Annotated in this window: 89 protein-coding genes and 2 riboswitches; of the genes, 25 read left to right on the forward strand and 64 right to left on the reverse strand. The window is 61.9% G+C overall.

Annotation, left to right across the window (positions count from 1 at the left end; all coding sequences use genetic code 11):
• The 6 genes from H7B90_RS11145 to H7B90_RS11170 all read right to left on the reverse strand — a co-directional run.
• On the reverse strand, nucleotides 1–261 hold a 261-nt coding region (locus H7B90_RS11145), incomplete at its 3' end, for a biotin/lipoyl-containing protein (protein WP_185135949.1).
• Nucleotides 262–266: 5 nt separating this feature from the next.
• Entirely contained in the window at nucleotides 267–3,122 is a 2,856-nt protein-coding gene (locus tag H7B90_RS11150; RefSeq protein WP_185135950.1) for a 2-oxoglutarate dehydrogenase E1 component, read from the reverse strand.
• Nucleotides 3,123–3,337: 215 nt separating this feature from the next.
• Nucleotides 3,338–3,928, reverse strand: a complete 591-nt coding sequence (locus tag H7B90_RS11155) for a thymidine kinase (protein WP_185135951.1) — start codon at nucleotides 3,926–3,928, stop codon at nucleotides 3,338–3,340.
• A gap of 196 nt (nucleotides 3,929–4,124) precedes the next feature.
• The gene (gene sdhB / locus H7B90_RS11160; protein ID WP_185135952.1) at nucleotides 4,125–4,889 is read right to left on the reverse strand and encodes a succinate dehydrogenase iron-sulfur subunit; all 765 of its coding nucleotides are present in this window, start codon (nucleotides 4,887–4,889) and stop codon (nucleotides 4,125–4,127) included.
• A 13-nt stretch (nucleotides 4,890–4,902) separates the two neighbouring features.
• On the reverse strand, nucleotides 4,903–6,651 hold the full coding sequence (sdhA, locus tag H7B90_RS11165; RefSeq protein WP_185135953.1) for a succinate dehydrogenase flavoprotein subunit: 1,749 nt from the start codon (nucleotides 6,649–6,651) through the stop codon (nucleotides 4,903–4,905).
• A 14-nt stretch (nucleotides 6,652–6,665) separates the two neighbouring features.
• Nucleotides 6,666–7,334 carry a succinate dehydrogenase cytochrome b558 subunit gene (locus H7B90_RS11170; protein ID WP_185135954.1) on the reverse strand — a complete coding sequence of 223 codons (669 nt, stop codon included), beginning with the start codon at nucleotides 7,332–7,334 and terminating at the stop codon, nucleotides 6,666–6,668.
• 198 nt (nucleotides 7,335–7,532) lie between these two features.
• On the opposite strand from H7B90_RS11170, the gene H7B90_RS11175 reads away from it, so the two are divergent.
• Together H7B90_RS11175 and H7B90_RS11180 are read left to right on the forward strand one after the other, a co-directional pair.
• The gene (locus tag H7B90_RS11175; protein ID WP_185135955.1) at nucleotides 7,533–8,447 is read left to right on the forward strand and encodes a LysR family transcriptional regulator; all 915 of its coding nucleotides are present in this window, start codon (nucleotides 7,533–7,535) and stop codon (nucleotides 8,445–8,447) included.
• 122 nt (nucleotides 8,448–8,569) lie between these two features.
• Nucleotides 8,570–8,737, forward strand: a riboswitch (cyclic di-AMP (ydaO/yuaA leader).
• Between the two features lie 6 nt (nucleotides 8,738–8,743).
• Entirely contained in the window at nucleotides 8,744–9,442 is a 699-nt protein-coding gene (locus tag H7B90_RS11180) for a 3D domain-containing protein (RefSeq protein ID WP_185135956.1), read from the forward strand.
• Nucleotides 9,443–9,496: 54 nt separating this feature from the next.
• On the opposite strand, the gene H7B90_RS11185 is transcribed toward H7B90_RS11180, so the two are convergent.
• From H7B90_RS11185 to H7B90_RS11205, 5 genes are all read right to left on the reverse strand, one after another.
• Nucleotides 9,497–10,381: a polysaccharide deacetylase family protein gene (locus H7B90_RS11185; protein ID WP_185135957.1), complete on the reverse strand. Its 885-nt coding sequence runs from the start codon at nucleotides 10,379–10,381 to the stop codon at nucleotides 9,497–9,499.
• A 136-nt stretch (nucleotides 10,382–10,517) separates the two neighbouring features.
• Entirely contained in the window at nucleotides 10,518–11,762 is a 1,245-nt protein-coding gene (locus H7B90_RS11190) for a cation:proton antiporter (RefSeq protein WP_185135958.1), read from the reverse strand.
• 66 nt (nucleotides 11,763–11,828) lie between these two features.
• Complete coding sequence (locus H7B90_RS11195; RefSeq protein WP_185135959.1) at nucleotides 11,829–12,494, reverse strand: potassium channel family protein; 666 nt, start codon at nucleotides 12,492–12,494, stop codon at nucleotides 11,829–11,831.
• Nucleotides 12,495–12,513: 19 nt separating this feature from the next.
• The gene (locus H7B90_RS11200; protein WP_221482003.1) at nucleotides 12,514–13,857 is read right to left on the reverse strand and encodes a TrkH family potassium uptake protein; all 1,344 of its coding nucleotides are present in this window, start codon (nucleotides 13,855–13,857) and stop codon (nucleotides 12,514–12,516) included.
• A gap of 13 nt (nucleotides 13,858–13,870) precedes the next feature.
• Nucleotides 13,871–15,214, reverse strand: coding sequence for a TrkH family potassium uptake protein (locus H7B90_RS11205; protein WP_185135960.1), 1,344 nt, complete (start codon nucleotides 15,212–15,214; stop codon nucleotides 13,871–13,873).
• Between the two features lie 103 nt (nucleotides 15,215–15,317).
• Nucleotides 15,318–15,487, reverse strand: a riboswitch (cyclic di-AMP (ydaO/yuaA leader).
• A gap of 275 nt (nucleotides 15,488–15,762) precedes the next feature.
• Between H7B90_RS11205 and H7B90_RS11210 the strand changes: the two genes are divergently transcribed.
• On the forward strand, nucleotides 15,763–17,412 hold the full coding sequence (locus H7B90_RS11210) for a CPBP family intramembrane glutamic endopeptidase (RefSeq protein WP_246578439.1): 1,650 nt from the start codon (nucleotides 15,763–15,765) through the stop codon (nucleotides 17,410–17,412).
• A gap of 121 nt (nucleotides 17,413–17,533) precedes the next feature.
• On the opposite strand, the gene uvrC is transcribed toward H7B90_RS11210, so the two are convergent.
• Nucleotides 17,534–19,633, reverse strand: coding sequence for an excinuclease ABC subunit UvrC (gene uvrC, locus H7B90_RS11215; RefSeq protein ID WP_281421275.1), 2,100 nt, complete (start codon nucleotides 19,631–19,633; stop codon nucleotides 17,534–17,536).
• Between the two features lie 269 nt (nucleotides 19,634–19,902).
• Here uvrC and H7B90_RS11220 point away from each other — a divergent pair, with 269 nt between their 5' ends.
• Nucleotides 19,903–20,052, forward strand: coding sequence for a YqzM family protein (locus tag H7B90_RS11220; protein WP_185135963.1), 150 nt, complete (start codon nucleotides 19,903–19,905; stop codon nucleotides 20,050–20,052).
• Nucleotides 20,053–20,119: 67 nt separating this feature from the next.
• On the opposite strand, the gene H7B90_RS11225 is transcribed toward H7B90_RS11220, so the two are convergent.
• Entirely contained in the window at nucleotides 20,120–20,797 is a 678-nt protein-coding gene (locus H7B90_RS11225; protein WP_185135964.1) for a DUF6022 family protein, read from the reverse strand.
• 108 nt (nucleotides 20,798–20,905) lie between these two features.
• On the opposite strand from H7B90_RS11225, the gene H7B90_RS11230 reads away from it, so the two are divergent.
• Nucleotides 20,906–21,622 carry a TetR/AcrR family transcriptional regulator C-terminal domain-containing protein gene (locus H7B90_RS11230; RefSeq protein ID WP_185135965.1) on the forward strand — a complete coding sequence of 239 codons (717 nt, stop codon included), beginning with the start codon at nucleotides 20,906–20,908 and terminating at the stop codon, nucleotides 21,620–21,622.
• A 76-nt stretch (nucleotides 21,623–21,698) separates the two neighbouring features.
• On the opposite strand, the gene H7B90_RS11235 is transcribed toward H7B90_RS11230, so the two are convergent.
• The 7 genes from H7B90_RS11235 to H7B90_RS11265 form a co-directional block, all read right to left on the reverse strand.
• Nucleotides 21,699–21,905 carry a YezD family protein gene (locus H7B90_RS11235; RefSeq protein WP_185135966.1) on the reverse strand — a complete coding sequence of 69 codons (207 nt, stop codon included), beginning with the start codon at nucleotides 21,903–21,905 and terminating at the stop codon, nucleotides 21,699–21,701.
• A gap of 67 nt (nucleotides 21,906–21,972) precedes the next feature.
• A complete protein-coding gene (gene cysW, locus H7B90_RS11240; protein WP_185135967.1) occupies nucleotides 21,973–22,848 on the reverse strand; it encodes a sulfate ABC transporter permease subunit CysW in 876 nt (291 codons plus the stop codon).
• A gap of 15 nt (nucleotides 22,849–22,863) precedes the next feature.
• Nucleotides 22,864–23,700: a sulfate ABC transporter permease subunit CysT gene (cysT, locus tag H7B90_RS11245; protein WP_185135968.1), complete on the reverse strand. Its 837-nt coding sequence runs from the start codon at nucleotides 23,698–23,700 to the stop codon at nucleotides 22,864–22,866.
• Nucleotides 23,701–23,727: 27 nt separating this feature from the next.
• On the reverse strand, nucleotides 23,728–24,849 hold the full coding sequence (locus H7B90_RS11250) for a sulfate ABC transporter substrate-binding protein (RefSeq protein WP_185135969.1): 1,122 nt from the start codon (nucleotides 24,847–24,849) through the stop codon (nucleotides 23,728–23,730).
• 671 nt (nucleotides 24,850–25,520) lie between these two features.
• Nucleotides 25,521–26,486 carry an ATP-binding protein gene (locus H7B90_RS11255; RefSeq protein ID WP_185135970.1) on the reverse strand — a complete coding sequence of 322 codons (966 nt, stop codon included), beginning with the start codon at nucleotides 26,484–26,486 and terminating at the stop codon, nucleotides 25,521–25,523.
• A 68-nt stretch (nucleotides 26,487–26,554) separates the two neighbouring features.
• Entirely contained in the window at nucleotides 26,555–28,117 is a 1,563-nt protein-coding gene (locus H7B90_RS11260; RefSeq protein WP_185135971.1) for a DnaD domain protein, read from the reverse strand.
• A 114-nt stretch (nucleotides 28,118–28,231) separates the two neighbouring features.
• Nucleotides 28,232–29,527 (reverse strand): homocysteine synthase, encoded by a 1,296-nt coding sequence (locus tag H7B90_RS11265; protein WP_185135972.1) that lies wholly within the window; start codon nucleotides 29,525–29,527, stop codon nucleotides 28,232–28,234.
• Between the two features lie 304 nt (nucleotides 29,528–29,831).
• On the opposite strand from H7B90_RS11265, the gene msrC reads away from it, so the two are divergent.
• Nucleotides 29,832–30,317 carry a free L-methionine (R)-S-oxide reductase MsrC gene (gene msrC, locus H7B90_RS11270; RefSeq protein ID WP_185135973.1) on the forward strand — a complete coding sequence of 162 codons (486 nt, stop codon included), beginning with the start codon at nucleotides 29,832–29,834 and terminating at the stop codon, nucleotides 30,315–30,317.
• 3 nt (nucleotides 30,318–30,320) lie between these two features.
• Here msrC and H7B90_RS11275 read toward each other — a convergent pair whose 3' ends face one another.
• Genes H7B90_RS11275 through H7B90_RS11285 form a run of 3 tightly spaced genes read right to left on the reverse strand, consistent with a single transcriptional unit; the run spans nucleotide 30,321 to nucleotide 31,987 of the window.
• On the reverse strand, nucleotides 30,321–31,184 hold the full coding sequence (locus tag H7B90_RS11275; protein WP_185135974.1) for an alpha/beta fold hydrolase: 864 nt from the start codon (nucleotides 31,182–31,184) through the stop codon (nucleotides 30,321–30,323).
• 59 nt (nucleotides 31,185–31,243) lie between these two features.
• Nucleotides 31,244–31,672, reverse strand: a complete 429-nt coding sequence (locus H7B90_RS11280) for a GtrA family protein (protein ID WP_185135975.1) — start codon at nucleotides 31,670–31,672, stop codon at nucleotides 31,244–31,246.
• Between the two features lie 30 nt (nucleotides 31,673–31,702).
• On the reverse strand, nucleotides 31,703–31,987 hold the full coding sequence (locus H7B90_RS11285) for a YuiB family protein (protein ID WP_185135976.1): 285 nt from the start codon (nucleotides 31,985–31,987) through the stop codon (nucleotides 31,703–31,705).
• Nucleotides 31,988–32,150: 163 nt separating this feature from the next.
• Here H7B90_RS11285 and hemQ point away from each other — a divergent pair, with 163 nt between their 5' ends.
• Entirely contained in the window at nucleotides 32,151–32,894 is a 744-nt protein-coding gene (gene hemQ / locus H7B90_RS11290; RefSeq protein ID WP_185135977.1) for a hydrogen peroxide-dependent heme synthase, read from the forward strand.
• Nucleotides 32,895–33,062: 168 nt separating this feature from the next.
• Here hemQ and H7B90_RS11295 read toward each other — a convergent pair whose 3' ends face one another.
• Together H7B90_RS11295 and H7B90_RS11300 are read right to left on the reverse strand one after the other, a co-directional pair.
• Nucleotides 33,063–33,341: a hypothetical protein gene (locus tag H7B90_RS11295; protein WP_185135978.1), complete on the reverse strand. Its 279-nt coding sequence runs from the start codon at nucleotides 33,339–33,341 to the stop codon at nucleotides 33,063–33,065.
• On the reverse strand, nucleotides 33,341–34,534 hold the full coding sequence (locus tag H7B90_RS11300) for an NAD(P)/FAD-dependent oxidoreductase (RefSeq protein ID WP_185135979.1): 1,194 nt from the start codon (nucleotides 34,532–34,534) through the stop codon (nucleotides 33,341–33,343). Before H7B90_RS11300 ends, H7B90_RS11295 begins: the two co-directional genes overlap by 1 nt.
• A gap of 320 nt (nucleotides 34,535–34,854) precedes the next feature.
• Between H7B90_RS11300 and H7B90_RS11305 the strand changes: the two genes are divergently transcribed.
• Nucleotides 34,855–35,850: an NAD(P)/FAD-dependent oxidoreductase gene (locus tag H7B90_RS11305; RefSeq protein ID WP_185135980.1), complete on the forward strand. Its 996-nt coding sequence runs from the start codon at nucleotides 34,855–34,857 to the stop codon at nucleotides 35,848–35,850.
• 78 nt (nucleotides 35,851–35,928) lie between these two features.
• The gene (locus H7B90_RS11310) at nucleotides 35,929–36,174 is read left to right on the forward strand and encodes a hypothetical protein (protein ID WP_185135981.1); all 246 of its coding nucleotides are present in this window, start codon (nucleotides 35,929–35,931) and stop codon (nucleotides 36,172–36,174) included.
• A 21-nt stretch (nucleotides 36,175–36,195) separates the two neighbouring features.
• Here the strand turns inward: H7B90_RS11310 and sda are convergent, their stop codons facing one another.
• Together sda and H7B90_RS11320 are read right to left on the reverse strand one after the other, a co-directional pair.
• Nucleotides 36,196–36,339: a sporulation histidine kinase inhibitor Sda gene (gene sda, locus H7B90_RS11315; protein ID WP_212959401.1), complete on the reverse strand. Its 144-nt coding sequence runs from the start codon at nucleotides 36,337–36,339 to the stop codon at nucleotides 36,196–36,198.
• A gap of 271 nt (nucleotides 36,340–36,610) precedes the next feature.
• Entirely contained in the window at nucleotides 36,611–37,291 is a 681-nt protein-coding gene (locus tag H7B90_RS11320) for a YheC/YheD family protein (protein WP_185135982.1), read from the reverse strand.
• A 232-nt stretch (nucleotides 37,292–37,523) separates the two neighbouring features.
• On the opposite strand from H7B90_RS11320, the gene H7B90_RS11325 reads away from it, so the two are divergent.
• Entirely contained in the window at nucleotides 37,524–38,024 is a 501-nt protein-coding gene (locus tag H7B90_RS11325) for a hypothetical protein (RefSeq protein WP_185135983.1), read from the forward strand.
• Between the two features lie 175 nt (nucleotides 38,025–38,199).
• Here H7B90_RS11325 and erpA read toward each other — a convergent pair whose 3' ends face one another.
• On the reverse strand, nucleotides 38,200–38,613 hold the full coding sequence (erpA, locus tag H7B90_RS11330; RefSeq protein ID WP_281421277.1) for an iron-sulfur cluster insertion protein ErpA: 414 nt from the start codon (nucleotides 38,611–38,613) through the stop codon (nucleotides 38,200–38,202).
• Nucleotides 38,614–38,685: 72 nt separating this feature from the next.
• Nucleotides 38,686–39,144: a hypothetical protein gene (locus tag H7B90_RS11335; protein WP_185135985.1), complete on the reverse strand. Its 459-nt coding sequence runs from the start codon at nucleotides 39,142–39,144 to the stop codon at nucleotides 38,686–38,688.
• A 265-nt stretch (nucleotides 39,145–39,409) separates the two neighbouring features.
• Here H7B90_RS11335 and mqnE point away from each other — a divergent pair, with 265 nt between their 5' ends.
• Both mqnE and H7B90_RS11345 read left to right on the forward strand, forming a co-directional pair.
• Nucleotides 39,410–40,513: an aminofutalosine synthase MqnE gene (gene mqnE / locus H7B90_RS11340; protein WP_185135986.1), complete on the forward strand. Its 1,104-nt coding sequence runs from the start codon at nucleotides 39,410–39,412 to the stop codon at nucleotides 40,511–40,513.
• A 104-nt stretch (nucleotides 40,514–40,617) separates the two neighbouring features.
• Complete coding sequence (locus tag H7B90_RS11345) at nucleotides 40,618–41,673, forward strand: NAD(P)/FAD-dependent oxidoreductase (RefSeq protein ID WP_185135987.1); 1,056 nt, start codon at nucleotides 40,618–40,620, stop codon at nucleotides 41,671–41,673.
• 28 nt (nucleotides 41,674–41,701) lie between these two features.
• Here H7B90_RS11345 and H7B90_RS11350 read toward each other — a convergent pair whose 3' ends face one another.
• Nucleotides 41,702–41,968 carry a YuzB family protein gene (locus H7B90_RS11350; RefSeq protein ID WP_185135988.1) on the reverse strand — a complete coding sequence of 89 codons (267 nt, stop codon included), beginning with the start codon at nucleotides 41,966–41,968 and terminating at the stop codon, nucleotides 41,702–41,704.
• A gap of 86 nt (nucleotides 41,969–42,054) precedes the next feature.
• Between H7B90_RS11350 and H7B90_RS11355 the strand changes: the two genes are divergently transcribed.
• On the forward strand, nucleotides 42,055–42,303 hold the full coding sequence (locus H7B90_RS11355) for a NifU family protein (protein ID WP_185135989.1): 249 nt from the start codon (nucleotides 42,055–42,057) through the stop codon (nucleotides 42,301–42,303).
• 257 nt (nucleotides 42,304–42,560) lie between these two features.
• Here the strand turns inward: H7B90_RS11355 and H7B90_RS11360 are convergent, their stop codons facing one another.
• On the reverse strand, nucleotides 42,561–43,337 hold the full coding sequence (locus H7B90_RS11360; RefSeq protein WP_185135990.1) for an SDR family oxidoreductase: 777 nt from the start codon (nucleotides 43,335–43,337) through the stop codon (nucleotides 42,561–42,563).
• A 36-nt stretch (nucleotides 43,338–43,373) separates the two neighbouring features.
• Nucleotides 43,374–44,084: a Cthe_2314 family HEPN domain-containing protein gene (locus H7B90_RS11365; RefSeq protein WP_185135991.1), complete on the reverse strand. Its 711-nt coding sequence runs from the start codon at nucleotides 44,082–44,084 to the stop codon at nucleotides 43,374–43,376.
• Nucleotides 44,085–44,418: 334 nt separating this feature from the next.
• Between H7B90_RS11365 and H7B90_RS11370 the strand changes: the two genes are divergently transcribed.
• Complete coding sequence (locus tag H7B90_RS11370) at nucleotides 44,419–44,583, forward strand: hypothetical protein (RefSeq protein ID WP_185135992.1); 165 nt, start codon at nucleotides 44,419–44,421, stop codon at nucleotides 44,581–44,583.
• Nucleotides 44,584–44,668: 85 nt separating this feature from the next.
• On the opposite strand, the gene H7B90_RS11375 is transcribed toward H7B90_RS11370, so the two are convergent.
• The 4 genes from H7B90_RS11375 to H7B90_RS11390 form a co-directional block, all read right to left on the reverse strand.
• Nucleotides 44,669–46,435, reverse strand: a complete 1,767-nt coding sequence (locus tag H7B90_RS11375; RefSeq protein WP_185135993.1) for a UbiD family decarboxylase — start codon at nucleotides 46,433–46,435, stop codon at nucleotides 44,669–44,671.
• A gap of 18 nt (nucleotides 46,436–46,453) precedes the next feature.
• Nucleotides 46,454–47,530 (reverse strand): COX15/CtaA family protein, encoded by a 1,077-nt coding sequence (locus H7B90_RS11380; protein WP_185135994.1) that lies wholly within the window; start codon nucleotides 47,528–47,530, stop codon nucleotides 46,454–46,456.
• A gap of 243 nt (nucleotides 47,531–47,773) precedes the next feature.
• A complete protein-coding gene (locus tag H7B90_RS11385) occupies nucleotides 47,774–48,124 on the reverse strand; it encodes a thioredoxin family protein (RefSeq protein WP_185135995.1) in 351 nt (116 codons plus the stop codon).
• An 88-nt stretch (nucleotides 48,125–48,212) separates the two neighbouring features.
• The gene (locus H7B90_RS11390; RefSeq protein WP_185135996.1) at nucleotides 48,213–49,757 is read right to left on the reverse strand and encodes a stalk domain-containing protein; all 1,545 of its coding nucleotides are present in this window, start codon (nucleotides 49,755–49,757) and stop codon (nucleotides 48,213–48,215) included.
• A gap of 134 nt (nucleotides 49,758–49,891) precedes the next feature.
• Between H7B90_RS11390 and H7B90_RS11395 the strand changes: the two genes are divergently transcribed.
• On the forward strand, nucleotides 49,892–51,277 hold the full coding sequence (locus H7B90_RS11395; protein ID WP_185135997.1) for a DUF2515 family protein: 1,386 nt from the start codon (nucleotides 49,892–49,894) through the stop codon (nucleotides 51,275–51,277).
• Here the strand turns inward: H7B90_RS11395 and H7B90_RS11400 are convergent.
• The 15 genes from H7B90_RS11400 to H7B90_RS11470 form a co-directional block, all read right to left on the reverse strand.
• Entirely contained in the window at nucleotides 51,274–52,926 is a 1,653-nt protein-coding gene (locus H7B90_RS11400; protein WP_185135998.1) for a putative polysaccharide biosynthesis protein, read from the reverse strand. The two genes, H7B90_RS11395 and H7B90_RS11400, sit on opposite strands and share 4 nt — an antisense overlap.
• 9 nt (nucleotides 52,927–52,935) lie before the next feature.
• A complete protein-coding gene (locus H7B90_RS11405) occupies nucleotides 52,936–53,655 on the reverse strand; it encodes a ThuA domain-containing protein (protein ID WP_185135999.1) in 720 nt (239 codons plus the stop codon).
• A 25-nt stretch (nucleotides 53,656–53,680) separates the two neighbouring features.
• On the reverse strand, nucleotides 53,681–54,160 hold the full coding sequence (locus tag H7B90_RS11410; RefSeq protein ID WP_185136000.1) for a DUF456 domain-containing protein: 480 nt from the start codon (nucleotides 54,158–54,160) through the stop codon (nucleotides 53,681–53,683).
• A 15-nt stretch (nucleotides 54,161–54,175) separates the two neighbouring features.
• Nucleotides 54,176–54,916: a Cof-type HAD-IIB family hydrolase gene (locus H7B90_RS11415; RefSeq protein ID WP_185136032.1), complete on the reverse strand. Its 741-nt coding sequence runs from the start codon at nucleotides 54,914–54,916 to the stop codon at nucleotides 54,176–54,178.
• 165 nt (nucleotides 54,917–55,081) lie between these two features.
• Nucleotides 55,082–56,038: an ABC transporter ATP-binding protein gene (locus H7B90_RS11420; RefSeq protein ID WP_185136001.1), complete on the reverse strand. Its 957-nt coding sequence runs from the start codon at nucleotides 56,036–56,038 to the stop codon at nucleotides 55,082–55,084.
• Nucleotides 56,035–57,042, reverse strand: coding sequence for an ABC transporter ATP-binding protein (locus H7B90_RS11425; RefSeq protein WP_185136002.1), 1,008 nt, complete (start codon nucleotides 57,040–57,042; stop codon nucleotides 56,035–56,037). The genes H7B90_RS11420 and H7B90_RS11425 overlap by 4 nt, the downstream gene beginning before the upstream one ends.
• A 27-nt stretch (nucleotides 57,043–57,069) precedes the next feature.
• The gene (locus H7B90_RS11430) at nucleotides 57,070–58,002 is read right to left on the reverse strand and encodes an ABC transporter permease (RefSeq protein ID WP_185136003.1); all 933 of its coding nucleotides are present in this window, start codon (nucleotides 58,000–58,002) and stop codon (nucleotides 57,070–57,072) included.
• Nucleotides 58,003–58,938 carry an ABC transporter permease gene (locus tag H7B90_RS11435; protein ID WP_185136033.1) on the reverse strand — a complete coding sequence of 312 codons (936 nt, stop codon included), beginning with the start codon at nucleotides 58,936–58,938 and terminating at the stop codon, nucleotides 58,003–58,005.
• Between the two features lie 116 nt (nucleotides 58,939–59,054).
• Nucleotides 59,055–60,764, reverse strand: a complete 1,710-nt coding sequence (locus tag H7B90_RS11440) for a peptide ABC transporter substrate-binding protein (RefSeq protein ID WP_185136004.1) — start codon at nucleotides 60,762–60,764, stop codon at nucleotides 59,055–59,057.
• Between the two features lie 965 nt (nucleotides 60,765–61,729).
• Complete coding sequence (locus H7B90_RS11445) at nucleotides 61,730–63,829, reverse strand: peptidoglycan D,D-transpeptidase FtsI family protein (protein WP_185136005.1); 2,100 nt, start codon at nucleotides 63,827–63,829, stop codon at nucleotides 61,730–61,732.
• Between the two features lie 43 nt (nucleotides 63,830–63,872).
• The gene (locus H7B90_RS11450; protein WP_185136006.1) at nucleotides 63,873–64,994 is read right to left on the reverse strand and encodes a transglutaminase domain-containing protein; all 1,122 of its coding nucleotides are present in this window, start codon (nucleotides 64,992–64,994) and stop codon (nucleotides 63,873–63,875) included.
• A complete protein-coding gene (locus H7B90_RS11455) occupies nucleotides 64,991–65,425 on the reverse strand; it encodes a hypothetical protein (RefSeq protein ID WP_185136007.1) in 435 nt (144 codons plus the stop codon). Before H7B90_RS11455 ends, H7B90_RS11450 begins: the two co-directional genes overlap by 4 nt.
• A gap of 82 nt (nucleotides 65,426–65,507) precedes the next feature.
• On the reverse strand, nucleotides 65,508–67,100 hold the full coding sequence (locus tag H7B90_RS11460; RefSeq protein ID WP_185136008.1) for a hypothetical protein: 1,593 nt from the start codon (nucleotides 67,098–67,100) through the stop codon (nucleotides 65,508–65,510).
• Nucleotides 67,097–67,819: an ABC transporter ATP-binding protein gene (locus tag H7B90_RS11465; RefSeq protein WP_185136009.1), complete on the reverse strand. Its 723-nt coding sequence runs from the start codon at nucleotides 67,817–67,819 to the stop codon at nucleotides 67,097–67,099. Before H7B90_RS11465 ends, H7B90_RS11460 begins: the two co-directional genes overlap by 4 nt.
• Nucleotides 67,820–67,824: 5 nt before the next feature.
• Nucleotides 67,825–68,208: a GntR family transcriptional regulator gene (locus H7B90_RS11470; protein ID WP_185136010.1), complete on the reverse strand. Its 384-nt coding sequence runs from the start codon at nucleotides 68,206–68,208 to the stop codon at nucleotides 67,825–67,827.
• 230 nt (nucleotides 68,209–68,438) lie between these two features.
• On the opposite strand from H7B90_RS11470, the gene H7B90_RS11475 reads away from it, so the two are divergent.
• The 3 genes from H7B90_RS11475 to H7B90_RS11480 all read left to right on the forward strand — a co-directional run bounded on the left by H7B90_RS11475 (nucleotide 68,439) and on the right by H7B90_RS11480 (nucleotide 70,593).
• Nucleotides 68,439–69,680 carry an MFS transporter gene (locus H7B90_RS11475; RefSeq protein ID WP_185136011.1) on the forward strand — a complete coding sequence of 414 codons (1,242 nt, stop codon included), beginning with the start codon at nucleotides 68,439–68,441 and terminating at the stop codon, nucleotides 69,678–69,680.
• 296 nt (nucleotides 69,681–69,976) lie between these two features.
• Nucleotides 69,977–70,072: a sporulation protein YjcZ gene (locus tag H7B90_RS32540; RefSeq protein ID WP_212959414.1), complete on the forward strand. Its 96-nt coding sequence runs from the start codon at nucleotides 69,977–69,979 to the stop codon at nucleotides 70,070–70,072.
• Nucleotides 70,073–70,230: 158 nt separating this feature from the next.
• Nucleotides 70,231–70,593: a ribonuclease M5 gene (locus tag H7B90_RS11480; protein WP_185136012.1), complete on the forward strand. Its 363-nt coding sequence runs from the start codon at nucleotides 70,231–70,233 to the stop codon at nucleotides 70,591–70,593.
• Nucleotides 70,594–70,857: 264 nt separating this feature from the next.
• On the opposite strand, the gene H7B90_RS11485 is transcribed toward H7B90_RS11480, so the two are convergent.
• The 3 genes from H7B90_RS11485 to H7B90_RS33385 all read right to left on the reverse strand — a co-directional run bounded on the left by H7B90_RS11485 (nucleotide 70,858) and on the right by H7B90_RS33385 (nucleotide 73,081).
• Nucleotides 70,858–71,544 (reverse strand): SCO family protein, encoded by a 687-nt coding sequence (locus H7B90_RS11485; RefSeq protein WP_185136013.1) that lies wholly within the window; start codon nucleotides 71,542–71,544, stop codon nucleotides 70,858–70,860.
• A 7-nt stretch (nucleotides 71,545–71,551) separates the two neighbouring features.
• A complete protein-coding gene (gene cyoE / locus H7B90_RS11490) occupies nucleotides 71,552–72,409 on the reverse strand; it encodes a heme o synthase (protein ID WP_185136014.1) in 858 nt (285 codons plus the stop codon).
• 315 nt (nucleotides 72,410–72,724) lie between these two features.
• Nucleotides 72,725–73,081 carry a hypothetical protein gene (locus tag H7B90_RS33385; protein ID WP_185136035.1) on the reverse strand — a complete coding sequence of 119 codons (357 nt, stop codon included), beginning with the start codon at nucleotides 73,079–73,081 and terminating at the stop codon, nucleotides 72,725–72,727.
• Between the two features lie 16 nt (nucleotides 73,082–73,097).
• On the opposite strand from H7B90_RS33385, the gene gerQ reads away from it, so the two are divergent.
• A complete protein-coding gene (gene gerQ / locus H7B90_RS11500) occupies nucleotides 73,098–73,433 on the forward strand; it encodes a spore coat protein GerQ (protein WP_373315876.1) in 336 nt (111 codons plus the stop codon).
• Here gerQ and H7B90_RS11505 read toward each other — a convergent pair.
• Nucleotides 73,426–73,701 carry a hypothetical protein gene (locus H7B90_RS11505; protein ID WP_185136015.1) on the reverse strand — a complete coding sequence of 92 codons (276 nt, stop codon included), beginning with the start codon at nucleotides 73,699–73,701 and terminating at the stop codon, nucleotides 73,426–73,428. The genes gerQ and H7B90_RS11505 overlap by 8 nt on opposite strands.
• Before the next feature lie 106 nt (nucleotides 73,702–73,807).
• Between H7B90_RS11505 and H7B90_RS11510 the strand changes: the two genes are divergently transcribed.
• A complete protein-coding gene (locus tag H7B90_RS11510) occupies nucleotides 73,808–74,791 on the forward strand; it encodes a metal-dependent hydrolase (RefSeq protein ID WP_185136016.1) in 984 nt (327 codons plus the stop codon).
• A 146-nt stretch (nucleotides 74,792–74,937) separates the two neighbouring features.
• On the opposite strand, the gene H7B90_RS11515 is transcribed toward H7B90_RS11510, so the two are convergent.
• Complete coding sequence (locus H7B90_RS11515) at nucleotides 74,938–75,171, reverse strand: alpha/beta-type small acid-soluble spore protein (protein WP_185136017.1); 234 nt, start codon at nucleotides 75,169–75,171, stop codon at nucleotides 74,938–74,940.
• A gap of 95 nt (nucleotides 75,172–75,266) precedes the next feature.
• Here H7B90_RS11515 and H7B90_RS11520 point away from each other — a divergent pair, with 95 nt between their 5' ends.
• Entirely contained in the window at nucleotides 75,267–75,440 is a 174-nt protein-coding gene (locus H7B90_RS11520; RefSeq protein ID WP_185136018.1) for a DUF5325 family protein, read from the forward strand.
• Nucleotides 75,441–75,607: 167 nt separating this feature from the next.
• On the opposite strand, the gene trpS is transcribed toward H7B90_RS11520, so the two are convergent.
• The 3 genes from trpS to H7B90_RS11535 form a co-directional block, all read right to left on the reverse strand.
• Nucleotides 75,608–76,612, reverse strand: coding sequence for a tryptophan--tRNA ligase (trpS, locus tag H7B90_RS11525; protein ID WP_185136019.1), 1,005 nt, complete (start codon nucleotides 76,610–76,612; stop codon nucleotides 75,608–75,610).
• 565 nt (nucleotides 76,613–77,177) lie between these two features.
• Entirely contained in the window at nucleotides 77,178–79,130 is a 1,953-nt protein-coding gene (locus H7B90_RS11530) for a beta-propeller fold lactonase family protein (protein WP_185136020.1), read from the reverse strand.
• The gene (locus H7B90_RS11535; protein ID WP_185136021.1) at nucleotides 79,130–81,163 is read right to left on the reverse strand and encodes a hypothetical protein; all 2,034 of its coding nucleotides are present in this window, start codon (nucleotides 81,161–81,163) and stop codon (nucleotides 79,130–79,132) included. Before H7B90_RS11535 ends, H7B90_RS11530 begins: the two co-directional genes overlap by 1 nt.
• A gap of 205 nt (nucleotides 81,164–81,368) precedes the next feature.
• On the opposite strand from H7B90_RS11535, the gene H7B90_RS11540 reads away from it, so the two are divergent.
• Complete coding sequence (locus tag H7B90_RS11540; protein WP_185136022.1) at nucleotides 81,369–82,517, forward strand: permease; 1,149 nt, start codon at nucleotides 81,369–81,371, stop codon at nucleotides 82,515–82,517.
• A 79-nt stretch (nucleotides 82,518–82,596) separates the two neighbouring features.
• Here the strand turns inward: H7B90_RS11540 and H7B90_RS11545 are convergent, their stop codons facing one another.
• Nucleotides 82,597–83,004, reverse strand: coding sequence for an O-methyltransferase (locus tag H7B90_RS11545; RefSeq protein WP_185136023.1), 408 nt, complete (start codon nucleotides 83,002–83,004; stop codon nucleotides 82,597–82,599).
• A 193-nt stretch (nucleotides 83,005–83,197) separates the two neighbouring features.
• A complete protein-coding gene (locus H7B90_RS11550; protein ID WP_185136024.1) occupies nucleotides 83,198–84,988 on the reverse strand; it encodes a M3 family oligoendopeptidase in 1,791 nt (596 codons plus the stop codon).
• Between the two features lie 152 nt (nucleotides 84,989–85,140).
• On the opposite strand from H7B90_RS11550, the gene H7B90_RS11555 reads away from it, so the two are divergent.
• On the forward strand, nucleotides 85,141–85,392 hold the full coding sequence (locus H7B90_RS11555) for a hypothetical protein (protein ID WP_185136025.1): 252 nt from the start codon (nucleotides 85,141–85,143) through the stop codon (nucleotides 85,390–85,392).
• 171 nt (nucleotides 85,393–85,563) lie between these two features.
• Here the strand turns inward: H7B90_RS11555 and H7B90_RS11560 are convergent, their stop codons facing one another.
• Nucleotides 85,564–86,262, reverse strand: a complete 699-nt coding sequence (locus H7B90_RS11560; protein ID WP_185136026.1) for a DUF2225 domain-containing protein — start codon at nucleotides 86,260–86,262, stop codon at nucleotides 85,564–85,566.
• Nucleotides 86,263–86,316: 54 nt separating this feature from the next.
• Nucleotides 86,317–86,688, reverse strand: a complete 372-nt coding sequence (locus H7B90_RS11565) for a globin domain-containing protein (RefSeq protein ID WP_212959419.1) — start codon at nucleotides 86,686–86,688, stop codon at nucleotides 86,317–86,319.
• A 483-nt stretch (nucleotides 86,689–87,171) separates the two neighbouring features.
• Between H7B90_RS11565 and H7B90_RS11570 the strand changes: the two genes are divergently transcribed.
• Together H7B90_RS11570 and H7B90_RS11575 are read left to right on the forward strand one after the other, a co-directional pair.
• The gene (locus H7B90_RS11570) at nucleotides 87,172–88,269 is read left to right on the forward strand and encodes a nucleoside recognition domain-containing protein (protein WP_185136028.1); all 1,098 of its coding nucleotides are present in this window, start codon (nucleotides 87,172–87,174) and stop codon (nucleotides 88,267–88,269) included.
• A 100-nt stretch (nucleotides 88,270–88,369) separates the two neighbouring features.
• On the forward strand, nucleotides 88,370–89,200 hold the full coding sequence (locus tag H7B90_RS11575; protein WP_185136029.1) for an NAD kinase: 831 nt from the start codon (nucleotides 88,370–88,372) through the stop codon (nucleotides 89,198–89,200).
• A gap of 64 nt (nucleotides 89,201–89,264) precedes the next feature.
• Here the strand turns inward: H7B90_RS11575 and H7B90_RS32545 are convergent.
• The coding region (locus tag H7B90_RS32545) for a hypothetical protein (RefSeq protein ID WP_221482005.1) at nucleotides 89,265–89,542 on the reverse strand (278 nt) is incomplete at its 5' end.

The raw sequence follows: 89,542 nt of genomic DNA on the forward strand, positions 1-89,542 counted from the left end.
TGCCGGAGCGGCCGCCGGAGCGCCGCTGCCGGCGCCGATTACGCCGACGACTTCGCCGATCTTGACCGTATCGCCTTCCTGGCGGGTGATCTCTTGGATGACGCCGTCCGCTTCGGCGCTGATCTCCAGGTTGACTTTGTCCGTCTCGAGCTCGAGAAGCAGATCCCCCTGCTTCACCGCGTCCCCGACTTTAACGGCCCATCTCGCGATCGTTCCTTCGGTAATCGATTCGCCCATTGCCGGTACTGTGATCTGTTGCACTGTTGCTACCTCCCCAGGTTATGAGTCAACGTCGGACTCGGCTTTAACGATTGAGATACGATGAACTGCTGCTCCAAGGCATGGACTTGCTGGAAGCCGGTCGCCGGACTCGAACGCTCCGGACGCCCGATGTAGCGCACGGGCGCTCCGGCCGGCGCGATCTCGCGGATGCGCGGCTCGGCGTAGCTCCATGCCCCCATGTTGCGGGGTTCTTCCTGAACCCAGACGATCTCCTTCAGGTTCGGGAAGCGGGCGATCACCGCGGCGATCTCCTGCGCCGGGAACGGATACAGCTGCTCGACGCGAACGATGTGCAGCCAATCCCAATGGTCCGGCTTCTCCTTGTCGAGCGCGTCCTCCAGATCGATCGCGACCTTGCCGGTGCAGAGCACGAGACGCTCCACGCGATCGGCCTTGCGGCCGAGTCCCGGCTGCTCGATAATCGGGCGGAAGGAGCCCTTCTCGAACTCTTCCGGGGAAGAGGCGGCGCGCGGGTTGCGCACGAGGCTCTTCGGCGTCATGATCACGAGCGGGCGAACGTCGTCCGTTCCGAGCAGCGACGCCTGGCGGCGCAGCAGGTGGAAGTACTGGGCGGAGCTCGTCAAGTTCGCGACCGTCCAGTTCTCTTCCGCGGACAGCTGCAGGTAGCGCTCCAAGCGGGCGCTGGAGTGCTCCGGCCCGGCGCCTTCGTAGCCGTGCGGCAGCAGCATGATCAGGCCGGACTTCTCGGACCACTTCGAACGGCCCGAGGAGATGAACTGATCGATCAGCACCTGAGCGACGTTGGCGAAGTCGCCGTACTGCGCTTCCCAGATGACCATCGTCTCCGGCGCGAACACGTTGTAGCCGTATTCGAAGCCGAGTACCGCCGATTCCGACAGCGCGCTGTTATGGATGGCGAACGAAGCCTTCGCCTGCGGCAGGCGGTGCAGCGGGCAGAACGTCGCGCCCGTCTCCGGATCGTGCAGCACCAGGTTGCGGAAGGCGAACGTGGCGCGCTCGGCGTCCTGGCCGGTAATCCGGATCGGACGGCCGTCGGAGAGAATCGAAGCGAACGCCAGCGTCTCCGCGTGGCCCCAATCGACCTTCTCCCCTTCGTTCAAGGCGTCGGCGCGGCGCTCGAGAATGCGCTGCAGCTTCGGGTACACCTTGAAGCCTACCGGCCACGTCAGCAGCTCGGAGTTGATCTCGCGAAGCGCGGCGAGCGGAACGCCCGTCGGCTTCGGCGTCGCTTCTCCGAGCGAGGCCGGCGTCTGATGGACGGCTTCCTGGCCTTCGCGCTGCTTCATCTCTTCGTAAGCCGCCTTGAGCCGCTCCACGACTTCGCCCTTGATCTTCGCGTATTCGTCCTCGGAGAAGGCTCCTTGGGAGATCAGCTTGTCGGCGTAGATCCGGCTGACCGTCGGGTGAGCCTTGACCTTCTTGTAGATCAGCGGCTGGGTCGTCTCGGGATCGTCCGTCTCGTTGTGGCCGTACTTGCGGTAGCCGATCAGGTCGATCAGGAAGTCCTTCTTGAACAGGCGGCGGTATTCGCTCGCCATGCGGGCGGCAGCGATGCACGCTTCCGGGTCGTCCGCGTTCACGTGAATGACCGGAATCTCGTAGCCCTTCGCGACGTCGCTCGCGTAATGGGTCGAGCGGGAGTCGACGCTCTCCGTCGTGAAGCCGATCTTGTTGTTCGCGATAATATGGATCGTTCCGCCGATGCGGTAGCCGTTCAGCTGGCTAAGGTTCATCGTCTCGGCTACGATGCCTTCGCCCGGGAAGGCGGCGTCGCCGTGAATGACGATCGAAGCGGCGGAGTCCTCGTTGCGCTCCGGATACCCCGGCTTGCTGCGGTCCTCCTGGGCGGCGCGGGCGAAGCCCTGGACGACCGGGTTGACGTATTCCAGGTGGCTCGGGTTGTTCGCCAGCGTCAGGCGCGTCTCCACCGTCTCGCCCGACTTGATCGAGCGGTTCGCGCCCATATGGTACTTCACGTCGCCGGACCATCCGTAGTTGATGCCGATCGAGCCTTCGGACGGCGCGACGCTCTTGTTCGTAGAATGGTGGAATTCCGAGAAAATCTTCGTGTACGGCTTCTCGAGCACGTGCGCGAGCACGTTAAGACGGCCGCGGTGCGCCATGCCCATCGTAATGTGGCCGACCCCGGCGTTCGTCAATTCGTGCACGATCTCGTCGACCAGGGCGACGAGGGCGTCGTTGCCTTCGACCGAGAACCGCTTCGCCCCGACGAACGTGCGCTGAAGGAAGTCTTCGAACTGCTCGGCTTCGAGCAGCCGCTTCATCAGCTTGCGGCGTTCCACCGGGTTCAGCGATTGCGAAGGAATATACTTCTCCGCGTAGTCGTTCAGCCACTTCCGTTCGTTCTCGTCGTGAACGTGGCCGAATTCGTAGGCGATCGTCCCCGTATAGACCTCGCGCAGCTTCCGGATGGCTTCCCATCCGTTGCGGACGCCTTCCGGAGCGCCCTCCCAGACGAGATCGGCGGGCAGAGCCGCGAGATCGGCCTGCTTCAGCCCGTAGGTCTCCGGCTCCAGAACGCGCGCGTTCGCTTCCGGGCCGATTCCGAGCGGATCGATATCGGCGGCCATATGGCCGTAAGTACGAATATTCCACACCAGCTTGCCCGCGGCTACCGCGTGCTTCAGCTGGCTGGCGTCGAGACGGGATTGGGAAGCGGATGCCGGAGCCGCGGACGCGCGGGGTCCCTCCAGCGGAGGCGCGCCCTTGGCCGCGAACAGATCGCGGTATTCCTGGACGACCGATTCCGGGTTCTGCAGATAGAGTTCATACTGCTCCTGGATATAACCCAGGTTGTGCCCATAGTACGATTCCCAAATTTGCTCTTCTGTCGGCATGGTCCTACCCCTCGGTTTACGGATTAGTTAAAAGATGTGGTCAGGAATCAAAGGTGTCCAATAAGGACTCGTCAATTAGAAATTATAGTATATCCTGCGCCGCGATAAAAATAATCAATTCCTATCAGTATGATCTCAAATTGAGATGGATCGGACGGCGGCCGTTCTGCCGCGCGTCTGAATGCCCCATCGCAAAAAAAGCCCCGACCCCAAGGTCAGGACGCGGAGGGCTTGAAAGCTTCCGTATAGCATTTGCGGCAGACCGGCTTGTAATCCTCGTTGCCTCCGAGCTGGATCTGGTCTCCCTCGTTCACCGGAACCCCGTCCTTGTAGCGGATGACCATCGTCGCCTTGCGGTCGCAATACCAGCAGATCGTCTTCACCTCTTCGATCTTGTCGGCGTAGACGAGCAGATGATAGCTGCCTTCGAACAGGTTGTTCTGAAAATCGTTCTTGAGCCCGAACGCCATCACGGGCACGTTCAGCTCGTCGACGATGCGGGTCAGCTGCAGCACGTGCTCCTTCGTCAGGAACTGCGCCTCGTCCACGAGGACGCAATAGATTCTCTCCGGAGGCCGGATCTTCCCCTTCACGATCTCGTACATATCGGCATTCTCGTCGACGGGAATCGCCTTGCGGGTCAAGCCGACCCGCGACCCGATCGTCTCCGTGCCGTCGCGGGTATCGACCGCCGGCGAGAAGAGAATGACCGGCTTGCCTTGCTCCTCGTAATTGTGGGCTACCTTGATGATCTCGAACGACTTGCCGCTGTTCATCGTCCCGTATTTATAGTAAAGCTGCGCCAACCTGGCTCCCTCCAACGAAATGCGGATAAGCATTATTATAGCGAAATTCGCGCCGATTCGACAGGTGCTTCCGCCGTTCATGCGGTTCGGACAGTCGAAACGCCTCCAAAGCCGTCCCCCCGCGTCTTGCGGCGCGGGAGCGCGCTTTGAAGGCGTTCCGATGAAATCTTACGCTATCGTTCGGATCGGACGGGCCTTACATGCCCAGCCATCTCTTGAACATATGCTTCGTCGTATCCTTGTTGATCGCCGCGATCGAAGTCGTCAGCGGGATACCCTTCGGACAGGAGCGCACGCAGTTCTGCGAGTTGCCGCAGCCCTCGATGCCGCCGTCCGTCATAAGAGCCTCCAGGCGCTCGTGCGCGTTCATCTCGCCCGTCGGATGAGCGTTGAACAGACGCACCTGCGAGATCGGAGCCGGGCCGATGAAGCTGGACCGGTCGTTGACGTTCGGGCAGGCTTCCAGGCAGACGCCGCACGTCATGCACTTGGACAGCTCGTACGCCCATTGGCGCTTCGTCTCGGCCATGCGCGGGCCCGGGCCGAGATCGTAGGTGCCGTCGATCGGAATCCAGGCTTTGACGCGCTTGAGCGCCTGGAACATCCGCTCGCGGTTGATGACCAGGTCGCGCACGACCGGGAAGGTCGACATCGGTTCGACCCGGATCGGCTGCTCCAGCTTGTCGATCAGGGCGGAGCAAGCCTGGCGCGGCTTGCCGTTGATGACCATCGAGCAGGCGCCGCACACTTCCTCGAGGCAGTTGGATTCCCACACGACCGGAGTCGTCTTCGTGCCGTCCGACTTGACCGGATTGCGCTGGATCTCCATCAGAGCGCTGATGACGTTCATATTGGGCCGGTACGGGATGTCGAACTCCTCGGTATAAGGGGAGGCATCGGGACGTTCCCGGCGGGTGATGATAAACTTGACCGTGCGTTTAGCCGTTGCCGTGTCAGCCATCGCTTATCCCTCCTTAGTGCTTGTTCGTAGAATAGTCGCGCTTGCGCGGCTTGATCAGGGAGATGTCGACATCCTCGTACGAGATCTCCGGTCCCTCCGGCGTCCACTTGGCGATGGTCGTCTTGAGGAACTCCTCGTCGTTGCGCTCCGGGAAGTCCGGCTTGTAGTGCGCGCCGCGGCTCTCGTTGCGCAGCAGCGCTCCCTTCGTCATCGCTTCGGCCAGCTCGAGCATGTTCCACAGCTGGCGGGTGAAGGCGACGCCGGCGTTGTTCCAGCGGGCGGTGTCGTTGATGTTGATCTTCGCGTAACGCTGCTTGAGCTCCTTGATCTTGTTGATCGTCTGCTCGAGCTTGTCGTTGAAGCGGACGACGGTCATGTTGTTCGTCATCCATTCGCCGAGCTCCTTGTGCAGGACGTACGCGTTCTCCGTGCCGTCCATCTTCAGGATGGACTCGTACTTGTCCGCCTGCTTCTTCGTCTCGCGGCTGAACGCGCTCTCGGAGACGTCTTCGGCCGACTTCTTCAAGCCCTTGATATATTCGATCGCCTTCGGACCGGTGACCATGCCGCCGTAGATCGCGGACAGCAGCGAGTTCGCGCCGAGACGGTTCGCGCCGTGGTACTGATAGTCGCACTCGCCGCAAGCGAACAGGCCCGGGATGTTGGTCATCTGGTTGATGTCGACCCACATGCCGCCCATCGAATAGTGGACGGCCGGGAAGATCTTCATCGGAATCTTGCGAGGGTCGTCGCCCATGAACTTCTCGTAGATCTCGATGATGCCGCCGAGCTTGACGTCCAGCTCCTTCGGATCCTTGTGCGAGAGATCGAGATAAACCATGTTCTCGCCGTTGATGCCGAGCTTGAGATCCACGCACACGTGGAAGATCTCGCGCGTCGCGATGTCGCGGGGCACGAGGTTGCCGTAGGCCGGATACTTCTCTTCAAGGAAGTACCAAGGCTTGCCGTCCTTGTACGTCCAGATCCGTCCGCCTTCGCCGCGCGCCGATTCGCTCATGAGACGCAGCTTGTCGTCGCCCGGGATCGCGGTCGGGTGAATCTGGATGAACTCGCCGTTGGCGTAATGGACGCCCTGCTGGTAGACGGCGCTGGCCGCCGTACCGGTGTTGATGACGGAGTTCGTCGTCTTGCCGAAGATGATGCCGGGGCCGCCCGTCGCCAGGATGACGGCGTCCGAGCGGAACGCCTTCACTTCCATCGACCGCAGGTCTTGCGCGACGATGCCGCGGCAGACGCCGTCGTCGTCGATGACCGCGGACGTGAATTCCCAGTGCTCGAACTTCTGCACGAGGCCGGCCGCTTCCCAGCGGCGCACTTGCTCGTCCAGGGCGTACAGCAGCTGCTGGCCCGTCGTCGCTCCCGCGAACGCGGTGCGGTGGTACTGCGTGCCGCCGAAGCGGCGGAAGTCGAGCAGGCCTTCCGGCGTCCGGCTGAACATGACGCCCATCCGGTCCATCAGGTGGATGATGCCCGGCGCGGCCTCGCACATCGCCTTGACTTGCGGCTGGTTCGCCAGGAAGTCGCCGCCGTAGATCGTATCGTCAAAGTGCTCCCACGGGGAGTCTCCTTCGCCCTTCGTATTGACCGCTCCGTTGATGCCGCCTTGGGCGCACACGGAGTGCGAGCGCTTGACCGGAACGAGCGAGAACAGGTCGACCCGCACGCCGGCTTCCGCCGCCTTGACCGTTGCCATCAAGCCGGCCAGACCTCCGCCGACGACGATGATTTTTTGATTAGCCATAGATGCTCCTCCTCTTAACCCAAGCGTAACGTGTCGATCGCGGCCGAAGCCGACGCGAACTCATCGCCCCGGAACGCGAACAGCGACAGCAGGAACAGCACGGACACGATGACGAAGATCCCCATGCAGATTCGCGACGACACGCGCTGCGCGCGCGGGCCGACCGTGATTCCCCAGCTGACCAGGAACGCCCACAGGCCGTTGGCGAAGTGGAAGACCGCGGCCAGCACGGCGATGAAGTAAATAATGAAGTAGACGGGCTGCGTCACGATGTCGTGCATGTGGTTGCCGAGATCGTCGTAGGTCGTGTTGCCCAGGGCAACCTGCATTCTCGTCTGCCAGAAGTGCCAGATGACGAAGATAAACGTGATCACGCCGGTGATCCGCTGCAGCGCGAACGCCCAGTTGCGGCCGTAGTTGAAGCGGCCGACGTTCAGGTCGGACGTGAATGCCAGGTACAAGCCGTATACCCCGTGGAACAGAATGGGAAGCCAGATGACGAACAGTTCCAGGAAGAAGATGAGCGGCAGGCTGTGCAAGCCGTGCACGCTGTCCAGGAACCCCTCCTTGCCTCCCTCAAACGCGGAGTAGTTCGTCAAGGCGTGTTCCAAGATGAACAGCCCGAGCGGGATGACTCCGAGCAACGAATGAAGCTTGCGGGGATAGTACGAATTTCCACTCATGTCGATGTGCGTTCTCCTTTCGCATCCGTTCGGTTGACGGTTCGACGCCGTTCGCGTCAAGGACTTGGCGCATAGCGCTGCCAAGCGTCACCATTTCGTCACGCTTTCTAGGTTACTCTATTTTCGCTTATAATGGAACTGCTTATTTTTTATTAAAACTTATAACGAATTCGCATATGTGAAGGGGCGTACGAAAACATGTTGGAGGATATGAGGCTGTTCGCGACGGTCGTCGAGAATACGAGCCTGAACCGGGCGGCCGAGCGGCTCAACGTGACCCAGCCGGCGCTGTCCCGGAGAATCGCCCGCCTGGAGAGGGAGCTCGGCGTCGATCTGTTCCGGCGGATCGGGAAGAGGCTGGAGCTGACGGCGGCCGGACAGCTGACGTACGAATTCGCGCTCGAGCTGCGGCGGTTCCATGGAGAATACCTGCAGCGGCTGAACGCCTTCAAGTCGGAAGAGGCCCAGCTCGCGACCATCGGAGCGAGCCTGACGACGCTGCAGACGACGCTGCCGGGGCTGATCACGGCGATGACCGAGAAGCACCCGAATCTCGAGATCAAGGCGGTAACCGGCAAATCTCATGAGATCGCCACCCTCGTCAAGGAGCGGAAGGTCGACTTCGGCATCGTCGCTTCCTCGGTGGACGACGATCCGGCGATCACGAGCGTCCCGCTGTTCGACGACAGTCTCATGCTCGTGCTTCCGCGAACCCATTATATATTAGAAAGAACTCATCTGGAGGTCGCCGACCTGAACGGCCTGCCGATGATCCTGTTCGCCCCCGGCACGTGGTACCGGACGATGACCGACGAGCTGTTCCGCCAATACGGCCTGAAGCCGGACGTCCGCATGGAGATCGACTCGTTCGAGGCCATCGTGCGGCTGCTCTCCGCCTGCCGGGCCGGAACGCTGCTTCCGAAGTCGTACCTGCGCCCGCAGCTGCTGGAAGACAACGAGCTGTACGTCGTGCGGATCAAGGAGCTGGAGCTGGCCAAGCGGACGACCTCCCTCATCCACGGCAACCCCGGCTGGCTGCCCGCCTCGACCCGTTACCTGATCGAGGAGACGATCGGCTTCTTCGCGCGAAGCGCCCACCAGGCGCGGGATTGACGGCCGCGTCCAGCGCCCGCCCGGGCCTCCGCCGGCGCGGTTGGTTATACTTACCGGTTCCGTCCTTGGGAAAAGTTATGTTATCCTCACTACAAGCGTGATCGCCCTCCCGTTGGGCGGTCATGGCAATCTTGCCAAAACCGTTAAGGTGCGGGGGACTTGAATTCCCGCGCGGACGAACCGGCAGGTCCGATCCGCGCTCGGGGTGAATCGCGCCGTCCAAGGCGCGTAGGGGTGAACTCCCAGCCCGAACCCGACAACTAACCTCGCCGGCATCAGAGGAGGAACTCTACCGCATGAAGTTCAGCAAGTCGCTAGGAAGACGGGCGCTCGTTCTCGCCCTGGGCGGGACCATTCTGCTTCCCGCTGTGAACGCTTTCGCCGCCGCATCTTATACGGCTACCGACAACGACACGTTCTGGAAGCTGTCCAAGAAGTTCGGCGTGCCCTTGCAGACGTTGATGCAAGCGAATCCGAAGGTGAACCCTCTCAACATCTACCAAGGCCTCAAGCTGACGATCCCCTCCGCGGCCCAAGCCAAGCCGGCCGGCTCCGGCGCGGCGGCGGCCAAGGCGGCAGCCTCCGCGGCGGCGGCCAACAAGGTTGCGGCCAACAAGGTAACGGCCAGCGCGGTCGCGGCGAAGTCGGTGACGACCTCCAGCGGCTCCATACTCGCCTATTCTAAGGTTATCGACATGAAGGCGACCGCTTATTCCGCTTCGAACGAGGAGAACGGCTGGGGACCCGTCGACTACTTCGGCAATCCTCTTAAGCTCGGAACCATCGCGGTCGATCCCAAGGTCATCCCCTTCGGCACGAAGGTATACTTAACCGGTTACAGCTTCGGCGGACTTCCCGCGGGCGGCATGATCGCGACGGCTTCGGATACCGGCAGCGCCATCGTCGGCAACCGCGTCGATATCTTCGTCCCCGGCTCCCGCCAGCAGGTCGCCAAGTTCGGATTCCAGCAAGTGAAGCTGTACGTTCTGAAGTAATCGCGATCCGCCGCGTTGATGCGGCAGAGATCGACCAACGGCTGACGCCTCGCGTCAGCCGTTTTTGGTCTCTCGGATTCCGAGCAGCTCCGGCAGCGTCACGGGCTCGTAATTCTGGCTGCGCAGCCATTGGACGAGCTTCGGGATCGCCTGCACCGTGCCGTACAGGTTCTGCCCCGATCCGCCTCCGGCGTGCAGCAGAATAATGGAGCCGGGCTTCACCGAACGCGTCACGTTCCGGAAGACGGTCTGGGCGCTCAATTGCCTCCAATCGGACGAATCGACGTCCCAGTTGACGACCGTGTAGCCGCCGGCCTTCGCCCACGCCAGTTGGGAAGGCTTGATCTCCCCGTACGGAGGGCGGATGAGGCGGGGAGCGAAGCCGACCTCCCTCGCGACGATCGACTCCGTCCGGCGGATCTGTTCCTTCATCTCCCGCAGCGTAAGCCGGGAGAAGTCGGGGTGATCGAAGGAGTGGTTGCCGATCGCGTGCCCTTCCTTCCGGATTCTTCTCACCAGGGCCGGGTGCTTCCGCGCCCGGCTTCCCACCACGAAGAACGTCGCGTGAACCTTCTCGCGCCTCAGGGCGTTGAGCACGAGCGGCGTATACCGGGGGTCGGGAACGTCGTCGAACGTAAGCGCGACTTGGCGGGTTCTCCTCGGAGCCGAGAGCACGAAGGCTCCCCGGAACCTGCGCTGCATCTCCGTCCAGTTCCCCCCGCGGGGGCGTCCGGCCGCCTCCAAGCCGAAGGACGCGCCGAAGCCGGACCGCAGCAGGTCCGCTCCGTAGTCGGCCCCCTTCTCCGAGATCGCCGTCTTCGCCTCCGAGGCCGCCGCCTCGGCGACGGACCGGCCGCCCGATCGTTCGGCGAACAGCAGAAGGACGGCGCATCCCAACGCGAAGATGCACCGTCCCCCTAATGACCAAGGTCGTCTCATATCGTACCTCCACTCCCTGTTGGAAACCGGCGCTTCCATTATCGTGAGCGGATGGCAGCTATCTCATTCAGGAATTCCCGTAATTCGTCGCAATTCCGTTCGCGGTTCCCGCTTAAGCTTTAGCATAGGCTTCGGCTCAGGCTTCGGCTTCCGGCTCCCGCTCCTCCAGGCCGAGCTTGCGGACCCACCACGCCGTCGTGCCCGCCTGGACGACGATCGTGAAGACGATCGCCATGAACACGACCGCGGACAACCGGTCCGCGCCCGCGACGCCCCGCGCCGCGATCATGCCGGACAAGGCGGCCGGGATGACGCCGGTCTCGCGCACCCAGAACATGAACAGCAGCTCCCGCCGCGACCAGCGGGCTCTGACGTCCGGCAGCGCCGACGCCAGGACGGCGAGCGGGCGCGCCGCGAACACGAGCGCGAGCACGACGGCGATCGCCGGCCAGAAGTGCTCGCCGAGCAGCTTGAAGTCGACCTGGCTTCCGAGCAGCACGAAGATCAGCATGCGCAGAATGACCGTCGCGTTCTCCGCCACGTGCCCCATCTCCTGCTCCTTCTCCGGCATGGGCAGTCGGAAGCTGGCCGAATTGCCCCACACGATCCCGGCGGTGAACGTCGCCATCAGGCCGCTCACCTGGAGCAGGTCGCCGAGCAGATAGGCGCCGAGCGCCACCGCGATCATCGCGATGGCCGCGTAATCCTTCAGGAAGCCCCATCGATCGTGGGCGACGAGCCAGACCGCGGCCAGCGAGAAGACGAGCCCGACGGCGAGGCCGCCGATGGCCGTCGTCAGGAACTCCAGGCTTAACGCGCCGGCGTTCAGCGCCTTCCCTTCCGTCAGGGCGGCGAGCAGGGCGAAGGTCAGAATCGACCCCGTGGCGTCGTTGAAGGCGGATTCGCTCTCGACGGTCTCGCGCAGCCGCTCCTTCACCCGGACTTGCCGGAACACGGGGATGATCGTCGCCGGATCGGTACTGGAGATGACCGCCCCGATCAATAGCGACGTCGTCCAGTCGAGGCCGAACGCCAGATGAGCGACGGCTCCCGCGACCCCCATCGTCACGAGCACGCCGACGACGCTGAGCAGGCCGACCGTCAGCGCGACCTGCTTCAGGCCGCGCAGGCGGATTCCGCGTCCCCCGTCGAACAGGATCAGCGCCGACCCGACGGCCAGAATAAGCTGGTTCGCGATCGAGCCGGCGTCTTCCGATATCCAATGCATGCCGGTTCCGAGCAGCATTCCCGCCGCGATGAAGAGCACGACGTCCGGCAGGCGCAGCCAGGCGGCGATGCGCCCGGAGATCATGCCGGCTCCGAGAACGAGCAGCAGCATAAGGAGCAATTCATGTACGGCGTGCATCGTCTGCTCTTGCATGATGACCATCCTTCTATTGGGCGAGAGAGACCCGGTCTGGGCCGGGCCGTCCTCCTTTTCCCGACTCTAGCGGCTTCCGATCGACTCCTGGAACTCTTCGATCTGATCGTTCGTGCCGATGACGACCATGACGTCCTTCTCGGCCAACACGTCGTCGGCCGTCGGGGCGATGACGATCCCCTTGAGCTTGTTGATCGCCACGACGCTGCAGCCGAACCGGCCGCGCGGATTGACCTCCGCGAGCGACTTGCCCGTCAGGCAAGCCGGCACCGCGAGCTCCGCGATCGTGTATTGCTTCGACAGCTCGATATAATCGAGCAGGTTCGGAGAGACGAGCTGATGCGCGACCCGGATGCCCATATCCCGTTCGGGGTAGATGACCCGGTCGACGCCGATCCGCTCCAGCACGCGCCCGTGCAGCTCGGACACCGCCTTCGCCACCACCTTCTTGACGCCCAGCTCCTTCAGCAGGATCGTCGCCAGAATGCTCGCCTGGATGTCGTCGCCGATGGCCACGACGCCGCAGTCGAAGTTGCGGGCGCCGATCGAACGGAGCACCTCCTCCTCCGTCGCGTCCGCGATGACCGTGTGCGTCAGCACCGTGCTCAGCTCCTGTACCTTCTCCTCGTCCCGGTCGACGCCGAGCACCTCGTTGCCCAGCTCGATCAGCTCGCGGCCGATGCTGGAACCGAATCGTCCCAATCCGATGATGACAAATTGCGTCGTCTTCATAAGCGCTACCTACCTTCTCCTACCCGATAATAATCTTGCCTTCCGCGTGGCGGTACAGAACCCGGCCCGGCTTCGGCCCGAGCGCGTACCCGAGCGTCAGCGGTCCCAGCCGCCCGATGAACATCATGAGAATAATAATGATCTTGCCGGTGAGCGTCAGCTGCGTCGTCAGTCCCATCGTGAGGCCGACGGTGCCGAAGGCGGAAGTGACCTCGAACAGGATTTTCAGAAAATGATGGTCTTCCGTCGTCGACAGGATCATGGTCGCGACCATGACGAGCGTCAGCGAGAGCAGCGTGACGGTCAGGGCCTTGTAGACGCGCTCCTGGGCGAGCCGGTGCCGGAACAGCACGACGTCCTCCTTGCCCCGGATCATGGCGTACACCGCCCCGATCAGTGCCGTGAACGTCGTCGTCTTGATCCCGCCCCCGGTCGAGCCGGGAGACGCGCCGATGAACATGAGCACGACGATGAAGAACTGGGTCGCCTGGCGCAGCGTCGCCAGATCGAGCGTGTTGACGCCGGCCGTCCGCGGGGAGACCGACTGCATGAACGCGGACAGGATCTTCTCGCCGAGCGGGAGCGGCTTCATCGTGCCCGGGTTGGAATATTCGAAGACGAAGATGACGACGGCCCCGAACAGGATGAGGAAGCCCGACATGCTCAGCACGACCTTGGAATGCAGAGACAGCTTCTTGTTGCGGCGAAAATCGGTCAAGTCCGACAGCACGACGAAGCCGAGCCCGCCCGTGATGATGAGCAGCATCGTCACGATGTTGACGAGAGGATCCCCTACGTAATCGGTCAAGCTGCGGAAGTTGCCCATGATGTCGATCCCGGCGTTGTTGAAGAAGGAGACCGCATGGAAAATTCCGTAGTATACGGCGCGTCCCGGGCTCATATCGAATAAGAAGCGGATCGCGAAGAGCAGGGCTCCCGTCGCTTCGATCGCCAGAGCGTAGAGAACGACGCGGCGCACGAGCCGGATGATGCCTTCGATGCTCGACTGGTTGAGCGCTTCCTGAAGAATCAGTCTCTCCTTCAGAGAGATTCGGCGCTTGAGGAAGAACGCGAACAACGTCGCCATCGTCATGAACCCCAGGCCGCCGATCTGAATGAGCAGCAGAATGACGATCTGGCCGAACGTCGAGTAATGCGTGCCCGTATCCACGGTGACGAGGCCGGTGACGCACGTCGCCGTCGTGGCGGTGAAGAGCGCGTCGATATAGGGCGTCGGCTGCCCCGTCGCCGAGGCGACCGGCAGCCTGAGAAGCTGCGAGCCGATGAAGATGATCAGCGCGAACCCGATGACCAGAAGCCTTGGCGGAGAGGCGTACAGCCATTTTATCGTTTTCCCGAACAAGCTCGTCACCTCGCTACCCGATTATGATCTTGCCTTCCGCGTGGCGGTACAGCGTCCGTCCCGGCTTGGAGCCGACCGCGTAGAACAAGGTCAGCGGGCCGAGACGGCCGATGAACATCATCGCGATGACGATAAGCTTGCCCGCGTCCGTCAGCTCGGGCGTCATCCCCGTCGACAGGCCGACCGTGGCGAAGGCGGACGTCGCTTCGAACAGGACGGGCATGAACATATGATTCTCCGTAATGGATAGAATCATCGTCGCCGTCATGACGAGAGCGAACGAGAAGATCGTGACGGTGATCGCTTTGTACACTCTTTCCCGCTCGAGGCGGTACCGAAACAGCACGACGTCCTGCCGGCCGCGGACGACCGCGAGGACGGCCACGATCAGGACGGCGAACGTCGTCGTCTTGATGCCGCCGCCCGTCGAGCCGGGAGAGGCGCCGATGAACATAAGCCATACCATAAGGAACTGGGTCGCCTGGCGCAGCGAGGCGATATCGATCGTGGAGACGCCCGCCGACCGCGGGGAGATCGAATGAAGCATCGCCGCGACGGCCTTGTCCCCGAAGCTTAGAGGACCGAGCGTCTTCCCGTTCGTGTACTCGAAGATCAGGATGAGCGCCGCTCCCGCGACGAACAGGGCGGCCGTGACGCTCAGCGCGACCTTGGAATGCAGCGACAGCTTCCGGCGCTTCGGGAATTCGACCAGGTCCGCGAGGACGACGAAGCCGACGCCGCCGAGGAAGATAAGCGCGATGGAGACGAGGTTCACGAACGGATCGGACACGTAGGCGGCCATGCTCCGGTAATTCCCGAACAGATCGAACCCCGCGTTATTGAATATCGAAACTCCGTGAAAAATACCGAAGTAAAACGCCTTGCCGGCCGGCATATCCGAGAGGAAGCGGAGCGTGTACAGCAGCGAGCCGACCGCTTCGATCGTCAGGGCGTAAGTGATGACCTTCCGGACCAGCCGGACGATCCCCTCCAGGCTGCCCTGGTTCAGCGATTCCTGCAGGACGAGGCGCTCCTTCAGGGACACCTTCCTCCGCAGGAAAATCGCGAAGAGAGTTCCCATCGTCATGAAGCCGAGACCTCCGACTTGGACGAGTACGAGGATGACCCAATGGCCGAACGTCGAGAACAGCACCCCCGTATCGACGACGGTCAGCCCCGTGACGCAGGTCGCGGATGCCGACGTGAAGAGGGCGTCCAGCCACCCGAGCCGATAGCCCGGCCGAACCGATACCGGCAGCTTGAGCAGGACGGCTCCGGCCAGCACGATCAAGGCGAAGCCGATGGCGAGCGTTCGGGGCGGGGAGGCGTTCAGCCACGCCCTGGCTTTCTTGTACAACCGTCTTCACCTCAATCGTTATTCGACGGTCCGACCCGCCATGTTCTGTGTCCGTTCGAAGGCAAAACAAAAAGCACTGGAACTCCAGTGCTTGAGCGCGCACGAGTCCTGTTCGGGCAGCCTACGAGGTTAGCTGACGGGTTCGGGCCTGAACAGGCTGCCCTATCCTGCGCCTAAGCGCTCGGAATTCACCCCGGTCGAGCATGCTTGCGGGCAAGCATACGCAACAAATGGTTCCCCCGTTTTCTTGCGGAAATTCGGCTGGAGAGTATGATGGATGGTAGGCCTTGCAAACATTCACATCGCATTATAGTCCGCGCCCGGAGTCGGGAACAAGCTTGAATTTGGACGGATTAAGCGCCGGATTGGCTTAATGGGCGGGGCTGAGGGGATAAACCGGGCTCGTTACGGGGTTTCTTCGGTTTTATCTCGCTCCTGCGCCCGTTTAGATAGAAAAAACGCGGAAATTCGAAGAGAAGCCGCGGGGATGTCGGATGTATGCGTTTACTTAAACTCGCCTGATGAACGGAGTGGAAATCTTGTTCTCTATGCGCTGGTTCGTGATCTCTTGTGTCGGATTCCTCGTGTTCCTCTGGGCGCAGATCTTCCCCGGCATCGCCGCCGTCGCCGACCCTTCGGCGAATCCCCGCGTGCTGGACCGGGCGTCCGCCCGCAACCTCGCCCTCGCGGCGGCGGCGGACCGGTTCGACGTCGCGGCGACGGACGTCGTCAAGCTCGACCTGACCCACTTCAGCGACGGGGACGCGGTCGGGTACTTCTCCAAGCGGAAGCTGTCGGACGAATACGACCGCAGCTGGGAGGAGAGCTTCCCGACCGACGTCTATCGGGCGGATCTCAAGCTCGTCACCGGCGATTGGCTGCAGCTGTCGCTGCATATGAAGTCGGGCAAGCTCGTCGCCTGGAAGCGGCTGGAGAGCTCGGGCGGCGTCGCGGCGGGGGCGAAGGATAAGGCGTCCCGCGTTCGGGAAGCCTGGGCGGAGCTCGGGCGATGGGGCTATTCGGAGTCGGATTGGGAGCTCGCCGATCCCTCCGCGGCGGACGGATCGACCGTGTTCCAATCCCGGAAGCCCCCGCTCGGGGAAGCCCGCCTCCAGCTCGCCGTCAAGCCGGGAGAGCAGCTCGTCTACCGCTTTTCGCTCCCGCAGGCGTACACGGACTACATCGAGCATCAGCAACGCCTGGCGACGCGGATGTCGACGATCGGATACGTGCTGCCCGAGATCGTCCTGTTCGTTCTGGCTATCGTCTACGCGTCCTCGTACAGCAGGCACACTTCGTTTAAACGCGGCTGGTTCCTCGCTCTGCTGTTCTTCGTTCTGTACGTTTGCTTCACCTTGAACATGAAGGCGGGCTTCCGCTCCAAGTCGGAGACGGGACTGCCCGTCAACGAGCACGGCGTGCAGTCGCTGATCGTCGTCAATGCCGTCATCCTGGGGGCGACGGCCTTGCTTACCTACTTCGCCGCCGTCGGAGGGGACGGCCTATGGCGCTCGATGGGGCGCAAGCTATGGCCGAGATGGCAGGAGGCCGATTACGGCTTCAAGGTCGTGCGCAGCATGACCCAAGGATATGCGCTCGCGTTCGTCGTACTCGGCGCCCAATCGGTGATCCTGCTCGCGCTCGAGCCGCTGCTCGGGTCGTTCGTCTCCTCCGACGCGTCGCAATCGTCGTACAACTTGACGTATCCCTGGCTGATGCCGGTCATCGCCTGGTGCGCCGGCTTGTCGGAGGAGCTGCTGTACCGGCTGTTCGGCATCGGGCTGTTCCGGCGCTGGCTGACCGGAGCCGCCCGCCTGCTGCTGCGCCGGGAGCCGTCCCGCCGGACGGCGGCGATCCTCACCTTCGCGGCGATGATTCCCCCATCCGTCATCTGGTCGTTCGGGCACGTCGGCTATCCGATCTATCCGGTGTACACGCGCGTGATCGAGCTGACCGTGCTCGGCCTCCTGTTCGGATGGTTCATGCTTCGCTTCGGCCTCATGACCGCCATCTTCGCGCACGTGACGCTGGATGCCGTCCTGGTCGGCAGCCAGCTGCTGTTCGACGGCCTTCCGTACGACGCCTACAGCGGCCTGTTCAGCTTCGCCATGCCCGCCTTGGCGGGAGCCGCGATCTGGCTGCTGCATCGCGGCTCCGCCGGGGGCGGCCGTGCCCGCACGGCGCAGCCGGGCAACTAATAAAGGCGCCCGGTTGGCGGGCGCCTTGCGATATCGACTTGCGAGGCCGCGCTCGGCAGCCTGTAAGTCGATTTGTTCGACTTATCCGTTGAGCAAACAGCACCCATGTCGCCGCAGCCGGTTACTCCGGCTTGGCGGGCTCGCCTTCCTCGTTCAGCGCGTCGAGGATGCGTCGGGCCAGCGCTTCTCCGATGGAGACGGCGCGGAAGTCCTCGACGCTCGCTTCCTTGATCGCCTTCAGCGAGCCGAAATGCTTCAGCAGCTGCTTCCGCCGCTTCTCGCCGATGCCGGGAATGGCGTCCAGCCGCGAGGCGACCATCGACTTCGCCCGCTTCTCGCGGTGGAACGTGATGGCGAAGCGGTGCACCTCGTCCTGGATGCGCTGCAGCAGGTAAAATTCCTGGCTGTCGCGCGGCAGAGGCACCTCCTCCGGCGGGTCGCCGACGAGCAGCTGGGCCGTCCGGTGCTTGGCGTCCTTCGCGAGGCCGCACACCGGCAGATCGAGCCCCAGCTCGTTGACGAGCACGTCGACGGCCGCGGCGATCTGCCCCTTGCCGCCGTCCACGACGATCAGGTCCGGCAGCGGCAAATCTTCCTTCAGCACCCGCTCGTACCGGCGCCGGATCACTTCCCGCATCGTCTCGTAATCGTCCGGTCCCTGCACGGTGCGGACGTTGTACTTGCGGTATTCCTTGCGGTCCGGCTTGCCGTCGGTGAAGACGACCATCGCCGAGACGGGGTTCGCCCCCTGCGTGTTCGAGTTGTCGAACGCCTCGATGCGGCGCGCCGAAGGAATGCCGATCCACTCGGCGAGCCCTTCGGCCGCGCGGACGCTGCGGTCCTGGTCCCGCTCGATCAGGCGGAACTTCTCCTCGAGCGCGCGCTTCGAGTTGTCGCACGCCATCGACACCATCTTGCTCTTCGAGCCGCGCTTCGGCACCGTGACCTTGACGCGCAGCCAGCGCCGCAGCGATTCGCCGAAGTCGGCCGCCTCGCTGCCGGCCTTCGCGGTCTCCTGGCCCTCGGCTTCCGCCTCGGCGTCGGACGAATCCTCCTCGTCCAGCGCCTCCAGCTTGGCGGCCAACTCCGCCTCCGTCTCCGAGCCGCCAGCACCTTCGCCTTCCGAGGCTTCCGCGCCGCTCGCCGCCGGGCCGGCCGCCGCTTCCGAAGCCGCCCCTTGGCTCCCCGCTCCTAACGCCGTCTCCGCAGCGGCCGCCGCCGCGGACGCGCCCTCTTCGTCCGGCGCGTCCGGAAGCAGAATCTCGCGCGGAAGCGCCGGATTGTCGCTATAGTACTGCGTCACGTACGTCAGGAAGTCGGCGTACGGCTCTCCGTAGAAGGGGAACACGGACACGTGGCGCTGGATCATTTTCCCCTGCCGCATATACAGAATCTGCACGCACATCCAGCCCTTGTCGACGGCGTAGCCGAATACGTCGCGGTCCATCGCGTCGGTCATGTTGATCGTCTGCTTCTCCATAAGCGCCTCGATCGCCACGATCTGGTCGCGGTACTCGCGCGCCCGCTCGAACGCCAGCTCCTCGGCCGCTTCCTCCATCTTGCGCTGGAGCTCCTTCTTGATGTCGCCGTGGCCGCCGTTCAGGAACCGCGCGATCTCCGACACCATCCGCTCGTTCTCGGACGCGGGCACGGGGAACTCGCACGGGGCGAGGCATTGGCCGAGGTGGTAATAGAGGCATACCTTGTCGGGCAGCGTCCGGCACTTGCGCAGCGGATACAGCCGATCGAGCAGCTTCTTCGTCTGCTGGGCGGCGAACGCGTTCGGGTACGGGCCGAAATACTTCGCCTTATCCTTCAGCACGCGCCTCGTGACCTCCAGCCGGGGCTGCGCTTCGTTCGTGATTTTCAGATAGGGAAACGATTTGTCGTCCTTGAGCAGCACGTTGTAACGAGGGTGATGCTGCTTGATCAGGTTGCACTCGAGAATGAGCGCCTCCATGTTGCTCGCGGTGACGATATATTCGAAATCCCGGATCTCCGAGACGAGACGCTGGGTCTTGCCGTTATGGCTGCCGTTGAAGTAGCTGCGCACCCGGTTCTTGAGCACCTTCGCCTTGCCGACGTAGATGATGGTGCCTTCGGCGTTCTTCATCAGGTAACAGCCCGGTTTGTCCGGCAGCAGCGCCAGCTTGTTGCGGATGTTCTCCGAAGCCTCCGAGGCATGAATGGATGTATGAATGACGGGACGCGAAGCATCCACGGGACAAACGCCTCCTTCTGCCGATAAATCGCGGCCTAAGCCGCGCATGCTTCCATTGTAGCACAGCGAGAAGGCGAATGGGTGTTCCTCTTTCCGATAACCGATCAAGCAGCCTTCGGCCGACGGTAACGGTTGCGAGGATTCCGAAGATTTCGCCGCGGCCCGTTCCGGAAGTTGCCAAGTTGTCGTAAACTTGTCATAACGCGATCTTTACAACGAAAAGCGAAGTTGGGTATACTAGGAATAACGATCGTCTCAGGAGGCCTATCATGGAGAACGTTATTCAGGATCCCCGGAAGCATATCAACGAAGAACCTCGCGACGACCTGCACGATCTGGTCGTAGGCTTCGGCGGCATGGCCGGCTTCATGTTCGTCGTGTTCGCGATCGCGGTTATCGTCAAGTTCGCGATCTCCTAATTCCGACTGCGAATCATCCCGGATCCTCTCTTCGGAGAAGGTCCGGGATGTTTTGTTTGTCCGCGAACTAAGCGGGACGTTTGAAGAAGGCGATCGTACGTCCGTCCGCGCGGGCGACGACGTTCACGAGCTCCCAGCCGTAGCGGCCCCAATGGGACAGCATCTCGTCCAGCGACCAGCTGTGCAACTGCGCGTCGTCTTCCGGGCGCAGGCAATCGCCGAGGGAGACGTCCGTCGCGTATTCCCAGCGGGGAGCTTCGATTCCGCTCTCCTCCAGCTCGGTCAGCCGCTCCTCCTTCCGGTCCCAGCGGACGCGGGTGCCGGCGCGGGACAAGGCGGCGACGATCGCTTCCTTGTCCGTCTCCGGCAGCGCGAACAGACGGGGCGCGCGCGGCAGGCGGAAGGAGCGGTGGGAGTGGTACACCTGCAGGATCATCGATCCGACCGGCTCTCCGTCGCTCCCCTTGATGACGTACCAGGCGCAGCGCTCCCGCTCTTCGGGCGGCCCCCAATTCTCGACGGAGTCGGACCGGTTGAAGCCCGCCTTCGCCTGATACCCCTCTTCCGCCAAATGGGCGAACACGGGGACCATGAACCGCTGGATCCACGCCCCGTACGCGCGATCGCCGTATTCGGCGAACATGCGTTCAAGCTCTTCCCTCCTCTCCTCGTATTCGGTTCTCCAGGATGAGTCCATGATTTTGCTTGCCTTGCGAACAATCGCTTCGATCGTCATCTCGGTCATGAGGAATGTCTCCTTTATTTTCGGTAATTTTAACACTGTTAAATTAATTGAACACTGTTATAATAACGCCGCTGTGCTATAATTGTCAACAACCGATGGAGGGAGATTATGGCCAGAAGAAAAGTGCTTCCGCCCGCCGCCGCGCCTCGAGGAGAGATGGCCGGGCCGATGGCGGAGCCTCTGCACAAAGCGCTGATCGTGCGAACGGCGTTGGACCTGCTGCAGTCGGAGGGCTTGGACGGGATCAGCATGCGCAAGATCGCCGACCTTCTCGGGGTCAAAGCCGCCGCCCTGTATTACCACGTGAAGGACAAGGACGAGCTGCTGGCCATGCTCGCGGACCGGATCGGTTCGGAGACGGAGCTTCCGGAGGAAGGGCTGGCGTGGCGCGAATCGCTGCGGCAGTGGGCGGTTCGGTTCCGCGAAGCGTTGGGCCGGTACCGGGATTCCGCGGCCGTCATGAACGCTACGCTCGTCTCGGGGGAGAGCCGGCTTACGCACGCCGAATTCCTGTTCCGCACGCTCTCCGAAGCCGGATTCGAGGATGCGGACGTCCCTTGGCTGGCCGCCATGCTCAAAAATTACGTCCTCGGCTTCGCGGACGAGGAACGCCGACTCGCCGAACGCGCCCGAGGGGACGAGGCGTCCTTGAGCGAGCTGGAGACCGAACAATCCGATCGATTCCGGGCTCTGTCTCCCGAACGGTATCCGCATATGATCCGGTTGGCGGCATACACCGTATCGACCGACTGGGACCGCGAATTCGCCTTCGGTCTCGGCGTTCTTCTGGACGGCTTCGAAGCCAGGCTCTCCGGGCGGCGATAGACGAAGAGGCAGCCGGAACCGCGCGAGCGGTCCGTCTGCCTCTTTTCGCTTTCAGCTTTTCCCATTCCGTCCGGATCTACTTCCTGGCCGCTTCGCCGGCGGGATGCTCCCGCGTCTGCGACCGGCGCTCCGCCACTTCGTCGAACCGGCGTCGCTCCGTCCTCTCGATCTGAACGATTCGCCCGTCGTGGACGACGATCTGAACGGTGCCGTACTGCAGCCCGCTCACCGCGTCGGTAATCCGGCCTACCCAGCTCTCGTTTAACTCCAACGGCTTCGCCATGTCTCCCATTCCTCCCTAGTATGGTGTCGGAAGCGTTTATCGCTTCGGTTGTCTCTACGGGATGTCCTTACTGTCCATGCCGGCTTCGCGCCAGCTTGCCTTCGATCAATCCCTTGATCACCAGCGTAATGATGGCCAGAAGCATAAGCAGCGAGGCGACCGCGAACGACGAAGTGTACTGGTACTCGTTATAGAGAATTTCGATATGCAGCGGCAGCGTATTCGTCTCGCCCCGGATATGGCCCGAGACGACGGACACGGCGCCGAATTCTCCCATGGCTCTCGCGTTGCACAGAATGATTCCGTAGAGAAGTCCCCATTTGATATTCGGCAGCGTCACCTTGAAGAAGGTTCTCCACCCCTTGGATCCGAGGCTGACGGCCGCTTCTTCGTCCTGGACCCCTTGCGCTTCCATCAGCGGAAGCAGCTCTCGGGCGACGAACGGGAACGTGACGAACATCGTCGCCAGCACGATTCCCGGGGTCGCGAACACGATCTTCATGTCGTGATCCATCAGCCAAGGTCCGAAGAAGCCCTGGGCCCCGAACAGCAAAATGTAAACGAGACCGGAGATGACCGGCGATACGGCGAACGGCAGGTCGATCAAAGTGACGAGCAGGTTCTTCCCGCGGAACTTGAACTTCGTGATCGCCCAAGCGGCCGCGACGCCGAAGATCGTGTTCAACGGGACGGCGATCAGCGCGGTGATGAGCGTCAGCCGAAGGGCGGCCATCGCGTCGGGGTCCTTGAGCGCTTCGATGTAGGCGCTCCAGCCTTTGCGGAAGGCCTCGAGCAATACGGTAAGCATCGGAAGAACGACGACGATCCCGATGAACAGCAGGGCGACGGCGATCAGAAGGTAGCGGACCGGCCTCGGCTCGGTCAGGTGCTTCGGACGCGCTTCGTTCGATAAAGTCGTGACGGTCGTAACGGCTCCAGCCATAGGGCTTCCTCCTCCTTAGGCCGAGCGCAGGCGGCGATTGGTCCACCGCTGCAGCGTGTTGATGACGAGAAGCAGCGCGAACGAGATGAGCAGCAGCACCAAGGCGATGGCGGTCGCTTGGCTGTATTCGTACTGTTCGAGCTTGGTAATGATCAGCAGCGGCGTAATCTCCGTCTTCAGCGGCATGTTCCCGGAGATGAACACGACCGAGCCGTACTCCCCGATCCCCCGGGCGAATGCCAGGGCGAATCCGGTGATGAGCGGCGGAACGAGTTCGGGCAGCAGCACCTTGCGGAACGTCCGCCATCGGTAAGCGCCGAGAAGCGCGGCCGATTCCTCCATCTCGTTCTCCAGCTCCTGAAGCACCGGCTGCACCGTTCGGACGACGAACGGGACGCCGATGAAGATCAGCGCGACGGTAATGCCGAGCGGCGTGTAAGCGACCTTGATGCCGAGCGGATCGAGCAGCTTGCCGATCCAGCCGTTCGGCGCGTAGATCGACGTGAGCGCGATGCCGGCCACGGCCGTCGGCAGGGCGAACGGGATGTCGACGAGGCCGTCGACGATTTTTTTCCCCGGAAACCGATATCTCACCAGCACCCAGGCGACGATCAGTCCGAACGCGACGTTGACCAGGGCGGCGAAGAACGCCGTCAGCAGGCTCACCCGGTAAGAGGCGAGCACCCGCTGGCTCGTCACCGTATCCCAGAACTGGGGGAGGGTGAGACCGGCCGTCTTGACGACCAGTCCCGCCAGCGGAATCAACACGATCAAGCTAAGGTACAACACCGTGAAGCCCATTGTGAACCGGAAGCCCGGCAGAGCGCTTTTGCGTTTGCGGTTCGCAGCCATGTCTCGCCCATCCCTCTACGGATTCGATCAAGAACCCTTGGTATAAATCTCGTCGAACGTGCCGCCGTCGGCGAAGTGCTTCTGCTGGGCTTCCTTCCAGCCGCCGAAGTCTTGGTCGATGGTCAGCAGGTTGAGCTGAGGGAATTGGTCCTTGTACTTATCCGCCACTTCCTGAAGGCGCGGACGGTAGAAGTTCTGGGCGGCGATCTCTTGGCCCTCCGGCGTGTACAGGTACTTCAGATAGGCTTCGGCGACCTCGCGCGTGCCCTTCTTGTCGACGACCTTGTCGACGACGGCGACCGGAGGCTCCGCGAGAATGCTCAGCGACGGCGTCACGATCTCGAAGTCGTCCCCGTACTCCTTCTTGGCGAGGTAAGCTTCGTTCTCCCACGCGAGCAGCACGTCGCCGATCTTCCGTTCGACGAACGTCGTCGTCGCGCCGCGGGCGCCGGAATCGAGCACCGGCACGTTGTTGAACAGCTTCTTCATGAATTCCTTCGTCTTCGCTTCGTCCCCGCCGTCCTGCTTGGAGGCGTAGCCCCACGCCGCGAGGTAGTTCCAGCGGGCCCCGCCGGACGTCTTCGGGTTCGGGGTGATGACTTGCACGCCGTCCTTGATCAGATCGTTCCAGTCCTTGATGCCCTTCGGGTTGCCCTTGCGGACGAGGAAGACGATCGTCGACGTGTAGGGAGAACTGTTCGATTCGAACGACTTCTGCCAGTCGGTCTTGAGCAGCCCCTTCTCGGCCAGGGCGTCGATGTCGTAAGCGAGCGCCAGCGTGACCACGTCGGCTTCGAGGCCGTCCAGCACCTTGCGGCTCTGCGCTCCGGAACCGCCGTGCGATTGATTGATCTTGACCGTCTGCCCGGTCTCCTTCTTCCAGTAGTCGGCGAAGCTCTTGTTGAAGGCGACGTACAGCTCGCGCGTCGGGTCGTAGGAGACGTTCAGCAGCTCCACCGACTCCGGCTTCTTCGTCGGCTCGCTCGCGCTGGCGCTCGGGCTGGAGCTTGCGCTCGAGCTCGGCGACGGGGAGCCGTCCGGCGAGGCCGAACCGTTCGAACTGTTGTTGCCGTTGGAGCCGCAAGCGGACAGAACCCCCACCGCCAAAGCCGCAACGAGAAGCAATCGGGAAGACTTGATAACCTTCATGATTCCAACACCCCTTCTCCGGTGAACCGGTCGTTTAAAATGATAATTCCTACCCGTATAGTTGGTATTGGGGAAATCATAGCAGGCGGATAGGCTTACTGTCAATAAGTTCCGATAAATAATCTTATAAAAAAAGTTGATAAGTGGACGGTCGGGAGGGGGTGCTATGGCGGCGGGAAACGGTTGCTAGAGCGGGTGTAAGATGCGCTAGACTGCGGGAAGGATGGCTGGCAGGAGGATAGCTTGCGGCGAGAGGTTCGTTTTGTTTTAGACGGGGAGCGGCCAGACTGGGTGTGCGTTCATCGCAAAAAAACTCCAATGTCGCACCTGATCCGGCGCGTGATTGGAGTTTTCTATATATGAACATAGCTTCAGAGGGAGTGTGGCGCCTAACTAACGATTCTTCCGTTACAGCACCCAATTCCCGCACCCGGCTCATTCTAACTAACGTTTCTTCCGTTGCAGCACCCGATCCCATGTTGGTGTTTCGGCGCCTCCGTAACCTCCATTTTGGCGGTTACAGCGCAGCCTCCGTCTCGCGGCGCCTCTGCAACCTCCATTTTGGAGGTTGCAGCGAAGCCTCCGACAGGGCGCGAACAGGCATGATGCCGCACAAAATCGCCTCTTCCTTATCACGCGGCGGCATTCGTCGGCTCCGCGCCGCACCCGGGTTACCCGCTCAGCACGTCCCCGCCGCGCTGGTTCCGGCCCCTCACGTGGACGATGTCGACGAACGGGCGGATGCGGTCCATCAGCCGCTGGCCCTTGTGCAGCTCTTCGCCTTCCTTGTGCGTGAAGCTGAAGTGCTTCTCGAGCGATTCCAGATCGTGGTTGGACGTGTAAAAAGTCGGCTTGCGGTTCATGCGATAGTTCAGGATCGCGCCCAGCACGTGGTCCCGCACCCAAGGGCTTAAATTCTCCGCCCCGATGTCGTCGAACACGAGCAGATCGCACTCCTTCATGAGCGTGAGCGTCTCCTTCAGCTTCTGCGGCTCCATCATAAGCGCCTTCGCGTCTTCCACGAACTCCGGCATGTAGACGATGACGCCGGAGAAGCCCTCTCTGGCCAGCTTATGCAGCAAGTAAGCGGCCATGTAGGTTTTGCCCGTGCCGAAGCTGCCCATCAGGTACAGGCCGCGTTTGCCGAGTCCGTTGGCGCGCGTCTCGGCGACGTATTCCATGACGCGGTTCACGGCCCATTCCCGCTCCGGGTCCATGTCCAGCATCTGCTCTTCGTCGTACGGCTCGTCCGTCAGATCGACGTCGGCGTAATAGCTCGTGATCCGGCGGCGAATCATCTCGCGCTGCTCGTGAACCGTCCACTTCGAGCACGGAGTCTTCATGTCGAACAGCTGCCATTCGCCGTTCGTCTCTTCGCAAGTGATGCGGGTGGAGTGTCCCTGCATGTCGTTCGGGCACCGCTCCAGTCCCGGGCATTCCTTGCAGTTGCGATACTCGACCGTCATCTGGTACAGCTTGTTCAGATTGATCCGCAGCGTGCGGTCCGTGACCTCCGGATAGCGCTCGCGCAGCTTGCGCACGAGCGGATCCCCGAGCACTCTCTCCGCCAGCTTCGCGGCGTCCCGCATGCCCGCCGTCTGCTGCCAGCTCCGAAGCGCTTCTCCCAACGATTCCATGTCTCTTCCCTCCCGTAATCAGGCTTATCGAATGAAGGGGACTGCCTCCCCCTCGGCTATCTCGGAAATTACCCTTTATCCTTCAGCTTCCGCGCCAGCTCACGCATTCTCTCCCGCTCCTCCGCGGACAGCTCCTGCGCCGGCCCGCGGTCGCCGACGACCGGCATCGCCGGCTTCCGGCTTCCGCCGCCCGATCCGCCCTTCCGTCCGCGCGACGAAGCTTGTCCCCGCGCCGAAGCGCCGCCGGATACGCCGTCGTCCTCGCCCCGCCGGCGCCGCTCCAGCGTCTCGTTCAGCTTCCGCTGCTCGCGCACGTACACGATCGCCTTCTCGAACGAATCGATGCCCTTGGCGAGCATGTTGGAGGCGATCGAGTCGATGAAGCTCTTCGTCAGCCGCTGGGCGTGGTCCATGCCGAGCACGTAATGGATGAGCACGTTGATGACGGGCTCCGGCAGCTTGTAGTTCAAGTCGATCCGCTCGAAAATCCGGACGAAAGCGTCCGGAACCGCCCCGGGAAAATACCGGGCCAGCATCCGCGTATAGGGCTCCCGCCGCAGCATCTGGTTGTAGCCTTCGATCGACACCTTCGCCCCGAACCGTTCCGGGATGTCCAGAAGCGGCAGCGACGCCGAACCCGGGCGCAGGGCCGCGTCCGAGGCGGCGGATTCGTACTCTCGTTCCTCCGGCTCCGGCGCCTCCCCCGAAGACGACTCCAACCGCGACAGGAAGCGTTCCCGCTGCTCGTCCCGCTTCCGCTCCTGCCGGTACACGAGGTTGGCCCGGGTCTGAAGCTCCTCCCACCGCAGCGTCCCATCGGCCTCGAAGATGCCGTCCTCGTCCAGCAGACGGCAGATCTCCGGAACCTCCAGCTCGTATTTGTAGGCCAAATAATTCAACTGCGCCATCGTCTCCGGCTGGCGGTGCAGCCTCTCCACGTAAGCGCGGTTCGCCGACCCGCGCGGGAAGCGCAGCAGCATCTCGCTATGGCGGATCCGCTCGGGCGTCCTCGGCCCGGCCGCCGTCGCTTCGAGCGCCGTGGCGCTCTCGGACAGAGCTGCTTCCAGCTCCGGATCGACCGGTCCCGGACTCAGCCGGAACAGCTCGTAGAACGGAACCGTCACTTCCTCCCGGTTCATGAACCTAGCCAAGCCGACGGGCTTGGCGGGCGACAGCTCCTCGCGCAGCTCGAGCAGGGCCATCTTCCCGATCTTGTCCCTTAGCAGCAGCGACAGATGGAGATTCGCGAAGAACTCCCCCGGAGTCAGCGGCCGGAGCAGCACGTACTCGTACAGCGTCTCCTCCGTGGCCGGGTCGTGCTGGCGGAACGACTGCAGCAGGCCGACCGCCTCCAGCTTGGAGAACTGGTCGATCAGCCCTTGGCGACCGGAGGGGTTCATCTCCAGGTCGAGTCCGAGGAACAGCTTGCGCTGCGGCTCGGGAGCCGAATAGCCCGTCCGGTCGTCCGGCAGATGATGATAGAGCGTCAAATAGAGGCCGACGGCGAAGGCTCCGACCATCGGCTGATAGAGCCGGCTGAGAAGATGGCGTTCGAGCCCGCTCAGCGCGAAGTCGCGGTAGGCCACGTAACGGTGATTCTCCGTGAATTCCAATCGATTCGACACTCGCATGGGGAACTCGACAACTCTTTTCCATAGAATGATCTCTATATTGTAGCACAAAGCGGGGCATATCTGGACAGGAAAAGAGACCCCGCGAACGGAGTCCCTTGAGAGGTTGATAGATTAGGATTGCTGGCTGGCGTCCAGGGCTTGCTCCAGGTCGTACACGATGTCCGCGATCGCTTCCGTGCCGACGGAGAGCCGGATGAGCCCGGGAGATACGCCGGTCGCTTCCTGCTCGGCTTCGGACAGCTGCTGGTGCGTCGTGCTGGCCGGATGGATAATAAGCGACTTGGAATCGCCGACGTTGGCCAGATGCGAGAACAGCTTCACCGAATGGATCAGCTTCTTGCCCGCTTCGGCCCCGCCCTTGATGCCGAACGTGAGAATCGCGCCCTGTCCTTTCGGCAAGTATTTCTGCGCGAGCTTGTAGGACGGATGATCCTCCAGCCCCGCGTAGTTGACCCATTCGACGGCCGGGTGATCTCGCAGGAACTTCGCGACCGCGAGAGCGTTCTGGCTGTGCCGCTCCAGCCGAAGGTGCAGCGTCTCCAGACCTTGCAGCAGCAGGAACGAGTTAAAAGGAGAGATCGCCGCGCCGAGATCGCGGAGCAGCTGCACGCGGGCTTTGATAATGTAGGCGAGCGGTCCGACCGCCTCGGTGTAGACGACGCCGTGGTAGCTCGGGTCCGGCTGCGTCAAGCCGGGGAACTTGTCGTTCGCGGTCCAGTCGAACTTGCCCCCGTCCACGATGACGCCGCCGATCGACGTGCCGTGGCCGCCGATGAACTTCGTCGCGGAGTGGACGACGATGTCGGCGCCGAAGTCGATCGGGCGCAGCAGATACGGACTCGGGAACGTGTTGTCGACGATGAGCGGGATGCCGTTCTCGTGGGCGATGGCGGCGACCGCTTCGACGTCGAGCACGTCGCCCTTCGGGTTGCCGATCGTCTCGGCGTAGAGGGCCTTCGTCTTGCCGTTGATCGCCTTGCGGAAGTTCTCCGGGTCGCTCGGATCGACGAAGCGGACCGTGATGCCCAGCTTCGGCAGCGTCGTCGAGAACAGATTGTACGTGCCTCCGTACAGGCTCGTCGCGGATACGATCTCGTCCCCGCTTCCGGCGATGTTCAGGATCGCGTAGCTGATCGCCGCTTGCCCCGAAGCGGTGGCCAGCGCGCCGACTCCGCCTTCCAGCGCGGCGACGCGCTGCTCGAACACGTCCGAGGTCGGGTTCATGACGCGGGTGTAGATATTGCCGAACTCCTTGAGCGCGAACAGATTGGCCGCGTGCTCGGTGTCGCGGAAGCCGTAGGAAGTCGTCTGGTAGATCGGCACGGCGCGGGACAGCGTCGCAGGATCGATCTGCTGGCCGGCGTGCACGGCGAGCGTCTCGGGTTGAAGTTGTCTCTCTTCGGACATGGTCATCAGCCTCCGATTGGTTTATCCTATAGTGGCGGCCTCAAGCGCGATCTCAAGCGCGTCTCAAGCGCGGCCTGGCGGCATCGCGGAGCCCGCGGCCGTCTCGACATCCGGCGAATGCGGCAAAAAAGGCGCCTCCGCGCGCGAAGAATCGCGTCCGGAAGGCGCCTTCAGTGGTCTGATCGGCCGACTTGATTTATTCCGATAATGTCTATAGGATTTATATTGATATTAACAGCCGATCGTCTTCGCCGTCAACTTCTTTTTTGCATCCATGAATCCAACGTTAGGAGAGGTGCATCCCATGTCCTTCACCCGCCCGTCTTATTCCGGCAGCCGCATCGAGAACGAACGGCTGCTGCTCGACCAGCTTCGCGCGCTGCTCGATGGCGAGACGAACCGCATCGCCAACCTGGCCAACGCATCGGCCCTGCTCAATACGTACCTTCGCGACATCAACTGGGTCGGCTTCTACCTGCTCGAAGGCGAAGAGCTTGTGCTCGGCCCGTTCCAAGGCTTGCCCGCCTGCGTCCGCATTCCGCTCGGGCGCGGCGTCTGCGGCGCGTCCGCTCTCCGAAGGGAGACGATCGTCGTCCCGGACGTGCACGAATTCCCCGGCCATATCGCCTGCGACGCCGCATCGAATTCGGAGATCGTCGTCCCGCTGCTCTCCGCCCAAGGGGAGCTCGTCGGCGTTCTCGACGTCGACAGTCCGCTCAAGGGCCGGTTCGGCGAAGAGGACGCCCGGTTCCTGGAGCGGTTCAACGGGCTGCTCTCCGCTTCCCTATAACGGTTACGGCTGAAGCGGGTCCCCGTACCCGAACTCGCCCGGATCGGGAATCGCCTCGGCTCGGTAAGCTTCCTCGGCCTCGGTCATCTTCTCCGAGGCTCCCTGGGCGCGAAGCCAGCCCCGCACGAACCGGGAGCACGAGTCGGCGGAATGAATCGGAAGCGTGTGCCAAGCGTCCGGAATCCAAGCGGTCGAGACTTTGGCCAATCTCTCCTGCAGCACCCGCGAGTACGGAAGGAAGTAACGATCCTTCTGCCCGTAGAGGAGCAGCACCGGCCGGCGAATGCGTTTTAGCCTGTCCGTCGCGGAATAGGAGAGCCCGGCGGCGATGTATTCCCTCCACTTGGCCGGGTCTCCCGAGGCGGACTCGGCCCGCAGCCGATGGAACGTCTCGGGGCTGTCCGCGTGAACCCAGCTGTCGGAGAAGGCGACGAGGCCCTTGGCGCGCAGAGAGGAGGCGACCATTCCCGCCCTGGCCAGGAAGCGGATCGCCTTCCCGCTCGCTTCGGGCAGGCCGGCCAGCAGCGCCGCCCCGAGGAAGCGGTCGGGATGCGTCAGCAGCGCTTCCAGAGCGACCATCGTCCCCATCGAATACGCGCACAAATAGGCCGATCGGATGTCCAGCGCATCCATCAGCCTGCATGTATCCTCGACGAGCAGCGGGATCGTAATGGCGGCCGAAGAGGAGGCGCTCCTCCCGTGGCCTCGGAAGTCGAACAGCAGCGTTCGATAGTCCTGGGACAGATCGTTGCTCATATACGTGAACACCCGGCTCCCCATCGTCGGAGGATGGATGAAGACGAGAGCCGTTCCTTTTCCCTGCAAGTGATAATGAAGCTCGATGCCGTTCACGTGGAGCAGTGGCACGGGTATCCCCTCCGGATCGCTGTGTATCTCCGGTTAGCCTTCCCTGCCCGCTCTCGATTTCATACCGCTTCCGAATCCGGGGACCGCTCGCCTCTCTCCCCCGCTTCCCGGAACACCCACAGCCGGCTGCCGGCGTAGTTGGCCGCCAGCGACGCCAGAATCGAAGCCGCTTTGCCCGCCAGCGCGTTCCATCCGAGGCCCTGCTCCAGCCCGAGCAGGACCGCGGTCGCCAGCGCGAACGACAGCAGGTTCACGGCGCCGAACCGGATCAGCTCCGACGCGCTCGCCCGCTTGCCGGACTTGAACGTCCAGCTCCGGTTCCACAAGTAGCTGTTCAGGAACCCGCATAAATAAGAGACGGGCTGCGCCGCGATCGCCTTGGCCTCCAGCCCGTATACCAACGCCGCAAAAACGGCGAAATCCACGCCCGTGTTCATCGCGCCCACGAGAGCGAACTTCGCCATCTTCCGCCATTCCCGGTCGTTCATTCCGCTTCCCCGCCTTCCCGGCCTCCCAAGTCAGAACATTCGATAGCCGTTCTTGCGCAAGGACTTGATCGCCCACCCGCTCGTGAGCGCCCCGCCGATGCCCGCCGCGAACGGCAGCAGGAATACGCCGAGGAACGAGAACAGGCTCAGGTCCGGCTTCCAGAAGTACCAGACGCCGAGCGGCAGCACGATGATGACGTACAGCCACGTGGGCATCCAGGTCGTCTTGATTAGCATATTCAGAATGAAGCCGATCCCGAAGAAGAGCACGAAGAACAGGACGGTACCGACGATCTCTTGAATAATCTCTCTCATGGTGGACTTCCTCCCGACAATGTTTCCTTTTCCAGTTTACAAATCGTTGCGGCCCGAGTCAATCTTCGAATGCTCGTTTGCCCCGAGGGGGCCGATTCCGCTACAATATAGGAAGCAAATGTCGAGAAAGACAAGCATACATGGCGAGGAGACGAGACGAATCATGAGCGAAGCAGCGCAAACTTTGGACGGCTGGTACGTCCTTCACGATTTTCGCACGATCGATTGGACGGCCTGGAACGACGCGACTCCCGAGGAGAGGGAGGCGGCTCGCCGCGACTTGTTCGCACTGGTGAACGAATGGGAAGAGGTCGAAGGCCGCAAGGAAGGGAGCCTCGCTCTCTATTCGATCGTAGGCCAGAAGGCCGATCTCGTGTTCATGCATCTGCGGGAGACGCTGCAGGAGCTGAACGCGGTGGAGAACAAGTTCAACCGCTCGGCGTTCGCCCGGTTCGCGAAGCCCGCGTACTCGTACGTCAGCGTCGTGGAACTGAGCAACTACATGGGGCAGCCCGGCGTCGACCCGATGCAGGTGCCGGAGATCGCCGCGAGGCTGAAGCCGATTCTGCCGAAGACGAACCATATTTGCTTCTACCCGATGAACAAGAGAAGGCTGCTCGGCGACAACTGGTACATGCTTCCGATGGAAGAGCGCAAGGCGATGATGCGCAGCCACGGCATGATCGGCCGCAGCTACGCCGGCAAGGTGAAGCAGATCATCAGCGGCTCGGTCGGATTCGACGATTGGGAATGGGGCGTCACGCTGTTCTCGGACGATTCGCTGCAATTCAAGAAGCTCGTGTACGAGATGCGCTTCGACGAGGTGAGCGCGCGGTACGGCGAGTTCGGAGCGTTCTACGTCGGCATCCGGCTGACGCGCGACGGTCTGTCCGAGCTGCTTAAATAAGGTTAAGGGTGAGCAAAGGAAACCTTTCTCCCGGACGGTTCGAGCGCGCTCGTTCCGGCGGAAGGAAGGTTTTATCGTTTTGCGCTCCGCCGCGCCCCGCCGAACATTAAAAAACGGGCGCGGCCTCCGCCGCACCCGTTATCTTCATTCGATTCGAGCCTGCCTCGCTTAATCCTCGTCCTCGTCCATCCGCTTCATCTGCGCTTCCCATTCGGCCCGGCGCAGCTCCTCGAGATACTCCTGCGTCATCCGGTCCCGCTGGCGTCCCTTCTCCTTCAGCCTCTCGATGCCCGGCTGGATAAGCAGGTCCACCTCGGCTTGCACGATCGCGGACAGATCGTAGCGCTTCTGCGACTCCAGATAGCTTCCGACTTCCATCAGCGCGTTGTAGCGGTCGAGTTCGTCCCGTGTCAGAAGCCCTCTAACCTGCACGCTGCAATGCCGCATTAGAGGAACTTGCCCTTGCGCAGCACGAGCGGAATGCCGCCGATGATGAACAGGTAGCGCAGGTCGATCAGCTTCTTCAGCCAAGCGGCGACGCGGCCTTTGTACTTCTTGCCGAAGGCGATGCCGATCGCTTCTCCCTTGCCGAGCGACGCCACCGTTCCCTTGTTGCTGAACACGAACGGCTTCGGCGACTGGTTGCGGATCGAAGCGACGAGGTTGTGGGCGCAGTTGACGCCCTGCTGCATCGCGATCTGGGCCGTCGGCGGATAGGGGCGTCCTTCCTCGTTGAACATAAGCGAGTTGTCGCCCAGAACGTAGATGTTCTCATGCCCCGGAGCGCGTAAGAACTCGTCCACCTTCACCCGTCCGCGCATCGTCTCGAAGCCGGCTTCCTCGATCAGGCGGTTGCCGCGCACCCCGCCCGTCCAGATGACGGTCTGGGACTTGATCTCTTCGCCGTCCCCGACGATGACGCCGTCCGGCGTGCATTCCTTGATCGCGGTGCCGATGCGGAACGTGACGCCCTTCTTCTGCAGAACTTGCATCGCGTATTCGACCAGCTCCGGGTCGAAGCCCGGCAGAGCGGTCGGAGCCGCTTCGATGTTGATGATCTTGACGAGGGACGGCTCCACGTCGAACTGCTTGCACAGGTCGGGGACGCGGTCGGCCAGCTCGCCGATGAATTCGATGCCCGTGAAGCCCGCCCCGCCGACGACGAACGTCAGATAGTCGGTGCGGTGAGGCTCGCGCTTGTAGCGGGCGAATTGATATTCGATATGTTCGCGGATCAGACGGACCGAGTTGATGCTTCGGATCGTGAACGCGTTGTCGGCGAGACCCGGAATGCCGAACGTCTCCGATTCGCCGCCCAGGCCGATGACCAGGTAGTCGTAGGAGAGCGTTCCGTCCTCGAGGATGACCTTGCGGTCCTGCGGGCGGATCTGCACGACGGTCGACTTGACGAAGTCGATCTTGAATTCGTCGATCAGCTTGGAGATGTTCACCCGGGCGTTGTCCGGATGGTCGGTACCCGCCGCCGGCATATGGAGATGCGTCGTTATATAATGATAATCGTGCTTGTTCACCAAGGTTACGTCCGCTTCGTTATAATTCAACTCTTTTTGCAGACGAAGGGAGGTCAGGACACCCGCGTATCCCGCGCCCAATATCACGATTTTTGGAATGCTGCTCATGGTTGATCCCATCCAATCCGAGGTTGTGTTATATGTCTATATTTGTGAAAAAAGACACAATAGCGCTCCGACACCTGTGCATCCGATTGCCATACATCTTGAATCATATAGGCTTTCCTTGGCATTTTCAAGATTCATTACTTACGAAATTGTTTGGACATCTCCACAAAATTGACTGGAGGAAAGCCCCTATTCTTTTCACAGTTTTCGACATTTCCGCGACAGGTATTCCGTTGCCCGAACCGCAAGCTTATAATAAGAAAAGATTGGCGAAAACAACCGGCCCGAGCGCCGGCAACGTATAGACGGAGGTGCAACGCATGAGCAACCAGCCAGCGGCGGCGGCGGACGTCGCCATCATCGGCGGAGGACCGGCCGGCATGTTCGCCGCCTTCTACGGCGGCATGAGACAGATGAAGGTGACTCTGATCGAGAGCATGCCCCAATTGGGCGGACAACTCGCCGCCCTGTATCCGGAGAAATATATCTACGACGTGGCGGGCTTCCCGAAGGTCAAAGCCCAGGAGCTCGTCGACAACCTCAAGAAGCAGATGGAGCTGTTCTCGACGGACGTGCGGCTGGAGGAGAAGGTTCGTTCGGTTCGCAAGCTGGAGGAGCGTTCGTTCGAGATCGTGACGGACAAGGCGACCCACTACGCCAAGGCGGTCATCATCACGGCGGGAGTCGGCGCGTTCGAGCCCCGCAGGCTCGAGCTTCCGGAAGCGGCGAAGTTCGAGAAGACGAACCTTCATTATTTCGTCAGCGATCTGGAGCGGTTCCGCGGCAAGAGAGTTCTGATCTCCGGCGGCGGGGATTCGGCGCTCGATTGGTCGCTCATGCTGGAGCCCATCGCCGAGCAGGTCACGCTCGTCCACCGGCGGGACAAATTCCGGGCCCACGAGCATAGCGTCGAACTGCTCAAGCAGTCCAAGGTGAACGTCGTCGTGCCGACCGAGATTACGGCCTTGCACGGCGAGGAACGGATCGAACGCGTCACCCTGACGGACGTGAAGACGAAGGCCGAGACGACGCTGGACGTCGACGAAGTCATCGTCAACTTCGGCTTCGTCAGCTCCCTCGGCCCGATCGGGGAATGGGGACTGGCCATCGAGGGCGGGTCGATCGTCGTCGACACGCGGATGGAGACGAACATCGCGGGCATCTTCGCGGCGGGGGACATCACGACGTATCCCGGCAAGCTGAAGCTGATCGCCGTCGGGTTCGGGGAAGCTCCGACCGCCATCAACAACGCCAAGGTCTACGTCGATCCCGAAGCCAAGCTGTCTCCGGGACATAGCAGCAACATGAAATTGTAAGGCGCAGATCAACGAACGATGGGCATCCTATCTTGGGACTAACGGACTCGAGTTCCGTTCCCAAGGAGGATGCCCATCTTGTTGTGCCCTGCCTGCAACGCCCTCGCTTCGTTCGATCCCAGCTGCGCGCGCTGCGGCGCGGCCGCGCGCGACGAAGGACGCCTCGACGACTGGTATGGCCCGTACTCCCCGTACAGTCCGGTCTCCCCGCCCGCTTCCGCGGCCGTTCGCCGGTCCGAGGAGAACGGCTGCTGCGTCCATGCCGCCGCCTGTCCGGAATGCGGATCGGCCTTCCCGGTCGCCGTCCCTCTGTGGCCTCTGTGATCGGACAAGGCCGCCGGGCGATCACCCCGCCTGCTCGTCCGGCGGCAGAAGATTCCTCCGAACGATCTCCGCCTTCAGCATATAGATGAAGTCCCGTTCCAATTGCAAGCGTTGCGCGTGCAGATAAGCTTCCAACAGCATTTCGTCCGATAGAAGCGGCAGCATCACGATACCTCTTCCCTTCCCAGCGATTGATCGGCTGAAGGCATCATAGCATGCGTCCGAGAACGCGGACAAGCCTCCATTTATCCACAGCCGCCGGTGGACAAGGTGTGCGCAAATTGTTGATATCGCCCGAAATGCTTGTTTTCTTGCGGGGGATATTGGGGATGAGGTTATACACAGATCATGTTACATTCCGTGTCATAAAAATGTTTGATTACGGTTCGTATCGACATTAAGCGAATTAATTGAAAATTTTGTAAAATGGACTCGACTATTGCGGTCGAGTGTTGACTTCCAGAATCCATATATGTCCGTTCCGGTCGATTCCGTAATCGTAGCCGAGCTGCCCGATGCCCGGGAAGCGGCTCTCCAGAAGGCTTGTGGCAACTTTCGTCAAATGTCTCATCTCGCGCTTCTTCGCGGCGATGCTGCGAGCCGACAACGAACGCCGAATTCCTTGGGCCGCGGTCAGCTGCAATCCGCCCCGGCACAGATTAGTGACGAACAGTCCCCGGCGCGCCACTCTTCCCACCATCGAGCGGAACGTCCAGATTCCGTTCTCCTTGACGTATTTGACCCGATAGTCGATCGGCCGGCCCGAGATCGTAGCCAGATGGATCCCCTTCTGGATCAGGTAAGTCCTTCTCTTGCGGGTCCGATTCACGTGGGACAGCAGACCCGAGAACGTGCCGAACGAGTTCGTCTTCGACATGTACGTGCTTCTGTAACGTCCGCCGGCGTAGGAGATCTTCATAACTCCCAGTCCGCCGCCGCCGCGCACCGGCTTGATGACGACCGTTCCGTGACGGCTCAGCATCGACCTTAGGTTGGCCGGGCTGAACAAGCGCGAAGGGGGAATGTGGCGGGCTACGTAAGGGTTGGACAGCAGCGCGTTCGTCTTCAGCCACTTGCTGGCCAGCTGCCGCCCGTTGGATATCGTCGCCACATCCATCCGCGTGGCCTCCTTTCCCAGAGTATACTTATACATACTCGAACGGGAGGACAGGTTCTTGGATGAATGACGCGCGTGAATCGCCCGAATCCTCGAATGGCGGGGAGAGGCGGCCGTACGGGAGACATCCGGCTGCAGGAAGCGAGGCAGATTACAACGTCGTCTCTACGGAATCTATTATTCTTGTATAATGAAAAAAGAGGAAGAAACGCAAGGAGGCTTCAAGCGAACCATGCAAATCGATCCCATACGGCTCGAGGATCCCGATCGTATTCCTGAATATCCGTTGTTAATCGGCGACCGCGTCTGGATTGGAATTCAGAATAAATTGCTTGTGATCGATACTCAGAATCGGAACCTCATGAGGAGCGCTTCATTTCCAACCGGCCAATCGGCTGACGAGGGTCCGATGAATGAGACGCCGGTCGTCTGCCAGGACAGAATCATCGTCAGAACCCGCTACCAAGTCCTGTGCTTCTCGCTGCCAAACCTGGATTTGCTATGTAGCCGCAGGTTTAAGCAACATTGCAGCCTAGCTAAATGTTCGGTATTCGAACGAACGCTGTATTTGCTTCGCTGGAACGAAATTTTAAAAATCGATGTGTTGACCGGTCAAGTTCTTCTCAAGCGCAAATATCGGGTAAAGTGGTTTGATTCCCCGCTTCAGGTTTTTCATGGCCGATATTTCGCGGCGACGATTCAAAATTTGGCCGAGCATACGGTACCCGATTAGCCCTTATCCCCTAAGCCGGGGGAACTGACCCTCATTCGAAAATAAATAACGTTCGTCGATCGAGGGCGTTAACGTTCAGTCTCCCGAACGACCCCCAATCAACGAACGTTTATCCCCCACGCGAGCTCTTCCCGCACAGGCTACCCGAAGAGCTCAACCTGGATAAGACGCGGTATTAGCACTGCTCCGGATTCGGCTTACCGGCGTCGGTCGCCGTGCGGAAGCTCGAGCCGCAGCCGCAGGTCGCGATGGCGTTCGGGTTGTGAATGGTGAACCCGCCGCCCATGGCCGATTCCTTGTAGTCGATCTCGAGGCCGCGCAGATACTTCGCGCTCTCCGAGTCCACGACTACCTTGAGGCCTTGGACTTCCAGCACTTGGTCGTCCTCGTGCTGTTCGTCGTCGAGTCCCATTCCGTATGAAAAACCGCTGCAGCCGCCCTCTTGCACTCCGATGCGCAAGAACAGGTTCGGCGTCTCCTCGGCGGCGATCATCTCCTGAATCTTATCGCCTGCCGTCTCGCTGATCGAAATCATGTCCGGTCCCTCCTTCTGGCTGTGCGACGAATAATCATCGTTTGCCTCTAGTATACTCCTCGCGCGAGCAAGCCTCAAGGGATATGTAAGGAAGCGATCGGACCGGGAAAAAGAAAGCCGGCGCCGTCAGGCGCCGGGCTCTTCTTCCTTCCACTCTCCGCCGGAGGAAGCTTGCTGAGGCAGCGCCTTGAGCTCGATCCGGCATCGGAAGTGGCCGGTCTCGTTCGTCAGGAAGTCGGCGAGCCTGCGGAATACGTGGGCCAGCTCCGGCCCGGTCGAATCGGTATCGAGCCCGTAACGGAATTGATCGGCCGGCAATCCCTTGACCGGCATCCGCTCCGATTCGCGTTCCGATTCCTTCATCCGCTTCCATTCCTTCGACGGCTCGAACTTGTCCGCCCGGCGGACGAGCTGTTCGTAAATTTGCTGCTTCTTCAGCCACATGTAGTACTGAATCGGGTTCGACAATCCCCAAGCCTGGCTCAGATCCTTGATCGTATAGGCAGCTCTGTATTTTTGCAGCGTTGCTACTTTGTCCGCTTGGTCCATCTGTTCCAGTTCCGACAACGGCAATACGTCGATCAAGCTTAAACACCTTCCCTTTAACGGTTTTGGACGTTACACCAACATAAACATAACCATAATTTGTTTAATATTCAAGTTGATTCCCCCTTTTGAGCAAAAATATACCTGCTTTTCATTTTCAGTTGCCGGGTATTAGAGAGAAGTTTATAATATGTACAGTTGTTCACCCGCTCGGTGTGCGTCTCAGTTTCGGACTAAACAAGTTCCTTTTTTCACAAGAAGACGGCATCCCTACATCAAATCGGCATAGAAGGAGGCGCGAACGATGACTTTGATTACCGCGAACCCCGACAGACGGATGGCCGAGATCGCCGATAAAGTACGCGGCGGCGAACGCCTGACGTTCGAAGACGGGGTCTTCCTGTACCGCACGGACGATCTGCTGACGATCGGTCAACTCGCCAACGAGGTCAACCTGCGCAAGAACGGCAAGAAGGTTTATTTCACGGAGACGATGAGCCTCTACTTCACCAACGTCTGCGAATCCCACTGCGCGTTCTGCAGCTTCCGCAAGGACCAGGGGGAAGAAGGCTCCTACACGCTGACTCCGGAAGAGATGTTCGCCTACGTCGACCAGCACATCACGCCGACCGCGCGCGAATTCCACATCGTCGGCGGGCACAATCCGCACGTCACGTTCGATTATTACGTCGAATCGATCCGGTCCCTGAAGGAGCGTTATCCTCAGGTGACGATCAAGGCCTACACCGCCGCGGAGATCGACTTCTACTCCCGCATCTCGGGCCTCAGCTATCGCGAAGTGCTGGAGCGTCTCATGGCCGTCGGCCTCGAATCGCTGACGGGCGGCGGCGCGGAGATTCTGTCCGACCAGTACCGCGACAAGATGCGCGTGGAGAAGGCCGGCATCAAGCAGTATCTTGAAGTCCATCGCACCGCCCACCAGCTCGGCATGAAGACGCCGACGACGATGCTCTACGGACCGGTCGAGACGATCGAAGAGCGGGTTCAGCACTTGCTGCAGCTGCGCGAATTGCAGGACGAGACGGGCGGCTTCCAGGTGTTCATTCCGCTGTCCATGCAGCCGACGAGCCCGAAGGCCGGCATTCGTCGCCGCAACTCCGCCTTCGACGATCTGAAGGCGATCGCCATCGGACGGCTGATGCTGGATAACTTCCAGCATGTCAAGGCGTACTTCATCAACATCGGCACGCAGCTGACGCAGGTCGCCCTGACGATGGGCGCCTCCGACGCCCACGGAACGATCGTGCGCGAGCGGATCAGCCATGCGGCCGGAGCGCTGACTCCCGCCGGGATCACGCGCGAGGATCTCGTGTGGCTGATCAAAGGCGCGGGACGCATCCCCGTCGAGCGCGACACGCTGTACAACGAAGTCAAAGTTTACGAATGAAGGATCCCCGCATAGCGGCAGATGTTGCCGCTATTTTGCTTGCGTCCTTTTCCACAACAAGTTCATACTAATCAGAAGCATGAATACCGAAGGAGAAATGTCTTGTGAGCAACGTCGTTGTATTAGGCGGAGGCTACGGCGGCTTGACCGTCGTCAATGAACTGCTTGAAAATATCCCCGCGGACGCGCGGGTCTTCCTGGTCGACCGGATGCCGTTCGGCGGACTGAAGACCGAATTCTACGCCTTGGCGGCCGGAACGGTCTCGGAGCTGGACATTCGCGTCTCGTTCCCGTCCCACCCGCAGCTCGAAGTCGTCTACGGGGAAGTGACGGACGTCTCGTTCGAGGAGAAGTCGGTCCGGTTCGCCAACCGCGACCCGCTGTCTTACGACTCGCTCGTTATCGCGCTCGGCTGCACCGATAACTTCCACGGCATCCCGGGAGCGTACGAGAACTCCACCGGCGTCCAGACGATGGCCGCGGCGAGAAGAACGTACCACCTTCTCGGCAATACGAAGCCGTACGGGCAAGTGACCATCGTCGGGGGAGGCCTGAGCGGGGTTGAAGTCGCTTCCGAGCTGCGCGAGAGCCGTCCGGACCTGAACATCCGAATTCTCGACAGAAGCAGCCTCATGTCGGCATTTCCCGGGAAATTACAGCATTTCGCCAAATCGTGGTTCTCGGAGCATCATGTCGAGCTTCGCTCCCAGATTCATATCGTTCGACTCGAACCCGGCGTCATCTATAACGACAACGAAGAGATCCTCAGCGACGTCACCGTCTGGACGGCCGGCATCCAGCCCGTCGAGCTCGTGCAGCGGATGAATTATCCGAAGGACAAGCAGGGACGGCTGATCGTCAACGATTACCACGAGCTGCCGGACGTTCCGAACGTATTCGTCATCGGCGATTGCTCCAGCCAGCCCTTCTCGCCGAGCGGCCAGCTGGCCCAGGCTCAGGGCCACCAGGTCGCCCAGGTGATCAGCGCCCGCTGGAACAACAAAGAGCCTCGTGTGTCCCGCATTCGTCTGAAGGGGACCTTGGGCTCTCTGGGCAAGAAGTCCGGCTTCGGCCTGATGGGCTCCACACCGGTCTATGGGCGTCTCGCGCGCCTGCTGAAGAGCGGCGTCCTCTGGAAGAGCCGCCGCCACTTCGGCTGACCGCGGCCGAGAAGCTGGGAAGGATTCGTCACAAGTCGTCCAGCAGTTTGTCGAGGGCGGATCGCTCCTCCTCCTGCTCCTTCATGGCGGCCAGGATCAGGTCGTAGAGGGAATCGGCCGTCTCGGCGACGACCGATTCTCCGTTCACGAGCGCGTACGGGGACAGGTAGCACTCGCCGCAATTGCCGAGGCAGCCGTATTCGACGACCTCGACGTCCGGCAGCCGTTCCAGCTTCTTCAGCACTTCATCGGTGCCGTGATGCATGTTGCTGACGCAAAATTCCACGATGTGCATATCGTTATCGTCCTTTCTTTGCCGGACGTCCGTTTTATTTCATCCGAATTTGTACTATAATAACTTTATGAAAGGAGGGGATGGCGATGAGCGAGACCACCGCGCAAGACGCGATGTACGACGAAGTACTCGAGGTGCTTGATAAACTTCGCCCGTTCCTGCAGCGTGACGGCGGCGACGTCGAATTGGTCGACGTCGAAGACGGTATCGTTAAGCTTCGTCTGATGGGCGCTTGCGGCAGCTGCCCGAGCTCCACGATTACGCTTAAGGCCGGTATCGAGCGCGCGCTGTTGGAAGAAGTGGAAGGGATCCAGGAAGTCGTTCAAGTGTTCTAATCGGTTCGTTCCAAGTTAGCCATACACCCGAACCGGCCGGGAAGGCCGGCGAAGAGGGCCCTGTCTCGCGGGAAGCCGCGCGGCAGGGCCTTTAGTTATTCCCCGTCGATTCCCGGGAACCTCGAGCCTGTGTCCTCCAACGTACCGATGCCCGATCATCGTTCTAACGGAGCTCGGCGGCCCGATTCGCCTAGATAATGGCGCAAAAAGGACTTTGGAATCGAGTTAGAGCTCTCGACTCTGACTCGCCTGCCTAATCAGCTTCGCTTCACGTACGTCACGATCGGGTCCAGACCGCCCGATACTTCTATGGTGTTCCCCGTGACGAAATCCGACTCCGGCAAACAAAGGAAGCCGATGACCCGGGCTACGTCTTCGCCGGTTCCGGGCCGGCCGCGGGGCGCTTCCTCGTCCCGGACGCCGTCCACCTCGGCGATTCCCTTCTCCTTGTATTCGCCCCGGATGTCTCCCGGGCAAATCATATTCACGGTGATCCCGTTCGCCGCTTCCTCGACGGCCAGCGTCTTCGTAAACGAGACGAGCCCCACCTTCGCCGCCGCGTACACCGCGCGCTGCGGCCAGGAGCGCGCCTCCGCCGCATGGCCGAACCCGAAGTGGACGATCCGGCCCCACTGCCGCTCCCGCATGCCCGGAAGGACGCGATGGTCGAGCAGCATCGTGCCGACGAGGTTCCCGTTCATCAGATAGTGGATCTCCTCCGCCGAGTAATCGGCGAACAGCTTCCTCTCCCGGATGAACGGGCCGGCGTTGTTGATCAGAATGTCGACGCCGCCCAGCTTCTCCTCCGTCTCGTCGACGAGGCGCCGCGCCTCCTCCGCCTTCGAGATATCCGCCCCGATCGCGACGGCTTCGCGTCCCAGAGCCCGTATCTCCCGGACGGCCGACTCCGCCTCCGCCCGGCTGCTCACGTAATTGATCGCCACGTCGCAGCCGAGACGGGCCAGCTCCAGCGCCGTTCTCCGGCCTAACCCCTTCGCGCTTCCCGTTACGAGCGCCGTTCTCCCCTCAAGCATCAAGTCCGCTGTCCGCCCCTTTCCCCCATGCGGCCGTCAAGCCATCTGCGATCCTTGCTTCAATAAATAACGGAACGAGAGGTCGAGAGTTCGCCATGCCATCTCCCAGCCCTCTTCCAGATCGTTCATGTTGGCGGCGATATTCTCCAGATGAGCGGATCCCGTGTCCGGGTTCAAGCTGTGCAGCAGATCGTCCTGGAACTCCGCGTTCATGTGGTGAATCTCCATGTTGCGCCGCTTCCGCAGCCGGTTCATCGCGTCCTGGTGCCTCTCCTTCCACTCGTTCAACGCTTCGGCCAGGCGGGCGTGGCGTTCGCTGCCGCGCATGCCCCGAAGAACCGTGAAGTAAGAGAACCGCGACTTGATTCTCTCCGTCCGCAGGCCGAGCGTCTCGTTCAGCAGCATCCCGAGCTTGTCGAGCAGCGAGAACACCCGGATATACGCGTTCTTATCGTAATAGACGTGTCGGTAATAGTTCAGCCGTTCCGCCGAAGACATCTCGTCGACCGACGGCTTGGCCACCTTGGCCGCATACCGCTCCGCCGCGTACTTGCTCTGTTCCAATTCGTCCAGCGACCGGAGAAGTCCTTCCGACCAGATGGCGTATTTGCGGAATTTGACGGCGCTGCCGGCCTCTCCGCGCCCCTTGTCGCGCATAAGGCGGGCGAATCTCTCGATCGTCTGAACCGTATCTTGAAGCGGCCCTTGCCATTCGCGGGGCGGTTCGCCGAATATCGATCGCAGCATTCCGTTCCTCCTGCCTCTCCGTCGGATCGGCTCGTTCGCCTTTCAACCGGGGCGCGGTGCCGTCCATTCTTCCATTGTAACGCAATCCCGCCTCCCCGCTCAACCGGAAGGCTTGAGGGGAGCCGGAAGGAACGAGGCGGAGGAACGGCTGGAAGGGCGTGAGGCGGCTTGGAGACGGGATTGGAGGCGCTTTGGAGACGGGATTGGAGGCGGCAGGAGGCGGCTTGGGAGCGGTTTGGGAGCGGACGGTTCGGTCAGCGGAATCGCTTGAATAAATGCACCTATCAATTGGCAAAATAAGGGCTGTTGTTCTGTAGCGGAAGGAGGTGGCAGCGTGACCCCTGCGAACGATCAACCGACCAAAGCGGAAGTGCAATCCACGAAGCTGAACCAGATGCCCGCGCCGGGCGAAGACGATACGGAATTCTCCGCGGAAGAAGCCGCGGAAGTATTCGAGAACGAGCAAGGACAAGGGCGGACGAACCAGTCCGAGCGTTGAGCCTAAGCGGCAAAAGCGCAGAAGAAGCCTGATCCGTCGAACGGATTCAGGCTTCTCTTCGTTCTGGCGGCCGCGACGCGCCCGCTCAGGATTTGAAATATTCGCGCCAACGCCGGTCGACCAGCTCGACGACATCTTCGCGCGGGAACAGCTCGTCCGGATAGCCGGGCTTCATCCGGGCGTCGATCACGAGAGGCAGGCCGTAGCCGATATGGTGGCGCGACGTCTCGCTGACCGCGTAGATGTCGTGGGCCGGATTGAACCGGGTGAACGTCGTCCACAGGAACGGCGTCTGCCCGTCCGCGATGTCGGCGTCGTCGGCCAAGATGACGAGCGGCCACTCGGTGCCGCGTTCGGCCAGATGAACCGACAGCCTCTCCGCCAGGCGCGGATCCTTCTCGTAAGACGCTCCCTGCACGACCAGGCAGCCCCGGCAGTACGGCTTGATTCTCGCGATATCCGGCATGTCCCCTTCCGAATATTCGGCGGGGAGAGCGCGGACCGGTTCTCCGACTCCGAGCAGAACCGCCTTGCTCCCGTGATTGAGCCGCTTGCCGGTATAATCCAGCGTATCGTGCGACGTATGGTCGAACACGAACAGGTCGCGCTTCGGGTCGAACCTCTCCAGCACCGTCTCCAGCACCGGAGCGAAGTGCTCAAGCTCCGCCGGGCGGTCCGTAAGCAGAAGGAACTTGGTCAGCGTCAACTGGCCTTGCCCGAGAATGCTGAAGGCGGTGCCGAGCGCTTCCCGCGAATAGCTCTCCCGGACGACGGCCGCCGTCAGCGCGTGGAAGCCCGTCTCCGCGTACGTCCACAGGCTGCGAACGCCCGGCAGCGCCATCGGGAACGCCGGAGACAGCAGCCGCTGCAGGAACTCGCCGAGGTAGTAGTCCTCCTGGCGGGGCTTGCCCACGATCGTCGCCGGATAGATGGCGTCCTTGCGGTGCCAGACGTGGTCGACATTGAACACGGGAAAATCATGCTGAAGCGAATAATAGCCGTAATGATCCCCGAACGGCCCTTCCGGCCGGCGAAGGTGCGGAGGCACCTTGCCCGAGATGGCGAATTCGGCTTCGGCCGGAATGCGGTGCCCGCCGAGCGGATCCTCGACCATCGGCAGCTTGCCTCCCAGGATCAGCGAGGTGAGCAGCAGCTCCGGCACGTTCTCCGGGACGGGTGCGATCGCCGACGCGATCAACGCCGGCGGTCCGCCCAGGAAGACGGTGACCGGAAGAGCTTCTCCTCTTTTCTCCGCCTCGTGGTAGTGGAAGCCTCCGCCCTTGTGAATCTGCCAGTGCATGCCCGTCGTGCTGTCGTCGAACACCTGCATCCGGTACATGCCGAGATTGTGGCGCTTCCCGTGCCCCGGCTGCTCGGTATAGACGAGCGGCAGCGTGATGAAGGGGCCGCCGTCCTCCTGCCAGCTCGTCAAGGCGGGCAGCCCCGCCAGCGGCCGCTCGCGCTTCGCGACGCCGAGGACGGGAGCCGACGCGGGCGACGTCTTCTTCATGCCGACCTTGACCAGGTCGAGCAGCATGTCCTTCTCGCGCCACAGCGCCGAAGGCGTCGGCGGGAGCAGCGTATCCATGGCGCCGACGAGACGCTTCGCCAGCTGCTCGGGACGGGGCCCGAACGCCAGGTCGACGCGGCGGCTCGTGCCGAACAGGTTCGTGACGACCGGGAACGGGCTCCCCTTGACGTTCGTGAACAGCAAAGCCGGGCCTCCTTCATCGATGACCCGGCGGTGAATCTCGGCGATCTCGAGCGCGGGATCGACCGGCGCGTCGATAATCGCCAGATCGTTCTCCTTGCGAAGCATTTCCAGATACGGACGAAGCGATGAGAAGCTCATGGTTCCCCTCCTGTGGCTTTAGCGGCGAGACAGCTGCCAGGCTCGGATCGCCAGCAGGCATAGCGAGCTGAACAGCGCGGTAATGATGATCGTGTGAAGCAGGCTGGTGAAGACGTACACGTCATGGTATTCCAACGTCGCCGTGAGCAGCCATCCGCTCAGAATCTGCGCGAGCACGAGCAGGAGCGAGACGTTCGCGAGGCCGCCCAGCTCGCGGGTTCTCCATGCCGCCCGGCGGACGTAGAAGTAGAGCAGCACAATCAGGACGAACAGCAGGGCGCCCGCGAGACGGTGCGCGAAGACGATGCCCGTCGCGCCGTTCAGCTCCGGCACGAACTTGCCGTTGCACAGCGGCCAGCCGATGCAGCCGCCCGCCGAGTCGGTGTGGCGAACGTAGGCGCCCAGGTAGACGACGGCGTAGCAGTAGACGATAACGGCGACGGTCGCACGGAACAAGGCGACGGGGATCGGCGCGGCCGCCGTCCGGGTTGGCGAGCCTGCGCGGGCTGCCTTGGCGGATGGGGCCGCGTTGGCGGCTTTGGCCATGCTGCCTCTGTTGGCTCTGTTGGCTCTGTTGGCTCTGTTGGCTGTGCTGGCGGCTTGGGCTTGCGCGGCTTTGCCGATTCGGATGTCGGCCTCTTCCCCCGAGCGGACCGCATCCGCGCGTCTCTTCGCCCAGGCGTCGAGCAGCCAGGTGAAGGAGAACGCGATCATCGAGATGCCGAAGTGAATCGCCAGCACGGCGTCGGATGTCGGCCAGATGACGGCCGCCGCCCCCAGGAGCGCCTGGGCGACGGTGAACAGCAGGGCGCCGCTGGCGTAGATAGCCGCCTCCTTGCTGCTCGGCTTCATCAGGAGCGTCACGATGAACACGGCTCCGACGAGCAGCCCTTCGATGCCGCTGACGGCCCGATGGGAATATTCGACCATCGATTCTAACGTATAAGCGGGAACGAACTTGCCGTTGCACAGGGGCCAATCGGTGCCGCAGCCGCGTCCGGACTCCGTGTTCGTGACGACGACTCCGACGATCAGCACGAGGAACATGCCGATGCAAGTCCATAAAGTCAACAATCGATAACGCTTAGCGGTCATGCCCATCCCCAGTTTCTATTGTGAAAGTAGGCTCAAAGATGGCCACCCCCATTATACCGGACCCGCCAACGCAATACCATGTTGAAACTGTGAACAACCGACGCGCCCGCCCGCGCCGCCTGTCACAAAATCACAACAAACGGATTTCCGAAGGCAGCGGCGATAATCGCCCGCCCGCCGCAGGAAAAAGAAATCCCCCGACCCGCGGGAAGCTCAGCCTCCGGCGGATCGGGGGATCGCCGCTTACGCGGTCGGAGCGATCGCGCGCGATACTTCGACGGCGCGGTCCAGGAACTGCTCGATCTCGTCGCGCGTCTTGCGCAGCTTGCTGACGAAGCGCACCAGTTCCTTGCCGTCGCGGAACGCGATGAAGCTCGGAATGCCGAGAATGTTAAGCTCCGAGCACAGATCCGGCAAGTCGTCCCGGTCCACCTCGATCAGAGTAAGGCGGTCGGCGTAAGCCGCTTCCACCTCCGGCATGAACGGATCGATGAAGTGGCAGTCCTTGCACCATGTCGTCTTGAACACCGCTACCGTCAAGCCGCTCTCTCCGACCTTGCGCCGGAATTCGGCTTCGTCGCGAATCTTCTCCATCCTCAAGACCTCCCGGGAACCCGCGGCGAGCGGGTCGATCATTTTATCCGACATTATACGCCTTCGCCGCGTTCCCCACAAGAGAGGGTTACAGGTCGCGGCTGACGACGAGATAGTCGCCGTATTCGTCTTCCACGACGCTATACTTGGCATGCAGCGTTCCGAGCAGGTCGTCGGCTTCCGCGTACGCCAGCCCGTCGACGCCTTCGACCGCATTCGTCCAGGCGACGGGCTTATCGTTCACGAGCAGGTTCGCCGAGCCTACCTTGAGTTCCAGCGTCTGCCGGGTCGCTTCGTCGTAGAAGCGAATCCCCTTGGTCGCCGGGTCGTATTCGAGGAATTGCCCGCCCAGCTGTTCGATCGTCTCGCGGATCGGCAGGTAGACGTCCCCGTCCTCGGTCTCCACGTACGGAACGCCCCAATCCGGGCTGAGGAGGAACTCCTGGTCGTCGATCTGGAGATCCTTCTTCAGCAGCTGATAAATGACCGAATTCTCGTCGAACAGCTTGACCGCCTGGAACGGCTTCAACTCTACGAGGTCTTCAAGGTCGTACGCGTTGAACGGCTTCTGGATCGCCGGGACGCTTACGTCGCCGTTGACGTTCCAGATCTCCTCGGAGCTGCGGATCGTCACGCCTTTAAGCGGAATGCCCGAATCCTTGAAGAGCTCGGCCGAGAGCGTCAGCTCCGAGTTCGTCTTGCGAATGTGCATCGAACGGTCGACGTACAGGTCCGTCTTGAACTGGATGCCCTCGTTGAAAATATCGTTCCAGCTCTCGTCCTTCTTCGCCGCCGCCAGCTCCTCTTGAGCTTCCTTGAACGAATCGAGAATCTCCTGGACGGTCTCGTTCAGCTCTTGCTCGGTCGGGGCCCAATCTTCGGCCTCCATCCCGAACGCTTCCTGCAGCTCGGGCGGAAGCTCCGCCGCCCATTTGACGATGCTGCCGAGCAGCTGGCGCAAGCCCGCTTCGTCCTTGACGAGCGCGTCGAGATAGGCGGGAATCAGCTCGCCCAGCTCCTTGCCGTTCAATTCGGCGTGCACCTTCGTCACGTCGGTCGGCACGCCGCGGATCGGCTCCGACGCGAGCAGGTCGACCTTCACGGTCGGCGGATTCGGCAGGTGCCCGACCAGATACGAGCCCGCTTCGCCAACGAGCTTCAAGATCGCGTCCTCGAACGCGCCGGAGTTCTCTCCGCCCGTTCCCCCTAGACCCGGCATCATGCCGTCGAACGACATATCGAGAACGAGAGGCCGCTTGGCGCCGGCCACGTCGAGCAGAACGGTGTCCTTGTCCGTCTGCAGCGTGAACGGAATCTCTCCCTTGCTAAGCGCCAGCGCGCCGGAGACGTACGCGTTGCCGTCTTCGTCGGACGCCGAACGGTCGATTCGCACCTGAATCTTGCGGAACCACTCGATCGCGGCCGCGACCTTCGGTTCCTCCTGAGCCAGCGCTGCGTCGTCCCAATCCAGCGCGATCTCGAACGTGCCGCTCGACTCCGAGGACTTCACGTCGAGCTGCTTCAGGATCATGTCGTCGAGGCTGAATCCTCCGACCGCCTGACAGCCGACCAATACCGCGAGCAGCAGGGCGCCGAGCGCCAAGCCGGCTCTTTTCCAACCTTTTCTTATCATTTCCGCTATCCCCTTCCGTCCCTTCCCCATAGTGGCGTCGTAAGCGATGAATTCGCGTCCGGCGTAAGGATAGTTCGACGTCCAATATGGAAATCCTTCCAGTAACCGAACTTATAGAGCCGAAGGTGCTGAAAATGAAGGAAAAATTACGAAGCCGGCAGACATGGAGCCGGCTCGGGAGGGAGCTCGCCGAGGGAATCGGCGCCAAAGCCGCCGCTTGGCGCGGCTCGCGCAGGCTGGCCCGCCCGAGAAGAGGGCTGCGGACGAGCCGCGAGACGATTCGCGGCGCGGAGGCCAAGCTGCGCAAGCTCCGCCTTCGCGGGAGCCGGGGCGACTTCTCGTCGCTTCGGACGGGGATCGCGGAGCTCGTCCGGCGAATCCGCGAGGAGACGGAGCGGCTGAACCGCAACAACGTGACGAGGACGGCCGCCTATTGGGAGATGTTCCGGGAGTGGCCGGAGCTGCATTGGGCGCTGCTCGCCCACCTCGTCTCCCGCAACGGCGGATGGGCGATGACCGATCTGAAGGGCGAATGGCTCCCGAAGCTGCTCGATCGGCCGACCCGCGACACTCTGTTCGACATGCTGGAGTCTTGCAACGCGTTGATTTTCCGGGACGCCTATCCCCAATTGAAGCTGTACGCCGAGAGCCGGCGATGCGGGGAGAGCCGGTTCTCCCTCCTTCCGGCGTTCGGCGTGTCCGCGTTCATGGCGCCGTTCTGGGAGCGATTCTGGATCGATCGGGACTCGGCCACGCTGACCGTCGCGCTTATCGTCAACGAGCAGCACGTCGTCGAACGGAAGGTGGTGCAGGATCCGGCGTACAGCGAGACGGTCTTGCGATCCATCGCGCTGCTGGGGCAGACCGCGCTTCAGTTGAACCAGATCGTCTTCCCGCTGGGCGTGCCCGGAGGAGCGAGACCGGGGGAGCCGGCAGAGAAGGGAACGGCGGGAGATTCCCCGGAGCCAGCGGCAGATCGGCCGGGACAAGCCGATGATCGGCCATGGCGAGCTGGAGACCGCCGGGGAGAAGCGGCCGACCCTCCTCCTCTCGCCGGCCGGATCTTGGAGCGGTTCGCCGACCTGAAGGAGAGAATCGCCTTCGGCAAAAGCCTGTACGCGATGCTCTACGGCTACCCGAAGGTGCTGCAGGGAGCGATCGCCTTCGCCGAGGCGGTTCCGCACAGCGGGTCCAGAGCCGACTACTGGCCCGGAAGGTTCGCGGCGACCGCCGATACGGCAAAAACCGGCGAAGGGCCCGGAAGTTCGGGCCGCTCCGCCGGTCGCGAGGCGATCGAGAATCTATGGTACAGCCCAAGGCTCGAAGACGCTTGGGACGATCGGCCGCTCGGGCCGGTACCGGACGAGGACTGGCTGGACGGCCGCAACCTGTCCGCCGCGTTCCATGCGATGCGGGGCCTGCGCCCTCCGCTTCTGTTCGACATGACGCGGGAGCACGAATTCGGCCAGCGCAAGCTGCAGGCGGCCGCGCTGGCGAAGTCGCTGTTCGCTCCGCCTTAACCCCTGGCGCGGCTCTGCAGCTTGGCGAACGGACGAAGCAACTTGCGAAGCTTCGCCGGGTAGCTCTCCACGTCTTCGGCCCGCATGGCCCGGAACAAGAAGAGCAGCACCGGATACGCGACGCAGACCATCGCGCCGAGAAGAACGGTCGTGAAGAAGTACGGCCACTTCCAGCCGGCCGGAGCGAACCATTCGAGGCCGTAATACGCGACGGCCCCGCCGGCGGCGGCCACGAGCAGCACCGTCGCCGCGAAGCCCGGCCAGCGGTCTCCGAGCACCTTGACGCCGGTCAGCTTGCGGATCGTCGCCATGTTCCAGACGGTGACGAAGACGAAGCAGACGCTCGTCGCCGCCACGAGGCCGTAGACGCCGAAGAACGGCGTCAGCGCGAGGCTGAGCGCAAGCTTGATGCCGATGCCGGTCAGCGTATGGGCCATGCCGACGCGTTGGCGGCCGAGCCCGTTCAGAATCGAATTCGACGTCATCATCGTAATCTGGAAAATCGTGCCGGCCGTCAGCATGCCGACGATGGCGCTGCCTGCGTCGGTTTTGAACAGCAGCCCGTTCACCGCCTGGGCGCCGACCGACAGCAGCAGCACGACCGGCATGCCGGAGAAGACGGCGATGCGCATCGCCAGCGTCCCTTGGCGCCGCACCCGCTCCGTATCCCCCGCGGCGAACGCGGAGGAGATGACCGGAAGTATCGACGCGCTGAGGGCGATGGCGAGCACCGGCGGAATGCCGGCGATCGACTGGGCGTTGTTCGTGAGCACGGCGTGCCACATTTCGATATCGGCGGTCTCGAATCTCCACTCGGACAACGGGACGAGAAGGGTAGAATCGATTAGATAGATCAATTGCACCGTCATCGCCGTCAGCAGGATCGGAATCGAGATGCGGAAAATCGCCGAGTAAATGTCCCGCGGCTTCGCGAGCACGGGAGGGTCTCCCGGCTTGACGGCCGGCCGCTCGGCCGCCGCAGTTCGCCCCCCGGCCGCCGCCCGGTCGCTTCGCCTCAGCTTGTAGGCGAACCAGAGCATCGTGCCGAAGGCGGCGATGCTGCCGAGCACGCTGCCGAAGGCGCCGCCCGCGGCCATGACCGTGTCTCCGTAGCCCCAAGCCTGCAGGGCGTACAGCAGCGCGACCGCGGTCACGACGCGGGCGATCTGCTCGACAATCTGCGAGACGCCGCCCGCGATCATGAATTGGCGCCCTTGGAAGTAGCCCCGCATCATCGCGATGATCGGGAAGAGGAGCAGGGACGGCGCGATCGCCCGGATCGCCAGCGTCGACTGCGGGACGCCCGACAGATCGGCGTAATAAGGAGCCGCAACGAGCAGCAGGGCGGTCATGACGATGCCCGCGATGACGCCGAAGCGGAGCGCGGCGCGGTAGATGAGGTTGACCTCCTCCTCCCGGCCTAGCGCCAGGCGCTCCGACACCATCTTCGAGACGGCGCTCGGTATGCCGGCCGTCGCGAAGACGAGCAGCAGCAGGTAGACGTTGTTGGCTTGTCCGAAGGCGCTGTTCCCTTCGTTATTCATCGCGTGCTGAAGCGGCACGCGCTGGAAGATGCCGAGCACGCGGGCTACCATGGCCGCGGCGGCCAGGATGATCGTTCCTTTAACGAGCGAATCTTTCTTTACCATGGCTGCGAATCATCCCAACTTTTCCAACGGTTGATGGTTGCCGCGCACCGGCTTGGCCGCTCCGGACGGAGCCGCCCAGCGGACGCCGTTCGCGATGACGCGGCGGACGAGAGGGTGATAATAGGTCGGATACGTCTCGTGGCCGGGACGGAAGTAGAACACCTTCCCTTGCCCGCGATGGTACGTGCAGCCGCTGCGGAACACTTCTCCGCCTTCGAACCAGCTGACGAACACGAGCTCGTCCGGCGCCGGAATGTCGAAGTGCTCGCCGTACATCTCCTCCGGCTTCAGCTCGAAGTATTCGGGCAGCCCCGCCGCGATCGGATGGGCCGGATCGACGACCCAGACGCGCTCCTTCTCGTTCGCTTCCCTCCACTTGAGGTCGCAGGACGTTCCCATCAGCTTTTTGAAAATTTTCGAGAAATGGCCCGAATGCAGCACGATCAGCCCCATTCCCTCCATCACCCGGCGATGGACGCGCTCCACGATCTCGTCGGCCACCTCCTCGTGGGCCATGTGCCCCCACCAGACGAGAACGTCCGTGTCGGCCAGCGCCTGCTCGGTCAGCCCGTGCTCCGGCTCCGGCAGCGTGGCCGTCCGGACGGCGAAGCCTCCCTCCTGCTCCAGGCCGTCCGCGATCGCCTTGTGCAGGCCGTCCGGGTACACCTTGCGCACTTCCTCGTGGACCTGCTCGTGCTTGAATTCATTCCATACCGTAACCTTGATCAATCCCGCTCTCTCCTCGCCGTATCCGTTAAATCAACCATATGACGAAAATCACGATCATCGCGAGCTGCAGCACGACCTTGACGAACGTGCTCGTGAACAAGCCGACCATCGCTCCCCAGCCGACCTTGAGCGAACGCTCCATGGACGAGCCGTGGACGAGTTCGCCCAGCACCGCCCCCGCGAACGGGCCGATCAGCAGCCCGAACGCCGGAATGACGAACGGGCCGATCAGAATGCCGATCGTGCTCCCGACGACGGACGCCTTCGAGCCTCCGAACTTCTTGACGCCCCACGCGTTCACGACGTAATCCGCCACGAACAGGACGACCACGATGAGCGTCTGGAACGCCCAGAACCAGAAGCCGAACGGCTCGAACGAGAAGAACAGCCCGTACACGAAGAACGCCGCGTAAATCGCCAGAGCTCCCGGCAGGATCGGATAGACCGCGCCGGCCATGCCCACGACGAACAGGGCGACGATAATTACCCATCCGACGATGTCCATAGTCGTCTCACGCCCTTACTTTAAGAGATATTGGCGGATGACGTCCGCCACTCCGTCCTCGAGATTCGTTCCGGTGACGGCGTCCGCCGCCGCCTTGACCTCGTCCTGCGCGTTGCCCATCGCGACGCCGAGCCCGACCGCCTTGATCGCGGCCAGATCGTTCAGGCTGTCGCCCACGGCGACCGCCTCTTCCATGCGGCAGCCGATCATCCGGCATACCTCTTCGATCGCCGCCGCCTTGGAGACGCCGCTCGGATTGATCTCGATATTATAAGGAGAAGAATTGCTGAGCTCGAGCCCTTCCCATTCCCGGATCTCGTCGAGGATGGCCTTCAGATCGTCCAGATCCTCCGTATAATAGCCGAACTTCAGCCATTCGAGGGCGTACGTATCCCCCGCCCATCTCTCCTTATTGTATATATCCTGCGTCGAGTAAGCCCAGAACCAGGCTTCCGGATGCGCCTCCGCCACCCGGTGAAGCTTCATGACCGTCTCGGCCGGAAGCGTCGTGCGGCTATGTAACGAATGAGGCCGCGACCAGATCTCTCCGCCGTTCACGGTGATCATAGGCGTCTCGAGCCCGAGCTGCTCCGCGAACGGCAGGGCGCTCTGGAAGCCCCTTCCGGTCGAAATGCAGACGGTGATCCCCGCGTCTGCCGCCTTCCGGATCCATTCCTCGTTCGCCGGGCTGATCTCGCTTCGGTCGTTCAACGTCGTGCCGTCCAAATCCAGTGCCAGAAGACGATATTGTCCCAATCCCAACGTTCACTCCTTCTCGGCCCGCGGCCGGAAACTATCCAACGACATTCTATCACAAAAAGGGTGGGAACACGATTTGACCTTGCGGGACGCGAACAGCCCGGCGCCTGCGGGCGCCGGGCTGCGGATGGATGATTCGCTTGTCGGGATCGCCGTTCCAGGTCAGGCGTAATGGCACGACGCCCATTGCCCCGGCCGCACCTCGCGGAACGCGGGCTCCTCTTCGGCGCACCGTCCCGTCGCGATCGGACAGCGGGTCCGGAACGGACAGCCGCTAGGCGGATTAACGGGGCTCGGCAGATCGCCGGACAGGACGATCCGCTCCTTCCGCTCCTCCAGGTCCGGATCGGGCACGGGAATCGCGGACAGCAGCGCCTTCGTGTACGGATGATGCGGACGGTCGTACAGATCCTCGCTTCGCGCGAGCTCCACGATCTTGCCGAGGTACATGACCGCGACGCGGTCGCTCATGTACTTGACCATCGACAGATCGTGGGCGATGAACAGGTACGTGAAGCCCATCCTCTTCTGGAGGTCGATCAGCAGATTGATGATCTGAGCCTGAATCGACACGTCCAGCGCGGAGATCGGCTCGTCGCACACGATGAATTCCGGCTCGACGGCGAGCGCCCTCGTAATGCCGATCCGCTGCCGCTGTCCACCCGAGAATTCGTGCGGATACCGCGAAGCATGCTCGGCGTTCAGTCCGACCAGCTCGAGCAGCTCCTCCACGCGACGCTTGCGGTGCGCCCGGCTGGGGGCGAGGCCGTGGATATCGAGCGCTTCCCCGATAATGTCCAGTATCGTCATGCGCGGATTAAGCGAAGCGTACGGGTCCTGGAAAATCATCTGCATCCGCCGCCGATACGCCTTGAGCTGGGATTTCGACAGCTTCGTCACGTCGACGCCGCTCAGAGATACCCGGCCGGACGTCGGCTCGTACAGGCGGGTGATCGTGCGCCCGGCCGTCGACTTGCCGCAGCCGGACTCGCCGACCAGCCCGAGCGTCTCTCCCTTCGCGATCGTGAAGCTGATATCGTTAACCGCCTTCAGGACGCGGTTTTTGCCAACGTTAAAGTACTTGCGCAGCCCCTGAATCTCCACGAATGCCTCGCTCATGCGCTCGCCCCCTTGCCGCCCCGGATTCCGCCCTGCGATTGCTGAAGCCAGCACCGGACCTGCTGGGTGTCGCTGAGCCGGGTGAACTCGGGGACTTCCGTCTGGCAGATTCGCATGGCATAGTCGCACCGGCTGCAGAAGCCGCAGCCCTGCGGGGGCTGAATCAGATCCGGCGGCGTCCCGTGGATCGGAACGAGCGGCTCGTTCTTCGACTGGTCCAGCCGGGGCAGCGACTTCAGCAGCCCCTTCGTGTACGGATGCTGCGGGTTGCGGAAGATCTCCCGCTTCGTCCCCGTCTCGATGATCTGTCCGGCGTACATCACGATGACGCGATCGCACATGTCCGCGACGATTCCGAGATCGTGCGTAATGAGAATGATCGAGGTGCCGGTCTGCTTCTGCAGGTTCTTCATCAGACGAAGGATCTGAGCCTGGATCGTCACGTCGAGAGCCGTCGTCGGCTCGTCCGCGATGAGGAGGGCCGGGTTGCACGAGAGCGCGATCGCGATCATCGCCCTCTGCCGCATGCCTCCGGAGAAGTGATGGGGGTACTGCGAGATTCGCGATTCGGGATTCGGGATGCCGACCATCGTCAGCAGCTCGATCGCCCGCTTCTTGGCGTCCGATCGGCTCATTTTCTGATGCTTCATCAGGCCTTCCATAATCTGCATGCCGATCGTCATCGTCGGGTTGAGCGACGTCATCGGATCCTGGAAAATCATGCCAATCTGATTGCCCCGCACCCGCTGCATCTCCTTCTCCGGCAAGGAGAGCAGCTCCTGTCCGTCGAACCGGACGGACCCCTGCTTGATTCTGCCGGGCGGAGTCGAGATGAGCCGCATGATCGTCTGCGCCGTCACGCTCTTGCCCGAGCCGGACTCTCCGACGATCGCGACCGCCTCTCCTTCCTTCACGGAGAAGCTGACGCCCCGGACCGCTTGCACTTCCCCTCCATAGACGTCGAACGAGACGCTCAGATCGTTCACTTCCAGCATCGTTCTCATGAAGTCGCGGCCTCCTTCCTGGGTCCGTTATTTTTTGAGCTTCGGATCGAAGGCGTCGCGCAGGCCGTCTCCGAATACGTTGAAGGCGAATATCGTAAGGCTGAGGAACAAGGCCGGGAAGAAGAGCCGCCACGGGTAGATCGACATCGACTGGACGCCGTCGTTGATCATCGTCCCCCAGGAGGCGACCGGCGACTGCACCCCGAGCCCCAGGAAGCTGAGGAACGCCTCTGTGAAGATGGCGCTCGGCACGCTGAGCGTCAGCGTGACCAGAATCGGCCCCATCGCGTTCGGGACCAGATGGCGGAAGATGATGCGCATCGAGCTCGCGCCCAACGCCTTGGAGGCCAGGGCGAACTCCTGGTTCTTGAGCTGCATCATCTGCCCGCGCACGATCCAGGCCATGTTGATCCAGCCGGTGATGGACATCGCGACGATGATCGTCGTCAGGCTCGGCTCCATGAACACGAGGAGCAGGATGACGACGAGCAGGTAGGGGATCGAGTACAGAATCTCCGCGAAGCGGTTCATGACCTCGTCGACCTTGCCGCCGTAATAGCCCATGATGCCGCCGTAGACGATGCCGATCACGAGATCGATGAGCGCGGCGGCCACGCCGACGAACAGCGAGATCTGAGCGCCCTTCCACGTTCTCGCGAACAGGTCCCGGCCCAAGTCGTCGGTTCCGAACCAATGCGTGGAGTCCGGCGGCTGGTTGTTCAATTGCAGATCGTTCGTGTAATGGTCGAACGGCCACACGAGCGGCGCGAAGAACGCCATCAGCACGAGAAGGATCAGGAGCCAGAAGCCGGTCATCGCCAGCTTGTTGGTCGTCAGCCGATAACGGACGTCCTGCCACGCCGTCCGGGATCTCCTCTGGATTCGCTCCGCCCCGGACGGATCGCGCTGCAGAGGCGCGAACGGATCGGCCGTCGCCCTAGGGGTCTCCAAGTCCGCCATCTACTTCGCCACCCTTCCTGTTTGTAATCGGAGCCGAGGATCGACCAAGGCATAGGCGAGGTCGGACAGGAACCGGCTGGCCATGAGCAGAATCGCGTAGAAAATCGTGATTCCCATGATGAACGGGTAATCCCGATCCAGGACGCTCTGCACGAAGAACTTGCCGATTCCCGGAATCGCGAAGATCTGCTCGATGACGACCGAGCCCGTAATGACGTTGGCGATCAGGTAACCGAGATAGGTGACGACCGGAAGCATCGAATTGCGGAGCGCGTGGCGCCACACGATCATGTGGCCCGCGAGCCCCTTGGCTTTGGCCGTCTTGATGAAGTCGGAGTTCAGCACTTCCAGCATGGAAGAGCGGATCAGCCGGGCGATAAAAGCGATGGGGGCGGCCGACAAGGCGATGGTCGGCAGCACGTAATCCATCGGGCCGTTCAAGCCCGCCACTTCGAACGCCCGGATCTTCACCGCGAACACGTACTGCAGCAAGGGCGCCATGACCACGCTCGGGACGGCCAGCCCGATCACGGACACGACCAGCGCCGCATTGTCCAGGAATTTACGATGGTACAAGGCGGCGATAATGCCGAGCGCGCAGCCGGCCAGCACGGACGTCGCGACGGACACGAGACCGAGCTTCAAGGAATTGTCGAAGGAGCCCGCGATAAGCTTGTTGACGGACTGGAACTTCTTCTTCATGGAGATGCCGAGATCGAACTGCGCCAGCTTCTTCAAGTAAATGCCGTATTGGACGATCAACGGCTTATCGAGGCCGTAATGCGCCTCCAGGTTCTTCTGAATCTGCGGGCTTGTCGCCTTCTCCGACTGCAAAGGGCTGCCGGGGACCGCATTCATCAGGACGAAGGTGGCGGTGATCAGAATAAACAGCGACAGCAGCATGAATAGGAATTTGTTCAAGACGTATCGTACCACTGGATCCACCTGCCCGTTCTCGCTAGGATGGCAACTCAAAAGGGTATATATAGGGACCTATATATACCCTTCTGCCTAAGACCGGCTGCGGAGATGCCGACGGGAAGTCCGTCCGCTTACTCCTTGTCGCCGAACGCCCAGTCGAGGTGGCCGGCGTAGTCGGAGACGACGTCCTTGAAGCCCGGCTTCACCATCGTGACGGTCGTGTAGTAATACAGCGGCAGCACGGCCATATCCTCGGCCATGGCGATCCGCTCGGCTTCGCCGATCTTGTTCATGCTCTCCTTCAAGTCGGTCGTCAGCAGCGACTCGTTGAGCAGTTGGTCGACCTTCTCGTTCTTGTACTTGCCGTCGTTGTTGCCGGACGCCGAGTGGATCAGGTCGTACGTGAAGTTGATCGGATGGTTGATGTCCGCGCCCCAACCCGCGCGGGCGACGTCGAATTGCTGCGCGCTCCTCGTCTCGAGGAACGTTCCCCATTCCTGGTTCGCCAGCTTCACTTCGACGCCCAGGTTCCTGCGCCACATATCGGCGATCGCTTCCGCGATGGCCTTGTGGCCTTCGTCCGTATTGTACAGCAGCGTGATCTCCGGCACTTTGGACAAGCCCTCTTCCGCCAAGCCTTCCGCCAGCAGCTTCTTCGCTTCGGTCAAGTCTTCCTTGAGATAGTCCGTGTCCGGGAACATCTCGCGGAACTTCTTGCCGTCCGCTCCCTCGATGCTCGGAGCCACGAGCGCGTGAGCCGGCGTCTGGTTCGCCTTCGTCACGTTGTCGATGAGGTTCTGCCGCTCGACGGCCATGGCGAATGCCTTGCGGAGCTTCACGTTGCTGAACGGTTTCCTGGTCGTGTTGATCATGTAGTAATAGGTCGAGGCTACCGGGAGTATCTCCGCTCTCTTCTCCGCGACCAACTTCTGCACTTGGTCGGTCGGCACCGAGCCGGCCTGCGCGCCGATCCAGTCGATCTTATCGGTCTCGAACAGATTGAAGACGGTGGAGCTCGGTTCGACGAGGGTAACCGTCGCTTTGGTGAAGTGAACTTTATCCTTGTTGAAGTAGTTGGGGTTCTTCGTCAGAACGATCTTGTCGCCGTGCGACCATTCCGTGAGCAGGAACGGACCGTTCGAGACGATCGTGGACGCTTCGGTCGCCCATTCCGGCTTGCCGTCAACGGTACCCTTGTGCACGGGCCAATAACTGCTGTGACATACGAGGTTGACAAAATAGGGAGCGGGCGCCTTCAGCTTCGCCTCCAGCGTGTAATCGTCGAGAGCCTTGACTCCGACGTCGTCGGCGGTCGCTTTGCCGGCGTTGTATTCTTCGCCCTTATCGAGGTAGAAGAGCATGTACGCGTAATCGGAAGCCGTCTCGGGTGCGAGCGCGCGCTTCCAGGAATATTCGAAGTCGTGGGCCGTGACCGGGTCGCCGTTGCTCCACTTGGCGTCTTGGCGGAGCTTGAACGTGTACGTCTTGCCGTCTTCGGACACGGTATAGCTCTCGGCGATGCCGTTCTCCGGCTCTCCCGCCGGATTGAGCCGCATGAGGCCTTCGTAGATGGCTTTGCCGACGATAAAAGACTGGGCGTCCGTCATGAGGCCGGGATCGAGGCTTGGCGGATCGCTCGCCAGCGTGAACCGGAATTCCTTCTCCTTCTGTTCGGCGCTTGGGCTCGGGCTTGCGCTCGGGCTTGCGCTTGGCGAGCCGCTGGGCGTCGCGCTTGGGGACTCGGAGCTCGAATTCTTCTCGTTATTGCCGCTGCAGGCCACCAGGGAGACTCCCATAAGCGCGACCGCGAGCGCCGTCGTCAATGATCTCTTCAGCTTCATCTGATCAAACCCCTTCCTTGTTCCGTTAAGTTTCGGATCGTTGGAATGCGCATCGATGAGGTCGAGATGAATTTGCGTGAATTATCTAATTATTTTGCGGCGTCTAAAGTCGTCGGATGCGTATATTTTGGACTCATCAACTCTATTTGCGTAAGGTTTAAGTCATATTCCCTCACACAAATATCGCTTTATTCATGCCCATTCCTCCCTATCTGTTCTTCTAGAATGCACAATTGAATAAGAGACAGTTTACATATGTGCATCCCTATTTGGGGAAATTATACTTCATAATTTCCATGAAATCTATGATTTTTTTCACGCCTTCCGAACTTACAGCTTCACCGCAGATATGGTTTAAATGTTCACCGCGTTGAAGCTTCGATTGGCAAAATTCAAATGGAATTGGCGTTAAATCGCGATAAATAGGGGTTGGTTTTTGTCATTCTTTCATATGTTTACTATGGGAAAAAGTTTTTATATAAGGAAACTTTTCACGCAAGCTTCATTTTCCTTATATTCCTACGATGGATTTTTATGCAAAAATTACCATGCCGTTTTGTAAAATGAATTGTCATTCATTGCGGCTATTTTAACATTCTTTCAATCGACGCTTTGCAATATTATTCGTATAAAGTAATTTTTATGCGTTTTCATTTCCAGTCTCCTTCAAAACGGCGGATGTAAAAGATGTCAGCTTTGGCGGTATAAATAATGACATGCGTTAAAGCGTTTTCATATCGCCCATCCCGTCCGCTAGTTTCCGCAAGGGCTTCTTCGAGTCGATCGGCAGAGCTCTCCGCGGCAAATTAAACGTTTTGTATTATTGCCTTTTATTCAACAACTCCGCTGTCCCATATCCAAAACCAACGAAAAACCGCGCCCTTAAGGCGCGGCTCTTGAAAGTCGGATGGATATCGATAGCGTCGTTCCGTTGGACGACCAGTATAAGAGCGGTTGTTCTTCGGTTACTGGCGGTTGCCCGCTTCTCCCGTCGCGCCGTCGGCCGCTTGGCCGCTTTGGTCCGCTGCAGAAGCGTCCGAATTGGCAGCGTCCGTCGCTGCCTTCGCCGGATTGCGGGGACCCGCCGAGGTGAGGCCAATCGCATCGTCGTAAGCGTCGAAGATCTTGCGGGCGATCGGAGCGGCGCCCCATCCGCCGAAGTTGCCCTCCGGCACGACGACGGCGACGGCGAGCTTCGGGTCCTCGGCAGGAGCGTAAGCGATGAACACGGCGTTCTGAACCCGTTGTCCCCCTACGTCCTGCTCGGACGTCCCCGTCTTCCGGTAGAAATTGTAGGGGAAGCCGTCGAACCCTTGAACGCTGACTTGGGACATCCCCTTCTCGATCGTATCCCAAAAAGAATCCGGGAAGCTGACCGTATTGAGCACTTCCTTCTGGTAAGGCTGAACCAGATTCCCTTCCGCGTCCTCGATGCGTTCCACGAATTGCGGCTTCAGCCTCGTGCCGTGACTGGCAAGCGTCGTCGCGTATTGGGCCAACTGGAGCGCCGTGTAGCGGCCTTGCTGGCCGAACGAGGCATAGATGAGAGCCGATTGGGCGCTGCCTCTCTCGAGCTCCTTGTAATAGTTGATGTAACCGGCGGATTCTCCCGGCAGCCCGCTGTCCGTCGTCACGCCGAGGCCGAATTCCTTCATGTACTTATCCCATACGTCGAGGCCCTTCTTGCCGTCGCGAAGATAGAGGGCGTTGCCCACCATCTTGGCCATGAAGGCGTTGGACGACTTGGCGATAGCCGACCACGGATACAGGAGGCCGTTCCCCTTGTTCTGGGAGTTGCGCACCTTCGTCTCGTGCCCCTTCGCCCCGAAGGCGAAATAGCCGGGATCGTTGAAGCTGGAATGAGGCGTGATCAGCCCTTCGTTCAGACCGAGCAGAATCGTAAGCGGCTTCTGCGTCGACCCGAGGTTGACGAGCGAGGACGGGTGCTTGAGCCGTTCCTTATCGTCTTCATAAGGCGCCTGCACCTCGCGGATCGCGCCGTTGCCCATGTAATACTTGACCGCGTCGTAATCCTTCTTGCTGATGCCCCCTTGCCACATGTTCGGGTCGTAATCGGGCATGCTCGCCATCGCGACCACTTTGCCCGTCTTGACCTCCATCGCGACCGCGTACCCCGTCTTGGCATAGGGCGCTTTCTCGTAGTAATTGGTCGAAGCGTTGATCTTCTTCAGATGGTTCATGATCGCGTCCTGGGTCGCGAGCTGAACCTGCTTGTTGATGGTCAAGAACAGGTTGTCGCCCTTGACCGGCTTCGTCAATTCCATCGGCCCGACGATGCGGCTCTGGTTGTTGACCGGATACGTCTTCAGCCCGTTGCGGCCGCGCAGCTCCTCCTGGTACATCAGCTCGATGCCGTCGAAGCCGACGTCTTCGGAATCCAGGTATTCGAGCGTAGGATCGGTCTGCCCTTCGTTGATGTTCTTGTACTTCTTCAAAGATGTCGCGCCTTTAAGCTGCTTCATATAGCCGACCAGTTGAACGGCTACCTTCTCCTTGCTGTACTGCCGGATGCTCTCCTCGACGATGTCGATGCCCTTGAACTCGTCCCGGTGCTCGCTGAAGTAGGCGATCTCCTTCTCGGTCAAGCCGGACTTGATCCGGCGCTGCTGATACGGAAGGTGCACCCGGCCGCCGAAGTCCATGTCCTCGAACACGTCGTCGACGGTGAGCGGGGTCTTCGTCTTGTCCCCGTACAGGTTGAACACTTCGACGAGCTTGGCGGCCAGCGCTCTTCCTTCCTCTACCTTCGTGCCGGGTTCCAGCGTGTAGTAGAGCGACTGGGTCGACGTCGAATACGCGATCGGCTGCCCGGTGGAGTCGTAGATGTTGCCCCGGATCGGCGGAATCGACACGTCGCGCGTGCCGATCTGGTGCTCCCTCTCCTTCAGCGAGGGACCTTGCACGAATTGGAGGTAGGCAAGCTTGACGATAAGCAGCGAGAAGACGAAAAAAGTGACGAAAAAGAACATATTCAAACGGAAGCTGAAATTGCGGCGGTTGCGTATCTCCCGCTTCTGCGCTTCTTCCGTGCGGTCGTTGCTCACAACTCGTTCCTCCCATTGCTCTTATTGCGGTATTGCCAAGGGATCAGGCTTGCCGGACGTGGGTCTCCTGGAAGCCGGGCGGATCGAACCAGTCGCCCGTCTTCGCCCAAGTCGCGTCGAGAGGAACCCAAGCCTCCCTCTCCGTCAGATAAACCTCGTTCCAGGCATGGGGACCGTAGCCTCCCATTCCGTCGTAGCCGAGCCCCGTCACGACGCGGACCTGCAGGCCGACGGAACGCGCCATCGCCGCATACAGGCGGGCGTAATCGATGCATACGCCCTTGCGGGTCGAGAACGTATCGGAGGGCGTCTGCTCGCGCCACTCGCCCCTCTCCTCGTAAGCCGTCACCTTGTCATAATCATAGACGATCCGGGAGCCCACCCAGTTGTATAAATCTTTCGCTTTTTGCTCGTCGGTCTCGTCGCCCTCGGTGACCTTCTCGGCCGCGAGCACGATGTCGGACGGCAGATCCGCGTCGATCACGTCGTAGCGCTTCTGCCACAGCTGGTCGAGCTCTCCCTGCATCTTCCGCGCGAAGACCGGCAGCCTCTCCTCGATGAGCCGTCCCGCCGCCGGCTCGATAATCCGGGCCGCGGCTTCCTGGTAGAGCCCGGATTCGGCCACGTAATCCGCGTACGGCGCCTGCGGGAACAGCGCGCAGTAGCCGAACAGCAAGACCGTCAGCAGCAGGGCGCGGCCGCACCCGAGCGCCGCCCCGATCAAGCCCCCGAACGCGCGGCTGACGGCTCCACCCGACGGCACGAGAGAGAACGGCAGGGCGCCGACGCGAATCAGCAGCGAGCCGATCGTCCCGAAGACGAGCCGAAGCATAAGATAGGCAATCAGGAACAAGACCGCGAAGCGCAGCAGCGGCAAGTCCCGAATGCCCGAATAGACCGTATAGGCGATCTGGATGAAAATCGAAGAATCCGCCTTGGGCTGTTCCCACGCCCGGCGGACGAGCCATGCCTGGACCGCCGGCGAAGCGGCGGACGCCGTCCATGCCGCCAGCGCGACGGACGCCAAGGTCATGGCCGCCCCGGCGACGAACGAGAACAGCCGCTTGGCGGATCCGGTAGCCCCTCTCCATACGCCTTGAACCAAGGACACCGCCACGACGGCCAGCAGGGCTACGGTGACGAGGTTGGTGTCCGGCGGATTCATTTTGACGCTTCCCTAGCTTGCACGACGAATTCTCTCACGGCCCCTTCGAGCGGAACCGCCGGGAACGTCACGCCGCGGTAGGTCACCTTGACCTCCCCGGAATTCGCGACGCCCGAGAGCGTAATATTCTTCGTCTCGACCGTATACGTCCCGTCCTCGTTCAACGTATACTTCGCGTCCTTGGCCTCTCCGGCCATCGCCGAGATCGCGTCGTCCAGGATGACCGACGACACCTTGCTCCCGACTTCCTTCAGATCGTTCACGCTGTATCCTCCGTAAACCGCCACGCCGATGACGATGGCGGCGACAAGCACCCACTTCACCAACGTCTTGACTACGTTCACGACGATGACGAGCGCCACGATCGCGACCGCGATGACGACCCAATGGTCGATCGCGAATTGCTTCCAGGCCTCGAGATCGAGGTTCATTCCATCTCCTCCATCGCTTATATGAAAATATCCTACTCTATTATACTGTACCTTTTCGCTTGGAGTAAAACCCGTCGCAAGTCTAGATTTTCCCTTCCGGTCCGGCTCCCCGCCGGCGAAGAACCGCATCGCTCGTATTCAGCAGGTACAGATGCATCCACTTCGCTCCTGTCCGGAAGCCGGCATAGGCGAGCGGGGAACCGACGAGGACGATCAGCCCGAACAGCCCCCAGCGATACGGATCGACGCCTTCCAAGCGGACCCGGTCCGTCACCAGCCAGTTGTTGACGGCGATCGGCGCGAAGAAGAGCAGGAAGGTCAGCGGCGTGTACACCCACGTCGCGAGACGGCTGCGGAACGAATACGGCTGTCCTTGCATGATGCAGCTGAGCAGGAAGCCTCCGACCAAGTAGACGAGAACCAGATAAGCGAGCAGGACGCCGTCGAGCCGCCAGCTCGGATCCCATCGCCCGAGAGCGAGCTCTTGGGCGAACGCTCCCGCGTAGAACGCGGTCAGGCAGCCGGCGATCCAGCGGAGGGCCGAGCTCCATACCGCCGACAGCCGCGCCCACAGAAGCGTCGTCCGGCCATAGGGGAGGCAGAGCCACCAATCGAGCCTCCGTTTGTTCGCTTCGTGCTGATTGAGCGTGCCCAGGATCGGAATCGGCACGACGAAGAATACGATAAAAAGAGACTGGAGCAGCGCCGTCATGGAGTCCCGGTACATCGAGAGGAAGAAGCCGCCGATCGCGAGCAGCGCGAGCAAGGCGCCGTAGACGATGCGGACCGCCTTCATCGAGGCGAAGTGGCGGAAGCGGGACCGCTCCAGCGCGTACAGCGCCGGGAAGCCGCGGCCGCGCACCCGGTAACGGGGAGCTTCCCCCTCGCCGGTCCTGCCTTCCTTGCCGTTCTTGGACGTGAAGGATGCGGCTCCGGCGCGATGGCGGGACAGCTCCGGCATCCCGTATCGGGCGACGAACCTCAGCATCCCATGGTAGACGAGCCAAGCGACGGCCAAGGCGGCCAGCGCGTAGAGGAAGGCGAATTCCGCCGACATCCAGCGCCGCAGAGTCGCTTCGCCGTCGGATACGAACCCGAACAGACCGTAGGGCAGCATCAGAAAAACGAGAAACGGGATCAACAGCCAGCGCCTCCTGCCATAGTACATTCCGAGCAACGCGAATCCCGCGCCTACGAACAAGGGGACCGCCGCGGCGTACAGCGCCCCGTACGCGAGCGCATCGGCGATTAGACGTCCCGCGCCGACCGGGCCGTCCGGGACGGAGCCGGCCGCCGACCGGACGGCGCCGTCCAGCAAGCAGACGAGCCATAAGGCCGCGACGACGTGAAGCTGCATCCTCATGGCCGCCAGCGCCTTCGCGCGGATAAGGCTCCGCCGGGGATAGGGCAGCGCCAGCCACAAGTCCTTGAACGGACTCTCCCAGATCGTCATCGACTGGCCGATGGCGAGAGTGGAGCCGATGACCGCCGCGAACATGAAGCCGAGCACGAATCGGGACTCGACCGAGCCGGAATGGTCGAGGAAGCCGAGGCTGGCGATCAAGGCCGCTCCCATAAACCCTGCCCAAGCCAGGGCTCCCTTGCGCGAATAGGGCAGGAAGTGCCGGTAGTGTCTCCACTCCAATTCGAGAAGCACGTCGTCCCGGACGCTCATGCGAACACTTCCCTGTAGCAGGATTCGACGGAGCGGCCGCTCGAGCGAAGCTCGTCGACCTCGTAGCTGCCCCGGATCGTTCCGTCCCCGATCAGGACGATCCGGTCGAAGAGCTGCTCCATCTCGCGAATGTCGTGCGTCGCGATTAAGAACGTGCGCCTTCCGTCCGCCATGTCCCCGACCACGGCCGAAGCGATCCGCTCCCGCGACAGCAGATCGACGCCGGTGAACGGCTCGTCGAGGATAATTAGCGGCGCTTGGCGCGAGAGGCAGGTCAGCAGCTGCAGCCGGGCTTCTTCCCCGCGCGACAGGCTGCCGATCCGCTTCGATCGCTCGACGCCGAGCTTCTCGGCCAGCTCCGCCTCCCGCGCTCCGTCCCAGTCCGGATAGAGCCGGGCGGCGAAGCCCAGCCACTCGCCCGCCGTCAGATGGGCGGGCAGCTGGCCGCGGTCCGGGAGGAACGAGACCTCCCCGAGCCGGCTCGGGTCCGCCGGCCGGCCGAACAGCTCGACGTCGCCGCGATCCGGAACCATCAGCCCGGTCATCAGCCTCATCAGCGTCGACTTGCCGGCTCCGTTCGGACCGAGCAAGCCGGCCAGGCATCCGGCTTCGATCTCGAAGGAGACGTCCGCCAGCACTCTTTTCCTCTTCACCTTAACCTCGACGTTCTTGAACCGAATCGCGGGGGTGCCGAGATTCCTCGTCTCCTCGTTCCGCATAAGGCTCACTCCTTCTCCCGGGCCAACGCCCATAATTGTTCCAAGGTCAATCCGATCGACTTCGCGGTCTCCTCCATCTGCCGGACCGCCGCCACGGCGAGCTCCTTGCGGGAGCGCCGGATCGCCTCCTCTTCTTCGGTCACGAACGTCCCTTGTCCCCGGTACGTCACGATCAGGGAGAGACGCTCCAGCTCCTGGTACGTCTTCATCACCGTCGTCGGGTTGACCCGCAGGCTTGCGGCCGTCTCCCGGACCGACGGGAGGCGAGTGCCGGGCTCCAGCTCGCCCTTGGCGATCATCGCCCGAATCTGCTCGACGAACTGCTCGTACAGCGGACGGGACGGATCGAGCCGGAAGTCGTCCATCGTCCACGTTCGGATGGGAGGCATGCGCATCCCGCCTTTCCTAACTGTATCCACTGTGTGGCTACACACCACACACTTCGGTTGAGGAAAGTGTACCACGATGCGCCACACACTTGCAAGCCCATTCTGCGGCCATATCGCGGCGGATTCACGGAGCGGGCATATCCCGGGCCTGTTCGACGTACAAGTAGGATAGACCGGACAGGGTGCGCTTCGAAGCCGAGCCTCCTGTCTTCCATGGAGGTGCGCCGCCGATGAGAACGGCTATCTGGCTCTATTTATTCCTGTTCGTCGCGTTCTTCGATCTTCACGCCCAATACCCGATGCTCACCCCGTTCGCCGTATCGCTGGGCGCGGCTCCCTCGTTCATCGGGCTGGTCATGGGGATGTATTCGCTCACGCATCTGCCGGGCAATCTGATGGCCGGCTACGGCGTCGACCGCTACGGCAGCCGTATCTTCATCGCGGCCAGCTTGGCGGGGGCGGGCATCCTGCTCCTTCTGCAAGCCCGCGTCACCGACCCCTGGCACCTGCTGTACATTCGCTCGGCCAGCGGCTTCGTGCTGGCGTTCCTGTCGCCCGCCTGCCTGTCGCTGCTCGCCCGGCTCGCCAAGAACCATATCCAGCAAGGCAAGCTGATGGCCGGCAACGGCCTCGTCCATACGATCGCTTCGGTCGTGTCCCCGGCCGCCGGCGCCTGGCTCGCCGCGAAGATCGGCTTCACCCAGTCGTTCGCCATCCTCGGCTGGATTCTGCTCGCGACCGGCATCTCTTCGCTCTGGTTCGTTCGCGAGCCCCCGATGCCCCAGACGGCAGCGGAAGGCGCTTCGGGAGGAGCCGGAGAGGCGGACCGGGTTCGGCCTGCCGCCACTTCCGACGGACAGAGCGCGCGGTCCGGGGCCGCGTCCGCGGAGAAGGGCGGAGCGGAAGGCAAGTTCCCGTGGGTCGTGTTCCTGCTGCCCGTGGCCATCTCGTGCGCGCAGGGGATCCTCGCCTTCGAATTGCCGCTGAGAGCTACTTCCTCCGACGAGCTGCTGACGACGGGCCTGCTGTTCTCCGTCGTCAGCCTCGGCGCGCTCGCCACGCTCGGCATGCTGTTCCTGCAGCGCTACCTGCCGTACGGACGGAACGTGGCGGGATTGCTGCTCATGGCGATCGCGTATTACGGAATGGCGGCCGAATGGCCGATCCCTATGGTCGGCATGCTGTTCGTCGTCGGCATGGCCAAGGGGGTGATCTTCCCGGCGATGACTTCCTTCATGCTCCAGCTGAGCGGTCCCTCGAGATTCGGCCGCACCTTCTCCTTCATGTCCATCGCCATGGCGATCGGCTCGTTCCTCGGACCGGTCGCGGCCGGCGCCGTACGGGGCCATCTGTCGCCCTTCTTCCTCTCCTTCGCCGTGCTGATGGCCGCGCTCGTCGCGCTGATGCCCCGCCCGGTCTACGCGAAGGGCTGGAACGGCTCCGCGGACATCCCGCCCGCCGCCGGGCATTGATCCGGTCTGCGTTTGCGATTGCGTTTGCGTTCGCGTCTTCGTCCCCGTCAGGTCCATCGGTCCTCCCTGCACGAGGGGAGCAGCGGCGGCGGCGGATGGAGTACGGAGCCTGCAGGCGCCATTTTTGAACCTGCGGACCTTTGTGGCGATCGTGTTCGCAGGGCTTACCCATCGGGGATGGGCGGACGCACACTTCGGTTCCGGGGCTCCCGCATAGACTGCAGGAGGGCAGGCGCCCGTATCCGGCCCGGTTCGGATCGGGCCCCTATCAAGCTTCCGAAGCGGGGTGATGCCGAATGTCGCAAGCCGCCGGATATGGGAACGCAGGAGTGACGAACCTGATCGTCCTCGTTCTGTTCATTCTCCTCGTCATCGTTCTGAGAGCGGGTTAATGCTTGCTCGCGCCCCGGCCGTCCGGGGCGCGAATTCCGCCCCCAAATGCCGGACGAGCCTCCCCCTCTCCTCTTCGCCGATTGTGGTACAATAGAACGAACCGGCCCATCTCGGCTATAGCGGCCCGCCGCCGCCTTCAAGGAGGAGAACCTGACGCATGGATTCCGATATCGCCATCATCGTCGAAGGCAAGAACGACAAGAGCCGTCTCTCCCGCGTGCTCTCCTCCGAGGTTCCGATCCACTGCACGTTCGGCACCCTGAACACCGAGAGAATCGAAGCGCTCCGCAAGGCGGTAGGCGACCGGCAGGTCTACCTGTTCACCGATCCCGACGCCTCGGGGCGGCGAATTCGCGGCGTGCTGAGGGACGTGTTCCCCGACGCCGAGCATATTTACACTCGCCGCGGCTACAACGGAGTCGAAGGCACGCCGGAGGAGTATCTGATCCAGCAGTTGGAGAAGGCCGGCTTGGAAGCCTATATCCTCTATCCCGATCCCGCTCCGCCGTGGGTCGAGTGAGCGTCCGCCGCAGCACCGGCTAAGCCGGTGCTTTTCTAGGGTTGTCGTCGCCAGCCCCCCAGCCACGCAATCATGCCTCCCCCGCTCCCGTTATTGCCTTTTTATGCACAACTCCCCGACCGCTCCTCTTCATCTTCCGTAACTCAACGGTCACAGTTGCCGAGCAACTTCGCCGAGGGGAGATCCGGCCGGCATAAAAAAAACCGCTCCGAGGTCGAGACATCGTCTCTTCCGCGGAGCGGCTGTTGCCATTCGAATGCTTCTCTACAGCAGGCTCTTGATCTCCTTGTAAAGCGCGTCGGCGTCGTAGTCGCCGGGATTGCCGTTCGCTTCGGGCGAGATGAAGTCTCGCATCCTTCCCTTCTTGTCGACGACGACGATCAGGTTCATGTGGCCGAACTCGCCGGTCTTCGGATCCTTGGAGACGAGAAGCTGGTACTTCCTCGCCAGCTCGGCCGTCTCTTTCTCGTCTCCCCTCAGTATTTTCCACCCGTTGTAATCCGCATTGAACTTGTCGAAGAACTTCTTAAGAGCCTCGGGAGTATCCCGTTCGGGATCGATCGTGATGGACAGGAAGTCGACCTTGCTGCCGAACGTTCCGTCTTCCTTCAGCTTCTCTTGAACCTTGGACATCATGAAGGTCGTCGGCGGGCAGACGTCCGGGCAGTTGGAATAGAAGAAGTAGACCAGCCGGACCTTGCCGTTCAGCTCGCTCATCGTGACCGGGTTGCCGTTGATATCGTTGTAAGTGAAGTCGGCCGCCGCCCCTTGATCCTTCAGCTTGCCTTCCTTGTCCGAAGAGGAGTTCCAGATCAGATAGCCGCCGAGCACGATGCACAGGGCGAACAGGATCATCGGGAAGGCGTAGCGCTTCGCGAACGGACGCTTGGCCGCGCTCCCTTGGCCGGCGGGCGTCTCCGCGGCCGGACGTTGATTATCGTTCGTGGACATGGTCGCATTACACTCCGTTCGTATCGAGGATCATTGCGATAAACATGACGAGCAGGTAGTTGACGGAGAACAGGAAGTCCGTCTTCGCCCACTTCTCCGTATTCCGGGTCCGGAAGCCGGACAGGGCGTGAAGCACCCAGCAGCCGAGGATAACGATGGACAGCACGAGGAACACGACGCCCACGTATCCTTCCGTATACAGCAGAATCGACGCCACGAGCAGGAGAGCGATGTACGGCACCATCTGAATCTTCGTCCGCAGCACTCCCTTCACGACGGGAAGGACCGGATAACCGGCCGCGCGGTATTCTTCGACCCTTCGGATCGCGAGCGACCAGAAGTGCGGAGGCTGCCACAGGAACAGAAGCGCGAACAGGATCCAGGCGCCCGCGTCGACTTCGTTCGTCACGGCGCAGTAGCCGATGACGGGAGGCATCGCCCCGGAGATGCCGCCGACCGAAGTGCTCCAGGTGGAGTTGCGCTTCAGCCAGAGCGTGTAGACGACGACGTAGACGAAGAAGCCGAGCGCGCCGAGCCACCCGCACAAGGGGTTGACGAGCAGGAACAGGACCCCGAGCCCCAGAATGCCGAGGACAATGCCGTAGCCCAGCACAAAAGAAGGCCGAAGCCGGCCTTGGGGCAATGCCCGATTCTGCGTGCGGGCCATCTTCGTATCGAAATCGCGGTCCAAGTAGTTGTTGAACACGCAAGCCGAAGCCATCGTCAGCGTCGAGCCGACCAGCATCCAGACCAACGGAAGCCAATCGATGTGCCAACGGGAAGCGACCCAGTAACCGCCGAATGCCGCGAATAAATTCAAGCGGATGATTCCCGGCTTGGTTAGGGCCACGAGATCTTTAAACACGGTGTTCCTCCTTTAAAAATTGCCAAACCGCAAGCGATACCGGTTGTCATTGTTTAAATGATACCCCAAATCTTCCGCCGTTGACAATGTTCGCGCCGCCGTGTTCATCAAATCGCCACCGCGGCGGGACCGTTCCATGGACGGAAAACGACGCGGCCGACGAGTCACAAAATCCGGGCTTCCGCAATAGACTGTAATGCGACAAACGCCCAGCACCGATCGCGAACAGCCGGGCGCCGGTCCAACGCCGGACGCTGCAAGCCGCACCGCTCCTACTCTCCGACCTGCAAGGATTGCCCGAGAGTTTATTAAGGCTTACAGCCATATTCTAAGGAGGTATTTTCTCTTGTTCAACAAAACGCCTTGGCCGACGAACACGGCCGCCCCGACGTTCGGAACCCAGTCCGTTCCCGGATCCGCTCCCGCGACCGCCCCGGTCGGCAACGTCTCTCCCGGATTCGCTACCGGCAACATGCAGCCGGGCACGTCCGCAGGCTCCTTCTTCCCCGGAACCGGGACGTCCGGATCGATGACGCCCGGCTCTATGCTGCCCGGATCGTTGACGCCCGGAGGCATGAATCCCGGAACGGCCTCCCCCGGCGGCTTGACGCCCGGATCCCTGTTCCCCGGCTCCATGATGCCCGGCGGTTCCATGATGCCCGGCGCACCCACCGGGGGGATGATCCCCATGGGCCAGACGGGCGCTATCATCCCCCCGCAGGGCACGCCGGGCGGCGGTGCGTTCCAGCCGATCCCCCGCGAAGAATCGTACGTCGAGAACATCCTGCGGATGAACCTGGGCAAGGTCGGCACGTTCTACATGACGTACGAGAACAACAGCGAATGGAACGCGAAGATCTTCAAGGGCGTCATCGAAGCCGCCGGACGCGACCACATCATCATCAGCGATCCGGTGACGGGCAAGCGATTCCTGCTCCTGATGCTTAATCTCGACTATATCACCTTCGACGAACCGCTCAATTACAATCTCCCGTTCGGCTCCGGCGGAACGAGGGCTAGATAACCGGCCGGAACGTCCAGATGCGGAGGCCCTCCCGTCCTCCCTTCACCCACTTCTCCATCTCCGCCCAAGAACGCCCATCGCGGCGTTCTTTTGTTATGCGCGCGGCCTCCGCTTCGTCGCTCGCCTTCCTTAACTCCACGAAGACGCCCGGCTGGGCGACGTTCTCCGCCAGCTCGGCGCCTTCCCATCTCGCCGGATCCGCCGCCGCCCATTCGAGGAACGCGGAGCGATGCTCCTCCGGAATCGCATATTCGCAGAACAGAATCATCCCGGTCTCCTTCTCTCTTCCTTATAATTGGTCTTCAACATAAATTGATCCCGCCCGGACCATACTGAACCCGATTACCGTCAATCGAAGAAAGGGGATTCGCCGCATGGATTCAGGCACGCATTTGGTATTCGGACTCGGGCTGGGCGGATTGGCCTTGACCGATCCGGCCATCGCTTCCCACCCGTACGGTCCCGTCGCCGTCCTGATCGGGACGATAATCGGCTCCCAGGCCCCGGACGCGGACACGCTGCTCCGGTTCAAAAGCAATGCCGATTATATCAGAAACCATAGAGGATTGTCCCATTCTTTTCCGGCGCTGATCGGTTGGACGGCCTTGATCACGCTGGTCCTGTCGCTGATCTTCCGGGGGGTTCCTTGGCTGCATCTCGGCGCTTGGGTGCTTCTGGCCGTCGTCGTCCACGTCGCCACCGATCTGTTCAACTCCTACGGCACCCAGGCGCTCCGCCCGATCTCGAGCAAGTGGGTCGCCTGGAACATCATCCACATCTTCGACCCGGCCATCTTCCTGGCCCACGTGGCCGCCATTCTGCTGTGGATGAGCGGATGGGCCGCCCCGACCGCCATCTTCCCGACGCTGTACGGACTGCTCGTCCTGTACTACGGGTGGAGAACTCTCGTCCATCGCCGCCTGTCCGCCAGGCTGCCCGCGAAGGACCCCGAACACCGCGAAGGAGACGTCTACACGCTGCTGCCGACTCTGTCGCTGAACCGGTGGAACGTCGTGAAGAAGACCGCCGATGGCCATTACGGGGTCGGGGAATGGGAGAACGGCAAGCTCGTCTGGCTCGAACGGACCCGGTGCGACCGGCATCCCGCCGTGGAAGCCTCCAAATCCAATAAGGACGTGCAGGCGTTCCTGAACGTAACCCCGTTCCCGTGCGGACACGTCAAAGCCCAGCCGTGGGGATACGAGGTTCGCTGGATCGACATCCGGTACCGGCATCGCCGCCAATACCCGTTCGTCGCCGTCGCGCTGATGGATTCGTCGTACGTTCCGTTCCAGTCGTACGTAGGGTGGCTCAGCGACGACCGGCTGGAGAAGAGGCTAAGGATGAACACTTATTGAAGGATAAGCCGCCGCTATTGACGGGGGAATTCGATTGGGGGACAATAAGATCGTACTAAGATCGAGTCCGCTTATTCAATTCCCCTGCCGCAATATTAAAAGCCCGAGGATACCCTCGGGCTTTCGGTCGGGGACGCTGGGTCCGCTTAGCGACCGGCGTTGCCGGACAGTTGTTGCTCGGCGATGCGAACCAGGTTCTTGGTGATGTAACCGCCAAGGGAGCCTGCGTCGCGGGACGTTACGTTGCCGTAGTAGCCGTCTTGCGGGATCGTAACGCCGAGGGATTGAGCGGCTTCCATCTTCATGTTTTCCAGGGCGCCCTTAGCTTCCTTGACGAGCACCCGGTTACGGGAAGAAGAAGAATTGTTGTTTCCTGCCATGCTTGATGCTCTCCTTTCGCCTTGCTGAATGGTTTGCAAGCTTGCTTTCCTAGTATGCAATGGCGGGAGAAAAATATGCTTAAGGAGATCAATCCATGAACAAATCTCTTGGTTTATTGTTTGCCGTCACTTCCATCGTATGGATGACCGCCACGGCGATCTCCCTCGACTACAACGGCTGGCTCGCGCTGCTCTTCTTCGTGCTGTGCATCGCCAACATCGGGCTCGGCTTCGTCGTCAAAGCCCGCGTGCGGAAGAGCCGGGCGTAAGCGACGGCGGTTCCGGGCGACCGGCTTCGCAACGGTCGATTCCCGTCCCCCCGCGCGGGGCGGCCCGATCGGCAACGCGCTTTGAAGACGCACGAACCCGCGCGGATGGCCGCGCGGGTTCGTTTGCTTCTCCGGCGCGTCTGGCATGCGCGCGGGTTCGCTTGTTTTTACCGGCGAGGCAGCAGGAAGCCCATCGCTTCCTTCGCCTGCCGCAGCGTCTCTTCCGCGACCGCCTTCGCCTTATCGGCGCCGGAACGCAGAATGTCGTGGATCTCTCCGGAAGCGCGGATCTCCGCGTACTTCCGCTGGATCGGCTCCAGCGTCTCGACGACGCGCTCCGCCAGCTCCTTCTTGAACGCCCCGTAGCCTTGCCCTTCGTAACGGGCTTGAACCTCTTCGATGGAGAGGCCCGAGCATTGGGCGTAGATGCCCATCAGATTGCTGATCTCCGGCTTGTTCTGGGGATCGTACACGACTTCCCGGCCCAGGTCCGTCTTGGCCCGGGATATTTTTTTGCGGATGACGTCCGGCTCGTCGAGAAGCGCGATGTAGCTGCCCGCGTTCGGATTGCTCTTGCTCATCTTCTTCGAAGCGTCGTCGAGGGACATGACCCGCGCGCCGACCTTCGGCGTATACGGCTCCGGAATCTTGAACGTCTCGCCGAACCGGAAGTTGAAGCGGCCGGCCAGATCCCTCGTCAGCTCGAGATGCTGCTTCTGGTCTTCGCCGACCGGCACCAGGTGCGCCTGGTAGAGCAGGATGTCCGCCGCCATCAGGGGAGGATAGACGAACAAGCCCGCGCCGACGGCTTCCTTGCCTTCGGACTTGTCCTTGAATTGGGTCATTCTCTCGAGCTCGCCCATATACGACAGCGTCGTCATCAGCCAGCCGAGCTCCGCGTGCTGGTGAACGTGGGATTGGACGAAGATCGACGCCCGCTTCGGGTCGATGCCGGCCGCGACGTACAGGGCCGCCACCATCTCGGTCTGCTCCCGCAAGTCCGCCGGCTCCTGCGGCACGGTGACCGCGTGCAGATCCGGGATCATGAAGAAGCAGTCGTACTCGCCTTGCATCTCCACGAAGTTCTTCAAGGCGCCGATGTAGTTGCCGAGAGTCAGCTTGCCGCTCGGCTGGATGCCGGACAAGACGCGCAGAGGTTGGTTGTTGCTCATGGCTTCATTCGCCTTCCTTCTTTTCCTAATCGGATATGGTCTGGCCAAAAAAAACAAAAAGACCTCTTCGTCAAGGGACGAAGAGATCGTGGTGCCACCCTTATTCGCTTCCTTCTCCGATAGCGGATTAACGCCACGCCGTGCGCGGTTGAGGACGCGTCGCGGCCGTACCCGGTTACGGGGTCGAGGGAAGCCTTCGGTTCCGTTAACGGGGAACGACCGGGGAGCATGGGGACGCGGCCGATTCGAAGAGGGTCCGAGGATAAGAAACTAAGGACCTATAGGCGCGCCGTTCCGCTCCCGGCTCCGAGCTCCAATTCCGCCTTCGGACGGGCACCGGTTCGCAGCAACCACCGGCTCTCTGGGCCCGACCCCCGAGGCGTACTTCTTCTCATCATCGCCGAACTTGATATTGCAATCCATTATACTCCGCGGGACCCGATTGTCAACCGGATACCGGCAGGAGCGGCCGGCAGGAGGGCCGGAAGTAGGGCTGGAAGTAGGGCTGGAAGGAGGTCCGGCAGAAGGACCGGAAGGAGAGCCCGAAGGAATCGGGAATCTCCGTTTATTCGATCTGCCTCAAATAGGCGACGACCGCGTCGATCTCTTCGTCCGTCAGCTTGCCTCCGTGCTTGCCTTCCGGGTTCCTCGTCGTCAGCACGTCCTTCAGCGTGGCGGCGCTTCCGTCGTGCAGGTAAGGCGCCGTCGCCCAGACGCCGCGAAGCGTCGGAACGTCCCACTGCTCCGGCGTGCGGGGGTTCTTGAAGCCTGCCCGCGCGTCGCCATCGGACTTCAAGTCCTTATCGGTGCCGGTGCCGACGTCGTACAGGTGCGAGATGTCGTCCGTCGTCAGAGCCGTGCCGCCGCCCGTCGCTTGATTGCTGTCGGTGAAATAATCGCCGGCGTGGCAGGAGATGCACTTGCCGACCGTGTCGAAGATCTCCTTGCCCTTCTTCGCCTCGTCCGTCAGCCCCCCGTCCGCCGCCCGGAAGGGGCTCCTCGGAACGGGGAGGCTGTCCGGATTCTTGAGGAACGTCGCGAGAGCGTCGTACATCTTCTGATACTCGTCCGGCAGCTTCTTGCCCGGGTCCGCGTCCATCATCCCGCCCATCTCGCTCTGGACGGTATGGATGTAGTCCGTGAAGTCGTCGCGGCTTCCGTCCCACATGAACAGCCCCGTCTCCATCGCGAAGACGTTGCTCGGTACGTTGCGCGGCCCTTTGGCGGTGAGCAGCGTCATCCCGTCGGTCTCTCCCCCGGCATGGCAGGAGACGCAGCTCATCCAATGCTGCTGCGTGATCGGGTACTCGTCGCTGTTCGCGGTCAGGAACAGCGTCTTGCCGAGCCGTTCCTCCGCGGGCAGCGGATCCTTCGCGATCAGCTTCAGCGTCTTCGCCTCCGCTCGGGCGTCGCCGCTCGGCCAGCCGGTCGAGACGGTCGCCAGATCGTGCGTGTTCCCGTTATTCACGAGCAGCGTCGAGTCGTCCGGCGACAGCGCCATCCCGATCGGCCAGTCGCCCGGCACGTGGCGAACGATCTGGGTCGCGTTGCCGCCCTTGGTCAGATCGAAGACGACGACGTCCTCGCTGCCCGACATGAGCACGTACGCCTTGGAGCCGTCGCTCGAGAAGCGGACGTCGGACGGATTGGAGACGATCATCGTCTTGCCGAGATTGTCCGGGACGTTGATCTCCTTGAACAGCTGCTTCCGCTCGTCGGTCAGCTCCCGGTCCGCGGCCGTGTCGATGACGGAGATGGCGGGGAAGATCGTCTCGTCGAACGCGATAGCCGTGTCCGTATTCGTCAGCAGATGCGTCGCCCAGGCCGTCTTGCCGTCCGGCGAGATGCGGATCTGCTCGAGCGTGTTCGGCAAGCCCTGGCTCTTCTTCCGATCCTTGAGGTTCGGCGACTCGGCGAGCCGGATCGTCGTCTTCACGGTGCCGGAGGCGGTATCGACGACCGCGACGTTCGCCGACAGGTACAGACCGACGTACAGCTTCGAGCCGTCCGCCGTCAAGGCGAGAGCTCGCGGTCTCTCTCCCACTTCGATCGTTCCGGAGAGCTTGCGGCTGTCCGCGTCCGCGACCGACACGGTGCCGGAGCGGTCGTTGGAGACGTACACCTTCTTCCCGTCCGGAGAGACGACGACTCCGTACGGCTCGATGCCGACGTCGATCGTGCCCTCGATGGACAGGTCCTTCGTCCGCAGAACGTCTACTTTATCCGTATCGCGGCACGTCACGTAGAGCTTCTTCCCGTCCGGCGACAACGCCGCCTGCTGCGGCATCTTGCCCACCTGAGCCTCGACGACGACCTCGCCGCGGGCGACGTTCACCTTCGATACCGTGCCGGCGTCCCCGTTCACGGCATACAAGTACTTGCCGTCCGGCGACAGCGCCACGTTGTCGGACGAAGAAGGCCCGGCTGCCGAAGGCGTCTTCGATGACGTACAGCCGGCCAGACTTCCAAGGGTAACCAGCACGAGCGCGGTTATCCAGACAATTGCCTTCCGGCTCATTACTTCGACACCTCGACGGGTCTCAGGATCGGCGATACGCCGAAGGGTCCGCCCGCGCTCTGAATCTGGGGAACGGCGTCCTTATCGGTATTGCCGGACTTGTCGCCTTCCACGTAGCGGTCGCCGGTATCCCAGAATTCGCTCGCCTGCATCCCTTGATCCAGCGTCGGCCCGTTGATCACCGTGCGGTAGAAGCTGACGTACCGGTCCTTGATCGCGTCCCGCTCGAGCGTCTTGAGACGTTCGGCGTCCCCGCTCTCGTTGCGAAGGTTCTGGAGCGCGAGCCGCAGCATGGCGGATACGCCGCCCGCCGTATAAGCGTCGTACTTGCCGGAGCCGTCCAAGTCCGTCATGTACGTCTTCCAATCCTTCTTCCACAGCAGGCGATCCGTCGCGTCGTACACCTTGCGGGCGGCGTCGCGGTACTTCTTGTCCTCGGTCGCCAGGTAGGCGGCCGTCAGGCCGCGAATCGCTCCCGTCTGCGCCTCCAGCGTCGGCGAGGAATCGTCCGGCTCTCCCTTGTCGTTCCAGCCGTTCGCCGCCAAGCCGTCCTTGCGGAGCACGTTCTGGATCAGGAAGTCCGCCTGGCGCTTGATCATGTCGAGAGCCTGCTTGCCTTCCTCCGTGTCGAGCCCTTCGGCCCCTTCGCCGTTCGCGTAGCCGACCGGCTTCCCGTCGATCGCGCGCTCGAAGATCCGGAGCGCCTCCATCGCGTAGCCGGCGTCGAACGTGTCGCCCTTCGTCCCCGGCTTCATGCCGTCGTGCTCGGACAGCAGCCAGCCGCCTTGGTCGTTCCAATGCATCGCCTGAATATTGCGGAACGTCTGGAGCATGACGTCGCGGTCGGCGGTATACGGATCGTCGGACGGAACGTCGTTCGACGGATCCCCGTCCACGTTCGCGGCCGGCGCAGCCGGGAACGGCGAGCCGTCGAACGCGAGCGCGAACGCCGGATTCCGGTTCGCGTTCGCCGGACGCTGGTCGACCGTGCCGAAGAACTCGGCGGCCGGCCACAGCGTCAGCCACTGATCGCGCAGCTGGCTGCTCTTATCCTTGACCTCGTACTTCGTCGCGCCCGGGTAATCCTTGTCCCCGTTCTCCGTGACCGCGATCGAATGCGGCAAGTACGCCAGGCCCTGCGAAGGATCGTAGGCCGCGCCCTTGCCGGCGGTCAACTGACCCGAGTTCGCGTCGTAGAACAGGCCTTGGCGGACGGCGAGCAGCTTGTTCCAGATCTCTTCCGTCAGGAACATGCCTTGGAGGCCGTCGGCGGAGCTCACGCCGAGGGCGACGTTCGGGTCGTTCGGGTCGACGGAAGCCGCATCCAGCTCTTCGTCCTTGTCCTTGGAGTGGACATTGCCCAGGAAATCCCCCGCCCAGAGCGCTTGCTTGAGCATCGTCGCCCCATAGGCGGACGGGACGAGCGTCTTCTCCATCTTGGAGCGGTCCCACCGAAGGCTGGCGAAGTCGACCTGGTAGTTCGGCACGTAAGCGCCGTCCTCACCGTCGGCGAACTTGCCGGTGTCCACCTTCTGCGAATAGTGGGGGTCCCCGGACGCGTATTCGATCGTCGTCGGGAACATGTTCTGCTGAATGTCGCTGGCCGCCGACCCGACGGACTCGGCGAACTGCGTGAAGCGGGCGGCGAGCGCCTCGTTGGCCGACACGCCCTTCTCCTTCGCGTAGGCTTGAACGGCCGGTCCGTTCAGAAGATGCAAGCCGAGGCCGGACTTCTCCACCACCTCGTACATCGCTTCTTCCGAATATTCATAGGATTCGATTCCCGCTATATAATCGAAAGCCGAAGGCTTGTCGATCGCGTTCGCGTCGAGCACGTCCAGATCGAGGCCGAGCGATTCCGCGAGCGGTTCCCCGGACAGCTCGAATTCGGCGTACGCGAACATATTCCCCGCCGTGTCGAACGAGTTCTCGTCCGTCACTTTAACCTCCAGCCCGCTGCTGCACCCGACCGTGAGCGCGAGCATTCCCGCGGCGCCCGTCAGCGCGGACTTTCTCCCCCATCCTTTAGCCATTCGACGATTCTCCTTTATCCCGTTTCTCTTCTCCACTTGACGAATTATAGCAGTGGTGAGAATCATTATCAATAATAAATATTTAGAAAAGAAGCGGCCTGTTCCGGTTCCGTCACCGGGGCTCCGGAGGCTTCCCGGTTCTTGTCCGGCCGGGACGGGCATAGGTTAGTAAAAGTTACGGTTACGCGGAAGGCAGGGATTGCGATTGGCGATCTTCCGACTCCGATACTTGGCGGCGGCCGCGGGAGCCGCCTATCTCCTGCTGCTCTGGCGCAACCATGCGGCCTGGCTGCAGCCGTTCGTCCGCACGTTCGCGGGCATTCTTCTCGACGCGCTCCCTTATTTGGCGCTCGGTTCCGTCGTCTCCGCCCTCATCCAGACGTACGTGTCGGATCGGCTGATCGGCCGGTTCGCCCCGCGGAACAGGCTGGTCGGCGTTCTGTTCGGAAGCACGCTCGGGCTCGTTCTGCCGCTGTGCGAATGCGGCATGATTCCCGTCGTCCGCCGGCTTCTGCGCAAGGGGCTTCCCCCGTACGTCGGCATCGTCTTCCTCGTCGCCGGGCCGATTCTGAACCCGATCGTGATCGCGTCGACGCTGGCCGCGTTCCGGGGCGATCCCGGGCTCGCTTACGCCCGCTTCGGCCTCGCGTTCGCCGTTGCGGTCGCGCTTGGGCTCATGCTGTCCGTCCTGCTGAAGCAGAATCCGCTTCGGGAGCCCTCGCCCGTCCGTCACGGACACTCGCATGGGCATGCTCACGAGCATGGGCATTCGCATGAGCATGGGCATGGACATAAGCACGACGATCACGAGCATAAACACGGCGGTCACGAACATGATCGCGAGGGACATGATCACGAGCATAAGCACGATCACGGGCATTCGCACGGATTGTTCGGCGGACACCATCATCACGACCATTCCGTGCCGGCGGAAGGACCTTGGCACCGCAAGCTCGCAGCCATCGCCCTTCACTCCGCCGAGGACATGTGGGATATGGGCAAATACCTGCTCGCGGGCTCGTTCATCACGGCGGCCGTCCAGACGGCGGTCAGCCAGGAGACGTTCGCCGCCGTGGCCGGCTACGATCTCGTCTCCCATCTGTTCATGATGGGATTCGCCTTCATCCTGTCGCTCTGCTCGACGTCCGACGCCTTCGTGGCGGCTTCGTTCGTCCATCTGTTCCGGCCGGGAGCCCTGCTGTCCTTCCTCGTGCTGGGGCCGATGATGGATTTCAAGAGCACCCTCATGATGCTGTCTACCTTCCGCCGAGGCTTCGTCGTCCAATTCGCGCTGCTGACCGCATGGCTTGTCCTGCTTGGCTCGCATATTTTCGAGAGGTACGGTTGGGTATGAGAAAAGGAGGGAAATGCTGCGGGGCGAGGGATCGCCTGCATGACGACGGCCGGTTCCCCGACGGGAGACCGGCCTTCTCTTAGGCTTGCTGGCTGTTGGAACGGCGCTTCGGCTTCAACCGGAACATCAAATTCGCCATGTTGTAATTCGATTCGAATTGAACGCTTAAGCTGACCTTCCCCTGGCGCAATACGAAATCGTAAGTAATCTCCCCGTGCGTCCAACTGCGCTTATGTACGAGTGCTTCTACGGCCATCCTCCGGAGCGACGCCACTTGCTCGGCGTTCATTCCCTTGCCGGCGGGCTTCTCTCCAGCCGTTCCCTTCTCTTCGCAATCCAGCGGCAGATGGCGGATTCCGAACTTGCCCACGTCGTCGTTGCGAATCTGGAATACGATCGTCCCCGCCGACAGCCCCTTCAGCTCTTCCTCCATCTCGCGCAGAGCCTCGTCCACTTGCCTGGCCAACGGAACCATTTCCAATGTCATCGCTCTCCTCCTTAATGCTTACTCTTTGTCGACTAAATTCTACCTTTTCTGCAACTTCAGACTCATTATATGAGAATATTTAGAAAATTTCAATGATTTTGTCTTACCTTGTCGTTAAAAAAAGCATAAAGCTGCGTCCGGTCGAACTAAGAAAGCCCGGAAGGGAGCAATCCCCTCCGGGCTTCCCAAGCTATCAGGACCGGGCCGCCAGCTTCTCGAAGGCGTCCACGTCCGCCACCGCGCGCTGGACCGCCGACCGCCAGAAGTCCGGCTTGGTCAAGTCGGCGCCCAGATGGCGCGAGGCAAGCTGCTCGACCGTCATGACGCCGGTATCGCGCAGCAGGCTGTCGTACCGGGCCGCGAACGCCGGCCCTTCCGCCTCCGCCACGGCGGCGATTCCCGTGCTGAACAGGTAGCCGAACGTGTACGGGAAGTTGTAGAACGGCACGTCGGTCAGGTAGAAGTGCAGCTTCGACGCCCAGAAGTGCGGGTGCCAGGAGCCGAGGGCATCGCCGAACGCCTCGCGCTGGGCGGCGACCATCAGCTCGCCGAGCTGCCCGGCATCCAGCATCCCTTCCCGGCGCATGCCGTAGAACCGCGTCTCGAACAGGAAGCGCGCGCGGATGTTCATGAAGAACGCCACGGCGTTCTGCAGCCGCTCGTCGAGCAGCGACAGCTTCGCCTCGTCGCCGTCCGCCCGGCGCAGAAGCGCGTCGGTGACGAGCCCTTCGGCGAAGGTGGACGCGGTCTCCGCGACGTTCATCGCGTAATCCTGGGCGAACGGCGGGAGGCCGTCCACCAGAGACGAGTGGTAGGCGTGGCCGAGCTCGTGGGCGAGTGTGGACACGTTGCCCGCGGTGCCGGAATAGGTCATGAAGATGCGCGTCTGGCGCTTCAGCGGGAAGTCGGTGCAGAAGCCGCCCGGACGCTTGGCGGGACGATCCTCGGCCTCGATCCAGCGCTCCTCGAACGCCCGCTTCGAGAGCTCCGCCATACTCGGGGAGAATTCCCGGAACGCGTCTCCGATCAGCGCGGCCGCGCTGTCGTACGAGATCTTCGCCCCGTCGGCTCCGACCGGAGCGGAGACGTCGTGCCAGCCCAGCTTCTCCTTGCCGAAGCGGCGCGCCTTCGCGCTTAAGTAGCGCTTGAGCGGCTCGATGCCGCCGGCCACCGCGTCCCACATGGCGTCCAGCGTCTCCCGGCTCATCCGGTTCATCTTCAGCGGCTCGCGAAGCGGATCGTCCCACCCGCGCCGGCCGTACAGCTTCAGCCGGAAGCCTCCCAGACGGTTCAGCGTGTCGGCGCACAGATCGGCCTGCTCCGCCCACGCCTCCTCCCAGAGACGGCCCATCTCGTCGCGGACCTCCTGCTTCGGATCGTCCAGCTTGTTGGCCGCCTGGCCCGCGGACAGCTTCGACGTCTTCCCGTCTTCCTCCCACGGAATGGAGATGCGGCCGACCAAGGTCGAATAATGCTCGCCCCATCCTTGATAGCCGTCGATCGCCAGCTCCGAGGCGAGCGCCTCCAGCTCCGGAGCCAGCTTGTCTCGGATCGCCGCGCGGCGTTCCTCGAGCGGGAACGAGATGTCTGCGAGTTCCGGCGTCGCGACCCATGCGGCGAAGCGTTCGTCCGGGATGGCCGCCAGCCCGACGTCGAACAGATCGGACGCCTGCTTGAGCCGAGCGGACAGCGATTGCGCCTTCTCGGTCCAGGCGACGGCGCGCTTGTCGTTCATGTTCTGCGAGGACAAGCAGATGACGAACGAGTCCGCGTGGCGGATGCGAATGTGCGCTTCCTGCAGCTTCGCCGTCCAATCCCGAAGCTCCGAGTCGGAAGGCTCGCCGCCCTTCCTCTGCTGCAGCTCCCCTAGGAGGGAAGCGACGAGAGCCTCCGTCTCCGCCATGAAGGCGGCGAACTCGGGCGAAGCCGAGCCGCCTGGATAAAACAGGTCCAAATCCCATGTCTGCGACAGATTGTGCGGCATGAACGTATCATCCTCTCTTCGGGGCTCATCCTCTTAATAGTCCTGTTGCGGACGGACCGGTTCCCCTTTATTCAAATGCTACATCATTGCGCTTCCCGGAACAACTGGTGTATCGTTAGAGAATCCCATTCGAACGGAACGGAGGTGCCGTTGTGATCCCCTTCGAGAACAGTCTGCCCTACGACATCCAGATGAACGACGTCTACGCGGCCGAATGCCCGTTCTGCGGCCAATCGCACGTGAGGCTGCCGCTGAAGCCGGAAGACGTCGAGGAGCTGCGCGGAGCCGGGCGCAAGCGCTCCGTCGTGTTCCCGTGCTGCCACACCCGCGTGCAGCTCGTCGATGCCGACGGCGATTACCTGCTCGCGGACAAGCCCGTCGGACGAGCCCGGACAAGGAGCTGACGGCGGGCTTGATTTTCCCGGCCTCTCCGCGTGCTCTCGGGTCGGCGAACGCAAGTACTTTCTTGGACTAACGGACCGCGACTCGTCCCGCCCGGCTCTCGGCAGGTTCCCGCCCCAACAAGAAAGGACTGCCGAGATCGTTCTCGGCAGTCCGGTATTCGCAGCGGCGTCTTAAGCGCCGTTCCGCGTCATCTCTTCCGGGAGCTCGGCCCCGGCGTTCGTCATGTCCTCGCGAATGACGGTCCATTGCTCGCGCGAGGCGCGGATCATGGCGGCGTCGGTGATGCTCTTGTCGTGGATGACCCTCGAGAACCACTTGACCGCTTCGTGATAATGGCCGAGCCGGCGATGCAGCTCTCCGATCAGGTACAGCAGCCGGGCGTTGTTGACCGCGCTCTCGCTCTGATACACCCTTATGTACGCGTCCAGGGCGAACTCGATGAACTTCAGCTCCATCTCCGCGTTGCCCTCGTACCGGTACAGCCACGCGATATGGTGAAGGATGCCGGCTATGATCCGGTCCTTCTCCTTGACGGCCTGCGCCGACAGGAGCGCCAGCTTGTAGCATTCCATCGCTTCCCGATGGGTTCTCTCCCCGCCGTATTCGCGGAAGGTCCACTGCTTCCCGATCTTGTCCAAGTACGCCCTCTTCTGGTCGTCCCGCATATGCCCGTTGAAGTTCTCCGTCGACGCGAACCCGCAGTAAGGGCACACCCGGACGACGTAAAAATCGGGATTGACCGAGGCGAAGTACGAGCAGAAGTCGGAATCCGTGCGGATGGCCCTCTTCAGGCTGGGCCGCACCCGGGACGTCTGGAACTCGGATTCGCAGCAGGGACATTTGATCTTCGTCAAATATAACGGATCCACTAAGGACTCCTCCAAGCGCCGTCCGCCTCAGGCGGGACGTCGCGGGTAATGGCCTTACGAGTTGACAAAATGGTAAGCGGGCCCGGACAGCCGGTCCAGCATGATCCGCTGCAGCTCGGGCGACAGGCTCGTCTCCTCGAGCGCCCGTCTCATGCAATCGAGCCAGGCGTCGGCTCTCTCCTTCGTGATCGGGAACGGCAGGTGCCGCCCGCGCATCATCGGGTGTCCGTGCAGATCGGAATAGAGAGACGGTCCGCCGAAGAACTGGGTCAAAAATTGATACTGCTTCTCCATGACCGGGCGGATGTCTTCCGGGAACAAAGGCGCGAGCAGAGGGTGCTCCTGCACCTTCGGATAGAATCTCTCGACCAGGTCGCGAATGGCCGGTCCTCCGCCCGCGGCTTCATAGATCGTCGAATAAGTCACGCGGACAGCCTCCTTCTCGTATTTCTTGGCAATATCGGGACTTTTCTCCCTAGGCACACCCATTATACCATAACGGAACCCGAACTTATCTCCTATTCAAACAAAAATCGCCCAAGCGGGCGATGAAAGAAGTCATAGTTCGATCGTTGTTACCAGTCGTTCTCCGGAGGTGTCAGGGATTCCCTGATTACGTATACGAAAGCGCATACAAGAATACCCGCCGCGATAGCCGCCATCTCCCATCCCTCCGCTCTCATGAGTCATTCAAGAATCATCGCGATTCTTCAACCATTCCGATATAGTTCCATTGTAGCATATCGCCCCCGAACAATCACCGATTTTTTGCAAGCGATTACAAGATCGAACGCCGGGCAAGTAACCCGCTTCTCGAACATATAGTGGACAAGAAGCTTTTAATGGGATAACCAGGATGGAGTTGAGATCCGCATGCGCACGACCGTATCGCAACGAGGAACGGAACGAATGTCCCGGCTCAACGGCTGGCTGGCGGCGCTGACGCTCGGGACCGCGGTTCTGCTGATCGGAGGGCTCGCGCTCTCCATGCCTCAAGTCGCTCTCGACGCGTCGCTCAAAGGGCTGGCCGTCTGGTGGGAAGTGCTGTTCCCCGCGCTGTTCCCGTTCTTCGTGCTGTCCGAGCTGCTGCTCGGCTTCGGCGTCGTCCACCTGACCGGCACGCTGCTCGACCCGCTCATGAGGCCGTTGTTCCGCATCCCCGGGGCCGGCGGCTTCGTCGTGGCGATGGGCTTCGCTTCGGGCTATCCCGTCGGCGCCCGCTTGACCTCCCGGCTCATGGACGGCAAGCTCGTCAACCGGGAGGAAGGGGAGCGGCTCGTCGCGATGACGACGTCGTCGGACCCGATCTTCCTGATCGGGGCCGTCTGCATCGGTTTTTTCGGAAGGGCCGATATCGTCCCCGTGCTGGCGGCCGCCCATTACGGCGGGGCGATGCTGCTCGGTATTCTGATGCGGTGGGGAGGACGCGGGGAGAAGGCGGAGGACGGGGGGACAAGGAAAAAGGCGGAACGGCGCCGGGGAGGACGGCTCCGGGAGGCGCTCGCCGCCATGCACCGCGCGAGGCAGGAGGACGGAAGAACGTTCGCCGTCATGCTCCAGGACTCCCTGCGATCCTCGATCCAGCTTATGATCGTCGTGGGCGGGCTCGTCGTTTTTTTCTCGGCGACGCTGGAGCTCCTCATTCACAGCGGCCTGCTCGGGACGCTGAGGCATCTGTTCGTCGGGCTGCTTCATCTCGCGGGAGCCTCGCCGTCGCTGTCCGATTCGCTCATCCGCGGAACGTTCGAGGTGACGCTCGGTGCCCGGGCCGCCGCGGAAGCCGGCTCCGTCTCGGGCCTGCCGGTCCCTCCTCTCGTCGACCGGGTGGCGGCCGCCGCCTTCGTCCTCTCCTGGGGAGGACTGTCCGTGCACGCCCAAGTGGCGGGTTTGATGAGCCGAACGAGCTGGCGGTACGGGCCTTTTTTCCGGGCGCGTCTCCTGCACGCCGTCATGGCGGTGGCGCTCGTCTACGCGCTGTGGCCGTATTTGTATCAGCCTTCCTCGTAAGCTCCGGGGGAATCGGGGCTGCAGGATTGTTTTCTCGGGCGGCATTAGGGTATGATCGTATCGAGAAGAGCAACCGATTGGCTGCGGAAGGAGCAAACCCTTGAAGTATGCACTGCTTGACCGTGGAGACCGGCTCTCGCGCGAATTGGCGGAGCGGTTCCACGACCTGGCGCGACAGCGCGGGCTTACCCGCGACGAATCGTCCCCCGAGATCGTCCTGTCCATCGGCGGGGATGGCACTCTGCTGCAAGCGTTCCACCGGTTCCGCGACAAGGTCGGCTCGGTGGCGTTCGTCGGCGTTCATACGGGGCATCTCGGCTTCTACGCCGACTGGAAGAAGGACGAGCTCGAAGAGCTGGTCCAGCTCATGGCGACGGTGGAGCCGAAGACGGTCAGCTATCCGCTGCTGCGGGTCGAGATCGTCACGGACGGCGGCACGTCGGTCTATCTGGCGCTGAACGAATTCACTCTCAAGAGCGTGGACGGGACGCTGGTCGCCCAGCTCAACATCAACGACGAACCGTTCGAGATGTTCCGCGGAGACGGCATCGTCGTGTCCACTCCTACCGGCAGCACCGGATACAATAAGAGCGTCAACGGCGCGGTCATCCACCCGCATCTCGAAGCGCTGCAGATCGCCGAGATCGCGTCGATCAACAACCGCGTCTACCGGACGCTCGGATCGTCCCTTATCCTGCCCAAGCACCATCACTGCGACATCGTGACCGATCCCGAGGAGCCGCTCGCCGTCGGCATCGACCATCTCGTCATGCAGTTCCACGAGGTCCGGTCGATCATCTGCTCGGTCGCCGACGAGAAGGTCCAATTCGCCCGGTACCGTCCGTTCCCGTTCTGGAACCGGGTGCGCGAGGCGTTCATCGGCTTCAAGCCGGAGGATGCCGTGCAGGCCGCCCAGAAGCGTCCGAAGTGACGATCGGATGGATAACGATATAAAGGGGCTGTCCCGCAGGTCGATCGACCTCGCGGGACAGCCCCTATTTGGCGTTTGCAATGGCGCAACCCGGCAGGAAGCGCGACGGGTTGCGCTTCCTCGCGGGCCGAGATGCCCGGCCCGCGCTAAGGCCGCTCGCCGCCGGACTGGCCGGCGTCCGGCCGGCGTCCGCCTTCGGGACGCGGCCCGCCCTCCGGCCGCGGACGGTTCGGCTTGCCGCCGTGGAACCCGCCGCGGCGCCGGTTCTTGCCGGCCCAGCGGCCTCCGCCGCCGCCGGTCTGGCGCTGCGCGCCCTCGCCTTGCGGCCCGGCAGCCTGGACC

The sequence above is a fragment of the Cohnella xylanilytica genome, assembly GCF_014212175.1.
GTDB classification, from domain to species: domain Bacteria; phylum Bacillota; class Bacilli; order Paenibacillales; family Paenibacillaceae; genus Cohnella; species Cohnella xylanilytica.

Bases quoted from the DNA above. Each gene is read 5' to 3' on its own strand.
- H7B90_RS11295 (WP_185135978.1), bottom strand. From the start codon at position 33,341: ATGCGGCATTGCAGCGTGCAGGTTAGAGGGCTTCTGACACGGGACGAA.
- H7B90_RS11170 (WP_185135954.1), bottom strand. From the start codon at position 7,334: ATGAGTGGAAATTCGTACTATCCCCGCAAGCTTCATTCGTTGCTCGGA.
- H7B90_RS11255 (WP_185135970.1), bottom strand. From the start codon at position 26,486: ATGGAATCGTTGGGAGAAGCGCTTCGGAGCTGGCAGCAGACGGCGGGC.
- H7B90_RS11450 (WP_185136006.1), bottom strand. From the start codon at position 64,994: ATGAATCCGCCGGACACCAACCTCGTCACCGTAGCCCTGCTGGCCGTC.
- H7B90_RS11390 (WP_185135996.1), bottom strand. From the start codon at position 49,757: ATGATAAGAAAAGGTTGGAAAAGAGCCGGCTTGGCGCTCGGCGCCCTG.
- H7B90_RS11350 (WP_185135988.1), bottom strand. From the start codon at position 41,968: ATGCACATCGTGGAATTTTGCGTCAGCAACATGCATCACGGCACCGAT.
- H7B90_RS11260 (WP_185135971.1), bottom strand. From the start codon at position 28,117: ATGCGAGTGTCGAATCGATTGGAATTCACGGAGAATCACCGTTACGTG.
- H7B90_RS11510 (WP_185136016.1), top strand. From the start codon at position 73,808: ATGGATTCAGGCACGCATTTGGTATTCGGACTCGGGCTGGGCGGATTG.
- H7B90_RS11520 (WP_185136018.1), top strand. From the start codon at position 75,267: ATGAACAAATCTCTTGGTTTATTGTTTGCCGTCACTTCCATCGTATGG.
- H7B90_RS11285 (WP_185135976.1), bottom strand. From the start codon at position 31,987: ATGAGAGAGATTATTCAAGAGATCGTCGGTACCGTCCTGTTCTTCGTG.
- cysW (WP_185135967.1), bottom strand. From the start codon at position 22,848: ATGGCTGGAGCCGTTACGACCGTCACGACTTTATCGAACGAAGCGCGT.
- H7B90_RS11485 (WP_185136013.1), bottom strand. From the start codon at position 71,544: ATGTCCACGAACGATAATCAACGTCCGGCCGCGGAGACGCCCGCCGGC.
- H7B90_RS11425 (WP_185136002.1), bottom strand. From the start codon at position 57,042: ATGAGAACGATGCTGGAAGTGAACGATCTGAGCGTCTCGTTCGACGTC.
- H7B90_RS11465 (WP_185136009.1), bottom strand. From the start codon at position 67,819: ATGCGGAACGAGGAGACGAGGAATCTCGGCACCCCCGCGATTCGGTTC.
- H7B90_RS11185 (WP_185135957.1), bottom strand. From the start codon at position 10,381: ATGAGACGACCTTGGTCATTAGGGGGACGGTGCATCTTCGCGTTGGGA.
- H7B90_RS11175 (WP_185135955.1), top strand. From the start codon at position 7,533: ATGTTGGAGGATATGAGGCTGTTCGCGACGGTCGTCGAGAATACGAGC.
- H7B90_RS11455 (WP_185136007.1), bottom strand. From the start codon at position 65,425: ATGAACCTCGATCTCGAGGCCTGGAAGCAATTCGCGATCGACCATTGG.
- msrC (WP_185135973.1), top strand. From the start codon at position 29,832: ATGTCCTTCACCCGCCCGTCTTATTCCGGCAGCCGCATCGAGAACGAA.
- H7B90_RS11430 (WP_185136003.1), bottom strand. From the start codon at position 58,002: ATGGCGGACTTGGAGACCCCTAGGGCGACGGCCGATCCGTTCGCGCCT.
- sda (WP_212959401.1), bottom strand. From the start codon at position 36,339: ATGCTGCCGCTTCTATCGGACGAAATGCTGTTGGAAGCTTATCTGCAC.
- H7B90_RS11225 (WP_185135964.1), bottom strand. From the start codon at position 20,797: ATGACCGAGATGACGATCGAAGCGATTGTTCGCAAGGCAAGCAAAATC.
- H7B90_RS11300 (WP_185135979.1), bottom strand. From the start codon at position 34,534: ATGAGCAGCATTCCAAAAATCGTGATATTGGGCGCGGGATACGCGGGT.
- hemQ (WP_185135977.1), top strand. From the start codon at position 32,151: ATGAGCGAAGCAGCGCAAACTTTGGACGGCTGGTACGTCCTTCACGAT.
- H7B90_RS11355 (WP_185135989.1), top strand. From the start codon at position 42,055: ATGAGCGAGACCACCGCGCAAGACGCGATGTACGACGAAGTACTCGAG.
- H7B90_RS11230 (WP_185135965.1), top strand. From the start codon at position 20,906: ATGGCCAGAAGAAAAGTGCTTCCGCCCGCCGCCGCGCCTCGAGGAGAG.
- H7B90_RS11535 (WP_185136021.1), bottom strand. From the start codon at position 81,163: ATGGCTAAAGGATGGGGGAGAAAGTCCGCGCTGACGGGCGCCGCGGGA.
- H7B90_RS11440 (WP_185136004.1), bottom strand. From the start codon at position 60,764: ATGAAGCTGAAGAGATCATTGACGACGGCGCTCGCGGTCGCGCTTATG.
- H7B90_RS11505 (WP_185136015.1), bottom strand. From the start codon at position 73,701: ATGATTCTGTTCTGCGAATATGCGATTCCGGAGGAGCATCGCTCCGCG.
- H7B90_RS11410 (WP_185136000.1), bottom strand. From the start codon at position 54,160: ATGGACATCGTCGGATGGGTAATTATCGTCGCCCTGTTCGTCGTGGGC.
- cysT (WP_185135968.1), bottom strand. From the start codon at position 23,700: ATGGCTGCGAACCGCAAACGCAAAAGCGCTCTGCCGGGCTTCCGGTTC.
- H7B90_RS11180 (WP_185135956.1), top strand. From the start codon at position 8,744: ATGAAGTTCAGCAAGTCGCTAGGAAGACGGGCGCTCGTTCTCGCCCTG.
- H7B90_RS11320 (WP_185135982.1), bottom strand. From the start codon at position 37,291: ATGGATGTGGCGACGATATCCAACGGGCGGCAGCTGGCCAGCAAGTGG.
- H7B90_RS11380 (WP_185135994.1), bottom strand. From the start codon at position 47,530: ATGACCGCTAAGCGTTATCGATTGTTGACTTTATGGACTTGCATCGGC.
- sdhB (WP_185135952.1), bottom strand. From the start codon at position 4,889: ATGGCTGACACGGCAACGGCTAAACGCACGGTCAAGTTTATCATCACC.
- H7B90_RS11250 (WP_185135969.1), bottom strand. From the start codon at position 24,849: ATGAAGGTTATCAAGTCTTCCCGATTGCTTCTCGTTGCGGCTTTGGCG.
- H7B90_RS11235 (WP_185135966.1), bottom strand. From the start codon at position 21,905: ATGGCGAAGCCGTTGGAGTTAAACGAGAGCTGGGTAGGCCGGATTACC.
- H7B90_RS11400 (WP_185135998.1), bottom strand. From the start codon at position 52,926: ATGGTAAAGAAAGATTCGCTCGTTAAAGGAACGATCATCCTGGCCGCC.
- H7B90_RS11530 (WP_185136020.1), bottom strand. From the start codon at position 79,130: ATGAGCCGGAAGGCAATTGTCTGGATAACCGCGCTCGTGCTGGTTACC.
- H7B90_RS11325 (WP_185135983.1), top strand. From the start codon at position 37,524: ATGCAAATCGATCCCATACGGCTCGAGGATCCCGATCGTATTCCTGAA.
- H7B90_RS32540 (WP_212959414.1), top strand. From the start codon at position 69,977: ATGTCGCAAGCCGCCGGATATGGGAACGCAGGAGTGACGAACCTGATC.
- H7B90_RS11550 (WP_185136024.1), bottom strand. From the start codon at position 84,988: ATGCCGCACAATCTGTCGCAGACATGGGATTTGGACCTGTTTTATCCA.
- H7B90_RS11515 (WP_185136017.1), bottom strand. From the start codon at position 75,171: ATGGCAGGAAACAACAATTCTTCTTCTTCCCGTAACCGGGTGCTCGTC.
- H7B90_RS11150 (WP_185135950.1), bottom strand. From the start codon at position 3,122: ATGCCGACAGAAGAGCAAATTTGGGAATCGTACTATGGGCACAACCTG.
- H7B90_RS11365 (WP_185135991.1), bottom strand. From the start codon at position 44,084: ATGCTGCGATCGATATTCGGCGAACCGCCCCGCGAATGGCAAGGGCCG.
- H7B90_RS11265 (WP_185135972.1), bottom strand. From the start codon at position 29,527: ATGTCCGAAGAGAGACAACTTCAACCCGAGACGCTCGCCGTGCACGCC.
- H7B90_RS11420 (WP_185136001.1), bottom strand. From the start codon at position 56,038: ATGAGCGAGGCATTCGTGGAGATTCAGGGGCTGCGCAAGTACTTTAAC.
- H7B90_RS11385 (WP_185135995.1), bottom strand. From the start codon at position 48,124: ATGGAGAAGATTCGCGACGAAGCCGAATTCCGGCGCAAGGTCGGAGAG.
- mqnE (WP_185135986.1), top strand. From the start codon at position 39,410: ATGACTTTGATTACCGCGAACCCCGACAGACGGATGGCCGAGATCGCC.
- H7B90_RS11195 (WP_185135959.1), bottom strand. From the start codon at position 12,494: ATGAAGACGACGCAATTTGTCATCATCGGATTGGGACGATTCGGTTCC.
- H7B90_RS11470 (WP_185136010.1), bottom strand. From the start codon at position 68,208: ATGCCTCCCATCCGAACGTGGACGATGGACGACTTCCGGCTCGATCCG.
- H7B90_RS11220 (WP_185135963.1), top strand. From the start codon at position 19,903: ATGGAGAACGTTATTCAGGATCCCCGGAAGCATATCAACGAAGAACCT.
- H7B90_RS11375 (WP_185135993.1), bottom strand. From the start codon at position 46,435: ATGAGCTTCTCATCGCTTCGTCCGTATCTGGAAATGCTTCGCAAGGAG.
- H7B90_RS11460 (WP_185136008.1), bottom strand. From the start codon at position 67,100: ATGAGCGTCCGGGACGACGTGCTTCTCGAATTGGAGTGGAGACACTAC.
- trpS (WP_185136019.1), bottom strand. From the start codon at position 76,612: ATGAGCAACAACCAACCTCTGCGCGTCTTGTCCGGCATCCAGCCGAGC.
- H7B90_RS11190 (WP_185135958.1), bottom strand. From the start codon at position 11,762: ATGCAAGAGCAGACGATGCACGCCGTACATGAATTGCTCCTTATGCTG.
- sdhA (WP_185135953.1), bottom strand. From the start codon at position 6,651: ATGGCTAATCAAAAAATCATCGTCGTCGGCGGAGGTCTGGCCGGCTTG.
- H7B90_RS11395 (WP_185135997.1), top strand. From the start codon at position 49,892: ATGAAGGAAAAATTACGAAGCCGGCAGACATGGAGCCGGCTCGGGAGG.
- H7B90_RS11475 (WP_185136011.1), top strand. From the start codon at position 68,439: ATGAGAACGGCTATCTGGCTCTATTTATTCCTGTTCGTCGCGTTCTTC.
- H7B90_RS11570 (WP_185136028.1), top strand. From the start codon at position 87,172: ATGTCCCGGCTCAACGGCTGGCTGGCGGCGCTGACGCTCGGGACCGCG.
- gerQ (WP_373315876.1), top strand. From the start codon at position 73,098: ATGGGCCAGACGGGCGCTATCATCCCCCCGCAGGGCACGCCGGGCGGC.
- H7B90_RS11360 (WP_185135990.1), bottom strand. From the start codon at position 43,337: ATGCTTGAGGGGAGAACGGCGCTCGTAACGGGAAGCGCGAAGGGGTTA.
- H7B90_RS11280 (WP_185135975.1), bottom strand. From the start codon at position 31,672: ATGAACGACCGGGAATGGCGGAAGATGGCGAAGTTCGCTCTCGTGGGC.
- H7B90_RS11305 (WP_185135980.1), top strand. From the start codon at position 34,855: ATGAGCAACCAGCCAGCGGCGGCGGCGGACGTCGCCATCATCGGCGGA.
- H7B90_RS11480 (WP_185136012.1), top strand. From the start codon at position 70,231: ATGGATTCCGATATCGCCATCATCGTCGAAGGCAAGAACGACAAGAGC.
- H7B90_RS11545 (WP_185136023.1), bottom strand. From the start codon at position 83,004: ATGACATTGGAAATGGTTCCGTTGGCCAGGCAAGTGGACGAGGCTCTG.
- H7B90_RS11210 (WP_246578439.1), top strand. From the start codon at position 15,763: ATGCGCTGGTTCGTGATCTCTTGTGTCGGATTCCTCGTGTTCCTCTGG.